At 66.3% G+C, this 102,150-nt stretch carries 76 protein-coding genes, 5 tRNA genes and 2 pseudogenes; 61 read left to right on the forward strand and 22 right to left on the reverse strand.

What is annotated here, in order from left to right; all coding sequences use genetic code 11:
- The first annotated feature begins 119 nt into the window (after nt 1-119).
- Nucleotides 120-902: a PucR family transcriptional regulator gene (locus BCUN_RS05035; RefSeq protein WP_033518077.1), complete on the forward strand. Its 783-nt coding sequence runs from the start codon at nt 120-122 to the stop codon at nt 900-902.
- Nucleotides 903-1,186: 284 nt separating this feature from the next.
- On the opposite strand, the gene BCUN_RS05040 is transcribed toward BCUN_RS05035, so the two are convergent.
- A complete protein-coding gene (locus tag BCUN_RS05040) occupies nt 1,187-3,082 on the reverse strand; it encodes a DUF6020 family protein (protein WP_033518075.1) in 1,896 nt (631 codons plus the stop codon).
- Between the two features lie 163 nt (nt 3,083-3,245).
- Here BCUN_RS05040 and BCUN_RS05045 point away from each other — a divergent pair, with 163 nt between their 5' ends.
- Nucleotides 3,246-4,145 carry a biotin--[acetyl-CoA-carboxylase] ligase gene (locus BCUN_RS05045; RefSeq protein ID WP_238552331.1) on the forward strand — a complete coding sequence of 300 codons (900 nt, stop codon included), beginning with the start codon at nt 3,246-3,248 and terminating at the stop codon, nt 4,143-4,145.
- 9 nt (nt 4,146-4,154) lie between these two features.
- On the opposite strand, the gene BCUN_RS05050 is transcribed toward BCUN_RS05045, so the two are convergent.
- Nucleotides 4,155-4,787 carry a biotin transporter BioY gene (locus BCUN_RS05050; RefSeq protein ID WP_081895554.1) on the reverse strand — a complete coding sequence of 211 codons (633 nt, stop codon included), beginning with the start codon at nt 4,785-4,787 and terminating at the stop codon, nt 4,155-4,157.
- Nucleotides 4,788-5,028: 241 nt separating this feature from the next.
- Here BCUN_RS05050 and BCUN_RS05055 point away from each other — a divergent pair, with 241 nt between their 5' ends.
- The 4 genes and pseudogenes from BCUN_RS05055 to BCUN_RS12970 form a co-directional block, all read left to right on the forward strand.
- On the forward strand, nt 5,029-6,852 hold the full coding sequence (locus BCUN_RS05055) for an ATP-binding protein (protein ID WP_034258439.1): 1,824 nt from the start codon (nt 5,029-5,031) through the stop codon (nt 6,850-6,852).
- A complete protein-coding gene (locus BCUN_RS05060) occupies nt 6,849-8,486 on the forward strand; it encodes an acyl-CoA carboxylase subunit beta (protein WP_034258441.1) in 1,638 nt (545 codons plus the stop codon). Before BCUN_RS05055 ends, BCUN_RS05060 begins: the two co-directional genes overlap by 4 nt.
- A 76-nt stretch (nt 8,487-8,562) precedes the next feature.
- A pseudogene (locus tag BCUN_RS05065) lies at nt 8,563-14,950 on the forward strand (fatty acid synthase subunit beta domain-containing protein); the annotation flags it as partial.
- Nucleotides 14,951-15,078: 128 nt separating this feature from the next.
- Nucleotides 15,079-17,992, forward strand: a pseudogene (locus BCUN_RS12970) (beta-ketoacyl synthase N-terminal-like domain-containing protein); the annotation flags it as partial.
- A 167-nt stretch (nt 17,993-18,159) separates the two neighbouring features.
- On the opposite strand, the gene BCUN_RS05070 reads toward BCUN_RS12970, so the two are convergent.
- The gene (locus tag BCUN_RS05070; RefSeq protein ID WP_033514931.1) at nt 18,160-18,534 is read right to left on the reverse strand and encodes a PH domain-containing protein; all 375 of its coding nucleotides are present in this window, start codon (nt 18,532-18,534) and stop codon (nt 18,160-18,162) included.
- Nucleotides 18,535-18,619: 85 nt separating this feature from the next.
- On the opposite strand from BCUN_RS05070, the gene BCUN_RS05075 reads away from it, so the two are divergent.
- The 3 genes from BCUN_RS05075 (at nt 18,620) to BCUN_RS05085 (ending at nt 20,395) form a co-directional block, all read left to right on the forward strand.
- The gene (locus BCUN_RS05075; protein ID WP_081895555.1) at nt 18,620-19,048 is read left to right on the forward strand and encodes a holo-ACP synthase; all 429 of its coding nucleotides are present in this window, start codon (nt 18,620-18,622) and stop codon (nt 19,046-19,048) included.
- A gap of 424 nt (nt 19,049-19,472) precedes the next feature.
- A tRNA-Gly gene (locus BCUN_RS05080) sits at nt 19,473-19,546 on the forward strand.
- Between the two features lie 75 nt (nt 19,547-19,621).
- Nucleotides 19,622-20,395, forward strand: coding sequence for a teichoic acid transporter (locus tag BCUN_RS05085; RefSeq protein ID WP_238552332.1), 774 nt, complete (start codon nt 19,622-19,624; stop codon nt 20,393-20,395).
- Between the two features lie 3 nt (nt 20,396-20,398).
- Here the strand turns inward: BCUN_RS05085 and BCUN_RS05090 are convergent, their stop codons facing one another.
- Nucleotides 20,399-21,370: a lactate/malate family dehydrogenase gene (locus tag BCUN_RS05090; protein WP_033514933.1), complete on the reverse strand. Its 972-nt coding sequence runs from the start codon at nt 21,368-21,370 to the stop codon at nt 20,399-20,401.
- 241 nt (nt 21,371-21,611) lie between these two features.
- Between BCUN_RS05090 and rpsO the strand changes: the two genes are divergently transcribed.
- The 20 genes from rpsO (at nt 21,612) to BCUN_RS05190 (ending at nt 47,819) form a co-directional block, all read left to right on the forward strand.
- Nucleotides 21,612-21,881 carry a 30S ribosomal protein S15 gene (rpsO, locus tag BCUN_RS05095; RefSeq protein WP_033514935.1) on the forward strand — a complete coding sequence of 90 codons (270 nt, stop codon included), beginning with the start codon at nt 21,612-21,614 and terminating at the stop codon, nt 21,879-21,881.
- A 283-nt stretch (nt 21,882-22,164) separates the two neighbouring features.
- Nucleotides 22,165-24,813: a polyribonucleotide nucleotidyltransferase gene (locus BCUN_RS05100; protein WP_033514937.1), complete on the forward strand. Its 2,649-nt coding sequence runs from the start codon at nt 22,165-22,167 to the stop codon at nt 24,811-24,813.
- 290 nt (nt 24,814-25,103) lie between these two features.
- Nucleotides 25,104-25,712 carry a LemA family protein gene (locus tag BCUN_RS05105; RefSeq protein ID WP_033514939.1) on the forward strand — a complete coding sequence of 203 codons (609 nt, stop codon included), beginning with the start codon at nt 25,104-25,106 and terminating at the stop codon, nt 25,710-25,712.
- 21 nt (nt 25,713-25,733) lie between these two features.
- On the forward strand, nt 25,734-27,917 hold the full coding sequence (locus BCUN_RS05110) for a DUF2207 domain-containing protein (RefSeq protein WP_033514941.1): 2,184 nt from the start codon (nt 25,734-25,736) through the stop codon (nt 27,915-27,917).
- A 244-nt stretch (nt 27,918-28,161) separates the two neighbouring features.
- On the forward strand, nt 28,162-29,025 hold the full coding sequence (locus BCUN_RS05115; RefSeq protein WP_033514943.1) for an aldo/keto reductase: 864 nt from the start codon (nt 28,162-28,164) through the stop codon (nt 29,023-29,025).
- Between the two features lie 157 nt (nt 29,026-29,182).
- Nucleotides 29,183-30,658, forward strand: coding sequence for a peptidase U32 family protein (locus BCUN_RS05120; RefSeq protein ID WP_033515024.1), 1,476 nt, complete (start codon nt 29,183-29,185; stop codon nt 30,656-30,658).
- Nucleotides 30,659-30,695: 37 nt separating this feature from the next.
- Nucleotides 30,696-31,856, forward strand: coding sequence for a purine nucleoside phosphorylase YfiH/LACC1 family protein (locus BCUN_RS05125; RefSeq protein WP_081895556.1), 1,161 nt, complete (start codon nt 30,696-30,698; stop codon nt 31,854-31,856).
- A 79-nt stretch (nt 31,857-31,935) separates the two neighbouring features.
- A complete protein-coding gene (locus BCUN_RS05130) occupies nt 31,936-32,736 on the forward strand; it encodes an IspD/TarI family cytidylyltransferase (protein ID WP_033514945.1) in 801 nt (266 codons plus the stop codon).
- Nucleotides 32,737-32,740: 4 nt separating this feature from the next.
- On the forward strand, nt 32,741-33,436 hold the full coding sequence (locus BCUN_RS05135) for a pyroglutamyl-peptidase I (RefSeq protein WP_033514947.1): 696 nt from the start codon (nt 32,741-32,743) through the stop codon (nt 33,434-33,436).
- 93 nt (nt 33,437-33,529) lie between these two features.
- Complete coding sequence (locus tag BCUN_RS05140; protein WP_051920825.1) at nt 33,530-35,194, forward strand: coiled-coil domain-containing protein; 1,665 nt, start codon at nt 33,530-33,532, stop codon at nt 35,192-35,194.
- A gap of 217 nt (nt 35,195-35,411) precedes the next feature.
- Nucleotides 35,412-36,752, forward strand: coding sequence for a C1 family peptidase (locus BCUN_RS05145; protein WP_033514949.1), 1,341 nt, complete (start codon nt 35,412-35,414; stop codon nt 36,750-36,752).
- A 245-nt stretch (nt 36,753-36,997) separates the two neighbouring features.
- Nucleotides 36,998-38,128 (forward strand): 3-deoxy-7-phosphoheptulonate synthase, encoded by a 1,131-nt coding sequence (locus tag BCUN_RS05150; protein WP_033514951.1) that lies wholly within the window; start codon nt 36,998-37,000, stop codon nt 38,126-38,128.
- Between the two features lie 83 nt (nt 38,129-38,211).
- On the forward strand, nt 38,212-40,203 hold the full coding sequence (locus BCUN_RS05155) for an acyltransferase family protein (protein WP_162178414.1): 1,992 nt from the start codon (nt 38,212-38,214) through the stop codon (nt 40,201-40,203).
- Between the two features lie 170 nt (nt 40,204-40,373).
- The gene (locus BCUN_RS05160; protein ID WP_033514955.1) at nt 40,374-41,627 is read left to right on the forward strand and encodes a 3-deoxy-7-phosphoheptulonate synthase; all 1,254 of its coding nucleotides are present in this window, start codon (nt 40,374-40,376) and stop codon (nt 41,625-41,627) included.
- 17 nt (nt 41,628-41,644) lie between these two features.
- Nucleotides 41,645-42,343, forward strand: coding sequence for a 5'-methylthioadenosine/S-adenosylhomocysteine nucleosidase (gene mtnN, locus BCUN_RS05165; RefSeq protein WP_033514957.1), 699 nt, complete (start codon nt 41,645-41,647; stop codon nt 42,341-42,343).
- Between the two features lie 41 nt (nt 42,344-42,384).
- Entirely contained in the window at nt 42,385-43,503 is a 1,119-nt protein-coding gene (gene pstS, locus BCUN_RS05170) for a phosphate ABC transporter substrate-binding protein PstS (protein WP_033514959.1), read from the forward strand.
- A 1-nt stretch (nt 43,504) separates the two neighbouring features.
- A complete protein-coding gene (pstC, locus tag BCUN_RS05175) occupies nt 43,505-44,455 on the forward strand; it encodes a phosphate ABC transporter permease subunit PstC (RefSeq protein WP_033514961.1) in 951 nt (316 codons plus the stop codon).
- 83 nt (nt 44,456-44,538) lie between these two features.
- Nucleotides 44,539-45,483 carry a phosphate ABC transporter permease PstA gene (gene pstA / locus BCUN_RS05180; RefSeq protein WP_051920843.1) on the forward strand — a complete coding sequence of 315 codons (945 nt, stop codon included), beginning with the start codon at nt 44,539-44,541 and terminating at the stop codon, nt 45,481-45,483.
- Between the two features lie 15 nt (nt 45,484-45,498).
- Nucleotides 45,499-46,278, forward strand: coding sequence for a phosphate ABC transporter ATP-binding protein PstB (gene pstB / locus BCUN_RS05185; protein WP_033514963.1), 780 nt, complete (start codon nt 45,499-45,501; stop codon nt 46,276-46,278).
- 179 nt (nt 46,279-46,457) lie between these two features.
- A complete protein-coding gene (locus BCUN_RS05190; RefSeq protein WP_033514965.1) occupies nt 46,458-47,819 on the forward strand; it encodes an NCS2 family permease in 1,362 nt (453 codons plus the stop codon).
- A gap of 110 nt (nt 47,820-47,929) precedes the next feature.
- Here BCUN_RS05190 and BCUN_RS05195 read toward each other — a convergent pair whose 3' ends face one another.
- Nucleotides 47,930-48,844, reverse strand: a complete 915-nt coding sequence (locus BCUN_RS05195) for a metal ABC transporter solute-binding protein, Zn/Mn family (protein WP_033514967.1) — start codon at nt 48,842-48,844, stop codon at nt 47,930-47,932.
- A gap of 434 nt (nt 48,845-49,278) precedes the next feature.
- Between BCUN_RS05195 and rplJ the strand changes: the two genes are divergently transcribed.
- The 5 genes from rplJ (at nt 49,279) to BCUN_RS05220 (ending at nt 55,846) form a co-directional block, all read left to right on the forward strand.
- The gene (gene rplJ, locus BCUN_RS05200) at nt 49,279-49,800 is read left to right on the forward strand and encodes a 50S ribosomal protein L10 (RefSeq protein ID WP_033514969.1); all 522 of its coding nucleotides are present in this window, start codon (nt 49,279-49,281) and stop codon (nt 49,798-49,800) included.
- Nucleotides 49,801-49,900: 100 nt separating this feature from the next.
- Nucleotides 49,901-50,281, forward strand: coding sequence for a 50S ribosomal protein L7/L12 (rplL, locus tag BCUN_RS05205; RefSeq protein ID WP_033514971.1), 381 nt, complete (start codon nt 49,901-49,903; stop codon nt 50,279-50,281).
- Nucleotides 50,282-50,556: 275 nt separating this feature from the next.
- The gene (locus BCUN_RS05210; protein ID WP_033514973.1) at nt 50,557-52,014 is read left to right on the forward strand and encodes an FHA domain-containing protein; all 1,458 of its coding nucleotides are present in this window, start codon (nt 50,557-50,559) and stop codon (nt 52,012-52,014) included.
- Between the two features lie 8 nt (nt 52,015-52,022).
- Complete coding sequence (locus BCUN_RS05215; protein WP_033514975.1) at nt 52,023-55,646, forward strand: helicase; 3,624 nt, start codon at nt 52,023-52,025, stop codon at nt 55,644-55,646.
- Nucleotides 55,643-55,846, forward strand: coding sequence for a hypothetical protein (locus BCUN_RS05220; RefSeq protein ID WP_033514978.1), 204 nt, complete (start codon nt 55,643-55,645; stop codon nt 55,844-55,846). The genes BCUN_RS05215 and BCUN_RS05220 overlap by 4 nt, the downstream gene beginning before the upstream one ends.
- 66 nt (nt 55,847-55,912) lie before the next feature.
- Here BCUN_RS05220 and BCUN_RS05225 read toward each other — a convergent pair whose 3' ends face one another.
- The 3 genes from BCUN_RS05225 to BCUN_RS05235 form a co-directional block, all read right to left on the reverse strand.
- The gene (locus tag BCUN_RS05225; RefSeq protein WP_051920829.1) at nt 55,913-56,521 is read right to left on the reverse strand and encodes an SAF domain-containing protein; all 609 of its coding nucleotides are present in this window, start codon (nt 56,519-56,521) and stop codon (nt 55,913-55,915) included.
- Between the two features lie 123 nt (nt 56,522-56,644).
- Nucleotides 56,645-56,821 carry an FmdB family zinc ribbon protein gene (locus tag BCUN_RS05230; RefSeq protein ID WP_033514979.1) on the reverse strand — a complete coding sequence of 59 codons (177 nt, stop codon included), beginning with the start codon at nt 56,819-56,821 and terminating at the stop codon, nt 56,645-56,647.
- A 64-nt stretch (nt 56,822-56,885) separates the two neighbouring features.
- A complete protein-coding gene (locus BCUN_RS05235) occupies nt 56,886-57,533 on the reverse strand; it encodes a 5-formyltetrahydrofolate cyclo-ligase (RefSeq protein ID WP_033514981.1) in 648 nt (215 codons plus the stop codon).
- A gap of 155 nt (nt 57,534-57,688) precedes the next feature.
- Between BCUN_RS05235 and BCUN_RS05240 the strand changes: the two genes are divergently transcribed.
- The 11 genes from BCUN_RS05240 to dapC all read left to right on the forward strand — a co-directional run bounded on the left by BCUN_RS05240 (nt 57,689) and on the right by dapC (nt 65,638).
- On the forward strand, nt 57,689-58,372 hold the full coding sequence (locus tag BCUN_RS05240) for a GNAT family N-acetyltransferase (RefSeq protein WP_033514984.1): 684 nt from the start codon (nt 57,689-57,691) through the stop codon (nt 58,370-58,372).
- A 111-nt stretch (nt 58,373-58,483) separates the two neighbouring features.
- Nucleotides 58,484-59,566, forward strand: a complete 1,083-nt coding sequence (locus BCUN_RS05245; RefSeq protein ID WP_238552333.1) for a hypothetical protein — start codon at nt 58,484-58,486, stop codon at nt 59,564-59,566.
- Nucleotides 59,567-59,822: 256 nt separating this feature from the next.
- Complete coding sequence (gene groES / locus BCUN_RS05250) at nt 59,823-60,116, forward strand: co-chaperone GroES (protein WP_033514988.1); 294 nt, start codon at nt 59,823-59,825, stop codon at nt 60,114-60,116.
- A 299-nt stretch (nt 60,117-60,415) separates the two neighbouring features.
- Nucleotides 60,416-60,497, forward strand: a tRNA-Tyr gene (locus tag BCUN_RS05255).
- Between the two features lies 1 nt (nt 60,498).
- Nucleotides 60,499-60,570: transfer RNA gene (locus BCUN_RS05260), tRNA-Thr, on the forward strand.
- 4 nt (nt 60,571-60,574) lie between these two features.
- Nucleotides 60,575-60,648: transfer RNA gene (locus BCUN_RS05265), tRNA-Met, on the forward strand.
- 49 nt (nt 60,649-60,697) lie between these two features.
- A complete protein-coding gene (gene rpmG, locus BCUN_RS05270) occupies nt 60,698-60,868 on the forward strand; it encodes a 50S ribosomal protein L33 (RefSeq protein ID WP_033514989.1) in 171 nt (56 codons plus the stop codon).
- Between the two features lie 58 nt (nt 60,869-60,926).
- Nucleotides 60,927-62,177, forward strand: coding sequence for an FAD-binding protein (locus tag BCUN_RS05275; RefSeq protein WP_033514991.1), 1,251 nt, complete (start codon nt 60,927-60,929; stop codon nt 62,175-62,177).
- Nucleotides 62,178-62,356: 179 nt separating this feature from the next.
- Nucleotides 62,357-63,958, forward strand: coding sequence for an amino acid permease (locus BCUN_RS05280; RefSeq protein WP_051920832.1), 1,602 nt, complete (start codon nt 62,357-62,359; stop codon nt 63,956-63,958).
- A 162-nt stretch (nt 63,959-64,120) separates the two neighbouring features.
- Nucleotides 64,121-64,444 (forward strand): ferredoxin, encoded by a 324-nt coding sequence (gene fdxA, locus BCUN_RS05285; protein WP_033514993.1) that lies wholly within the window; start codon nt 64,121-64,123, stop codon nt 64,442-64,444.
- Between the two features lie 36 nt (nt 64,445-64,480).
- Nucleotides 64,481-65,638 (forward strand): succinyldiaminopimelate transaminase, encoded by a 1,158-nt coding sequence (dapC, locus tag BCUN_RS05290; RefSeq protein ID WP_033514995.1) that lies wholly within the window; start codon nt 64,481-64,483, stop codon nt 65,636-65,638.
- A gap of 64 nt (nt 65,639-65,702) precedes the next feature.
- On the opposite strand, the gene BCUN_RS05295 is transcribed toward dapC, so the two are convergent.
- Complete coding sequence (locus BCUN_RS05295) at nt 65,703-66,314, reverse strand: thymidine kinase (RefSeq protein WP_033514996.1); 612 nt, start codon at nt 66,312-66,314, stop codon at nt 65,703-65,705.
- A 470-nt stretch (nt 66,315-66,784) separates the two neighbouring features.
- Here BCUN_RS05295 and BCUN_RS05300 point away from each other — a divergent pair, with 470 nt between their 5' ends.
- From BCUN_RS05300 to BCUN_RS05320, 5 genes are all read left to right on the forward strand, one after another.
- Entirely contained in the window at nt 66,785-67,123 is a 339-nt protein-coding gene (locus BCUN_RS05300) for a thioredoxin domain-containing protein (RefSeq protein WP_033514998.1), read from the forward strand.
- Between the two features lie 569 nt (nt 67,124-67,692).
- A complete protein-coding gene (locus tag BCUN_RS05305; RefSeq protein ID WP_238552334.1) occupies nt 67,693-68,988 on the forward strand; it encodes a class-III pyridoxal-phosphate-dependent aminotransferase in 1,296 nt (431 codons plus the stop codon).
- 16 nt (nt 68,989-69,004) lie between these two features.
- Complete coding sequence (locus tag BCUN_RS05310; protein WP_051920833.1) at nt 69,005-70,048, forward strand: phosphotransferase enzyme family protein; 1,044 nt, start codon at nt 69,005-69,007, stop codon at nt 70,046-70,048.
- Nucleotides 70,045-70,863, forward strand: coding sequence for a GntR family transcriptional regulator (locus BCUN_RS05315; protein WP_033515000.1), 819 nt, complete (start codon nt 70,045-70,047; stop codon nt 70,861-70,863). The genes BCUN_RS05310 and BCUN_RS05315 overlap by 4 nt, the downstream gene beginning before the upstream one ends.
- Before the next feature lie 11 nt (nt 70,864-70,874).
- Nucleotides 70,875-72,311, forward strand: coding sequence for an APC family permease (locus tag BCUN_RS05320; RefSeq protein ID WP_051920835.1), 1,437 nt, complete (start codon nt 70,875-70,877; stop codon nt 72,309-72,311).
- Nucleotides 72,312-72,554: 243 nt separating this feature from the next.
- Here BCUN_RS05320 and BCUN_RS05325 read toward each other — a convergent pair whose 3' ends face one another.
- Genes BCUN_RS05325 through BCUN_RS05335 form a run of 3 tightly spaced genes read right to left on the reverse strand, consistent with a single transcriptional unit; the run spans nt 72,555 to nt 78,909 of the window.
- On the reverse strand, nt 72,555-75,545 hold the full coding sequence (locus BCUN_RS05325) for a type I restriction endonuclease subunit R (protein WP_033515002.1): 2,991 nt from the start codon (nt 75,543-75,545) through the stop codon (nt 72,555-72,557).
- The gene (locus BCUN_RS11855) at nt 75,542-76,774 is read right to left on the reverse strand and encodes a restriction endonuclease subunit S (RefSeq protein WP_152598017.1); all 1,233 of its coding nucleotides are present in this window, start codon (nt 76,772-76,774) and stop codon (nt 75,542-75,544) included. The genes BCUN_RS05325 and BCUN_RS11855 overlap by 4 nt, the downstream gene beginning before the upstream one ends.
- A gap of 5 nt (nt 76,775-76,779) precedes the next feature.
- Nucleotides 76,780-78,909, reverse strand: coding sequence for a type I restriction-modification system subunit M (locus BCUN_RS05335; protein ID WP_152598018.1), 2,130 nt, complete (start codon nt 78,907-78,909; stop codon nt 76,780-76,782).
- 459 nt (nt 78,910-79,368) lie between these two features.
- Here BCUN_RS05335 and BCUN_RS05340 point away from each other — a divergent pair, with 459 nt between their 5' ends.
- The 3 genes from BCUN_RS05340 to BCUN_RS05350 all read left to right on the forward strand — a co-directional run bounded on the left by BCUN_RS05340 (nt 79,369) and on the right by BCUN_RS05350 (nt 82,314).
- Nucleotides 79,369-79,749: a VOC family protein gene (locus BCUN_RS05340; protein ID WP_033515006.1), complete on the forward strand. Its 381-nt coding sequence runs from the start codon at nt 79,369-79,371 to the stop codon at nt 79,747-79,749.
- 241 nt (nt 79,750-79,990) lie between these two features.
- On the forward strand, nt 79,991-80,779 hold the full coding sequence (locus tag BCUN_RS05345) for a methyltransferase domain-containing protein (RefSeq protein ID WP_033515008.1): 789 nt from the start codon (nt 79,991-79,993) through the stop codon (nt 80,777-80,779).
- Nucleotides 80,780-81,135: 356 nt separating this feature from the next.
- On the forward strand, nt 81,136-82,314 hold the full coding sequence (locus BCUN_RS05350) for an ATP-binding protein (protein WP_033515010.1): 1,179 nt from the start codon (nt 81,136-81,138) through the stop codon (nt 82,312-82,314).
- A 177-nt stretch (nt 82,315-82,491) separates the two neighbouring features.
- Here the strand turns inward: BCUN_RS05350 and dinB are convergent, their stop codons facing one another.
- On the reverse strand, nt 82,492-83,757 hold the full coding sequence (gene dinB / locus BCUN_RS05355; protein WP_033515012.1) for a DNA polymerase IV: 1,266 nt from the start codon (nt 83,755-83,757) through the stop codon (nt 82,492-82,494).
- 225 nt (nt 83,758-83,982) lie between these two features.
- Here dinB and BCUN_RS05360 point away from each other — a divergent pair.
- From BCUN_RS05360 to malQ, 5 genes are all read left to right on the forward strand, one after another.
- A tRNA-Ser gene (locus tag BCUN_RS05360) sits at nt 83,983-84,073 on the forward strand.
- Nucleotides 84,074-84,664: 591 nt separating this feature from the next.
- Nucleotides 84,665-85,855, forward strand: coding sequence for an NAD(P)-dependent oxidoreductase (locus BCUN_RS05365; protein ID WP_238552335.1), 1,191 nt, complete (start codon nt 84,665-84,667; stop codon nt 85,853-85,855).
- 14 nt (nt 85,856-85,869) lie between these two features.
- Nucleotides 85,870-86,511, forward strand: coding sequence for an IMPACT family protein (locus BCUN_RS05370; protein ID WP_033515014.1), 642 nt, complete (start codon nt 85,870-85,872; stop codon nt 86,509-86,511).
- 60 nt (nt 86,512-86,571) lie between these two features.
- Nucleotides 86,572-87,276 carry an AbrB family transcriptional regulator gene (locus BCUN_RS05375; protein WP_033515016.1) on the forward strand — a complete coding sequence of 235 codons (705 nt, stop codon included), beginning with the start codon at nt 86,572-86,574 and terminating at the stop codon, nt 87,274-87,276.
- Between the two features lie 81 nt (nt 87,277-87,357).
- A complete protein-coding gene (gene malQ / locus BCUN_RS05380; protein WP_033515018.1) occupies nt 87,358-89,526 on the forward strand; it encodes a 4-alpha-glucanotransferase in 2,169 nt (722 codons plus the stop codon).
- A 236-nt stretch (nt 89,527-89,762) separates the two neighbouring features.
- Here malQ and BCUN_RS05385 read toward each other — a convergent pair whose 3' ends face one another.
- From BCUN_RS05385 to murA, 3 genes are all read right to left on the reverse strand, one after another.
- Nucleotides 89,763-90,761: an NAD(P)H-dependent glycerol-3-phosphate dehydrogenase gene (locus BCUN_RS05385; RefSeq protein ID WP_033518378.1), complete on the reverse strand. Its 999-nt coding sequence runs from the start codon at nt 90,759-90,761 to the stop codon at nt 89,763-89,765.
- An 88-nt stretch (nt 90,762-90,849) separates the two neighbouring features.
- Entirely contained in the window at nt 90,850-91,833 is a 984-nt protein-coding gene (locus BCUN_RS05390) for a lysophospholipid acyltransferase family protein (protein WP_033518375.1), read from the reverse strand.
- A gap of 64 nt (nt 91,834-91,897) precedes the next feature.
- Nucleotides 91,898-93,223, reverse strand: a complete 1,326-nt coding sequence (gene murA, locus BCUN_RS05395; protein WP_033518373.1) for a UDP-N-acetylglucosamine 1-carboxyvinyltransferase — start codon at nt 93,221-93,223, stop codon at nt 91,898-91,900.
- A 361-nt stretch (nt 93,224-93,584) separates the two neighbouring features.
- Here murA and BCUN_RS05400 point away from each other — a divergent pair, with 361 nt between their 5' ends.
- Nucleotides 93,585-94,922, forward strand: coding sequence for an NAD(P)/FAD-dependent oxidoreductase (locus tag BCUN_RS05400; protein WP_033518371.1), 1,338 nt, complete (start codon nt 93,585-93,587; stop codon nt 94,920-94,922).
- A 40-nt stretch (nt 94,923-94,962) separates the two neighbouring features.
- Here the strand turns inward: BCUN_RS05400 and BCUN_RS05405 are convergent, their stop codons facing one another.
- From BCUN_RS05405 to leuC, 3 genes are all read right to left on the reverse strand, one after another.
- Nucleotides 94,963-95,241, reverse strand: coding sequence for an Lrp/AsnC family transcriptional regulator (locus BCUN_RS05405; protein WP_033518082.1), 279 nt, complete (start codon nt 95,239-95,241; stop codon nt 94,963-94,965).
- Nucleotides 95,242-95,305: 64 nt separating this feature from the next.
- Entirely contained in the window at nt 95,306-95,992 is a 687-nt protein-coding gene (gene leuD, locus BCUN_RS05410; protein ID WP_033518084.1) for a 3-isopropylmalate dehydratase small subunit, read from the reverse strand.
- Nucleotides 95,993-96,036: 44 nt separating this feature from the next.
- A complete protein-coding gene (gene leuC, locus BCUN_RS05415) occupies nt 96,037-97,443 on the reverse strand; it encodes a 3-isopropylmalate dehydratase large subunit (protein WP_033518086.1) in 1,407 nt (468 codons plus the stop codon).
- 310 nt (nt 97,444-97,753) lie between these two features.
- Here leuC and BCUN_RS05420 point away from each other — a divergent pair, with 310 nt between their 5' ends.
- Together BCUN_RS05420 and BCUN_RS05425 are read left to right on the forward strand one after the other, a co-directional pair.
- A complete protein-coding gene (locus BCUN_RS05420; RefSeq protein ID WP_033518091.1) occupies nt 97,754-98,581 on the forward strand; it encodes an IclR family transcriptional regulator in 828 nt (275 codons plus the stop codon).
- 106 nt (nt 98,582-98,687) lie between these two features.
- Nucleotides 98,688-99,974, forward strand: coding sequence for a metallophosphoesterase (locus BCUN_RS05425; protein WP_033518088.1), 1,287 nt, complete (start codon nt 98,688-98,690; stop codon nt 99,972-99,974).
- Nucleotides 99,975-100,064: 90 nt separating this feature from the next.
- On the opposite strand, the gene BCUN_RS05430 is transcribed toward BCUN_RS05425, so the two are convergent.
- The 3 genes from BCUN_RS05430 to BCUN_RS05435 all read right to left on the reverse strand — a co-directional run.
- Nucleotides 100,065-100,703 carry a hypothetical protein gene (locus BCUN_RS05430; protein WP_033518090.1) on the reverse strand — a complete coding sequence of 213 codons (639 nt, stop codon included), beginning with the start codon at nt 100,701-100,703 and terminating at the stop codon, nt 100,065-100,067.
- A gap of 286 nt (nt 100,704-100,989) precedes the next feature.
- Nucleotides 100,990-101,337 (reverse strand): hypothetical protein, encoded by a 348-nt coding sequence (locus BCUN_RS12265; protein WP_152598207.1) that lies wholly within the window; start codon nt 101,335-101,337, stop codon nt 100,990-100,992.
- A gap of 510 nt (nt 101,338-101,847) precedes the next feature.
- Nucleotides 101,848-102,150, reverse strand: a 303-nt coding sequence (locus tag BCUN_RS05435) for an IS3 family transposase (protein WP_034258446.1), incomplete at its 5' end; no start/stop codon positions are given.

Raw genomic sequence — 102,150 nt, forward strand, 5'->3', positions numbered from 1 at the left:
AAGAACCTTGGGTTCTTCGACCCGGTGCCCGCTTTAATCCGGGAAACGCCCCCGACCCGGTGCCCGCTTTAACGAAAAAGAAGCCACGCGTTCGGCGCACGGCACTACACTTGGACCCTATGTTGGGCAACGAACACGACGACTTCCTGGACCTCCTCGGCGGACGCACGGACGATGACACCATCGCGCGCATCGCCTTCGAATGCCTGCTCAACGGCATCGACGACAGCCGCGTCACCGCGCTGCTCAACATCGTCGGATGGCGCGGCGAATTCTCCTGTTTCGCCATCGGCGGCGAACCGGCACAGTCCCTGGGCGACACCGTCGCCGCCATGCGCGGGTCCATTGCGGACCTCGGCGGCATCGCCCCGCTCATCGGCGTCTACGGCAGCATCATCATCATGTGTGCACGAGTGCAGGCCGCGGTCTCGCCGGAAGTGGCGTGCACCGCCGTCATGCCTGCCTTCGCGAAGGACCGGGCGGTCTACCTCTCGCCGATCCGCGCCGGTCTGGAAGGCGCCATGCACACCGTGCGCGAGACTGTCTTCTCCCTGCAGGCCGCGCCCGCGCTCCTGAATGCGCCGAGGCCGCTGCGCGCCGACGACGTGTTGCCCGAACGCGCGCTCATCGGCGACGATCTGGCGCGCGACGAGCTCTACCGCAACGTTTACCTGGTGCTGCGCGGCGACAACGACGACGACCCCACCTTCCGCACCGTCTCCACCTTCCTCGAGCACGGCGGCTCGCTGGAGACCACGGCCAAGGAGCTGGGCATCCACCCCAACACGGTGCGCTACCGGCTCAAGCGGGCCGCCGAGACCATCGGCTGGGACGTGACCGACCCGCGCGACGCCTTCGTCCTCAACACGGCCCTCGCCATCGGCCGCATCCGCGACCGCTGACCCGGGATTCCACGGGTCAGCGGCCGAAAAGCGTGTCCGGAGATCGGCCGGGGCATGGGGTCTAAGGCGGTGCCGCCCCGGATCAGGGGGATGTATAGGTGTTTTCATGGCCCTGTTTCGTTGAGAGATATCTTTCTGGACCGTACGGCACGGTATGGGCATCGGCAAAATGGCGTAATTCCACCATTTTGCGAAAGCGTATACCTAGGCATATGCCCGATTTTGATATCTCTCAACGCCCATACTCGGGGGTACCGGCCCAAAACGACTCTCCGAAGCCAAATTCACGAATCCAGGCGCCCGTCCCGCCCGAACATGATGCACAGGAAACCGAAGACGAAGGCGATCGGCAACATGTGCCGCTCGAAGTTGTTCGCCGGCGCGGTCAGCATGACGCCCATGAGCAGCAGGAGGGGCATGTGCCAGCTCAGGGCGCGCCAGCGGCGCAGCACGACCTCGGCGGCACCCACCAGCAGGGTGAGCGCCACATAGAAGTTGCCGTGCGTCACCCATCCGAGCACCGGCACGTGGCCCCAGGAATCCGCCCATCCGACCACCGTCGACCGCCACTGCCGGTTGACGTGCCCGATCCAGGCGCTGCGGTCCTGCACATAGGTGTTGCTCACGTAGTAGCTGGCGGCGGTGTAGGGCGGGTCGAGGACGTCGAAGTACCCGTAGCTCTTCGCCAGGAAGGCGTCCAGGCAGGTCAGCGGATCCGCCCTGACCACCTCGGCGACCGCCTCGTCGAAGCCGCGCATGTCCTCCGGCGTGACGGTGCGCCACCGGTAGCTGACCTTCTTCGACTGGATGCCCGACGACTTCGCCGGGTCGGCGTCCCAGCTGCGGTACGCGGCCGCCATCTGGTCGAGGTTAAAGACGCGGGAGAGCTTGGCCCGGGTCCCGCTGTCGATGGCGTCGGGGTTCTTGCGCGCCACGCGCGCGACCATCTGCAACTGTACGCCGCGGCTCTCGATGGAGTCGCCGCTGATCACCGCGCCGGTGTGGAACAGCAGCAGCACGCCGCCGTGGAAGACCACCGTCGGCAGCAGCAGCGCCGTGACGTAGAGCAGCCAGCGTCGCCGGTCCGCGAGGATGGAGAGCACCACCTGCGCGGCGATGATGTACCAGGCGTACTTGGCGCTCACCAGCATCACCACGCAGGAGACGACCAGCGCGGCCGCCGTCACGCGGCGCACGCGCTGCCCGCTGCGGCGCGTCATGTACAGTTCGTACATCACGCCGAACCACCAGGTGAAGGCGAAGGCGAACAGCGGCGACTTCGTGAGCGCGATCGTGGAGAACACCGCCAGCGGGCAGGCCAGGAAGAAGGCGACGACGAGCAGGCGCGCCGCCGGCCCGGAGGTGCGTACGTCGCGCAGCGTGCACACGCCGGCCGCGGGGTCGGCGAAGTCGCGCGGCTGGATGCGCGGGCCGCTCGCCGGGTGCGCGTAGTCTGGGCGCAGCCAGGGCATGTTGAGGAAGCGGTCGGCGGCACTGGCCACGCAGAAGCCGGCGAACAGCCACTGCAGGGCGCTCAGGACGACGAAGCCGGCGTCGTTGGAGCCGGTCAGGCCGCGGGAGACGGCGGCGGCACCGCCGTAGACGAGGGTGAGCACGATGTTGTGCTGGTCCGTCAGGTAGGTGGGGTCGGTGGGCCACAGGTAGTGCGCGGTGGGGTAGATGTCCATCGGGACGAAGGAGAAGAAGCCGATGTACGGCTGGTCGAGGCCCATCCACTGGTTCCACGCCCAGGCGAACTCGCGCGACTGGGAGAGGATGTCCGCGCCGTAGGCGGTGAGCAGGGTCGTGGGGACCCACATCCAGCCGATGGCGAGCACCAGCCAGATGCGCCGCCAGGAGGAGGTGGCCGCCCAGGTCCAGCGTGCAAGGCGCTGCCAGGGACGGGCGACGGCGCGCCTGGCCCGTTGCAGCATCCGACGGCATGCGCGCGGCAGCCGCGGACGGCGGACGAGCCACCCGACGATGCCGAGGCAGACGGCGAAGGTGGCTGCGAAGACCAACGCGTTGGCCCAGCCGAACTGGCGGATGCTGAAATCGCCGCGCATGAGCGGGCCGATCGCCGTGCAGAAGGCGATCCAGGCGCAGGCGAGCACGGCCAGCGCCCACCGGCAGCAGGCGCCGATGCGACCGGTGACGCGGGAGGAGGAACGGGAAGCCATAAGGCCCGATTGTACAGGGCGGCCCGTGCGGCCGATGGGTAGGATGGGTAATATGGCGGATAGTCGATTGCAGGGTGCAGGGACCGGGCGGCACCGACGGCGTGCCCCGGATGCGTGCCCTGCTCTCACCGGGCCGAGGACGGCGGAAAGACAGGTGGAGAGAGTGCCATACATACGCACGCGCAAGGTGGCGCGGGTCATCGCACTGCAGGAAGTGGATTCGACGAACGACGCGGCTGCACGGTTCGTGGCGGGCGGCCGGCTCGAGGGGGAGGAGCCGTGGAACCCCGAGGGGACGACGGTGGTGACGGCCGCCCGGCAGACCGCCGGCCGCGGAAGGCTGGACCACACTTGGTACAGCGCACCGGGGCAGTCCTTTGTCTGTTCCTTCGTCTCGGCCGTCGGCGCGGACCTCGCACACGACCCGAAGATCAACGGCTGGCTGCCGATGATTGCGGGACTGGCGACGGTCGACGCCCTGCGCGCCACCCTGACCGACCTGCAGCTCGACTGGGTGCGCGGCTCCGGCGTCTTCCTCCACCCCAGGCACAATCTGCTGCTCAAGTGGCCCAACGACATCGTCTACCACGGCCGCAAGCTCGGCGGCATCCTCACGCAGATGGTGGAACTGCCCGACGACCCGTCGCGCGTGGCGATGGTGTTCGGCGTGGGACTGAACATCGCGGTGCCGGTGGGGCAGTTGCCGATCGAGCGGTCCACCAGCTGGCAGCTCATCACCCGGCCCCAGCAGCCGGGCGCGCCGGTGCCCGACGTGGCGACCGTGGTCGACGAGGTCGCCTCCCGCATCGTCACCGGCCTGCAGCAACGGCTGTGGCAGCTGGGGCTGACCCCCGAGGCCTACACGCGCGACCTGCGTTCGCGTGTGTCCCAGGAGTGCTGGACCCTGGGACACGACGTGCTGGTGCACTACGCGGACGGCACGACCGCGACGGGCATGGCGCGCTCCATCACCGAGGACGCGTCGCTGACGATGGTGGACGATGCCGGGAGACTGCGCATCGTGCATACGGGCGATGTGGGGATTTTGCCGGCGGGGGATTGAGCGTGGGCGCTACCGCCTCACGGCCGCCACCATCAGCGTGGCGGCCACGGCCTTCGCCAGGTCACCCGGCAGGAACGCCAGACCGGGCACGGCCACGGCACCCAGGGGCAGATGCAGCACGGCGGCCTGCACGACGAAACCGCACAGGTACGACACGACGATGCAGCCGAGGACGGCTGCCGCCAGGTACCCGGCGGTGCGCCGGACGCCACGCATGGCGGCCTGCCGAGGGGCATCGGCCGGTCGGGAGGAAGCCGACGACCGTGGCGCCACGGCCCCGTCCACGGCATGGCGCAGGGCTGCGGTGACGGCGGCGGCGGGCAGGAAGCCCAGGAGGAAGCCGGCGCTGGGGCCGAGCAGGGCGGCAGTGGAGCCGCCGCCGGAGAAGACGGGCAGTCCGACGGCACCCATCGCCAGATAGCAGGCCACGCCGGCCGTGGCCTGGCGGGTCGGCAGCAGCAGGGCGCCGACCATCAGCACGAAGGTCTGCAGGGTGATGGGCACCACCGTGCCGGGCACGGGGATGCGGCCGAAGGCGCTCGCCGCCCATAGGCCCAGGGCCAGGGCGACGGGCGGTGCCACGTTGCGGACGACTGTCCGCATGGTGAGACGGGATGGGAAGGTCATGGACGTGTTGCGCATCGCAATCCTTTCATGCCGCAGCCGCGGGTCCGGGGGTGCATCCGGCCCGGGCCCGCGGAGCGTCGGGGGAGGCGGCACCCCATGCAATGACTGGCCGGAGGCCGGCATGGGGTGCCCGGGAATCACCCACAGCTTAGGGAAAAGGCTACGGAGGCGTTTTGTGGAAGCGGACAAAACACCCGCCCCGTCTTGGTGATTTGCGAAGTTACGAGGTGCGGGCAAACCGGGCATCCTCGGAACCATGCCTTCCAAACTACTCATTGCGAACCGCGGCGAGATCGCACTGCGCGTGGTGCGCACCGCCCGCGAGATGGGGATCGCGACCGTGGCGGTGTACGCGGAGCAGGACCGCCACAGCCAGGCCGTGGCCATGGCCGACGAGGCCTACCTGCTCTCCGGCGACACCTACGCCGACACCTACCTCAACGAGGACCTGCTCATCGACATCCTGCGCCGGTCCGGCGCCGACGCCGTCCACCCCGGCTACGGCTTCCTGTCCGAAGTGCCGGGCTTCGCGCGCAAGGTCGCGCAGGCCGGCGCCGCCTGGGTCGGCCCGTCGCCGGACGCGCTGACCGCCCTGGGCGACAAGATCAGCGCACGCCGCGTCGCCGAACGCGCGCAGGTGCCGCCGGTGCCGGGCATCTCCAACGCGCTGGGTGACATGCGCGTCCTGCTCGACTTCGCCCACGTGCACGGCTACCCGCTCATGCTCAAGCGCGCCGACGGCGGCGGCGGACGCGGCATCACGCTGGTGCGTTCCGACGACGAACTGCGCGGCTTCTACCTCAACCACAACGCCGTGCAGGGCGGCGACCTCGACGAGTACTTCGTCGAGCGTTTCATCGACCGTGGCCGGCACGTGGAGACGCAGTGCGGCCGCGACGGCCACGGCGACTTCACCGTCTACTCGACGCGCGACTGCTCCGTGCAGCGGCGCAACCAGAAACTCATCGAGGAGGCACCGGCACCCTTCCTGCCCGACGACGTCATGGTCCAGCTGCACGACTACTCGCGCCGCCTGTTCGAGGCGGTCGGCTACGTGGGCCTGGGCACCTGCGAGTTCATGGTGACCGACACCGGCAAGACGTACTTCCTCGAGGTCAACCCGCGCCTGCAGGTGGAGCACACCGTCAGCGAGGAGGTCAGCGGCATCGACCTGGTGCGCGAACAGCTCACCATCGCCGACGGCGGCCGCGTCACGCCGGCGCCGGCGCCGCGCGGCCACAGCTTCGAACTGCGCATCACCAGCGAGGACCCGCGCACCAACCTCACGCCCGCCGCCGGCACCCTGGAGCGCGTGCAGTGGCCGTCCGGCCCCGGCGTGCGCGTCGACTCGGGCGTGCGGGAAGGCGACACCATCTCGCCGAAGTTCGACTCCATGATGGGCAAGCTCATCGTCACCGCGCACGACCGGCCCGCCGCGCTCGCCCGCGTGCGCCGTGCCTTGGCGGAACTGGCCATCGAGGGCGTGCCCACGCCGGTCGAGCTCTACCGCCAGGTCTTCGAGGACCCCGACTTCACCGCCGGCGACGCCGACGGCTTCCAGGTGAGCACCAAGTGGCTCGAACGCAAATACCTCACCCGCGAGCCGGCGGCGGCCAGCGCCGGCCAGCCGGCGTCGCTGTCCGGCGGCGGGGCGGGGGAGCGTGAGGGCACCGAACGCTTCGTCATCGAGGTCGACAACCGCCGCGTCACGCTGACCGTGCCCGCCGACATCGTCGCCAACCTCACCGGCGCCGGCCGCGCACGCGCCGCCCACCTGCCCACGCAGCCGCTGCGCGGCCAGGGGCTGCACCACGTGGCACGCCAGGAGGAACGCGAGGAACGCTCCGGCACCATCGCCTCGCCCATGCAGGCGATCGTCACCCGCATCAACGTCGAGGAAGGCCAGGAGGTGGCCAAGGGCGACCTGCTCGTCGTGCTCGAGTCGATGAAGATGGAGAACTACGTATACGCGCCGGCCGCGGGCACGGTCGCGCGGATCTTCGCCGCCCCCGCCGCCGGCGTGGAGGCGGGCGAGACGCTGCTGACCATGGACCTCGCCGGCAAGGAGGAGACAGCATGAGCGACATCACCAGCAGCGAGCGCGTCCTGGCGCTCGACGACCGCCAGTTGGGCGCCGCAGCGGATGCCGCGGGCACCGGCGACGCCGCCCGCCAGCCGATCCGCCCGGCGGTGGCGCAGGCCGCGCAGCTGGCGCGCGCCGCCGAGGGGCGTGCGCGCGACCGGCAGCACGTCAAGGGCAAGCTCACGGCCCGTGAGCGCCTCGACCTGCTGCTCGACACGGGCAGTTTCGAGGAGGTCGGCCGGTTCTGCGGCGGCGATATCCAAGGCGGCCGTGCGGGTGCGGCGGTCATCACCGGCTTCGGCGAGGTGTACGGACGCAAGGTGGCGGTCTACGCGCAGGATTTCTCGGTGCGCGGCGGCACGCTCGGCGTGGCCGAGGGGCGCAAGATCTGCCGGCTCATGGACCAGGCGCTGTCCCTGCAGGTGCCGATCGTGGCGATCGTGGACTCGGGCGGCGCACGCATCCAGGAGGGCGTGGCCGCGCTGAGCGAGTACGGCCATATCTTCCGGCGCACGTGTGAGGCGAGCGGCTTCGTGCCGCAGGTCTCGCTGATCCTGGGGCCTTGCGCGGGCGGCGCCGTGTACTGCCCGGCACTGACCGACCTGATCGTGATGACGCGTGAGAACTCGAACATGTTCGTCACCGGCCCGGACGTGATCCGCGCGTCGACGGGCGAGTCGATCAGCATGGATGATCTGGGCGGGGGCGCCGTGCACAACACCGTCTCCGGGGTGGCGCACTACCTGGGCGCCGACGAGGCGGACGCCATCGACTACGTGCGCACGGTGCTCGCCTACCTGCCGTCGAATGCGCTGTGCGAGCCGCCGACCTATGCGTACATGGCCACGCGTGCCGACCGCGAGGTCGCGGCTCGCCTGGCCACGGTCGTGCCGGACAACGACCGCCAGCCCTACGACGTGCTCGACGTGATCCGCTGCGTGGTCGACTACGGCGAGTTCGTGCAGGTGCACGAACTGTTCGCGCCGAACGCGGTGACGGGCTTCGCCTGCATCGACGGCCGCCCGGTGGGCATCGTGGCGAACCAGCCGAACGTGCTCGCCGGCAGCCTCGACGTGGACGCGTCGGAGAAGATCGCCCGTTTCGTGCGCCTGTGCGACGCCTTCAACCTGCCGGTGGTCACGCTCGTGGACACGCCCGGCTACAAGCCTGGCGCCGAGCAGGAGCATGCGGGCATCATCCGGCGCGGCGCGAAGGTGATCTACGCCTATGCGAACGCGCAGGTGCCGCTGGTGACCGTCATCCTGCGCAAGGCCTTCGGCGGCGCTTACATCGTCATGGGTTCCAAGGCGATCGGCGCGGACCTCAACTATGCGTGGCCGAGCAGCCAGATCGCGGTGCTGGGCGCCACGGGCGCGGTGAACATCATCCACCGCAAGGACCTGCAGAAGGCGAAGGACGCCGGCCACGACGTGGAGCAGGTGCGCGCGGAGTACGCCGCCGAGTACGAGCGCACCACCGTCAACGCGAACCTGTCCATGGAGACCGGCCAGATCGACGCCATGATCGACCCCGAGCAGACCAGGGAGGTGTTGGAAGACGCCCTGAAGCTGCTCGCCGGCAAGCGCCGCGAGCGCAGAACCCCCAAGCATCACGGCAACCAGCCGTTGTGAACCCCGTCAGTATTCCCCAACCATTCATACCACCACCAGACAGCCACACCACCCCACCCCAGAAAGGGCAACCCACATGCCATCCCAGTTCTTCCTTGACCGCTTGTCCCATGAACCCCACGCACTCATGTTCGCCGGCCAGTCCACGCCGTGGACCGTCGCCCTGACGCAGCTCGCCGAGGACCCCGGGCTCGACCGGCGCCTGCACGCCCACGCGGACGCGGCACGCGACCTGCTTGCCCCGGTGGCGGCCGAATTGCTGGCCACGACCGGCCGGCCCGTCGACCTGTTCTCCTATGAGGCGAACCCGGCGCGCCTCGGCGCCGCCGCGGACGCCACGGTGAGCGTCGAGGGCATCGCCCTGGCGCAGCTCGGCGCGCTCCTCGACGCCGAGGGACTCGGCTACCGGCTTTCCGACGCGCAGCCTGTCGCGCTCCTGGGCCATTCACAGGGCATCCTCGCCGTCCACATGGCCCGCGCCGTCATGGACGCCGGCAGTGCCGAGGCGGCCGCCGGCGCCATCGACACGATCCTGGCGATCGCCGCGCTCATCGGGGCCGCCGGCACGCGCGTCGCCCGCACCCACGGCATCCACGCCCGCCACGGCGAGGCCACGCCCATGCTGTCCGTCAAGGGCATCACGCCGGCGCAGGTCGCCGCGCTCATCGGACGCGTCGACGACGCGCGCGGCCCCATCGCCGTCGCCGTCACCAACGCCGCCGACCACGTCGTCCTGGCCGGCCACCCGCAGGACCTCGCGTCCTTCGCCGTGGAAACCGCCAAGGAGCACCGCCGCCAGGCGCAGCTGCGCACCGACAAGGTGCGCGGCGGCGCCGTCTTCGACCCCGTCCTCGAATACCTCGACGTCACCGTGCCCTTCCACAGTCCGCTCATGGCGGACGCCGTCGACCTCGTCGCCGGCTGGGCCGACGCCTGCGGCATCGACGCGGACACCGCCCGCGCCCTGGCCGCCGAAGTGCTGCTCGAACCGGTCGACTGGTCCGCGCAGGTCGCCGCACTGCTCGCCGAGCACGACCCGACGCAGCTGTGGGTGCTCGACTTCGGCCCCGGCACTACCCTCGCCAAGCTGTTCGCCGGCAACGCGCAGGGCACCGGCGTCGGCGTCGTCGACGCCGCCGGCGTGCCTGCGCGCGCCGCACTGGCGACCCGTACCGACGACCCCGCGCGCACCCAGGACTGGAGCCGCTTTGCGCCGCGCGTCGTCACCACGCCCGCCGGCGCGCGCCTGTCGACCGCCTTCACCCGCCTGACCGGCAAGCCGCCCGTCCTCCTGGCCGGCATGACGCCCACCACCGTCGACCCCGAGCTCGTCGCCGCCGCCGCGAACGCCGGCTACTGGGCGGAGCTCGCCGGCGGCGGCCAGGTGACCGCCGAGGTCTTCGACCGCCACGTCGCCGAGCTCGAGGAGCTGCTCGAGGAGGGCCGCACCGTCGAGTTCAACGCCATGTTCATGGACCGCTACCTGTGGAACCTGCAGTTCGGCACGCAGCGCATCGTGCCGAGGAAGCGCGCGTCCGGCGCGCCCATCGACGGCGTCGTCGTCTCCGCCGGCATCCCCGAGCTCGACGAGGCCGTCGAACTCGTGCGCTCGCTCAACGCCGACGGCTTCCCCTACGTCGCGTTCAAGCCGGGCACCGTCGAGCAGATCCGCCAGGTGGTGCGCATCGCCCAGGCCGTCGCCCCCGCCAAGGTGCTCATGCAGGTCGAAGGCGGCTCCGCCGGCGGCCACCACAGCTGGGAGTCGCTCGACGACCTGCTGCTGGACACCTACGCGCAGGTGCGCGAACAGGACAACCTCGTGCTCGTCGCCGGCGGCGGCATCGGCACGCCCGACCGCGCCGCCGACTACGTCACCGGAACCTGGGCGCACGCCTACGGCCGCCCGGCGATGCCCGTCGACGGCGTGCTCGTCGGCACTGCCGTCATGACCGCCAAGGAAGCGCACACCAGCCCCGAGGTCAAGCAGCTGCTCGTCGCCACGCCCGGCCTGTCGGCCGCCGTCGGCGACGACGACGTGTTCGCGCCGCTGGGGGAGGCCTGGGTGCCGTCGGGCGAGGCGCGCGGCGGCGTGTCCAGCGGCCTGAGCCACCTGCACGCCGACATCTACGAACTGGAGAACGCCTCGGCGCGCTGCGGCCGCCTGCTGGTGCGCGTCATGAAGCACCCCGAGGAGCTGGAGAGCCGACGCGACGAGATCGTCGCCGCACTGGACGCCACCGCCAAGCCGTACTTCGGCGACCTGGGCACCATGACCTACCTCGACTGGGCGCGCCGTTTCGCCGAGCTGAGCTTCCCGTGGGCCGACCCGACCTACGCGGACCGCTTCCTGCACCTGCTGCAGCGCATCGAGGCGCGCGTCGTCGACCTCGACCACGGCAGCTTCACGCCGCTGTTCGGGCAGCGCGCCGACGTCGAGGACGACCCCTTCGGCGCCATCGAGACGCTGGCCGCCCGCTACCCGCAGGCCGGCGATCTCATCGTGGCGCCCACCGACGAGGCGTGGTTCACCACGCTCGTGCGCGAATACCCCAAGCCGATGCCCTTCGTGCCCGCCATCGACCACGACCTGCTGCGCTGGTGGGGCCAGGACCAGCTGTGGCAGTCCGAGGACCCGCGCTACCCGGCCGACGCCGTGCGCATCATCCCCGGCCCGATCTCCGTGGGCGGCATCACGACCGTCGACGAGCCGGTCGCCGACATCCTCGCCCGCTTCGAGGCTGCCATGACCGAGCGTGCCGCCGACGCTGCCCGCCCCGACGCCGAGGAAGAGGTGTTTGCGCTGCTGGCAGACGCTTCCGATGCGGAGGCGTTCATCAGGAGCTGCCCGAACATCTCCTGGATTGGGCACGTGACGGCCAACCCCGCCTACGGCACCGCCGCCGGGGACGCCGACTACGAGCTGCGCCATGTGGCGTCCGGCGAGAGCGCGGAACGCTTCGACCTGGACATCCACCTCGACACCTTCTGGGACGGCGAACCCGACGGCGGCCTCGACAAGCACGCCGTGCGCGACATCGTCATCCCGCTCGTCGTGCGCCGCGACGCCACCGGCACCATCCCCGTCGTCGACCGCGAACGCCTGCCCGAACACGTCTATGCCATGCTCGCCGCCACCGCCGGCATCGGCAACACGGCCATCACCGGCGACAGTCTGGAGGCGATGCCCGCAGTCAGCCCGGCCGACGACACGCAGGCGTTCCCCTTCGGTGTCGCCGAGTCGCACTACACGCTCTCCGCAAACCTCGGCTTCGACCACGAGGCGGCCACCGGCGGCGTGCTGCCGCTCGACCTCGTGCCGAGCCGCATCGCGCCGGACGCGCTGGTCGGCCCCGCCTGGCCCACCATCTACGCGGCCTTGGGCTCCGTGACGGTGGACGGCTACCCGGTCATCGAGGGCCTGCTCAACGCCGTCCACCTCGACCACCTCATCGAACTGGCCGTGGACGAGGACGACCTGCTCGCGCACACCGGCGAACAGGTCACCATCTACGGCTGGGCGGAGGACTACGAGGAATCCGCGTCGGGCCGCGTCGTGACGATCCACGTGGAACACCACTTGGCCTCCGACGGCACGCTCCTGGCGCGCGAGACCGAACGCTTCGCCATCCGCGGACGCGCCTACTCGGACGAACTGCCCGCCCCCGCACCCGCCAACGGCGGCATCTGGGGCGACATCCGCGACACCCCGCGCCGCCTGCTGCGCCGCGTCATCGTCACCGCGCCGCACGACATGACCGCCTTCGCGCGCACCTCCGGCGACTTCAACCCCATCCACACGTCCGTGCGCGGCGCCGCCATCTCCGGCCTGGCGCAGCCGCTCGTGCACGGCATGTGGCTGAGCGCCGTCGCCCAGCACGCCGTCCAGGCGCTCGACGACGCCGGCGCCCACTACGAGATCGCCGGCTGGACCTACAACATGTACGGCATGGTGCAGCTCGACGACGAAGTGGAGATCAGCATCGAACGCATCGGCCACGTCGCCCACGGCGGCCTCGCGCTCGAAGTCACCTGCCGCATCGACGGCCAGGTCGTCTCCCGCGCCACCGCCGTCACCCGCGCGCCCGTCACCGCCTACGTCTACCCCGGCCAGGGCATCCAGCAGCAGGGCATGGTGCTCGACGAACGCGCCGCCTCGCCGGCCGCGCGCGACGTGTGGGAGCGCGCCGACCGCCTCACCCGCGAACGCCTCGGGTTCTCGATCCTCGCCGTCGTGCGCGACAACCCCACCCAGCTCATCGCCAACGGCGTCACCTACCGCCACCCCGACGGCCTGCTCAACCTCACGCAGTTCACGCAGGTGGCGCTCGCCACCGTCGCCTTCGCGCAGACCGCACGCATGCGCGAAGCCGGCGTGGACGTGCAGCCGGCCTACTTCGCCGGCCATTCGCTGGGCGAGTACGACGCGCTGAGCTCCTTCGCCGACGTGATCCCGCTGGAAACGGTGCTCGAGCTCGTCTTCCACCGCGGTTCGACCATGCACCACCTGATCGAACGCGACGAACGCGGCCGCTCCAACTACCGCATGGGTGCGCTGCGGCCCAACCAGTTCGGCGTGGACGACGCCCACGTGCGCGACTATGTGGCGTCCGTGGCCGAGGCGAGCGGCGAGTTCCTCGAGATCGTCAACTACAACCTCGCCGGCCAGCAGTACGCGGTAGCGGGCACCATCGCCGGCCTCAAGGCGCTCCAGGCGGACAGTGCGCGCCGCGTGGCCGAATACGGCGGCAAGCCGGCCTTCATGCTGGTGCCCGGCATCGACGTGCCCTTCCACTCGACGTTGCTGCGCCGCGGCGTGCCCGAGTTCCGCGACAAGCTCGACGCGCTGCTGCCCGCCGAGATCGACTACCGCGGCTCCCTGGAAGGCCGCTACATCCCCAACCTGGTGGCCGCGCCCTTCGAGATGACCCGCGAGTTCGCCGCCAGGATCCTCGACGTGGTGCCCTCCGAGCGGATCGCCGCCGCGCTCGCCGACGACGCGGTGTGGGAATCCTACGCCGCCGACGACCAGAAGCTCGGCCGCCTGCTGCTCACCGAACTGCTCAGCTGGCAGTTCGCCAGCCCCGTGCGTTGGATCGAGACGCAGGCGCTGCTGTTCGGTTCGGCCGAACAGGGCGGCCTGGGCGTGGAACGCTACGTGGAGGTCGGCCTGGGCAACAGCCCCACCCTGGCGAACCTGGGCGCCAAGACCCTGAAACTGCCCGAGTTCTCCCGCCGTCAGGTGCAGGTGCTCAACGTGGGCCGCGACGCCGGCCGCGTCTACCTGACCGACACCGACTCGCTGGTGCCCGACGTCGAGGAACCCGCGTCGTCCACCCCTGCCGCGGCCACCGCCGCGCCCGCCGCTAGCGCTTCCTCCGCTGTAAAGGGCGCCGACAGCGCGCAACACGCCGACGCTGCCGGTGCCCAGAGCGAACACGGCGCCCCTGATAACGCTGGGGACACCCCCCATGGTGCAGAGCAGGCACAGAGGGCAGAGAGCGCAGAGGGGACGACGGCAAGCGGCGCCGCGGTGGCCGACCTGCCGTTCCAGGCACACGACGCCATCCGCACGCTCCTGGCATACTCGGCGAAACTCCGCCCCGAGCAGATCGGCGGCGAAGACACGACCGACACGCTCACCAACGGCGTCTCCTCACGGCGCAACCAGCTGCTTATGGACATCAGCTCCGAGCTGGGCGTCGCCTCCGTCGACGGCGCCGCCGAGGCGGGCATCGACGCACTGAGCGCGCTCGTCGACAAGGTCGCCCCGAACTACCGGCCCTTCGGCCCGGTCCTCGGCGACATCATCCGCGACCGCATCCGCGCCATGTTCGGCGCCGCCGGCATCAAGCCCGCCCAGGTCGAGGCACGCGTCCGCGACACCTGGCAGCTGGCCGACGGCTGGGGCAAGCACGTGCTCGCCACCCTGGCGCTCGCCACCCGAGACGGCGCCAGCGCCCGCGGTGGCGACCTCGCGCAGCTCGCCACCGAAGCGGCGTCCAACGCGACCCAGGCCAACGCGCTCATCGACGCAGCCGTACAGCTCGTCGCCGCCGACCACGGCGTGGCCGTCGCCATGCCGACCGCCGGCGGCACCGGCGGTGCCGTGGTCGACTCCGCCGCCCTCGACGCCTTCGCCGAACAGGTCACCGGCGAGTCGGGCATCCTGGCCGCCACCGCACGCTTCGTCCTCGGCCAGCTGGGCGTGCAGGCGCCCGCCGCCGAGACGCAGGACGACGAGGCAGCCGCCGTGGTCGCCGCCGTCGAAGCCGAACTCGGCTCCGACTGGCCGGCGCAGGTCGCGCCGCGCTTCGACGCCCGCCAAGCCATCCTCTTCGACGACCGCTGGGCCTCCGCCCGCGAGGACCTCGCCCGCGCCTTCTACGACGGCGACCTCAACGCCATCGCCGGCGAGTTCACCGGCGCCGGCGACGCTGTCGCAGCCCAGGCCGCCTGGTACGCCGCGCAGGCCACGGCCCGCGCCGGCCAGGCAACGGACCCGGGGCAGGCTGCCGCCGACGCCGCGCTCGCCGCCAGCTACGACGCCATCGCCAGCCAGGCGGTCGCCCCGGCGGCCGACGGTTCGCTGCCCTACGCGGGCGACGTCGCCGTCGTCACCGGCGTGGCGCCGAACTCCATCGCCGCGCAGGTCGTCGCCGGCCTGCTCGCCGGCGGTGCCACCGTCATCGCCACCTCGCACAGCTTCAAGCCGTCCGTCAAGTCGTGGGCGCAGCGCACCTACCGCGAGCACGCCCGCGGCGGCGCGCAGCTGTGGCTCGTGCCCGCGAACCTGTCCAGCTACCGCGACGTCGACGCCCTCGTCGACTGGGTCGGCCACGAACAGCGCAAGACCAGCGGTGCGACGACCACGGTGCTCAAGCCCGCCTACGAGCCGAGCCTGTTCTTCCCCTTCGCCGCGCCGCCGGTGCACGGCTCGCTCGCCGACTCCGGCGCCCTCTTCGAATCGCAGGCGCGCCTCATGCTCTGGGGCGTCGAACGCGCCATCGCCGGCTTCGCGCAGATCGGCGCTGACACCGACGTGCAGCACAAGCTGCACGTGGTGCTGCCCGGCTCGCCCAACCGCGGCGTCTTCGGCGGCGACGGCGCCTACGGCGAGGTCAAGGCGGCCTTCGACGCCATGGTCAACCGCGCCCGCGCCGAACACGACTGGTCCGACCGTGTCACCTTCGCCCACCCCAAGATCGGCTGGGTGCGCGGCACCGGCCTCATGGGCGGCAACGACCCGCTCGTCGACGTCGTCGAACGCCACGGCCTGACCACCTACTCCACCGCCGAGATCGCCGAACGGCTGCTCGCGCTCGTCAGCGACGAGGCGCGCAGGCAGGCCGCCGACACACCCCTCGACGTCGACCTGACTGGCGGCCTGGGCAGCCGGCCCATCGACATCCGCGCACTGCGCGCCGAGGCGCTCGCCGACGCGGCAGCCACCGCCGGCGAGGACGACGAAGACGACGAGACGGCGACGCTCAAGGCGCTGCCCAGCCGCCACGTGCCGCGGCAGGCCGCCGTCGACCTCGACGAATGGGACGGCGTGACTGCGGCACCCGAGGACCAGATCGTGGTCGTCTCCATCGGCGAACTCGGCCCCTGGGGCTCCGGCCGAACCCGCGCCGAGGCGGAACTCGGCATCCGCGCCGACGGTTCCGTGGAACTGTCCGCGGGCGCCGTGCTCGAACTCGCCTGGAACATGGGCCTCGTCAGCTGGGCCGACAGCCCGCAGCCCGGCTGGGTCGATGCCGACGGCAACCTCGTGCCCGAGGAGGACATCGCCGAACGCTACCATGACGAGGTCGTCGCCAGGAGCGGCATCCGCCCCTTCGCCGACGGCATGGGCGGCGACTACCTCGACGGCACCGACGAGGAGGAAGCGGAAGTCTACCTCGACCACGACGTGAGCTTCACGGTGCCCACCCGCGACCTCGCCGAGGAATACGTGGCGATGGACGCAGCGCACACCACCGTCGCACCCGACGGGGAGACGGGGGAGTGGACCGTCACCCGCCACGCCGGGTCCATGGTCCGCGTGCCGCGCCGCGCCACCATGACGCGCACCGTGGGCGGGCAGTTCCCCGACGGCTTCGACCCGACCAGGTGGGGTATCCCCGCCTCCATGGTCGGCGACGTCGACCCCATCGCCCTGTGGAACATCGTGACCACCGTCGACGCGTACCTGGCCGCAGGCTTCACGCCGGCGGAGATCCTCCAGGCGGTGCACCCCTCCATGGTCGCCAGCACCCAGGGCACCGGCTTCGGCGGCATGGCCTCCATGCGCAAGCTGTACCTCGACCGCTTCCTCGGCCACGAAATCCCCACCGACATCCTCCAGGAGGCGTTGCCCAACGTCGTCGCCGCACACGTCATGCAAAGCTACATCGGCGGCTACGGCAACATGGTGCAGCCAGTCTCCGCCTGCGCCACCGCCGCCGTCAGCCTCGAGGAAGGCGCTGACAAGATCGCCCTCGGCAAGGCCGACTTCGTCGTCACCGGCGCCATCGACGACATCGGCGTCGAATCCGTCATCGGTTTCGGCAACATGAACGCCACCGCCGACTCCGGCGAAATGCTCGCCAAGGGCATCGCACCGCGCTTCTTCTCGCGCGCCAACGACCGTCGTCGCGGCGGCTTCGTGGAAGCGCAGGGCGGCGGCACCGTGCTGCTCACCCGCGGCGACATCGCACTGAAGCTGGGACTGCCCGTGGCCGCCGTCATCGGCTTCGTGCACTCCTACGCCGACGGCGCCCACACCTCCATCCCCGCGCCCGGCCTCGGCGCGCTCGCCGCGGGCCTCGGCGGCCGCTCGTCCAAGCTGGTGCGCGACCTGGCGGGCCTCGGCGTGACCCCCGACCGACATCGCCGTGGTCTCCAAGCACGACACCTCCACCAACGCGAACGACCCCAACGAGTCCGAACTGCACAACACCCTCGCGCACGCCATCGGCCGCGCGCCGGGCAACCCGCTGTTCGTCATCTCGCAGAAGTCGCTCACCGGCCACGCCAAGGGCGGCGCCTGCGTCTTCCAGGTCAACGGCATCACGCAGCTGTTCAAGTCCGGCCTCGTGCCCGCGAACGCCGCACTCGAATGCGTCGACCCCAAGCTGAAGCGCGACGACCACATGGTGTGGCTGCGCCGCCCGCTTGACCTGGGCATGCGCGGCACCGTGAAGGCGGCGCTCGCCACGTCGCTCGGCTTCGGGCATGTCTCCGGCTTCGTCGCCCTCGTGCACCCCGGCGCCTTCGAGGCCGCCGTCGCGCATACCGCGGGCACGGAGGCGCTGGAAGAGTGGCGTGCACGCGCCAACGGCCGCCTCGCCGCGGGCCAGCGCCACCTCGAGGAAGGCATGATGGGCCGCGCCCCGCTCTACGAGCCGGTCGACCACCGTCGCTTCCACGAGGACGGCCGCGGCTACGACGCCCACGAGGTGGAGAAGGCCATGTTGCTGGATCCGGACGCGCGCCTGGGGGCCGACGGGTACTTCGGAGCATAGGTCCCGTAAGAAATTGTTCGTTTTTCCGGACAAAATCTAGGGGACGGCTGCCTGCCGGATGCCGGGAACGGCTTCGGAGAGTCGTTTTGGGCATCCGGCAGGCAGCCGTCCCCTAGATTTTGTCCGGAAAAACGAACAATTTCTTACGGGATGCATACGGACGCCCACTACAGCGCACGGCTGCCGATCAGCTGCGCCAGGGCGCGGATGTCGACGCCGTTGGCGAACTCCAGCATCACCTTGCCCAGACCGCTGAACCACATCTCCAGTTCGCTCTCGAGGTCGAAGTGGCCGGCGGTCTCCACGCTGAAGACCTGGATGCGCTTGTAGGGCAGGCTGGTGAAGTCGCGCTTCTTGCCGGTCATGCCCTGGATGTTCACGGTGACGATGCGCCGGTCGGTGAAGATCACCCAGTCGCGCACGCTGCGGAATGCGGCCTGCACCGTCTCGCCGGGCACGAGCAGCCCGTCGAGGGCTTCGGCGGCCTTGGCGGGATCCGCGTGGTTGAGCTTGACGAAGGAGGCGTTCTGGAAATCGATCATGGCAGTCCTTTCCTTGGGATGCCTCCCATCCTACGTGCCGAACGCCGCCTAGGATGACGAACGTGACCGAAAGCGAGGAGGATTGATGATCCTGGGACTGGGGCATGACGTGGTGGACGTGGCCGCCTTCGCCGACCAGCTGGCGATGCCGGGCACCGCCATGCGCCGTCTGTTCTCCGCGCGCGAGCTGCGGCAGGCCGAGTCGCGTGCCGCAGCTCGCCACGACGACGTCGCCGTGCACCTGGCGGCACGCTGGGCCGCCAAGGAGTCCGTACTCAAGGCTTGGTGCGCCGCGCTGGGGGGAGCCCCATCCCCCTACACGCTCGACGACTTCCCCTGGTCGGCGGTGGAGACGATCGATGACACGCGCGGCGTCCCGCGGATCGTGCTGGGCGCCGACGTCGAGGAGACGCTGGCCGGTTCCCTGGGCCAACCTGCGCACTCCCTGCACTGGTCCGTGTCCGTGAGCCACGACGGCCCCGTCGCCAGCGCCGTCGTCGTGCTGGAGGGGTGAGGAGGTGCGTACTTTCGCCGGGCCGGTGCCCTGGGTGTGCCGGTGTGCCCGGAATGTGCTGCAGCGGCCTCTTCCGACGCCCAACCCTGTAGCACAACTGCAGATTGCAGTTATGCGCCCATAACTCGGCAGATACTTCTGCAACATATGCATATTGCAGGGCTATCAACACGGTTATGAGCGCATAACTGCAATCTGCAGTTATGCGTAGCCGCGGGGAGAGCACACACGAAAAAGGGTAGGAGGACGGGAAGAGCGGGGTGGCGGGGGAAGCAGGGAACAGGTTGCGGGAATGGAGGAAGATCAGGGAACAGAAGAAACTAGAGAAAAGAGGGAGAAGAAGAAGCAGGGGCACGACTCGGCGTGGCGTACTGGACGGACGTGCGGAAAGCGTGTACAATATCTCGAGTTGTCTCGGCAACACGCGGATGTAGCTCAATGGTAGAGCCTCAGTCTTCCAAACTGATTACGCGGGTTCGATTCCCGTCATCCGCTCCATGAGAACGGCTGAATTCCAAGGAATTCAGCCGTTTTTTCGTATGCAGGGCAGCCGTCGGCGCTACAGTGGACACCATGACGCGCACACACGACGACACCATGGGGCCTCACCGCGCCGCACCCACCGCGATCCGCACGCCATCCTTCCAGGAGGCGGCGATGCTCAGGGCGCTCGACGAGGAGCCGGCGCCAGTGCCCATGACCCCGCACAGCGCCCAGGAGATGGAGGAGAACCTCGTCTCCAAGCATCCCGAGCCCACCATTCCCGAGTCGGACATTTCCCTGGCGGACATCGAACGCCAGCGCGCGCGGCCGGCCATGTGGGCCATCGGCGTCCTCCTGGTGCTCGCCGCCCTCGTCGTGCCGTTCTGGGCGGGGCGCAACATCGCCGTCCACCACACCGACTGGGTCATCGCGCACTGCTCCATGGTCGACTCGCGCGGCATCGTCCTGGTCGCATGGGCCGTGACCGCCTTCATGCTGGTGTCGCTGACGATGATGCTCGTCGACCGCTACCGCAAGACGTGGTTCTCCATATTCCTCGTGCTGCTGTGCGGGGAGCAGTTCATCGGCGGCGTCAGCCTGCTCAAGTTCAACTTCTGGTACTCCACCTACGTCATCTACGGCGAGCATGCGCGCATCGCGAACGCCGCCAATCTGGGCATCATCGCCGCCGCGCTCGCGCTGGCGGCCTTCGCCGTCGTGTGGGTCGGCATCCTCGTGGTGGTGCCCAAGGACTCGCCCTTCAACGTGCTCACGCACGTGTGGACGAGCCTCATCCTGCTGTTCGTCTTCGAGGTGGCGGCGCTGCTCATCGTGCTCTTCGGCGGGTTCATCACCGTCGTGTAGCGGTCACGCCAGCCCGACGCGCCCCAGGTTCTCCCGCACGTGCGCGCAGCTCGCATGGAACTCGTCGAGCTCGGCATCGGTCAGGTCGAGGTGCAGCACCTCCTCGACGCCGTCGGCGCCGACGACGCACGGCAGGGATGTGAACAAGCCGTACTCGCCGTACTCGCCGGTCATGAGCGTGGAGCACGCGGTGATGTAATGCTCGTTGGACACGATGGCGCGCACGAGCCGGCACGCGGCGTCCGCGACCGCGAACTCCGTGCACTGCTTGCCCGCGTAGGTCACGTAGCCGCCCTGGCGCGCGGCGTCCTCCACCGCGGCCAGGTCGAAGCCGAAGCGCTCCGGCTGCTCGGCGCGCAGCTGGGACAGCGGCTTGCCGCCGAAGCTCACCGCGCTGAGCGCGGCGAACATGCTGGCGCCGTGCTCGCCGAGCATGTACGCGCTGATGGAGTGCTGGTCGAAGCCGGTGACCCGCGACAGCGCGTACTTCAGGCGGCTGGAGTCGAGCGCCGTGCCGGTGCCGACCACGCGGTTCGAGTCGATGCCCGAGAGCTTCCAGATTTCCGTGGCCACGACGTCGCAGGGATTGGCGATGGTGACCCACACGCCGCCGAAGCCGGCCGCCGTGACCGGCTCGATGAAGCGCTTCGCCGTGTCGGTGGTATAGAACAACTCGCCGTCACGGTTCGTCGCTGCCAGCGAGACGTCGCCGGCGGCGTTGACGATGACGTCGCACTGCGCCAGCTGCGCATAGTCCTCGCCGCAATTGACGAGTGCCACATTATGCGGGCAGAAGGCGAGCGAGTCGCCCAGGTCCTGCACTTCGGCGTCGAGTTTCGCCTGGCGGCTCGCCTCGCCCGAGCAGATCTCCGTCATGTACAGCTCGTCCGCGATGCCCTGCAGCACCAGGCTGTTGGCGACGTGCGCGCCGACGTGTCCCATGCCGATGATGCCGATCTTCGTGACCGTACCCATGCCTGCCTCCTGTATTGTCGTGGATGGTCGTGTTGGTGCGGCCATTGTACGGACGGCCGCATTGCGGGACAATGAACGTGCGCGGGCGCTCGCCGCAAGGCGAACGACTGTCTCGAATCGTGGACAATGCACCTTCTTCCACCCCTCGGCGTACACTATCCCCTTGGCGTGTTTCGCCCGCGGATAGAGAGCGCTTCCGGCAGAAGGCCGGTGGCACCGCGCAGTTCACAAGGAGGATGCCGTGGCACTGACGGCTGAAGACAAGAAGCAGATCATCGCCGAGTATGCGACCCATGAGGGTGACACCGGCTCCCCCGAGGTCCAGGTTGCGCTGCTGAGCAAGCGCATCGCCGACCTGACCGAGCACCTCAAGGAGCACAAGCACGACCACCACTCCCGTCGTGGCCTGCTGCTCATGGTCGGTGACCGCCGTCGCCTGCTTGACTACCTCAAGAAGGTCGACATCGAGCGTTACCGCTCCCTGATCGAGCGCCTCGGCCTGCGCCGATAAGCTGCAACCCGGGCACGGCATCCGCCGGCTCGGGTTTTTGTTGGGTGAGCCCAACGCATAAGCGGCCCCGTCCGCACACCCGGTATTACAATCGTGTACCGGTGGAATGCGCCCGTCGCCCAGGCGACGCAGATAACTGAAGATGCCGCCATCCCCGCGGGATCGGGCGGCGAACCATGATGCGGCCGTCGGACCTACGGGGAGCGACCGAGACGACATACGACGACGGCCGGTTTCAGAGGATGTTTGAGAAAGACAAATAGAACAACAAAGGAGGAACCCTATGGAGGGTCCCGAAATCAAGGCTGTGGAAGCCGTCATTGACAATGGTTCGTACGGGACGCGCACGGTGCGCTTCGAAACCGGACGACTCGCACAGCAGGCGGACGGCGCCGTGGCCGCCTATCTCGACGACGACTCGATGGTCCTGTCGACCACGACCGCCGGCAACAGCCCCAAGGAGAACTACGACTTCTTCCCGCTGACCGTGGACGTCGAGGAGAAGATGTACGCCGCGGGCAAGATCCCCGGCTCCTTCTTCCGCCGCGAAGGCCGCCCGAGCTCCGAGGCCATCCTGGCCTGCCGCATCATCGACCGCCCCCTGCGCCCCCTCTTCCCCCACACCCTGCGCAACGAAGTGCAGATCGTGGAGACCATCCTCGCGGTCAACCCCGAGGATTCCTACGACATGATCGCGCTGAACGCCGCCTCGGCGTCCACGCTCATCTCCGGCCTGCCCTTCTCCGGCCCGGTCGGCGGCGTGCGCCTGGCGCTCATCGACGGCCAGTGGGTCGCCTTCCCGCGCTGGAGCGAGCGCGAGCGCGCCGTCTTCGAGATCGTGGTCGCCGGCCGCGTCATCGAGAACGGTGACGTCGCCATCGCCATGATCGAGGCCGGTGCCGGCAAGAACGTGTGGAGCCTCGTGCACGACGAGGGCCAGCAAAAGCCTGACGAGGAGGTCGTGGCCGGTGGCCTCGAGGCCGCCAAGCCGTTCATCAAGGTCCTGTGCGACGCGCAGAACAAGCTCAAGGAGATGGCCGCCAAGGAGACGCGTGACTTCCCGCTGTTCCCGGAGTACACCGAGGACCTGTACAACCGCATCGACGAGATCGCGCACGCCGACCTGGATGAGGCGCTCTCCATCGCGGAGAAGCTGCCGCGCCAGGAGCGCATCGCCGAGATCAAGCAGAAGGTGAAGGACACCCTCGCGGTGGAGTTCACCGACATGGACGAGGCCGAGAAGGACAAGGAACTCGGCAACGCCTTCAAGGAGCTGCAGCGCCAGATCGTGCGCCGCCGCATCCTCACCCAGGACTACCGCATCGACGGCCGTGGCCTGCGCGACATCCGCACCCTGTCCGCCGAGGTGGACATCGTGCCGCGCGTGCACGGTTCCGCGCTCTTCCAGCGTGGCGAGACCCAGATCCTGGGCGTGACCACCCTGAACATGCTCAAGATGGAGCAGCAGATCGACTCGCTGTCCGGCCCAACCTCGAAGCGCTACATGCACAACTACGAGATGCCGCCGTACTCGACCGGCGAAACCGGCCGCGTCGGCTCCCCGAAGCGCCGCGAGATCGGCCATGGCGCGCTCGCCGAGAAGGCCATCCTGCCGGTGCTGCCGAGCCGTGAGGAGTTCCCCTACGCCATCCGCCAGGTCTCCGAGGCCATCGGTTCCAACGGTTCGACCTCCATGGGCTCCGTGTGCGCCTCCACCCTGTCGCTGCTCGCCGCCGGCGTGCCGCTCAAGGCGCCGGTCGCCGGCATCGCCATGGGCCTGGTCTCCGGTGACGTGGACGGCCAGCACATCTACAAGACGCTGACCGACATCCTGGGTGCCGAGGACGCCTTCGGCGACATGGACTTCAAGGTCGCCGGCACCGCGGACTTCATCACCGCCCTGCAGCTGGACACCAAGCTCGACGGCATCCCGGCCGACGTGCTCGCCGGCGCCCTCAAGCAGGCACACGAGGCCCGCCAGACGATCCTCGAGGTCATCAACGAGTGCATCAACGGCCCGGCCGAGATGAGCGAGACCGCGCCGCGCATCATCACCACCACCGTCCCGGTGGACAAGATCGGCGAGGTCATCGGCCCGAAGGGCAAGATGATCAACCAGATCCAGGAGGACACGGGCGCCGAGATCACCATCGAGGACGACGGCACCGTCTACATCGCCTCCGAGGGTGGCGAGGCCGCCGCCAAGGCGAAGGAGATCATCGACCAGATCGCCAACCCGCACGTGCCCGAGGCCGGCGAAACCTACAACGGCAAGGTCGTGAAGACCACGAGCTTCGGCGCCTTCGTCAACCTGACGCCGGGCACCGACGGCCTGCTGCACATCTCGCAGATCCGCAACCTGGCGGACGGCGAGCGCATCGACGCGGTGGAGGACGTCCTCAAGGAGGGCGACACCGTGGAGGTCGTGGTGCAGGGCGTCGACGAGCGCGGCAAGATCTCCCTGGCGGTGCCCGGCTTCGAGCACCAGGAAGGCGCTGCCGAGCGTCCGCGCCGCGAGCGTGAGGACCGTGGCGGCCGCCGTGATCGCGACGAGCGTCCGCGTCGCCGCGACTACGACGACGATGACCGTCCGCGCCGTTCCCGCCGCGATCGCGATGACCGCCGCGAGCGCGACTATGACGACCGTCCGCGCCGTTCCCGCCGTGACGACTACGACGACGAGTACGACGAGCGTCCGCGCCGTCGCCGTGCCGAGCGTGACGACCGCGACTACGACCGTGACGACCGTCCGCGCCGTTCCCGCCGCGAGGACCGTGACGAGCGTCCGCGCCGTTCCTCCCGCCGTGACGACCGCAACCCGCGCTACGCCACCGACGAGAACTACGACGAGTACCGCGCCGACCGCGCCGAGCGCCACGAGCGTCCGCGTCGCCGCGTGCGCCGCGACTTCGATCCCTTCGACGAGGACTGAGCCGAGGGCCGACTGAGCGCAGCTGAGTGACGGGGCCTCCCTTGCCTGCGGGCGGGGGAGGCCCCGTCTGCGTTGGTGGGGGTGGTGCTAGAAATCTTACGTTTTTCCGTAAGAAATCTAGGATGCGGGCCGCTTGCGCGGGCCGCCCTAGATTTCTTACGGAAAAACGTAAGATTTCTAGCACCACCCCCACCGCTTCCCGCTTCCCACGAGCCGGACAACGTTTGCATGGGAGTCCTCGCCATGGTTCAATGGGAGGAATTTGTCATTGAACCAAGGAGCGTGAAACCATGAACGTCGGGCTCGTCATCGCGTTGGTCATCCTGGCCATCCTGATCATCCTGGCCGTGTGGGTCATCGGCATCTACAACAGCTTGGTCGGCATGCGCAACCGCGTGGGCAACGGCTGGGCGCAGATCGACGTGCTGCTCAAGCAGCGCGCGGACCTCATCCCCAACCTCGTGGAGACGGTCAAGGGCTACGCCGGCCACGAGAGCGGCGTCCTGCAGGCCGTCACCCAGGCGCGTGCCGGCGCAGTCGCGGCTGCCGCCAACCCCAACGCCTCCCTCGAGCAGCGCGCCGCCGCGGAGAACCAGCTGTCGCACGCCATGCTCAACCTCAATGCCGTCTCCGAGGCGTACCCGGACCTCAAGGCGAACGTCAACTTCATGGACCTGCAGGCGCAGCTGCGCCAGGTCGAGGACAAGATCGCCTACGCGCGCCAGTTCTACAACGACGTCACCATGAAGTACAATACGCGCATCCAGACCGTCCCGACGAACGTCATCGCGAACATGTTCCACTTCATGCCCGCGCAGTACTTCGTCGCCGACGAGCAGTCGCGCGTCGTGCCGCAGGTGAACTTCCAGCCGAACGTGCCGCCGCAGGTGCGGTTCTGAGGCGCCCCAGGCAGGTCGACCATGCGTCCCAGATCCATCACCAAGGCGGTCATCGTCGCGCTCGTTGCCACGGCCGTGCTCTTCGTGTGCATGGCGGCCCCCATCATGGCGGCCACCAAGTCCGCGTCCGGCAGCTACCGGACCTGGGACATCGAGGCGCAGGTCACGAAGGACGGCGACATCGTCACCCGGCAGGTCATTGACGCGCACCTCAACCACCGCGAGGACGGCGACGACAACACCGTGCCCTGGCGGCAGGCGTACCGCCAGTACACGCTTGAATCCTGGCAGGTCACCGGCCTGTCCGACATCTCCGTGAAGAACCTCAACACCGGCGAGACATACACGCAGATGGACCCCACCTGCAGCTCGCCGAGCGCCTACAGTTCCGCCAGGTGGGACGCGCAGTGCGCCGGCCACTGGTACATCGCCGACGTCAGCTACGGCGCCTCCAATCCCAGGCCCTACGAGCCGCTCACACCCACGGAAACCGAGGATGACGGCACCAGTACGACCGTGGAGGTCGGCTGGAACTTCCCCTCCGTCTCCAGCGTGGACAGCCTGCGCTTCGAGGTGACCATGACCTTCGAGAACGCCGTCACCGCCTACGGCGACGTCGACGCGTTCCAGTGGTCCGTGCGCAACGACGAGGACGAGGTGCCCATCGGCGAACTCAACGTCACGCTGGCGCTGCCCGAAGGCACCGGCAACGACACCTCCTGGGCGTGGCTGCACACGGAGGCGCTCTCCGAGAACAGCCGCAGCGACGACGGACGCGTCCTGCGGTTCTCCGCCCGCGACCTGCGCGCCGGCCAGTACGTGGACGTGGTCGCCATGTTCAACCCCACGTCCGCGGTCCGCCCCGACCGCCGCGTGTCCGGGGACGTCCGCCAGAGCCTGTATGACACCGAGGAAGCCAAGCAGCGTGCGTGGAACGAGCAGCGCCACCATGACGCCGTCATCAAGGTGACGATCTGGACCGTCATCGCGCTCGTCGGCGCGGCCCTGTGCGTCGGCGCGCTGGTCATGGCGATGCGCCGGCGCAAGAACGCCACCTACCGCGGGCCCATCGAATACTGGCGCGACCTGCCGCAGATGTCGCCGGGCGCCGCCGCGAAACTGGCCAGCGTGGTCGCTCCGGAACAGGGCACCGACTGGGCGACCAACGCCATGACGGCAACCGTCATGTCGCTCATGTCCAAGGGCGCCGTCGGCATCTACCCGGGTGCCGCCGCGCGCTACCGCGGCATCGACATGAGCCGGCCCGACATGGTCTCCCTCGCCCAGATGATCGACATGCAGGGCGGTGGCGAGAACACCAGTACCATCGTGATCATGCCGGTCGTCTTCACGCCCCAGTTGCCCGAGCTGGCATTGTGCGAGTCCGAACAGGCAGCGCTCGACCTGCTCATCAAGGCGTCGCAGCGCATCGGCTCGCCCGTCTTCGACCTCGACCAGATGAACGCCTGCTTCAAGGACGACGAGACCGCCTACAAGGACCGTGCCGCTTTCACCGACGCCGCGATGGGCGAATACCGCGCGCTGGGCGCCACGAAGAGCGCCGCCGGCAGCAAGGTGATGGGCATGCTTGCCTGCGTGCTCGCCGTCCTCTCCGGGATGGTGTACGCGGCGCTCGGCGGCGGTATCGCCCTGATGCTGTGCATCAGCGCACCCATGATGTTCCTCGGCGCGCTCGCCCTCGGACTGACGCCCGCGACGGTGCTCAGTTCGCCGGACAACGTGTACGCGGGCGAGGTCATCGGCCTGAAGCGCTATCTGGAGGACTACTCGGACTTCTCCGACCGCGGTGTGCTGGACATGACCCTGTGGGGCCGCTACATGGTGTACGCAGCCGCCTTCGGCATCTCCGACAAGGCCATCGCGCAGCTCGTGCGCGCCTACCCGCAGGTCGCCGACCCGCGCTGGCTCGACGACTCCGCCGTCGGCTACGGCCTGGTGTACTGGAGCCTGCGGCCTGCGCGTCACCACTACGGCGGCGCATTCTCCGGCACGGCGCCGGCGGGCATGTTCAGCGCGCACGGCGGCAGCTTCGGCTCGCAGCTGAGCGACAGCTTCAGCTCGATCTCCTCGACCATCACCGCGGCCATGCCCTCCTCCTCCGGTTCGTCCGGCGGTGGCTTCTCCGGCGGTGGCTTCGGCGGAGGCGGCGGAGGCGGCGGCGGTTCGTCGGGCGGCTTCCGCTGACTTAGGACGGCTCCGTGCACCTTGGGGTGCCGGGGCCGTCCTGGTTTCGAGGGGCCGCTCCCGTATGCCCCGGCATCCGTATGTCCCTGAGCAATCTCTCGTTTTTCCGTGATGTTTCCAGGGCGGCCCGCGTCCTAGATTTTGTTCAGAAAATGAACAATTTCTAGCGGCGCGGGGCGGAGGTTCCGGCAGCAGGCACACCAGGCGTTACGCTGGAACCACCTCACTATCCAAAGGAGACCACATGGTACTGCACCGCACACTCGGACCCTTCGACACCACCGCCATCGGACTGGGGGAGATGCCGTTGACCCTAGAGAACAACCTCGGCCACGACATGGGTATCGAGACCATCCACGCCGCACTCGACGCCGGCTGCCGGCAGATCGACACCGCCTGGGCGTACTACTGCTCGGGCGGCGAGGAACAGACCGGCGAGAAGCTGGTGCGCGAGGCGATGGCCAGCTGGAAGGGTCCCAAGGACGAGGTGCTCGTGGCGACGAAGGTCGGCCACTACCGCAACTTCACCGACGGCGTGCCCACCTGGGCGGTCGACGGCCGGCCGGAGAACCTCATCCGCCGCGGCAAGGAGAGCGCGATGGCCCTCGGCGTGGACACCATCGACCTGCTGTACTTCCACCGTCCCGACCCGTCGATCCCCTACGGCGAGTCCGTGGAGGCCATCAAGCAGCTGGTGGACGAGGGCGTGGCGCGCACCGCCGGCGTTTCCAATGCGTCCATCGAGCAGATGGACATCGCCCAGGAGATCCTCGGCGACTCCTTGGTGGCCGTGCAGAACCAGTTCTCGCCGATCTACACGGAGACCGCCGATACCATGGAGCACGCCGCGCGCATCGGCATCTCCTTCGTGTGCTGGAGCCCGCTCGGCGGCTATCGCAAACCCAAGGACGAAAGCAAGTTCGATCCCTTCCGCGCCGTGGCAGAGGCGCACGGCGTGAGCTACCAGCAGGTGGTGCTCGCCTGGGAGCTGGCCAAGGGCGAGCACGTCTTCGTGATTCCGGGCGCCCACCGCCCCGCCACGATCCTTGACAGCCTCAAGGCCGGCGATCTGGAGCTGAGCCCCGAGGAGCTGGCACAGCTGGGCTGATTTGGCTACAAGGGGCACCCACCGCGCTATAAGGGGCACGACACGCCGACGGATAGCGAATATCCGTCGGCGTGTCCTGCCCCTTATAGCGCGGTGGGTGCCCCTTATAGTACGCGGGGTGTCCCTTATAACTACACTTGGCGGGGTGACTACACCGATTATCCGCCGCCACGCACCCGAAGTGCTCGCGCCCGCAGGCAACCTGCGCGGACTCAAGACCGCCATCGACTACGGCGCCGACGCCGTGTACTGCGGCGGCAAGGCATTCGGCATGCGCTCGGCGCCGCGCAACCTGAGCATTGCCGACTTCACCGAGGGCGCCGCCTACGCGCACGAGCGCGGCGCGCGCGTCTACGTGACCCTCAACATCCTGCCGCGCAACGCGGAAGTGCCAGCCATCGAGCAGTACATCCACCAGCTGGCGGCGACCGGCGTCGACGCGCTCATCGTCACCGACATCGGCGTGATGATGCTCGCCCGGCGCATCGCGCCCGAACTCGAACTGCACGTGTCCACGCAGGCCGGCGTCACCAACTACCTTGCCGCCAACGCCCTGTACGAGCTGGGCGCGCGCCGCGTGGTGCTCGCCCGCGAACTGGACGTGCAGGCCGTGCGCGACATCCGCGCCAACATTCCCGACGACCTGGACGTGGAGGCCTTCGTGCACGGCTCCATGTGCATGGCCTTCTCCGGCCGCTGCCTGATCTCCAACTACCTGACCGGCCGCGACGGCAACCACGGCGAATGCGCGCAGCCCTGCCGCTGGAAGTACTCCCTGGTGGAGGAGAAACGCCCCGGCCAGGTCTTCCCCCTCGAGGAGACCGAACAGGGCACCTACCTGTTCAACTCGCAGGACATGAACATGATGGAGCATCTTGACGACCTGATCGACTCCGGCGTCACCAGCCTCAAGATCGAGGGCCGCGCCAAGAGCGCCTATTACGTGGCCGCCATGACCAACGCCTACAAGACCGCCGTCAACGAATACATGCGCCAGCGCGGCTTCGAGGACGCCGACGGCAACCCGCTCAAGCCCTTCGCGAACCGCATCGTGCGCGACCGCACCGTCGTGGCCGACGACGCCGTCGCCCGCCGCGCCGACGAAGCCTTCGCCGGCGTGCCCGGCATGGACTTCGAGCCGGACACGCAGGACGTCGCCGACGCCGCCGACGAGCTCATCGCCCGCTTCCCGCACGCCGCCGTCGAACCGGCCGACCCTGTCGAGCTGCCCGGTTGGCTCAGGGAGGAACCCTACAAGGTCGCGCACCGCGACTACAGCACCGGCTTCTACTATCCCGAGCACAAGGTCACGCAGAACACCGACCGCTCCGCCTACCACCGCGCGTGGCTGGTCGTGGGGGAGGCCCTGTCCTGGAGTCCTGAGGAGGGCGGTCGCCTGACCTTGATGAGCCGCAACAAGATCGAACCCGGCCAGCTCGTGGAGATCCTCCTTCCCGGGCGCCAACCCCTCGAATACGTCATCCCCGAGGGCGGCATCCGCGACGCAGACGGCAGCCCCGTCGCCCTCATCAACAACCCCGCGCACGTTTTCTCCATCCCCATGCCGGTCGAGGTGCCCGTCAATGCCGCCATCCGCTCGCGCACGAAGAAACCCACCCTGAAAGCCGAATGAAGGAAACATTCAGTTTCACTGGCTAGAGTGGTGCGTTATGAGTGAGCACAACGACAACGCGCAGCCCGAAGGCGAGCGCACCCCCGTCCGGATCGACCTGCAGCAACTGCTCGAGGCAGTGCAGGCGCACGGCCAGAAGACCGTCGACCAGCAGGACGAGGCGGCGAAGGACGGCCAGTACGACGACGCCATTCTCGACTCCTCGGCCATCGCGCCGACCGACGACGAGGGCAACCCGGTGCCCGTGACCATCCCGATCGTGCTGGCGCCGGGCGTGACCGTCGTGTACACGACGCGCCTGGGCGGCGTCTCCGAAGGCGACTTCGCGCACTTCAACCTCGGCGCCAAGGGCGGCGACCTGCCCGAACGCGTGCGCCGCAACCGCGAGGCGCTCGCCAATGAGCTGCATGCGCGCATCAGCCTGGTCAACCAGGTGCATTCGGCGACGCCGGTGGACCTCGACGACCTGTATGAGGAGAACGCCGCCTACGGCTTCAACGCGTCCGGCATGCGTGTGCCGGGGGACCCGGTGGAGGTTGACGCGGTGGATCGGGTGTCCGACGACGGCACGATCCAGGTGATCGACGCTGACGCGCAGGTGACGACCCGCACGGGCATCGCGCTGGGCGTGTTCGCCGCGGACTGCCTGCCGGTGCTGCTGGCGGATCCCGAGGCCGGCGTGACCGCCGCCGCGCACGCAGGCCGCAAGGGCCTGGTGGACGGCGTGATCGACGCCACGGTGGACATGATGGTCGACAAGGGCGCGCAGCGCGGGCGCATCGTGGCCACGCTCGGCCCGGCGATCTGCGGCGACTGCTACGAGGTGGGCGACGAGATCGCCGACGCCTTCGACGCCGTCTTCCCCGGCACTTTCACGCTGACGCGCTTCGGCGGCCCCGGCATCGACATCAACAAGGCCGCGCTGATTGCGCTGGCGAAGGCCGGCGTGGACGCCGACCGCGTCTTCTCCTCCCAGCCGCGCGTGAACGCCGCCACCCAGTATCTCTCCCACGACGCGGAGCTCGAGGAGCTGTGCCGCGAGGACAACGAAGGTGACCCGGCCCTCGCAGAACGCCTCGGCCATATCCGCCACAGCATGTGCACGCTGGAGAACCCGCTGTGGTTCTCGCACCGCCGCGCCCAGCTGGCGCAGAAGCCCCACGAGGGCCGCATGCTGGCGCTCATCGTGCGCCGGTGACTGCCCTCCATCCATCTGTTTTCCCAAGTCTTCCAAGTCTTTTCGACACTTCACCACCAATGCAAGGAGCATCCCGCCCATGAAGCATGCATCCGCCTCTGTGCAGACCACGCCCGTCATCGCCGTGGTCCTGGCCGCCGGCGTCGGCCACCGTTTCGACCCCGACCAGCCCAAGCAGCTGGTCACCATCGAGGACAAGCCGATCGTGGTCTGGTCCATCGAGGCCTTCGAACAGAACCCGCGCGTCACCGACATCCTGGTGGTCGTCTCCGAAGCCGTCCATGACGCGATCGGCGAGCTGGTGGAAGCCAACCGCTACTCCAAGGTCCGCGCCCTGCTGCAGGGCGGCAAGGAACGTTCGGACAGCACCGAGGCCGCCTTGGCCATGCTGGCCAAGGCCGGCGTGCCCGGCAACGCCAAGGTCCTCATCCACGATTCGGCGCGGCCCTTCGTCTCCCAGGAGGAGATCGACGGCTGCATCGACGCGCTGGGCGAGTTCACCGCCGCCACTGTCGCCTGTCCCTCCACGGACACGATCCTGCTGACCGGGGACCTCGGCGACCGCCAGGCGGTGCGCTCCGTGCCCGAGCGCCGCCATTCCTTCCGCGCGCAGACCCCGCAGGGCTTCCGCTTCGAGACGATCCGCAAGGCCTACGACCTGGCCGCGGACGACCCGGACTTCCGCCCCACCGACGACACGCGCGTCGTGGTCGACTACCTGCCCGACGAGCCGGTCGCCATCGTGGCGGGCTCGCCGAGCAACATGAAGGTCACCACCAAGGACGACCTGCCCATGGCGCGCCTGATCGCGCAGACCGTGGTCAAGCGCCGCGAGGCGAAGGCGAAGGTGCGCGCCATCTTCAACCAGGCGCTGGGGTGAGGCCATGCGTTCCCTGACCGTCGTCATCTCCGGCTTCGACCCCTACGAGGGCGTCGAGGCCAACCCTGCGCTCATCGTGCCAGACACGCTCGCCGCCGAGGGCGTGCCGTCCCTCGGCGGGGACGACCCGCTGCACGACGTGCAGCTGGACATCCACGCCGTGCACATGCCCGTCAGCTTCGGCAAGGCGTGGCCGGTCCTCGCCGACACGCTGGCCGGCGTCCACCCGGACATCGTCATCGCGACCGGCCTGAAGAGCAACGCCCGCGGCATCCTCTTGGAACGCTGCGCGGTCAACGCGAAGGACACCACGCGGCCCGACGCTGACAACGTGGTGCCCCGGCGCGCCTTCGTGAGCGACAGCGGCCCGGCCGCATACTGGACGGGCCTGCCGCTGCGCGCGATTCTCAACGCCTTCGCCCACGACGACATCCCCGCCTCCCTGAGCTCGGACGCCGGCGTGTTCGTGTGCAATGCGCTGTTCTACCGGCTGCAGGCGTGGGCGGCCGCGCAGGAACGCGCCATGACCGGCTTCGTCAACCTGCCCGCCGTCAACGACGAACCGCACCCCGCCTTCGGGCTGACCCTCGACCAGCAGGTCGTGGCCCTGCGCGACGTGGTGCGCGAATCGGCACACTATTTCCTGGCTCCCGCCTCCGGTGACATTCTGCTGGCGAGGGAAGAGAAGGCGCGCGCGTAGAATCATAGGCATGGCGGCACCGGTGCCCGCGGGCCGCACGGTCCGTGGGCGCGCGGCGCACGCATGGTGTGACCCTTTCGAAAGGAAAGACTGATGGTTGAGCGGTTCCCGGTGGTGCTCCGAGGCTATGACAAGGAGCGCGTCGATGAGGCGATGATGGCGGCCCAGCAGACGATTGACCGCCTGCGCGAACAGATCAAGGCAGGTGACGACAACATCCTGCAGCTGCAGGCGCAGCTGCAGGAGGAGAAGAACCGCAAGGCGCATACCGACAACTCCTTCGCGTCCCTCGGCGCCAACGCCCAGCAGATGCTGGCCTCCGCCGAGCAGACCAGCACGGAGCTGCTCGAGCGCGCCAAGAAGGACGCGGCGTCCGCGCGCATCGAGGCGCAAAGCCAGTCGCAGACGCTCATCAACAACGCCAAGCTCGACGCGCAGCATCTCGTGGACGACGCGCAGGCCAAGGCCGACACCATGCTCAAGAACGCGCAGAACGAGGCGCAGACCATCGTCACCAGCGCCCAGCAGGAAGCCTCCCAGCTGCGCGCCTCCACCGCGAAGACCGTCACCGAGCAGCGCCAGACCCTCGACCTCGAGCTGACCAACTCGCGCGAGGAGCACAACAAGCGCCTCGCCTCCGAACGCGCCACCCAGGAGCGTGAACTGGCCGAGCACCAGGCGGAGGCGGCCCGCACCATCGCCGAGCAGCGCAAGACCGCCAACGAGGAGATCACGCGCCTCAAGAGCGAGACGAACGACCAGATCGAGCGCGCCTTGTCCGACGCGAACAAGAAGCTCGCGGACGTGCGCGAACAGGTGTCCAAGCTCATGACCGAGGCGCAGCGCAAGGCCAGCGAGATCACCGACAACGCCAAGGCGCACGCCCAGGAGATCACCGACAGCGCCGAGGTCAGCCGCACGCAGACCATGAGCCAGGTCAACGCCGAGGTCGAGCAGATCCGCGCCGACATCGCCGCCCAGCAGGACGAGGCCACCAAGAAAGTCTCCGAGCTGCTGGCCCACCTCGAGGAGCGCCGCCAGCAGGCCAAGGAGGAGGCTGAGGCCACCATCGCCCAGGCCAAGCAGGTACGCGAGGACGCCGACGCCTACGCCGGCGACAAGCGCGCGCAGGCCGACCAGGAGGCCGTGCAGATCGTCAAGAAGGCCAGCGAGGAGGCCGCCGCGCAGGTCGAGGAGCGCCGCAAGGCCGCGCAGACAGAGCTCGACGGCCTGCACAAGCGCATCGGCGAGCTGCAGAAGCGCGAGGCGGACATCACGCAGCGCGTCTCCGAACTGCGCGCCATGTTCGCCAACGCCTTCGCCGGTTTCAGCTTCGGCTCCGGCAACGCGCACTCCACGGACACGATGAGCGTGATGAACGCCTTCGTCGAGGCCGACAACCAGCACGACGAGGCCGCGGACCGCCCCGTGCTCATCGACGAGTCCGAGCCACGCAAGCCGATCGTGCCGCCGGCGCCGTCCATGGCCGCGCTGCCGTCCAACGATGCGGACGCCGAGGCCGACGCAGCCGAGGACACCGTCGTGATCACCGACGTCACCGAGACCGCGGTCGCCGAGCAGGACGACGGGCAGGGCGACGACGGCCAGTCCGCGCAGTCCGACGACGCACACCAGGGCGAGGAGACCACCGAGCCCATCGACCGCGACGGCGAGGCCGCCCAGTCCTTCGACACCGACGACAACCAGCCGATCGTCCAGGAGGACGGCGACATGGACGACACCCGCATCGCCGATTGATGCTTTGCCCGGCGCCCGGTCGGATGGCCGGGCCCGCATTGTCGCCGCCCGTGAGAAATTGTTCATTTTCCCGAACAAAATCTAGGGGCGGGCTGCGCAAGCAGCCCACATCCCCTAGATTTTGTTCGGGAAAATGAACAATTTCTCACGGGCGGCGACAATGCGCGGGCATACCAACCAAACCAAACCAGAGGCAAGAGAACACAAGAGGAGGATCATGACCGACATCACCGCGCTGAGTGCCGATCGCCTCGAGGCCCTGCGCCAGGACTTCGACGCCAATCAGTCCAACCACATGGCGATGAACGCCGTCACCGCGGCGGGCATCGACAAGGTGGCCCACAACTACGACCGCGCCCGCCAACTGCAGCGCCGCTTCTCCACCGTCGTGGACAACGGCGAGGCCACCCACCAGGACCGCTCCGGCCGCTGCTGGCTGTTCAGCTCCCTGAACGTGGCCCGATTCGTGGCCAAGCGCGCCATGAACATCAAGGACTTCGAGTTCTCGCAGAACTATGCCATGTACTACGACAAGCTCGAACGCGTCAACTACTTCATGCAGGACATGGCGGCGCTGGTGCGCGCCGGCGAGCCCGTCGACTCGCGGCTCTTCCAGCATCTGCTGCACGACGTGATGGGCGACGGCGGCCAGTGGACGATGGCGATGAACATCTACCGCAAGTACGGCGCCGTGCCGAAGGACCTCTACCCGGAGACCGAGTCCTCGAAGAACACCGGCGAGATGAACACGCAGCTGCGCCGCCTGCTGCACACCGCCGTCGCGCACATGGAGGCCGAGCCGGAGCGCATCGACCGGATCGTGGCCGACACCGTCGAGGCGGGCCACCGCATGCTCACCATCCACCTGGGCGAGCCGCCGAAGTCCTTCCACTGGGAATGGACGGACGCCGAGGGCGAGTTCCACCGCGTCGGCGAGATCACGCCCGTCGAGTTCTGGAACCGCTACGTGGGCGACGCCGACCTGGAAAGCTACGTGTGCCTCGTCGACGATCCGCGCCGCGAACACGCCAAGGGCACCAAGATCGGCATCGAGCACCTGGGCAACGTGGCCGGCGGCACGCCGACCGAGTACCTCAACGTACCGATCGAGTTCATGAAGGACTGCGTGCGCCGCATCCTTGTCCAGCAGGGCATCCCCGTGTGGTTCGGCGCCGACTGCCACCCGATGATGGACCGCGCCTCCGGCGAGTGGGCCACCGACCTGTTCGAGTACGGCAAGGTGTACGGCGTGGACTTCGACATGGACAAGGAGCAGCGCGTGCGCTTCGCCGATTCCGCCATGAACCACGCCATGGCCTTCGTGGGCGTGGACGTGGAGGACGACGGCCACACCACCGACCGCTGGCGCGTCGAGAACTCCTGGGGCACCAACATCGCCGACAAGGGCTACTTCACCATGGGCGACGACTGGTTCGACCAGTACGTCTTCGAGGTGGCCGTCCCCAAGGCGATGCTCCCCGAGGAGTACCGCGAGGCCCTGGACGAGCCCGCCACCATGCTCCCCGCCTGGGACCCGATGGGCGCCCTGGCCGACTGAGCCCCCTCAAGTAAGTGAGTCGCAGTCGTTAAAGCGGGCACCCGGATGGGGCGGAACACGAATTAAAGCGGGCACCGGGTCGAAGAAACGGAGTTCTTCGACCCGGTGCCCGCTTTAATTCGTGTTCCGCCCCATCCGGGTGCCCGCTTTAACGGGAGGGGAGTGGGAAAAACGAGAGGTTCCTTGCAGGGGGCCATGGGCTGCCTTAGTATGGGAACCCGTTGCCGACAGACGAGGAGGATACCATGACCACGTTCCGCGGTCCCGACAGTTCCCAGGATGCCATGCTCGACGAGCATGCGGTGGTGCCGGAGACCGTCGACGTCAACATCCGTCAGCTCGACCCCATCCCGGCGCCGCGTCACTTCATCAAGGAACTGCCGCTGACCCGGGCCATGAGCGACCTGGTGCTCTCCTCGCGCCAGCAGATCCGCGACATCCTGCACGGCCGCGACGACCGCCTGCTCGCCATCGTCGGCCCCTGCTCCATCCACGACCCCAAGGCGGCGCACGACTACGCCACGCGCCTGGCGGTACTCAGCGAGGAACTCAAGGACCGCCTGCTCATCGTCATGCGTGTCTACTTCGCCAAGCCGCGCACCACCATCGGCTGGAAGGGCCTGATCAACGACCCCGACCTCAACGGCCGCTTCGACATCCGCAAGGGCATGTGGCTGGCGCGCAAGGTGCTCGCCGATGTACTGGACCTCGGCCTGCCCACCGCCACCGAATGGCTCGACCCCATCACCCCGCAGTACCTGTGCGACCTGGTCAGCTGGGGCGCGATCGGCGCGCGCAACACGGAAAGCCAGGTGCACCGCGAACTGGCCAGCGGCATGAGCATGCCGATCGGCTTCAAGAACGCCACCGACGGCTCCGTCAAGCCTGCCGCCGACTCCTGCTACACCGCCAGCTTCGAACATCACTTCCTGTCCATCAACCTCGACGGCCAGGTCATCGCCGCCGAGACCAAGGGCAACCCCGACTGCCACCTGGTGCTGCGCGGCTCCAACCACGGCCCCAACTACGACCCCGTCTCCGTGGCCGAGGCACTGCGCGACCTCAAGACGTCGCACGCCGAAGGCCCGTCCAACCACGGCCTGGTCATCGACGCCGCCCACGGCAACTGCGGCAAGGACGAGGTCGTCGAGGCCGAGGTCGTCGAGGACATCGCCGGCCGCATCGCCGCCGGCGAGGAAGGCATCCTGGGCATCATGATGGAAAGCTTCCTCGTGGCCGGCCACCAGGACCCCGGCCCCCTCGACACGCTCACCTACGGCCAGTCCGTCACCGACGCCTGCGTGCCGTGGGACCGCACCGAACAGGTGCTGCGCGAACTCGCCGACGCCGTCGCGACACGCCGCGGCCTGCGCTAGGTTTTCCCCGACGGCGCGAAGCATGCCGTCGGTCTATGATGGGGACACTGTCCACGACCACATTCCACCCTGGGGAGGCTCCCGTGCCACGAACCGTGGAGAGCGGTGCCCGCATACCGTCCGACGTGCCGTCCCGCCCGCGCACCTTCACCCACATCCGCGCCGTCGACGGCCTGCGCGCGCTCGCCATCATCGGCGTCGTCGCCTACCACACCCGTCCCTCCATGCTGGCGGGCGGCTTCCTGGGCGTCACCCTGTTCTTCGTCGTCTCCGGCTTCTTCCTGACCCGCAGCATGCTGCGCCTGTTCTCCGGCGGCGGCTTCCGCTACGCCACCTTCCTCAAGGGCCGCGCCAAGCGCATCTGGCCGGCGGTGCTCACCACCATCGGATTCGTGGCCGTCCTCGCCTGGGCCGCCTCCCCCATGCTGCTCATGAAGGCGCGCGCCGACACCATGCCCAGCGCGCTCTTCTACAGCAACTGGTGGTTCATCTTCCGCCACCAGTCCTACTTCGAGACCTCCGGCCTGCCCTCGCCGCTGACCCACCTGTGGTACACCAGCCTGATCATGCAGTTCTACCTGCTGTGGCCGCTGCTCTTCGCCCTCGTCTGCCGCGTGGCGCACAGCAGGAAGGCGCGCGCGGCCATCCTCGTGGCCCTCATCGTCGCCTCCACCGTGGAGATGGCGCTGCTGTACCGGCCCGGCCAGGACGTCTCGCGCATCTACTACGGCCTCGACACCCGCGCCGCCGAACTGCTCGTCGGCGCACTGCTGGCCGTGCTCACCGACCACGACCCGCAGTCCAAGGTCGGCCTGCAGGCGCCGCACTGGCGCCGCCGACTGCAGGTCAGGGGCCGCGAGCTCGACGTGGGCACCGACACGGCCGTCAGCGCGCTCGCCGCCGCCATCACCCTCGTCTTCGTCATCGCCATGGTCGCCGCGCGCGGCACCGACGGATGGCTCTACCACGGCGGCCTGCTGCTCTTCGCCTTGCTGACCGCGACGCTGCTGTGGTGCGGCATGCAGCCCGGCGTCTACGCGCGCGTCATGGGCTGCCGCCCCCTGCAGTATCTCGGCTCTCGCTCCTTCTCCATCTACCTGGTGCACTACCCGCTGCTCGAGGTGATGAACCCTGCCACCCGCACCCGGCAAATCCCCTGGTACGAATGGCTCGGCCAGTTCCTGCTCATTCTCGTGGCCGCCGAGATCCTCTTCCAGCTGGTCGAGGCGATGCACGGCACGCGCTGGCTGCCGTGGATCGCCCGCCGCGACGGCCTGGAACGCTCGCATTCCCTGCGCCGCAGCGCATGGGTGATCTCCGGCGTCGGCGCGCTCATCGCCTTCCTGCTGGTGCTGCCGCTGCCCTGGCAGCAGGTCGCCGACAGCCGCGCGCGCACCCTGCGCCCTGAACTGCAGATGACGCGCGAACAGGCGCTGGCCAAGCTCAAGGCTACGCCGAAGCCGAAGCCGACCGCCAGCCCCACGCCCAGCCCGAGCGCCTCCGCACCCACCAAGCCGACGTCTCCCAAGCCGCTGGTCAAGGCGCTCGTCGTGCCCGACAACCTCGACCCGGGCCGCTGGCAGTGCGACGCCGCCAAGGAGACGTGCAACGTGAAGCTGCTCATGGTCGGCGACTCGGTGACCGCCGGCGTCACCGACGTCATGCGTGAGCACTTCCCGAACGCGCACGTCGACGGCGCGGTCAGCCGCCAGTTCGGCGACGGCCTGCCGATCATGCAGCAGGCGATCGCCGCGGGGGAGGACCCGCAGGTCATCGTCTACGCGCTGGGCACGAACGGCGCCGCCACCGCCGACCAGGTCGCGCAGGTCATCGACGCCGCGCAGGGCCGCCCCCTGTACTTCCTGACCACGCGCGCGCCCGTCGACTGGGTGGAGGGCAACAACCAGCTGTTCCTCCAGGAGGCGAAAAGCCACGCCAACGTGGGGGTGATCGACTGGGCGGGCCTGTCCAGGGCGCACCCCGACTACCTGTATGACGACGGCATCCACCCCAACGCCCTCGGCCAGGAGGCCTTCGTGCAGATGATGTTCGAAGCCCTGTGCCCGCAATCATGACAGCCACCGCGCAGGATGGTAAGGTAAACGGCAGGTTACGTCCGCGCCGACGGCCCGCGTCGCCAGGCGTCCCCTCGCATGGCGACACGTGCCGCCCGCCGCGGGGGGAGGCGCCCGCACGGCCTGTTGGTATGGTGGGGCGTGGAGACAGCAAGGAGCCGACGATTCGCATGAACGAGACCAACCAATCCGTCAGGGGCATCAGCCCCGAGGTTCGCCAGGCCATCGAGCAAGGCGTCCCGCGCACCTACACCCGTGCGCAGATGCACGAGGTGCACCGCGTGATCGACGAGGGCGGCAACCCCTTCACGGAACTGGGCGAGCGGCTGCCGCGCTGGGAGGACCAGGTGGGCGTCGAACGCATCATCAACCGGCGCATCATGGAACTCGACCCACTGCCCACGCCCGCCGAGGTCCTGCAGAGCCTGCCGCTGGACGCGCACGGCCAGGAGGTCGTCGCCTCCTCGCGCGACGAGGTGCGCGGCTGCCTGTACGGGCAGGACGACCGCCTGCTGGTGATCGTCGGCCCCTGCTCCGTGCACGACCCAGCCGCCGCGCTCGACTACGCGCGCCGCCTCGTGCGCGTCATGAAGCAGGTCGAGGACGAGCTGCTCATCGTCATGCGCGTCTACTTCGAGAAGCCGCGCTCCACCGTCGGCTGGAAGGGCCTGATCAACGACCCCGACATCGACGGCTCCCACCACCTGCAGAAAGGCCTGCTGCTCGCACGCCGCACCCTGCTCGACGTGCTCGGCGCCGGCGTGGCCGCCGCCACCGAGTTCCTCGAGCCGACCAGCCCGCAGTACATCGCCGACGCCGTCAGCTGGGGCGCCATCGGCGCGCGCAACACGGAAAGCCAGGTGCACCGCCAGCTGGCCAGCGGCATGAGCATGCCCATCGGCTTCAAGAACGCCACCGACGGCTCCGTGCAGGGCGCCGTCAACAGCTGCGTGGCCGCCTCGCAACGCCACACCTTCTTCGGCGTCGACCACCAGGGTCGCGCCAGCGCCGTGGAGACCCTCGGCAACCCCGACTGCCACGTGGTGCTGCGCGGCTCGTCGTCCGGACCGAACTACGATGCCGCCTCCGTGGCTGACGCCGTGCGCACGGTCCGCGGCCAGCTGGGGGAGGACACCGCCGCCGGCCACGGCGTCGTCATCGACTGCTCGCACGGCAACTCCGGCAAGGACGAGGTGCAGCAGGCCGCCGTCGTGCGCGACGTCGCCGCGCGCGTCGCCGCCGGCGAACCCGGCATCACCGGCATCATGATGGAAAGCTTCATCGAGGCGGGCAACCAGCCGGCCGCACCCCTGGCGCAGCTGACCTACGGGCAGTCGATCACCGACCGCTGCATCGGCTGGCCCGAGACCGAGCGGCTGCTATTCGAACTGGCCGAAGCCGTCCGCACCCGCCGCTGGAACTGACCCGAAAGGAACGCCCCATGAGCACACGCAGCATCGTCATCATCACCGCGCTCGAGGAGGAGGCCGCGCACATCGCCGAGGCCTGCGACGACGTCGAACACGTCCGCCGCGCCTCCCTCGACGTGATCCGCGGCACGCTGGCCACCGACGCCGGCGACACCCTGCACGTCGCCGTCGCCGTCGGCGGCATGGGCACGGTCAACGCCGCCGCCACCACGCAGTTCCTGATCGACCTGGCCGCGCCCGACGCCGTCCTCTTCTCCGGCATCGCCGGCAACCTCAACCCCGCGTTGCACGTCAACGACGTCGTCCTCGGCGGCACCCTGCGCTACCTGGACACCGACATGCGCCTGGTGGGCCAGTGGAAGCCCGGCACCGAGGAGTTCCACTCCGACCCCGCGCTGGTCGCGCTCGCCGAGGCCGCGCTCGACGACATGGGCATCACCCACGTCACCGGCACCATCGCCACCGGCAACTACTTCGTGGACACGCCCGAACTGTCCGCGAAGATCGTGCGCGAGACCGGCGCCGACGCCGTGGAGATGGAAGGCGCCGCCGTCGCGCACGTCGCCGCCCGCAACGACCTGCCCGCGCTCGTCATCCGCGCGATGAGCGACAACACGGACACCGACTACGAGGAGTTCCGCGAGTTCGACATCTCCGAATACGCCGACACCGCCGCCAAGCTGGTCGTGACCATGCTGCGGCGCATGTGAGGCACTGACCGCACGACAGGAAAGACACGAAAGGCCGTCCCATGCACCCCAAGGTCCCCCGGCGCCTGCTCGCCGCGCTCTGCGCCACCGCCATGGCGGCGGCACTGGCCGCGTGCGGCGACAACGTCGACCCCAACGAGACACCCACCCGCGACGCCTCCTCCATCGCCGGCAGCTTCGCCGGCGCCGGTGCCTCCTCCCAGCAGAGCGCCGTGGAGGCGTGGATCGCGGGATTCCAGAAGAAGAACCCCGACGCGAAGATCTCCTACAACCCCTCCGGCTCCGGCGCGGGCGTCACCACCTTCCTCACCGGCGCTACCGTCTGGGCGGGCTCCGACCGGCCGCTCTCCGACGACCAGGTGAAGGAATCCACGCAGGTCTGCGCCGGCAAGGAAGCCTTCGACGTGCCCGTCTACATCTCCCCGCTGGCCGTGGTCTACCACGTGGAGGGCCTCGAGGGCGACACGCATATCCGCATGGACGTCTCCGTGCTCGCCCGCATCTTCGACGGGAAGATCACCAACTGGAACGACCGGGCGATCGCCGCGCTCAACCCGGACCTCAAGCTGCCCGACCTGCCCATCACCGTCGTACACCGCTCCGACAAGTCCGGCACCACCCTCAACTTCGTCGAATACCTCAAGGCCGCCGCCCCCAAGGAGTGGAAGTACGCCACCGAGGAGAACTGGCCCAACGACGTCGGCCAGGGCGCCAAGGGCACCTCCGGCGTGATCAGCACCATCGACCAGGCCAACGGCACCATCGGCTACGCCGACTTCTCGCAGGTCGGCGACCTGGGCACCGTCGACATCAAGGTCGGCGACTCCTACACGCGCATCTCCGCCGAAGCCGCCTCCCTGGCGGTCGCCGACTCCACCCTCGAGGAGGAGTCCGCCGGCAGCAACCGCGTAGTGCTCGACATCAACCACACGACCACCACGGAAGGCGCCTACCCGATCGTGCTGGTCTCCTACGACATCGCCTGTCCCGTCTACGCCGACGCGGACACGGCACGCTTCGCCAAGGCCTTCCTCGGCTACGTCGTCTCCGACGACGGCCAGGAGCAGGCCATGCGCGCCACCGGCTCGGCACCCCTGCCCGACAACATCGCCTCCCTCGTGCAGGCGTCCGTCTCCAAGATCGCCCCGGAGGGAGAGTGACATGAGCAGTACGCTCCATGAACCCGTCAGCGGCAAGAAGGCCGACGGCGTCTTCCGCGGCGTCGCCTACGCCTGCGGCATCCTCATCCTCGTCGTCCTGGCGGCCGTCGCCGTCTTCCTGCTCGTGCAGGCCTGGCCGCTCATCGGCGGCAACCAGGCGGACGTCTCCGAGACCATCGCCAGCTTCACCGGCGGACGCTCCACCAACTTCTGGAGCTACGTCGGCCCGCTGTTCTTCGGCACCGTGCTCGTCGCCGCGCTCGCCCTGGTCATCGCCTTCTTCGTGTCCATCGGCATCGCGCTGTTCATCTCGCACTACGCACCGAAGAAACTGGCCACCGTGCTCTCCGGCGTGGTGGACCTGCTCGCCGCCATCCCCTCCGTAATCTACGGCCTGTGGGGCGGCCTGGTGCTTGTGCCCTCCATCTACCCCTTCTGGAACTGGGTGGCCGAGACTCTCGGCTGGATCCCGCTGTTCTCCGGCCCCGCCGCCAACCCGCCGCGCACCGTGGCCACGGTGGCGCTGGTGCTGGCGATCATGATCCTGCCGATCATCACCTCCATGGCACGCGACATCTTCCAGCAGACCCCCAAGCTGCTTGAGGAGGCGGCGCTGGGCCTGGGCGCCACCAAGTGGGAGATGATCAAGCTCGCCGTGCTGCCCTTCGGCCGCTCCGGCGTCATCTCCGCCTCCATGCTCGGCCTGGGCCGCGCCCTCGGCGAAACCATGGCGGTGCTCATGATCCTCGCGCCGGGCATGCGCTACTCCATCCACCTGCTGCAGGCCTCGCAGAACCAGACCATCGCGGCGAACATCGCCGCACAGTACCCAGAAGCCAACGCGCTGGGCGTCTCCGTGCTCATCGGCACAGGCCTCGTCCTCTTCGTCATCACCTTCCTGGTGAACCTGGCGGCGCGCCGGATCACGTCGAAAGCGAGCGTGAAGAAGTGAACAGCCCAAGCCAGCAGAACACGGGCACCCCCGTCGGCCGGGGGAGTGCGGCACCCGCCCGGGCCGCCGACGAGGCCCCCGTCATCGACTTCGACAAGTTCAAGCCCACCCGCTCCCACGTGGCGGCCCGCAAGCGCAAGGACCTGTTCATGCGCGTGCTCATCGTCCTGGCCTTCGCAATCGCCTGCATCCCGCTGGTCTCCGTGCTGTGGACGACCCTGGCGCGCGGCTTCAGGCGCCTCAACTGGGACTTCCTGAGCCACAACATGACCAACGTCATCGGCGGCAATCCCACGCCCTCCGGCGGCTACGGCGGCATCCTGCACGCCGTCATCGGCACCCTGGAGATCACCCTGGGCGCCATGGTCATCTCCATCCCCGTGGGCGTGCTGTGCGCGGTGTACCTCATCGAGTACGCGGGCAAGTCGCGCCTGGCGGACGCCATCCACCTACTCGTGGACGTCATGAGCGGCATCCCGTCCATCGTCGCCGGCCTCTTCGCCTTCTCCATGTTCGCGCTCCTGGCGGGCCCGGGCACCCTCAACGGCTTCGAGGGATCCGTGGCGCTGAGCCTGCTCATGCTGCCCACCGTCGTCAAGACGACCGAGGAGATGCTCAAGATCGTGCCCAACGACCTGCGCGAGGCCTCCCTCGCGCTGGGCGTCACCAAGCAGCGCACCATCACCAAGGTCGTGCTGCGCACCGCCCTGCCGGGCATCGTCTCCGGCGCCATCCTCGCCATCGCCCGCGTCATCGGCGAGACCGCGCCGCTGCTCATGACCGCCGGCTACATCGTGTCCACCAACGCCAATCTGTTCTCCGGGCAGATGACCACGCTGCCCGTGTACGTGTACCAGGAGTACTCGAAGTACCGTGCGAACTGTCCGGCGGACGCCTCGGACGGATGCGTGACATCCATCCCGATGGAGCGAGCCTGGTCCGCGGCGCTCGTGCTCATCATCATCGTGCTCATCCTCAACGTCATCGGCCGGGTCGTCGCGCGCGTCCTGGCGCCGAAGAAGAAGTGAAACCAGGAGAAGTCCATGGGACAGCGAATCGACATCAAGCATCTGAACATCTACTACGGCAGCTTCCTGGCGGTCGAGGACGTCAACCTCGAGATCCAGGCGAACAAGGTCACCGCCTTCATCGGCCCGTCCGGCTGCGGCAAGTCGACGGTGCTGCGCACGCTCGACCGCATGCATGAGCTCACCCCCGGCGCGCACTGCACTGGCGAGGTGCTGCTCGAAGGCCAGAACCTGTACGGCAAGGACGTCGACCCGGTGGCGGTGCGCCGCGACGTGGGCATGGTCTTCCAGCGGCCCAACCCCTTCCCGACCATGTCGATCCGCCAGAACGTGCTGGCCGGCGTGACGCTCAACAACCGCCGGATCGCCAAGTCGGACGCCGACGACCTGGTGGAGTGGGCACTGCGCGGCGCGAACCTGTGGAACGAGGTGAAGGACCGCCTCGACGTGCCCGGCATCGGCCTGTCCGGCGGCCAGCAGCAGCGCCTGTGCATCGCGCGCGCCGTGGCCGTGCACCCGCAGGTGCTGCTCATGGACGAACCCTGCTCCGCGCTCGACCCGATCTCCACCCTGGCCGTGGAGGACCTCATCAACGAGCTCAAGCAGGACTACACGATCGTGATCGTGACCCACAACATGCAGCAGGCCGCCCGCATCGCCGACTACACCGCCTTCTTCAACCTGCAGGCCGTGGGCAAGCCCGGCCACCTGGAGTACTTCGCCGACACCACCACCATGTTCAACAACCCGCAGAACGTGGAAGCCGAGCGGTACGTGTCGGGGCATTTCGGGTAGGTCTGGGTTGTTCCGTCCTGGGCTTGGGATTGGTTCGCGCCACCTGGGAAAATCACAAAAACGCACAACACACCGTGCAACATTCCCCATACAAACCTGTGCTACATTCCCTCTGGTTCCCGTGTTCCTGCGGGGACTTCAGCAGAAGAGTTACCACGAGAAGAAAAACAGGTTTTCCTATGGAGAAGTTCTTCCATTTGAAGGAGAATGGCACTTCAGTCTCGACCGAGTTCATGGCGGGTCTGACGACATTCTTCGCAATGTCCTACATCATCATCGTCAACCCCTCGATTCTTTCGGGTGACGGCGTCGGCATGCCATGGGGCGGCGTATTCCTCGCCACCATCATCGCGTCCATCGTCGGTACGCTCATCATGGGCCTGTTCGCCAACGTGCCCTACGCGCTTGCACCGGGCATGGGTCTCAACGCCTTCTTCGCCTACACTGTCTGCATCGGCCTCAAGTTCACGTGGCAGGAAGCACTGGCCATGGTGTTCCTGTGCGGCCTGGTCAACATCCTCATCACCGTTACCAAGGTGCGTCAGATGATCATCCGCGCCATCCCCGAGGCGCTCCAGCATGCCATCGGCGGCGGCATCGGCCTGTTCGTCGCCTATGTCGGCATGCTCAACGTCGGCTTCGTCTCCTTCGACAGCGGCGTGCCCAGCATGGCGACACTGAACAGCCCCACGTTGTGGCTCTTCCTCATCGGCCTGCTGCTGGTCATCGTCTTCACGGTGCTCAAGGTCAAGGGCGGTATGCTGCTGGCCATCGTCATCACCACGGTCATCGGCATCCCCATGGGCCTGACCACCATGAACAACTCCATCTCCATCGGCGAGGCCTTCGGCCAGCTGCCGCAGACCTTCGGCGCCCTGTTCAGTTCCGAGGGCTTCGGCTCGCTGTTCTCCAACCCGGCCAAGCTGCCACTGGTCCTGGTGACCATCTTCGCTTTCTCCATGTCCGACGTCTTCGACACGCTGGGCACCTTCATTGGCACCGGCCGGCGCACCGGCATCTTCTCCAAGGCGGACGAGGAGTCCGCGGAGAGCGGCTCCGGCTTCAAGACGAAGATGGACAAGGCCCTGTTCGCCGACTCCATCGCCACCTCCATCGGCGCCATCTTCGGCACCTCGAACACCACCACCTACGTGGAGTCCTCCGCGGGCATCGCCGCCGGCGGCCGCACCGGCCTGACCTCCGTGATTGTCTCCTGCTGCTTCGCGCTGTCGATCTTCTTCGCCCCGGTCGTCTCCGCGGTGCCGTCCGCCGCCACCGCCGGCGTGCTCGTGGTGGTCGGCTGCATGATGGCCGCCTCCCTCAAGGAAGTCCAGTGGGACGAGATCTCCGAGGCCATCCCCGCCTTCTTCGCCTCCGTCTTCATGGCGCTGGCCTACTCCATCTCCTACGGCATCGCCGCGGGCTTCATCACCTACTGCATCGTCAAGGTCTGCAAGAAGAAGGCCGGCGAGATCCACCCGATCGTGTGGATCGTCTCCGCGCTGTTCATCATCGATTTCGTGTGCATGGCGATTCTGTAGCAATCGCATGAGAAATCGTTCGTTTTTCTGAACAGAATCTAGGAGCCTCCCCCGCGTCCGGACGCGGGGGAGGCTCCTAGATTCTGTTCAGAAAAACGAACGATTTCTTACTACTCGGTCGCCTTCACCTGGTCGGCGATGGCCTTCAGCCACTCGTGCAGGCTCTTGTACTGCTCAGGCATCTGCTCGGTCACGTCCACGACGGGCACGTTGCCGGAGTCGGCGGCCGCGATGAGCTGGTCGGTCATCGAGCTGGGCTCCTGGGTGTTCACGATGAGCATCTGCAGGTCGCCCTTCTTGAGCAAGTCGGTGAACTGCTTGATGTCGCTTGCGGTCGGCTCGCTCTCGTTGGCGGCGGCCTGCTTGTAGCCGGTGGGCGTCACGTCCTCGAAGTCCATGTCCTCAGCCAGGTACTCGGCCACGGACTCGGTGGCGGCGTACTTCGCCTTGTCGCCGCCGTCGGCCTTGGCGATCTCGGAGAGCTCCTCATCGAGGGCCTTCTCCTCGGCGTTCCACTGCTCGTTGAGCTTCTCGAACTCGGCCTTGTGGCCGGGCTGCAGCTTCTCGTAGGCGGCGGTGATAGCGTCCGCGGTCTTCGTGCGCACCTCGGCGGAGAACCACACGTGCGGGTTGTCGCCGTCCTGCTTGCCGCCCTCGCTGGCGGCGTCGATGACGATCGCCTTGGACTGCTCGGCCGCCTTGGACGCCCACTCGTCGTAGCCGGCGCCGTTGACGATGGCGACCTCGGCGTGCTGGATCTTCGAGATGTCGTTGCTGGTCGGCTCGTAGTCGTGCGCCTCGGTGCTGGTGTTGTTGAGGATGGAGGTGACGTCCACGTACTCGCCGCCGAGCTGCTTGGCGAGGGAGCCCCACTGGTTGGAGGAGGCGATGACGGTGATCACCTTGTCCGAGGAGGAGCCGGTGGATGCGTCGGACGAGGCGGTGCCCGAGCCGCAGGCGCTGACGGCGGCCAGGAGGCCGACCGCGGTGAGGGCCGTGGCAAGCGTGGTGAGTAGTTTCTTCATGGTGTTCCTTGTGTTCCTTCTATGCAGTTGCATGCCGTGCATGGCGGACTGCGACGGGACGAGAGTTAATAAGAATGGTTCTCAATAAGATGATGCTACCACATGTTGAGAATGATTCGCAATAGCGTGTGTCGCCATCCGCGTTGGCTCGATTGTAGGGCCGCGGGAGTGCGGCCGCTGCGGGGATTCGCCATATGGCCAAAGAACCGACACGCCGGGTCGGGCATGTCCGCGCGGCTGCGTACTATCTTCCTCTTGTAAACCACAGACCGTTGGTTGAGGGTCGCAAGGCCTTCCGAAGCTTGGTTCGCCAGGCCAGCGCAGGTTGCAGTTGAAGGGACACGCATGTGTCCGGTGACGCTCTGCCTGTGCGCAGGGCTTTTTTATTATGGCGTCCGCGCTCCAAGCCAATGGCCGACTTAGGAAGGAACGCCATGAAGAGGCCCGAAAAGGAAGCGGTGGTCGCCCGGCTTACGGAGGATTTCCGTAACGCTGACGCTGTCTACCTGACCGAGTACCGCGGGCTTACCGTTCCGCAGATCTCCGATCTGCGCGAAAAGCTAGGCCGCGATACTTCCTACACTGTGGCTAAGAACACGCTGTTCCGCATTGCCGCGAAGGAAGCCGGCATCGAGGGTCTCGACGACGCGCTCGCCGGCCCGACCGCCGTTGTCTTCGTGAGTGGTGACTTCATCGAAGCCGCCAAGGTGCTGCGTGACTTCGCCAAGACCAACAAGAACCTCATCGTCAAGGGTGGCTATGCCGACGGCACCGTCTACGACGAAGAGGGCACCAAGCAGCTCGCAGACCTCAAGTCCCGTCCGGAACTGCTTGCCGAGATGGCCGGCGCGCTCAAGGGCACCATGTCCAAGGCCGCCCGCCTGTTCAACGCGCTGCCGACGAAGGCCGTCCGCACGGTCGACGCCCTGCGCGAGAAGCAGGAGAAGGCCGCCTGATTGCCCTGCGGTTCGCCGCATAGCAATGAATAGCCGGAAAAACCCAAGAAATTGTTGGCGTGCGGGAAGCCTTGCGCGCCATGAATGAAAGGAAGCCATAATGGCTAAGTTCACCCAGGATGAGCTGCTCGAAGCTTTCGGTGAGATGACCCTCGTCGAGCTCTCCGAGTTCGTCAAGGCCTTCGAGGAGAAGTTCGACGTCGAGGCCTCCGCCCCGGTCGCCATGGCCGCCGTCGCCGCCCCGGGCGCTGCCCCGGCCGAGGAGGAGAAGGACGAGTTCGACGTCATCCTCTCCGCCGTTGGCGACAAGAAGATCCAGGTCATCAAGGCCGTGCGCGGCATCACCTCCCTGGGCCTCGCCGAGGCCAAGGCCCTCGTGGACGGCGCTCCGAAGCCGGTTCTCGAGCACGCCAAGAAGGAAGACGCCGAGAAGGCCAAGGCTGCCCTCGAGGAAGCCGGCGCCACCGTCGAGCTCAAGTAATGACGGCGGCCTGAAGCCGCACATCATGCTTGCGTCATGAACGCCAGACATCCCTGCCGCGGAGGATTCCGCGGCAGGGATGTCGTCGTATGGGGCGCCGTGCGGTCCGGACGGTCACGCCATGTGCGATAAAACGCGGCCCAAGCGTGTAGAATCGGTGGTTTGGGCGCCGTCCACGCGTACAATGGCATCGTGTGCGCGTTGCACGAGCACGGCATGATGCGGGCACGGCATTGGGCATCGCAGGAGCATTCGGTGAAAGGGAGGTCCCGACGGTGAGCGGAGATCAGCAGACGGCTACGAAGTGGATGATCCGCGTCGATGGATCCGATCTGACCAGCGTGGAGGCCGGACAGACCGTGCAGATCGGCCGCAAGCCGCTGCGACCGGTGCCCGACGAGGGCATCCGGCGCATCGAGATCCTCGACGACACCCGGTCCATGTCGAAGCGGCACGCGCAGTTCTCGGTGAAGACCACCGGCGACGCCATCCTGCGCGATCTGGGCTCCACCAACGGCACTTACCTGGTGCGCCCCGGCAACGAGCTGGTGCGCCTGGACTCCGGCTCCGACTTCGCCATGACCGACGACACCGTGCGCCTGCAGTTCGGCGACGTGCCCGTCGACTTCATCCGGTTCATCGACGAGAACCCGCAGCATGACGAGCAGCCTGTGGCCAATCTCTTCGACTACGCCGTCGACAGCGCCCCCGCCGACCACGACGCCAACGGCGACATGTCCGTGGACGACATCCTCAACCTGCGCGCCGGCGAGCCGACCGACATCTTCGACGCAGGCCACGTGCGTGCCCGCGCCAGCGAGCTGCGCGAGGCCGAGCAGCAGACCTTCGTGCCCTTCGTGCAGCCGATCAACCCCGCGAACCTGGACGACGACGCCCCGCGCGACGAGGCCGCGCCGCGCGACCTGTTCGCCGACGCGCACGACGTGGCCACCGGCAAGATCGCCGAACCGGCCGTCAAGAAGGAGGAGTTCGTCCCCAAGCAGTACAGCGGCCCGCGCCACGCCGACCACCGTACCGGCGACCGCCTCATCCGCGTCGAGGAGCTCGCCCGCTTCCACGACCCCGCGAGCACGGCCATGCCGGCAGCGCAGCCGACGCCGGCCGTCCAGCCGGTGCAGCAGCCCCAGCAGCCCGCGGCCTCCGACGCCTCGTCGGCGCCGGCAGCCGGCATGGCGAACGTCGTCTCGCCGACCGTCTCCGCCACCGATTCCGACGTTGCCGTCACCCCGCAGGACCTGCCCGACGCCGTGCCCATGTCTGCGCTGAGCCGGCAGCACGCCGCCCTGCAGCTCGACGTGCTGGAGACCTCCCTGGCCACCACCCCCGGCGCGCAGGAACCGGTCGTGTCCGCGGACCACGCACGCTTCCAGCGCCCCGCACAGGAGCCGGCGCCGCTCGAAGAGACGCAGGCCTTCACGCCCGCCTTCGAACCCGGCTCCGTCTTCGAACGCGTGGCCAAGGGCGACTTCGAGCCCAAGGAACCCCTCGTCGAGGCCGGCGGCTTCACCTCCGAGGACGCCCGCCGCTCCGACGACTTCGCACAGCAATTCGAAATGGCGACCCACAACGAGCTCCTGCCGTTCCTCGCCATGAACCCCGCACTCTACGACGACCTCTACGCATGGCTCGCCGCCCAGGGCGACGACGACATCGACGCGGCCTTGGACCGCAACCCCGGCTATGAGGATTACCGGAAGGCAACAGGGAAGTGAGCACACAGATGACCGAGACCGTGGAACGGAACAACGACGCCATCAACGAACTGCGGTCGTGGCGTGACGCCTTCAAGGCGAACCTCATGCCCTCGCCGCTCGAGGACGTCAGCCAACTGACCGCCAAGCTCGACCTGACCCATGCCCACCCCTCGGGCATCGCACAGCTCTTCGCACGCGGCAGCGCACCCCTGCATTCCCTCTTCCGGGACAACGGCATGCTGCGCGCCGCCACCCGCCACGTCGAACGCGTCATCGACGACCAGAACGCCAAGAAGCGCATCGGCGGCGTCGCGGAACTCTCCCTCGTCGTCGGCGTCGCCACCTGGCGCGGCAGCATGATGCCCGTCCTGCTCTACCCGGTGGAAGTCGTGCGCGACGGCAACCCCGTCGAACAGCACACCTCCATCAGCTTCACCGGCCACGTGCGCCTCAACGCCTCCTTCCTGTCCGTCATGCGCGAACACGGCGTGCGCCTCGACGAACGCCAGCTCTTCGACGGCTCCAACTACGCCAGCGGCACCCCCGAGACCGCCGCCGTCTTCGCCGCCATCACCAAGGCCGCCCAGCAGGTCTTCCCCGACTTCTCCATCGAACGCCAGATCGTGCTCGGCTGCTTCATGGACCCCTCCACCCAGGTGCTCGTGGAAAGCCAGATGCTCATCGAACACCTCGCCTCCGGCCCCAGCGGCAACGTCATGCTCGACGCGCTCGCCGGCTACCGCGAGGCCAGGGAGACGCTGCGGGACCAGAAGATGCCCGAGTTCAGCCCCTTCGACGGCGATCCGCACGCCGAGTACGAGGTCGGCGACGTCGACAACACCGTGCGCTACGCCGCCAACATGGCGGCCGCCGGCCACTCCATCTTCGTCGACGGCTCCCAGGACACCGACACCGCCGAACAGGCCGCCGCCATCGCCTCGCGCTGCGTGATGGCCGGCCGCTCCGTGCTCTACGTGCCCTGCGTGGCCGACCAGAAGCGACGCTTCACCAACCTCATGCGCGCCAGCGAGCTGGGCGAGCAGCTGCTCGACGTGGCCGACCCCAACGCCAACGCCGCCCTCGACCACCAGCTCATCAGCGCCGTCGGCTACCAGCCAGGCACCGCCGCCTCGCACTTCGACCAGCTCGCCGACGAACTCGTGGGCGTGCGTTCGCGCCTGACGCGCTACCTGGGCGACCTGCACGGCGTGAACCAGACCTGGGGCGTCTCCGCCTACCAGACCATCCAGAACCTGGCGAGCATCGCGGAACTGCCCACCCACCCGGCCACGCGTGTGCGCCTGTCCAACGACGTGGCACGCAAGATCGGCAAGTCGCTGGACGACTGGGAACGCAAGCTCGAACGCGCCGGCGAACTGGGCGAGTACACCGTCGACCCCGACGACACCGCCTGGTACCGTGCCTCCATCTATAGCGAGGACGAAGCCATCGACGCATACCAGCGCGTGGTCGACCTGCTGCAGAAGCTGCTGCCCGCCACCCGCGAACAGGTGGCGTCCACCGCGAAGACCTGCGGCTTCTCCGTGCCCGCCACCGCTCAGGAGTGGGGACGCCAGGTGACGGTGCTCAAGAACCTGCGGCGCGTGCTCGACGTCTTCCAGCCCGAGATCTTCGAACGTGACATCGACGCCATGATCGAGGCGACCCAGCCCAAGTCCGACCGCAAGAAGGGCGACGCCTCCATGGGCTTCTGGGACCGCCGTCGCCAGGTCAAGGAAGCCAAGGGCCTGCTGCGCCCCGGCGCGCAGGTCGAGGACCTGCACGCCGCGCTCATGGTGGTGCAGCGCCAGGCCGAGCAGTGGCGCCAGTTCGTGCCCCACGGCGGCTGGCCGGTGCTGCCGCCCAAGCTCGACGACATCGTCGCCACGCAGGACGAGCTCATGGGCAACATGACCGCCCTCGACGCGGTGCTGTCCACCACGCCGGCCGGCGGCGACCTGCAGGCCATCGACTTCAACGAGGTCGAGGCACGGCTCAAGGCACTCTACGAGGACCGCAAGGCCCTCGACACGCTGCCCGAGCGCGCCACGCTCGAACGCGAACTCGACCAGGCGGGCCTCGGCGCCCTCGTCAACGACCTGCACGCGCGTCACGTGGCCACCGACGCCGTGGGCAACGAGCTCAGGCTCTCCTGGTGGACGACCGTCTTCGAGGACATCGTGCACTCCTCGGCCATCATCTCCAACCAGGACGGCTCCGCGCTGCAGAACGCCTCCGACCGCTTCATCCAGGTCGACACCGAGCACGTGCGCTCCGTCGGTCCCATGATCATGCAGGAGTCCATGCGGCGCCTGTGCGACCTGCTGTTCGCCCGTACCCAGGAAGCGAACATGCTCCACACGGTGCTCGCCGGCACCAACGGCATCTCGCTGAGCCGCATCCACCACGACCATCCGGAGATCCTTTCCGCAGCCAAGCCGGTGCTGCTCTCCAGCCCCGCCACGCTGGCATCCGTCACCAAGCCGACGCCCATCGCCGACGTGGTCATCGTGGACGCCGCCGCACACCTCGAACCGGTGCTCCTGCTGAGCATCCTGTGTCGTGCGCGCCAGGTGGTCGTCCTCTCGCACCGCCAGACCGTCACCAGCGCCTCCGTCGCCGAGCTCATCGACATGCTGCCCGCCATCCACGCCGCACCGCACCCCTCGCGCCGTGACCCGCGCGTCGGCGAGTTCCTGGAACGCCACGGCTACGGCGACGTCAGCCACGACCCGGCCCGCCAAGGCGTGCAGGGTACGGTCGCCTTCCATCAGATCGAGGGCACCGGCGTGCCCTACATGCCCACCGGGCTGGTGGAAAGCAGCCAGCAGGAGATCGAACAGGTCGTCTCGCTCATCATGAACCGGGCCAGGACCTTCCGCATCATCCCCTCCACCTACCTGCTCACCGTGGTGTGCATGACGAACACCTTCCGCATCCGCCTGGGCGCCGAACTCAAGTCGCTCGCCGGCAAGGACGAGTACATGGCGCGCTTCCTGCGCCACGTACGCATCGTGGACATCACCGACGTCGCCGGCGCGCACGCCACCGACGCCATCATCTCCATGAGCTACGCGAAGACCTCCCACGGCCGCCTGCTGCAGCAGTTCGGCGCCATCGAGGACGACGCCGGCCGCGGCATGCTGCTCGACGCGCTCGCCCTGGCGGACCGCAGCATCGACATCGTCAGCGCCTTCGGACCCGACGACCTCGACGACGACCGTCTGCACCACGAGGGCCCGAAGATGCTCAAGACGATCCTGCAGTGGGCCACGCGCCTGGGCAACGAGCGCACGCCGGAGCCCGAGGAGCACCACGACACGCACAACGTGCTGCTCGCCGACCTGGCCAACCGCATCCGCGAGCGCGGCCTGACCGTGGCCGTCGATTACGGCTACGCCAAGGGTGTGCGCCTGCCGATGGTCGTGGGCCGCAAGGACAAGCCGTACCAGCTGGCCGTGTTCACCGACGATGCGCAGTTCATGGGCATCCAGTCCACGCGTGAGCGTCACCGCCGCCTCCAGCAGGACATGGAGTCCCTGGGATGGTCGGTCATGACCATCTGGAGCGTGGCCGCCTTCGTCAACCCGGAGAAGGAAGTCGACCGCGTGGCCGCGATCATGGACGAGCTGGCCAAGGAACAGCGATGAGTGAGGCGTACGACCCGAACCGTCGCGTGCCGCGCACGCACCGGCGCGTGGAGCGTGCCGGCACGGAACGCTTCGATGCGGACGGCGTGAAGAAGGAGGCCGCCGACGAGCTGACCCGCGAGCAGCGGTCAGCCGACGACGACCGGCGCATCCTGGGGGAGCTGCCCCCGCACTGGGGCGTCTTCAGCGAACGCGGTTGAGCCTCCCGTTCCTTTTCCGTTTCCAGGGCCGTCATCCCCGTGCGGGGTGGCGGCCCTGCGCGTTTCTCAGGGTGCGCGCACGGCGATGATGGGCGCCTGGGCCTGTACGTCGAGGGTGCGCATGGCGTCCGCGGCGGGCATGGCCATGGCGATGAGCCCGTCCTGGGCGGCAGTGCCCATGACCATGGCGTCGTCGCTGACGGTGCAGCCTTGGGCGGTGGGGGAGTCGCAGCCGACGGCGGCGGTCAGCCGGACCTTGGTGCCCAGGGCGAAGGGGTGCTGCAGTTCGCCGAGGCGCACGTCGATGACGGTGTGGCCGGGCGGCACGGCGGGGACGTCGCCCAGGAGGGCCGGTGTCAGGAGGTCCCCGGCGCCGATCTCGACGGCCGCCAAGGAGCCGGTGGCCTGGGCCGGTTCGTGCAGGACGGCGTCAAGGGCGGCGTGGTCAGGCATGTCGAGCACCGTGACGTCGTCGGCGTCGATGGCGTCGCCCGGCTGCAACGTATGGGCGGCGACGAGCGCCGGCCGGGTGCGTACGGTCGCCATGACGCATTGGAGGGCGCACCAGGTCGCGATGCCCGCGAGCAGCGCCGCCAAGGCGCGCCGCAGCTGCCATTGGCGGCGCCGTCCCGCCAATCCGGGCGGCCCATGGAGCAAGGTGTGGATGTCGATCATGGTGCCATCATCGGCGTAAGGCTGCCTCCAAGGCAAGCGCGGCAGGCACATGTGGTCGGACGCCCCGGGTTATGCCCATGGCATCATGCCTTTCTCATGGGTCGTCATGGATATATATGAGCGCTACTTGTCCGTGCGGTAGAAGCCGGAGCCCTTGAAGGTGACGGGGACGGCGGAGTAGACCTTGCGCACGGTGGGTTCGGTGCACTTGGGGCATACGGTGATCGGCTCGTCGTCGAAGGACTGGTGCTCGGTGAAGTCATAGCCGCAGTTCTTGCAGCGGTAGTGATAGACAGGCATGCTCGCTCCTTTTACCTTACGAATGAAAACCCATGACTCTGCTGTCACAACATCCTAGTTCGCGTCACGACTTATCGTCGCCCAGCCCGATGAAGGCGTCCGGGGTGAGCACGGCGTCCACCGGTACGTCATGTGCCCCGTGAGGCAGGTCGCGCCGCGCATCGAACTCCCACGGCCACACCAGCGCCACCAGTTCGGCTTCCGGTGCGCGCCACCTCAGCGCGCGGTCGTACCAGCCGCCGCCACGGCCCAGGCGGATGCCCCGGCCGTCCACGGCGAGCGCGGGCAGCACCACCAGCGTACAGTCGGCGAGTGCCTCGGGCCCCAGCACCGGCAGGTCTGGTTCGTCGGGGCGCAGATGCGGGGAGTCGACGGCCCGCAGCGCATCGAGCGCCCCCTCGCCTTCCAGTGCGCTCCAGCCGATCTCCATGCCGCTGCCCAGCCGCGGCACCAGCACGCGCTTGCCGTCGGCGAGCATGGCGGCCAGGAGCGGCGTCGTGGAGACCTCTGTTCCCATGGAGACGTAGCAGGCGATGTCCGCCGCCCGTACGTAGGCGGGCTGTGCGCGCAGCAACCGCGTACACGCCTCCCCGGCCCGCAGACGTTCGGCGGCCTCCTTGGCCCGGCGCAGCGGATAGGCGGCATGGCGCAGCACACGCTTGGAGGCTGCGGCGGTTTCGGCAGGTTCAGGGGAAGACGTATCGCTGCTCATGGCAGCCCATCATAGCCCGCATGCCGTCAAGGGCGGTCACCGTCCTGCCCGGCGACCGCCTTCGCCACGACCACGCCTCGCCGCCCGCCGACCTGGCCTGATCGCTGCCAGCCTCGCGTTGTCCGCAGCCGACCGCGCTGTGGTACAACAGACACGTGTCTGTTTTGCAATCCCTGCGCGATGCCCTGCGCGGCGCCGGAACCGACGCCTTCCCCTCGTCGATGCGGCTGGCCGCGCCCGCCGGTGCGCCGCCGCTGGTGCTGCGCAGCATGCGCACGGGCGACGAGTTCGAGTGGGATCAGGTGCGCTCACGCAACGCCGTGTGGCTCGACCCGTGGGAGTCCAACGACCCCATGCGCCGTTCCCTGGTCACTTTCCGGCAGTGGATCGGCATGCAGCGGCGCGACGAACGGCTCGGCAACTCCCTGGTCCTGCTCATGGAACTCGACGGCCGCATCGTGGGACAGATTTCGCTGGGCGCGGTGTTCCGCGGGGCGATGCGCAGCGGCATCGTCGGTTACTGGGTCGATCAGGGCCACGCCGGCCAGGGCTTGACGCCGCTGGCCGTGGCGATGCTGGCCGACTGGGCGCTGCACGACCCTCACGGCCCGCGGCTGCACCGCCTGGAAATCGACATATTACCGGAAAACCAACGTTCGCGGCGCGTGGTGGAGAAGCTCGGCGCCCGCTACGAGGGGGTGCGCCGCGAGTACATGTACATCCACGGCCGGTGGCGCGACCATGAGTCGTACAGCCTCCTGCCGGACGACACGCCGAAGGGTTTCGTGTGTCGGTTTTTGTCCGACACGCCGAGTGAAACGGTTCATGAGTTGTCTTGATTTCATTTATTCTTGAGAACTATGGGTTACGAGTCACTGAGCACACTAGTTGTACTGGTGATCATCGCAATCGTCATGGTGATATGGCTGCCGAGATCGACGGTCAAAGGCATGAAACAGGTGGTCGAACACCGGACGGACCGGTACTCCTCCTCGTTGCACGTGTTGGACGAGGACAGTGCGAGCCGGTTCTCCGATGAACGCACGCCGCTGGCGAAAGGTGCGATTATGCCGACAACACGAACGGATCGTGAGAAGAACCGCGCATATGTGGCGCAGGTACGGGCGCTCCGTCGTGCTGCCGCAAAACGCCGCAGCGTGCTCGCGGCATGCCTGCTGGGACTCACGGTGGTGGTGGCGGTGCTCGCCGTCGTCTTCCGTTTCAGCGTCTGGTTCGCGCTGATTCCGGCCGCGCTCCTGGCGGTCGTGTGCCTGCTGGGCGCGCGCGCCTCGGCGCAGGCACGCAGCTGGGAGTCGAAGATGGCTGCCAAGGACCGCAGCTTACGAGAACGCGAGCGCCACGAGCGCCAGCGTGACGAGGCACGCCGGCGCGAGCGCGAGGAGCGCCGTGCCCAGGAACAGGCGGTGGCTGCCAGCGCCAACGAGGCACGCACGGACGTGATGGAGCAGCGTGAGATCCGCCAGGCCCTGCACCGTGCCCAGCTGGAGCAGGCACAGGCCCGCCAGCGCCGCCAGGAGCAGTACGAGGCGCAAGAGCAGGCACGGCAGGCCGCCGAGCAGGCGTCGCGCGAACACGCACAGCTGGTGGTACGCGACGACATGAACCGTTTCCTGGCCGACGAGACGAACGAACTGTCCGAGGTGCACCGCACCGCTGCGGCGGTCGACGCCTTCGACATGGCCGTCAGCCAGGACCTCATCTCCTTCTCGCTGGGCGAGGAACGCCAGGGCGTCGATACACCGACCCCGGTCGTGGAGAGCCTGGAGATCAAGTCCACCAAGCAGGTCGCCAAGGCTGTGCCCGTCGAGCAGCCCAAGGAGGACGTGCAGGCCGATGGCGACGCCGAGGCCGGCCGGGACGAGGCGGCGCAGGCGCAGGACGCGACGCCGGAGGTCAACGATTCCGTGGCCTTCCACGAGGCGGAGCGCACCGCCGCCGTGGAGGCGCCCGACGAGACCTCGGATTCGCTGGGCGCGGACCTGGCGTCCATCCTGGCCCGCCGCGGCAACTGATTCCATCGGATTGCCTGCCGACGACCCCGCCGAAGTCCTTCGGCGGGGTCGTCGCACATCCGGGGCAACACTCGGGGGAACCGCGCGGTTCCAACGTTTTCACTCATAGCGTTAGCACTCAAGTTGGCGGAGTGCTAGACCCCGCGCTAGGATGGGCAACTAGCGCAAGGACCGGCCGCGCCCGTATTTCGTCAGCTGCGGACGGTGCCGGTGCTTGTGAGGAAGTCAATAGGTTTCTAGAAAGAGGAGGCACGCAATGTCGTTCCCACTCACTCCGTTGGAAGACAAGATCATCGTCAAGCAGGCCGAGGCCGAGACGCAGACCGCTTCCGGCCTGTACATCCCGGACAACGCCAAGGAGAAGCCCCAGCAGGGCGAGGTCCTGGCCGTGGGCCTGGGCCGTCGTGACGACAAGGGCGAGCGCGTCCCGATGGACGTCAAGGTCGGCGACAGGATCCTGTACTCCAAGTACGGCGGCACCGAGGTGCACTACCAGGGTGAGGACTACCTGATCGTGGCCGCGCGTGACGTGCTGGCGATCCTGAACTGACATCGGCGCATGGCCGATGATGGCGGGCCCGGTCGGAGCGATGCTCCGGCCGGGCCCGTTGCATAGGGGAGGGGAGCGGCCGGCGGTCGGCCAGCAGGTGGACAGCAGCGGGGTGGCCTGCGACACGCCGACGGGGGAATATGCAGGGGCCCGAAGTGCTTGGTCCTGCTGCAGGCACCGACCTGCCGTAGCGGGCAAGACCCTTGGAATTGCAACGCGACACGCCGAGACTTGCGTAATTCGGGGGGTCCGTGGCATACTAGCCAAGTTGCCGGTTGAGCTTCTCAACTGGGAACGATGGCGGATTTCCCAAGCGGTCAAAGGGAACTGACTGTAAATCAGTCGCTTCGTGCTTCAGTGGTTCGAATCCACTATCCGCCACGCCTCGATAGCTCAGTGGTAGAGCACTTCCTTGGTAAGGAAGAGGTCGTGAGTCCGATTCTCACTCGAGGCTCTCTGGCGGGATAGCTCAGCTGGCTAGAGCGTACGACTCATAATCGTAAGGTCAAGAGTTCGAGTCTCTTTCTCGCTACTACAGGTCGGGGAACCGACTACATACACGAACACAAGAGGTGAATTCAATGGCAAGCAAGAGCGCCGACATCCGTCCGGGCATCACGCTGGCATGCACCGAGTGCAAGGAGCGTAACTACATTACGACCAAGAACCGTCGTAATACGCCGGACCGTCTCGAGCTGAAGAAGTTCTGCTCCCGCTGCGGCAAGCAGACGCTCCACCGCGAGACCCGCTAAGAGCTAAAGCTTCACGGAACCCGACCGAAAGGTCGGGTTTCTTGTTATTGTGGGCCATATGACTTCTTTTGCGCAGATCACCACCATTGGGGTGGGTGGCAACATCGACCATTTCGTAGAACCCATGAACCGTGCGGCCATCATCGAGGAGATCGAGCATGCGGACTCGCACGGCATTCCCGTATGCGTCATCGGCGGAGGCTCCAACCTCCTGGCGGCGGACGGCGACTTCCATGGCCTGGTGCTGCGTGATGCGCGCCGCCTGATCACCGTGCCCGACGAGGCCTCGCCCGTGGAAGGTGACGACCGCACCGTGCACGTCAACGCCGAGGCGGGCTGCAACTGGGACGACCTGGTGGACTTCTGCGTGGAACGCGGCCTGGAGGGACTGGAGGGACTGTCCGGCATCCCCGGCAACGTGGGGGCCAGCGTCGTGCAGAACATCGGCGCCTACGGCCAGGAGGTGGCCGGTGCCGTCGAATCCGTGGAGGTCTGGGACCGCGAGGACAAGCAGACCAAGACCTTGGGCAACGTGGAGATGCAGTTCGGCTACCGTTCCAGCCTGCTCAAGACCAGCATGTACAAGGCGCCGGGCATCCCCAACGACGAGTACTACCCGAGCCCGCGCTACATCGTGCTGTCCGTGACCTTCGTGCTCAACCACACCGAGAACGGCACCGTGAACTATCCGCAGCTCGCCGCCGCACTCAAGGCGAACCTCGGCGACCGGCTGCCCATCGACCGGATCCGCGCCGCCGTCCTCAAGGTGCGCGCATCCAAGGGCATGCTCGAGGACGCCACCCGCTACCGCCTGCCCGAGATGCAGGCCTGCAAGGACGGCCGCCAGGTGGAGGTCGCCATCGCCGCGCAGCAGCGCTACGTGGAGGGCCACGACTCGGCCGCCGACGTCGTCGACGAGGAGATGATGGCGGACACCGGCACCAACGAGGACATCAACCGCCACAGCTGCGGCAGCTTCTTCATGAACCCGATCGTGAGCCAGGCCGTCGCCGACCGCTTGCCCGACGACGCCCCGAAGTACCCGGCGACCCTGCCCGACGGCTCCACCGGCGTAAAGGTGTCCGCTGCATGGCTCATCGACCACGCCGGCTTCCACAAGGGCTACCGCGTGCGCGACGACGCCCGCGCCAGCCTGTCCGAGCTGCACACCCTGAGCATCATCAACCGCGGCGGCGCCAGCTGCGACGACATCCTGGAACTTGCCCGCACAATCCGCGACGGCGTGCGCAAGGAGTACGGCGTGGAGCTGTTCGCCGAGCCGGTGATGGTGAATGCCAGCCTCCAATAAGAAAGAGGGGAGAGCGGCGTCTTCGCCACTGAGGTCTCACATTGCGGACCGATACCGCTGAGGGCGGAATAGTTCCTTTTCGGTCGTACTATTCTCTCCGTGGCCGGCCTTCACCAAAAGCATACAAGCGCCTGCAACACCATCCCCATGCGCACACATCATGAGAGGAAGGACGCATCGTGCAGGTATTCAGAACCAAATCGGTAGAACAAACCATTGCGGAAACCAACGAGGGAGGCCGATCCCTCAAGCGCACCCTGGGCTGGTGGGACCTGGCGGTCATGGGCGTGGCCGTGGCCGTGGGCGCCGGCATCTTCTCCGTGGGCGCCGAGGCAGCCGCGTTCCACGCAGGCCCGGCAGTCATCCTCAGCTTCATCATCGCCGGCGTCGTATGCGCGGCGGCCGTCATGTGCTACGCGGAATTCGCGTCCATCATGCCCGTGGCCGGCTCCGCCTACACCTTCACCTACGCCACCATCGGCGAGATCATGGCATGGGTCATCGGCTGGGACCTCATCCTCGAGATGCTCATGGCCGGCTCCGTCATCTCCAAGTACTGGGGCGTCTACCTCAACGACTTCATGCGTCTCATGGGCCTGGACTGGAACACCAACCTCATGATCGGCTCGTTCCACCTCGACATTGCGCCCATCATCATCGTCGGCTTCTTCACCGTCCTGCTCGTGCTGGGCACCAAGATCGGCGCGCGCGTCGACGGCGCCATGACCATCCTCAAGATCGGCATCGTCCTCTTCGTCGTCATCGTCGGCTTCTTCTACGTGAAGTCCGCCAATTACACGCCCTTCGTGCCGCCCAGCGAACCCGCCGCAGACGTCTCCGCAGCCGCCGGCGGCGCCATGGAACAGCCGCTGTGGCAATGGATGACCCACCAGGCGCAGACCGTATACGGCTGGAACGGTGTCCTCTCCGGCGCCGCACTCGTCTTCTTCGCCTTCATCGGCTTCGACGTCGTCGCCACCGCCAGCGAGGAGACGAAGAACCCCAAGAAGAACGTGCCGCTCGGCATCGGCGTCGGCATGCTCCTCGTCGTCGTCATGTACGTGCTCGTGGCCATCGTCACCACCGGCATGGTCTCCTACAAGCAGCTCGCCAGCGTCGACAGCCCCTCGCTGGCCACCGCCTTCGAACTCGTCGGCGCCGACTGGGCGGCCAAGATCATCAGCTTCGCCATCGTGCTCGGCCTGGCCACCGTCGTCATGGTGCTCCTGCTCGGACTGGCGCGCGTCGTGTTCGCCATGAGCCGCGACGGCCTGCTGCCGCGCGGCCTGTCCAGGACAGGCAAGCACGGCACCCCCGCCAAGCTGCAGATCGGACTGGGCATCGTCGTCGCCCTCGTCGCCGCCTGCTTCGACGTGAGCATCCTGAGCGACATGGTCAACATCGGCACCCTCTCCGCCTTCACCCTCGTGGCCCTCGCCATCCCGATCATGCGCAAGAAGCGCCCCGACCTGCCGCGCTCCTTCAAGATCCCCGGCAACCCGTGGGTGCCGATCATCGTGGCCCTCGCCAACCTGTGGCTCATGCTCAACCTGAGCGTGCTCACCTGGCTGCGCTTCGTCGTGTGGCTGTGCGTCGGCTTCGTCGTCTACTTCTCCTACAGCTACAAGCACGCCCTGCTCGGCACCGGCGAACTCGACGCCGAACTCGAACGCTTCGACCGCGACATGCGCGAACGGCAGGTGGCGGCCACCGCCGCGCAGACCGCCGCAGCGCGCGCCGCAGACGGCGACAAGGCAGAGGCGGTGTCCCCGGCCGACTGACGGCACACCGCACCGTAGACGCCCCGGACCGCACCGGCGGACCGCGGGGCGCACGCATGCCGCCACACCCGCACCGGCTTGCCGATGTTCGGCTCCGGCGTTACCCTGAGGACCAATGGACAACCGTGGGGCCAGCCCCCAACCGTTCGGGAGGAACACAACATGGCATACGTAATCGCCCAACCCTGCGTGGACGTCAAGGACAAGGCCTGCGTGGACGAATGCCCCGTCGACTGCATCTACGAAGGCAAGCGCTCCCTGTACATCAACCCCAACGAATGCGTCGACTGCGGCGCCTGCGAACCCGTCTGCCCCACCGAAGCCATCTTCTACGAGGACGACCTGCCCGAAGAGTGGGAGTGGTACAAGGACGCCGCCGTCGAGTTCTTCGCCGAAGTCGGCGACCTGGGCGGCGCACAGGCCGCCGGACCCATCGGCAAGGACCCCCAAGGCGTCGCCGACCTGCCGCCGCAGAACGCCGCCTGACCCGTTCCGCCACGTTCGACAGCCCGGAAGGCAACCATGGGATTCCACCGCTACTCCTCGCCCTACGACTGGTCACGCGTCGCCCAATACAAGGACACCGCGCACGCCGTGCCCGGCGGCATGGTCGACCTGTCCATCGGCTCGCCTGTCGATCCCGTGCCCGACTCGGTGCGCGAGGCGCTCGCCGGTGCCGCCAATGGCGCCAATGCATACGGCTACCCACTGACCGTCGGCACGCCCGACCTGCGCGCGGCGATGCGCAGTTGGCTGCGCGACTGCCGTGGCGTGCACGACCTGTCGATCCTGGGTGCGGACACCGTGCCGACGGTGGGCTCCAAGGAAGCCGTCTCGCTCATGGCGTCGCTGCTGTTCCTGGGGCAGGGCGATGTGGTGGTCCAGCCGCGCGTCGCCTACCCGACCTACGAGATCGGCACCCAGCTGGCCGGCGCCACCGTGGCGAAGGTGGACGACGTGGCCGATGTCGACTCCTGGGCCGGCATCCCCGGCGTGAAGGCCGTGTGGGTGAACTCCCCGAACAACCCGACCGGTGAGGTGCTGGGGGAGGGGCGGCTGCGGCGGATCGTGGAGGCTGTGCGCTCCATCGGCGCCGTCGTGCTGTCCGACGAGTGCTATGCGATGATGGACTGGCGTGGCGCAGCTGACGATGCCGCGGACGACGGCACGGCGCCGGCATCGTCGCCGTGCATCCTGCGCGAGGACGTCTGCGGCGGCTCTGCACAGAACATCCTCATGCTGTATTCGCTGAGCAAACAGTCGAACATGGCCGGCTACCGCACCGCCTTCATCGCCGGTGACGCCGGGCTGGTGGCGACGATGGCCGACTACCGCAAGCAGGTCGGGCAGATCGTGCCCGGCCCAGTCCAGGCGGCCATGGCCGCCGGACTGCGCGACACGGCCGCCACCCGCGCACAGCACACGCGCTACCGTGCGCGGCTTGCCACGCTGGTAAACGCGCTGCGTGCGTACGGCTACGACGCGCAGATGCCGCAAGGGGCGCTGTATGTGTGGGTGAAGGCGCTCGGCGAGGACTGCTGGGCCGATATGGGCGCCTTGGCCGAGCGTGGCATCATCGCCAGCCCGGGGGAGTTCTATGGCGCCCCGGGGTATCTGAGGTTCTCCGCGACGGCGACGGATGCGCAGATTGCGGAGGCGGCCAGAAGGCTGCAAGCCTGATAAAGCCCTTCTAGAAATCTTTTGTAATATTTCTACAAGGCCTTAAACGCTTGGAATACCGACATCAATTTTCGCGGCATTCGTTCACCGCAATGCGACCATCCGCGTCCACGACCGGATGGAACCAATGCCGACGGCACACGGAAATGTAGCTTTCGTTGCCGCCGATCTGCACCTGCTCGCCGCTCCTGACCGGCCTGCCGTCGCCGACCCTCAGGTTCATGGTCGCCTTGTGGCCGCACCACTGGCAGATGGTCTTGATCTCCTCGATCTTGTCCGCGTACTCCAGCAGCGCCTCGGAGCCGGTGAACAGGTCGTTGCGGAAGTCGTTCTTCAGGCCGAAGCACATGACCGGTATGCACAGGTCGTCCACGACCGTGACCAGCGAGAGCACGTTGTGGCGCGTCATGAACTGGGCTTCGTCAACGAGAATGCAGTGCGGCCGGTAATCGAGGCCGCCCACGTAGTCCGCCACGTCCATCAGGGGAGTGACGGGCACGGCGGCACGGGACACCCCGATGCGGCTCTCGATGACGCCCTGCCCGGCCCGGGTGTCGGCGGACGAGGTCATCAGGAGGACCGGCTTGCCCTGCTCCTCGTAGTTGTGGGCGACCTTGAGGATCTCGATGCTCTTGCCGGAGTTCATCGCACCGTATTTGAAGTAGAGTTGCGCCATGGTGTTGACGATACCAGCGATGGTGTTCCGGCATGGGGCATGAGCGTCTTTCTGCTGCCGGTCAGGAGCGGAAGCCATTCACGCTTCCCGGTCCACGCGAATGCGGCGGCGCAGGCAATACACCGGGCTCGTGGCGGGATCGGAATGCGGTATCCACTTGGAGCACGTATTTGGAGCGGCACTCGATTCCGTCTTTCTCGAGCTCTGTCCTGCTGCTGCGCGGTCAAGCCATTGATGTCCAGGAGACTGTTGGCGAATGTACATGCCGCCCGCCTCCGTCAAAGGCGGCTCGGCATATTCTTTCGACACCATGCATTGCCGATGGTCGTTTCATGCCGTCAAGTAGTCGGCGTCATTGCATGTCCTCTGCCCGCTCAGCGAACATCGACCCATTCTGCACCGACCGGCCGCATGATGGCTGCCAGGAGGCATGGCCGCGGCATGTGGCCATGCCGGCAAGGAGGAACACCATGAACGAAACCATGCTCGACGACGAACAGCTCGGTCAGCTCAGGCCCGTACTCTCGTCGCTGACCGTCGACATCGAACTCAAGCTCATCTTGGACGGCTTCGACACGTCCGGCAAACTGCGCGCCTTGGCGGACCAGCTCGCCGGCGCCTCCGACGGCCGGATCACCGTGAGCGCCGACCAAGCGGGGGAGTCCGACGTGACCGTCGACATGAAGGCGCCGCTGCCGGCCGCGCTGCCGATGCTGCGGATTCTGGCGAAGGGCACCGACGGCACCATGACCGTGGGCGGCCATGATGTGGACGAGATGATGGAGCTTGTTGACCGCGTGGTCGGCTGAGCCGGTAGATGGTGGTATGTGCGGGCGTAGTGCGTTGTGCGCATGGACGATGGGGTGGCCTCGTTGGGGCATCCCCTCGTCGTGTAGCTGATGCTGTGTGCGGGACGCGCTGCCGGATGTGCATGGCCTAAGAGGTTGGTCGGTCTGCCATAGATGGGGCTACCGCGCGGACGGTTTTGGTATGGGGTATGGTCTGGAAAGGAAACGTGCGGTAAACAATTGATTAGTCGCACGAATTGCCGGCCAATAATAGTATTGTCGTCACGACTGGCGTGGCGCTTTCTGCCGGGCTGTTGGCTCTGATGGACCGACCGCCCGAAGTGTCCTTGCATTCCCTTGCACCCCAACGTTGCAGATGTCTCCGGTATGGGCGATGACCCTTGTTTGACATCGTGGCTGGGCAAGAGAACAATGCTGAAATTAATCGTTCTCTTTTTCCTTATGGTCTGGTTTTGGTAGGGGCACTGGCGCTTTACCGTGGCGTAACCGGCGTTTGTCGCGGTTGAAATGGTCGCTGGATATATCTGTGGCTGTGCACACGAAACCCCAGTAATTCAATCCTCTCAACCATGACACAGCGAAACGAGGCCCTTATGCAATGTGACAGCTACCCGATGAATGGCTATGCCGACAAGGCAGCGCTCCTGGACGATGCCAGGACGTACTGGAATCCCGACAAGACCGATTTCTGGGTCGACAACGGCATCCCGATGGTGCTCGGCCGGCGCGAGGGCTACGAGTTCGAGGACATCGACGGCAATACGTATATCGACATGCACCTCAATGGCGGCACGTTCAACCTGGGCCACCGCAACCCCGAGGTCATTGCCGCCTTGGTGGATGCGCTGGGCCGCGTGGACATCGGCAACCACCACTTTCCCACCTCCGGCCGTGCCAAGCTGGCAAAAATGCTGATCGATACCGTGCCCGGCGGCACCATGGACAAGGTTGTGTTCGGGTCGGCGGGCGGCGAAGTGGTGGACGTGGCCATCAAGAGCGCACGCTACGCCACCGGACGGCGCAAGATCGTGTCGGTGGTCAAGGCGTACCACGGGCATACCGGCCTGTCCATCGCCACCGGCGACGAGCGGTTCCTGAGCATGTTCCATTGCGAACGACCCGACGAGTTCACGCAGGTGCCGTTCAACGACCTGGACGCGATGGAGGACGCCCTCAAGGGCAACGACGTGGCCGCGGTGATCATGGAGACCATTCCTGCCACGTACGGCTTCCCGATGCCGGCGCCCGGTTACCTGGCGCAGGTCAAGGCACTGTGCGAACGGTACGGCGCCTTGTACATCGCCGACGAAGTGCAGACCGGACTGGGCCGCACGGTCGATTTCTGGTGCTTCGAGCACCACGGGCTCACGCCGGACATCGTGGTGACCTCCAAGGGCCTGTCGGGCGGCATCTATCCGGTCAGTGCATGCATCCTCAACCAGCGCGCCTCCGGATGGCTGTCCGAGGACGGGTTCGCGCACATGGGCACCTTCGGCGGCTCCGAACTGGGCATGCAGGTGGCCATGAAGGTCATCGAGATCACCCGCCGCCCCGGCACCGTCGTCCACGTCAAGGAACTGGACGAGTTCTATTCCAAAGCCTTCGATCGGTTGCTCGCCGACCATCCCTCACTGGTCGAGGTGCGCCACGACGGCACCATCGCGGGCCTGAAATTTGCGGGCGACGGCGAGCCGGCCGTCACGTTCTCCAAGATGCTCTACGACCGCGGCGTATGGGCGATCTTCTCCACGCTCGACAAGAGCGTGCTGCAGTTCAAGTCCGGCCTGCTGCTGGACATGGACCAAGCCGAAAACGTCATCGATCGCATCGACGACGCCCTGGATGACCTCGACCGCGCCTGCTGAAGAAAAGGAGGACGCCATGAACGACAAGGAAAACGACCACGGCCTGGATTGGATGGGCTACTACCGTGAAGCCCTGGCGGGTTGGGGACTCGAGACGGCCAACGTACGGCCCCTGTCCCTGTCCGAGAACGCCACCTACCTGGTGACCACCCCGCAGGGGGAGCGGCGCGTGCTGCGCCTGCACCGCCCCGGTTTCCGGGGCGAGCGGTGCATTCGCTCCGAACTGGCGTGGCTGGCCGACCTGGGCAAGACCGGGGCCGTGCACACCATGCGGACCTACCCCACCGCCAAGGGATGCGACCTGCACCCCTTCACCAACCCGGCCGGCCAAGTGCAGTACTCCGTGCTTTTCGACTTCCTCGAAGGCATCGAACCCGTCCAGGCGGGCCTGGGCGACACCATGGACCTGGTCGGCCAGGTTGCCGCCCGCCTGCACGAGCACTCCAGCCGTTGGCAGCGCCCCGACTGGCTCAAGCGCCTGACCTGGACGCCCGAACGCATCTTCGGCGAACGCTGCGACTACGGCGACTGGCGTGACACCCCCGAACTGACCGCCGAGGGACGGGACATCCTGGAATGCGCGGAGGCCAAGGTGCGCGCCGAGATGGCCGAGTACGGCGTCAACGAGCGCAACTTCGGGCTGATCCACACGGACCTGCGTTCCTCCAACCTGCTCGTCGACGCCCAGGGAGACATCAAGGTCCTCGACTTCGATGACTGCGGCCTGGGCTGGTACCTGTTCGACATGGCCTGCAGCTTCTCCTTCGAGGAAGGCAACCTGGAGCTGCCCGACCTGGTGGACGCCTACCTGCGCGGCTACTGGTCCGCCGGCGGCGTGCTGACCCGCGAGGACATGCAATACCTGCCATGCATGGTCATGGCCCGCGCCCTGCAACTGGTCGCCTGGGTGGAGAAGAGACGCGAGACCGACACCGCGCGAAGGATCCGATCCAGCTACGTGCAGTCCGTGGTCGAGGCGGCGCGCCTGTACGTGGAGGGCCTCTTCCTGACCGAGGATGCCATCCCCATCCTGCGGCGCCGGGAGTACGTGGCGGCATGAGCGGCTCGGTGACGCAACGCACGGTCGAACGCCTCCGGGCGCTCATCGAATCGGGCTGCCTGCCGCCACCCGGCCGGTTGCCCTCCGAGCGTCGCCTCGCCGCCGACCTGCATGTCTCCCGCAGTACGGTGCGCAACGCCCTGCAGATACTGCGCGAGGCCGGGGAGGTCAGCGTCCGGTCGGGACGTGCCGGCGGCACGTTCGTCGCCACGGCCAACCCCGACGCGAACCTGTACGCCCGCGCCGACATCTCCATTGGCGACCACCGGCTCATCGAGCACGCCACCGGCCTGCCCCAAGGCATCCCCGAGACCGTTGCCAGCCAAGGATTCAGGACGGTCACCTACGTCAAGCGCATCGACGTGCGCACCCCCGACACCATCGCCGCCCGGCGCCTCGCCCTCGAAGAGGGAGAACCGGTACTCAGGGCCGAACGCGTACGCGCAGTCGGCGGCCACCCCGTCGCACACGAGACCGCGTACCTGCCTTACCGGCGCTACCCGGGCATCGAACACGCCGACTTCACCCAGTCGGTCTACTCGATCATCACCGAACGCTACGGCACCATGATCGGCCATGTCATTGAATCGATCGACATCCGCATGGCCAACGAGAACGAGGCAGCCACCCTCGACGTACCGGCCGGAAGCCCGCTCATCTTCTCCGAAAGCGTCGCCCACGACGCCGACGGCATCCCGGCCGAATACTCACGCGACCGTTTCCGGCCCGACCGGGTGCGCATCGTTGCCGAGCATACCTTCCCCCAACCATCCAACCAACCAATCGAAACACAAGGACACATGAACACGCAGTAAAGGAGCCTCCCATGGAACCCACCGGACAGCAACCCCAGATCAAACGCACCCTGGGCACCTTCTCCATCGTGATGATGGTCGTCGCCGCCACCGCGCCACTGACCGTGGTCGCCGGCACCCAGCCCCTCGTCATGCTTTACGCCCAGAACAACAGCATCCCCGTGTACTATCTGGCCACCGGCATCATCCTCATCCTCTTCTCCGTGGGATTCACCACCATGAGCGAGCACGTGCCCAACGCGGGCGCCTTCTACTCCTACATTCAGGCCGGACTCGGCCGGCGCATGGGACTGGGGGCGGCGACCATGGCACTGCTGAGCTACACCCTCATCTGCATCGCCGTCATGTCGTACCTGGGCTACTCCACCGCCGCCACCATCACCCTGTTCTTCCCGTCCATGAACATCCCCTGGTACGTGTGCGCGCTGGCCTGGTGGGCCGTCATCGCATTCCTCGGCTACCACAACATCGACATGAGCTCCAAGGTCCTGGGCGTCTTCCTTGTCCTCGAGATCGCCGTGGTCACCGTCGTCGACCTCGCCGTCATGGTCCGCGGCGGCGCGGACGGCCTGGACGCAGCGCCCTTCAGCCCCACCAACTTCCTGTCCGGCACCCCCGGCATGGGCCTGATGTGGGCATTCTTCGGATTCATCGGCTACGAGGCGACCGCCGTGTTCCGCAGCGAAGCCAAGGATCCCGACCGCACCATCCCGCGTGCCACTTACTGCGCCGTCGCGTTCATCGCCCTGTTCTACGGCTTCAGCGCCTGGTGCCTGGTCATGGGCGGCGGCTCGGGCAATGCGCTGGCCATGGCCAACGAAACCCAGGACGGCTACGTGCTCGTCCTGGCCACCACCTTCGTGGGCAAATGGCTCGCCGACGTCATCCAGTGCCTGCTGGTCACCAGCCTGTTCGCCTGCGTGCTCAGCCTCCACAACGTCGCCGCCCGCTACACCTACACCCTCGCCGGCGTCAAGGTCCTGCCCGACAAGCTCGCCGAAATCCACCCCAGGCACTGCACCCCGTCCAACGCCAGCATGGCCATCAGCGCAGTCACTTTCGCTCTACTCGCCGTGGTCACCATCATCGGCCTGGATCCCCTCGTGATCTACGCGTGGTTCGCCAACGCCGCCACCCTGGGACTCCTGCTGCTGCAATGCCTGACCTCCATCAGCGTCATCGTGTTCTTCCGCCGCGTCAAGAGCCGCAAGGGCGTCTGGCACACCGTGATTGCGCCCGCCATCTCCACAGTCGCGCTCGGATTCGTCACCTTCGTGATCATCACCAACTTCCCCGCGCTGACCGGCGACAACACCTCGGCCATCATCATGGGCATCCTCATCCCCGCGAGCTTCGCGCTCGGCGCTCGCCTCGCCGGACGCATGAAGAAGCAACGCCCCCACGACTATGAGCGGCTCGCCGGCATGGTCCTCGCGGCCGAAGCCTAGAAGGTGATAGTCGCCAGGGTGGCCATCCACTCGGAGACAAGGATTCGGGGTTCTCGAATCCTTGTCTCCGAGTGGATGGCCACCCTGGCGGTTGTAGGTCTGGATTGAACTTGCGTTACGGTTGTTGTGGTTGTCGGGCTCGGCACGATGCGGGGCGCGAACATTTTCTGTCTCATATGTCCCTATCAGCCGATAACGCCGCTTATGTCATGTAGGGGTGGGGCATTCAGGATGCCCCACCCACTAGTCATCTTCCCGTAGGTTCCTGTAGATTTCGTCAGCGAAGATACCCAGTACTTCCCTCTTGATTTCTTCGTTGGACAGCAGCAGGCCGAAGAAGTCCTGGTTCTGCGACAGGCCTTCGATCAGGACATCGTCGATGTCATCGAAATACGCGTACTCGAAGTCCTTTTCGGTGTTGTTCCTGGCACTCGTCTTGAGTTTCTCGGACTTCATGAGCAGGTCCTTGATCTGCAGCATGGCCTTGACGGCCACGTCGTTGTTGTACTCCTTGCCGGTCTTGGAGTTGATCTCGGCGATAATCTCAGAGAGGCGTTCCTTCTTCTCCTCGGTCAATCCGAGCATTTCCGCCTCCGACAGGGCAACGATCGGTCTGGCGACCAGGTCCGACCCCTCGTGGTGGCCCTTCTCCTCCTGGGCGAAGTTGCTGGCTCGGATCTTGTCCGACAGGTCGAAGCCCTCGCCCGTGCGCCCGGGCTTGATGGTGGGCATCAGTGCGTCGAGGAACACGGCTTTCTTGTCGAGTTCCGGATCCCAGAAACAGGAAACCTGCATCATGAACCCGTAGAAACGAAGGAACCCGCGCATATGGACGTACAGTTCCTGCTGGTCGGTCGCAGACAGCCTGTCGAAGAGGTGCTTGGCCTTGTTCAGGCAATGCTTGACCTTCTTGACTTCCTTGGTGTCGGGTTTCCTGCCCATGGTCATGATCTCGTAGACACGGTCCACGTCCTCGGGGTCGAGGATGTCATAGGCATCGATCTGCGCGTCGATGTCATAAATGGCCTGCGGGGTGATGCTATTGGACAGGATCGTCGTGGCGAAGAACGGGGCGAACGCCTCCTTCATGTCCTCGTAGCTGTTCTTGAAGTCCAGGACGAAGGTGTGCTTCTCGTACGGCGGGCAGATGCGGTTCAGGCGTGACAGCGTCTGCACGGCGGCGACACCGGAAAGGTTCTTGAGCACGTACATGGCACACAGCTTGGGTTCGTCGAAACCGGTCTGGTACTTGTTGGCCACCAGAAGCACCTGGTAGGCGTCCGTACCGAAACGTTCGGGCAGTTCCTTTTCGCTGAACCCGTTCATGCCCGCCTCGGTGTACTCGGTCTCGTCTTCCTTGAGCTTGACCTTGCCGGAGAACGCCACCAGCGCGTGGATCCTGTCGTATCCCTTGCGTTCGCAGTATTCCTGGAACACGTGCGTGTAGCGCACCGCTTCCTCCCTGGAACCGGTGACGACCATGGCCTTGGCCTGCCCTCCCAGTTCCTGCATGACGGTGGTACGGAAATGCTCGACGATGATCTGCACGCGCTGCGCGATGTTCGTGTCATGCAATTCCGCGAACCGGGCGATCTGGCGCTTGGCCTCCTTGGTCTGGTACTCCGGATCTTCCTCGATATCCTTATTGATTTGGTAGTAGGTCTGGTACGTGGTGTAGTTGGCCAGCACGTCGAGGATGAAACCTTCCTCGATGGCCTGCTTCATCGAATACACATGGAACGGCACACGCTGCCCATGCGCGTTCGGGATGCCGAACATCATCAACGTGGTGGGCTTCGGGGTCGCGGTGAACGCGAACATCGCCACGTTCTCACGCTTGCCGCCCTTGCGCTTGGAAGCCAGGACCTCTGCCATGAAATCCTGGATGTCCGACTCGCCCTCGGGTACCTCGACCGACCCCAAGGACTGACGCACCGCTTCCATGGACTTGCCCGCGGTCGAGGAATGCGCCTCGTCGATGATGACCGCGAACCGCTTGTGTGCCAGGCCCGAGACCTGTTCGACCACGAAGGGGAACTTCTGAATCGTGGTCGCGATAATCTTCGTATTGCCCTTCAACGCACGCGCCAGGTCCGCGGACGTGCAGGAATCATCCATCACACGGATCAAACCACTGGCATGCTCCAGCCCAAGCACTGCCTTCTGCAATTGCCGGTCCACGACCACACGGTCCGTGACGATCACCACGTTGTCGAAGACCACCCGGTCGTCCGCGTCATGCAATGAGGTGAGACGGTGGGCGAGCCATGCGATGGTGTTGGTCTTGCCCGACCCGGCCGAATGCTGGATCAGGTAATTCTGCGACGTGCCCGTCTCGGAGACGGATGCCACGAGTTTGCGGATGCAGTCCAACTGGTGGTAGCGCGGGAAGATCAACGCCTCCTGTTCCTTGATCTCTCCGGTCACATCGTCGACCTTCTCACGCTTGGTGATGAACATGAAGCGCGAAATCAGGTCGATGATCGTGTCACGCGTCAGGATGTCACGCCACATGTACGACACTGGGTAATCATCCTCACAGGGCGGATTGCCTGCACCCTTGGTGATGCCATGGCCATCACCCTGGTTGAACGGCAGGAAATACGTCTTCCTACGATCCAGTTTCGTGGTCATATGCACCTGGTCAGTAGCCATCGCGAAATTCACCAGACACCCGGCCTTGAACAGGAACAAACGGGCCCGAGGGTCACGCTTGGTGCGGTACTGCTCGATGGCATCCTCGTACGTCTGGCCCGACGTCTCGCTCTTCAACTCGAACGACATGATCGCCAGACCATTGAGGAAGATGACCAGGTCCACGCGCTCACTGTCCGACGCCCACACCTCCTCCATGACCGAAAGGATGTTGTGCTCATATTTTTCGTTCAGGCTCTTGTTGAAACCGGTGGCGGGCTTGGTGTACATGAACCTCAACGTCACGCCGGACAGTTCCAGGCCATGCTTGAGCACATGCAGGAGGCTGCCACGTTTCTGCGTCACCTTCGCATTCAGTTGGGAGACGATTGTCTCGACCAGATCCTCCTTGTAGATACGCTCCAACCTAGCCATCTCATCAGGCTGCGTCGCATTGAGGAACTCCATCAACAGGGTGCGATCCATGGCATACAGACGATCAAAATCCGTCTTCGCATCACGGATACGATACCCGTTATGCCCCTCAAGGTAGTCCATCACATAATGCTGATAGTCACGCTCAGGCAAGATATTGCTCATGCGGGAACCTCCCTCTTACCCGTCACATACTCATAAATCAATGATTTTTTGTACTGGGACAGAGTCTCCAGCTGCTGCTTCTTAGCTGCAATGATTGAGTCAATCTCAGCACATTTTTTGTCAAGGAAAGACACAATTATGTCCTGTTCTCCTACTGAAGGCAATGGAATCCTCATGTTGAGATACTCGGTTTGGGTCATACTTGGTAGAGTAGTTTGCGAAATATAACGTTTGTAATCAAAGCATATCGATAAATAAAAATAGTATTTTACTAGCAACAAGTTATCAGTGTAGGCATCGAATGCAGTATCGACATTCCAAAAACGACCAGTTATATACTTGGGTCTATCTATCGTTCCCTTGCGCCCCAACAAAACTGTCGGGCCAAGTTTGTACTCTTTGGAACATTTGAACGGTTCTGAACCAGCTCCATATACTGGTACATCACCTTCATCTAGCGGATCCCTACCATTATGAATAACTACATGAGATTTTGCCGGCACAATATTCCATGCCGCGGGTATCTCACCAATCCATTCGACGCCGCTATCCCTCATAGGCGCATCAGGATTAAGGCCCTTGGTCACGGCCTCATGAATAACGGAACGCCGATACTGCTCAAAAAGCTCAATCTCTTCAGAAATGCTCGTACTGATTGCATCAATCTTTAAGCATTTTTGATCAAGGAAATTCGAGATACGCTTCTGCTCCACTAGCGGTGGTATCGGCAATTTCAACATCTTAATCTGAGTCGTATTGACACGCTCTCGCGTAGAGCCATGAGTCTCTTGGAGCAAACCAATGTATGACGAGGGTGACGAGAGCGCATACTGGAGAAAACGAAGATCGACATGCCTACTTGGCTTGATGCCTATGCAATCTGCCTTGTTAATTGCATAGTCATAGGATAACGGCAATTGCGCCACCTTCACATCATCTGATATGAAGGTGGCCATAATGAGATCTCCCTGACGAACAGTATGACGACGAATGGTTTCGTACTTCTCAGGAGAAACAAATGACTTCTTAGATTCATCAAATTGCATATATCTGAGGTTCTCCAGCCTGACTACCGGTATACCTTCAGACGTATAGTCATTCCCCTTGAGATTCGAGCCAAACGGACCATCCCAAATACGTTCCACCAAGGCCTTAACTGGTTGTAAAGACCAGTTTTCCGGTATAGAGCCAATCCATTCAATACCACTATTTTTCATAGGTCTTTCCACCAGCCCTACACCTCCTTGAATAACTCCATGAGCCTATCGTTGATAGATTTTTCGAGTTTCAAGAACCGTTCTTCCAGCTCCTCTGAGGATTCCAATCGCTCATACTTATAGAAATATCTAGTGAATGGAATCTCTGCTCCGGTCTTCACCACTGGTTTCTTCTTGGACAGATCCTCCTCGAAGAACGCTCCAGCATCCGGCGCATAAGGCAGTACTTCACGCTCCATGTAGTCGTCGATACTTTCGTTGATCGGCACGATTTCCGTGTCCTTGGTGTCCTTGTCCCATAGCACCTTGCCCTTGCGGTCATGCTGGATTTCTGCATCCTTGTCCATCACGGACAGACCCTCGGCAACGGAATCGAGCAGTTTCCTGTCGTCTGTCACCTTACGAAGCACCTCGGCAAGATGCGGTTGGAATGCCTCGGGAGACATCCACTTCCCGTCACCAATGTTCTCTCGAAGAACCCTGATGATGGCATCATACAGTGCCTTGCCATGCTCGTACTTGTCATGGTTCTTCTGCTCGGCCGCAGTGAGCTTCTCTCCGACATCAAACTTCTCTTGGATGGCGTGCGCCTTGGCCTCGTCGTAGAGGGAAGATAGTGCGCTGCCCTGGATGAGATTGTCAATGCGCTCCTCGGTGATGGCGTAGCTGCGTTGCAGTGGTTGCATCACGGTGTATTCACGGTAGATGAACTCGTGATTGTCGAAGATCTTCGACAGCTCGTTCTCCTTGAACTCCGCGTAGATTCTGGTGATGCGTTCACGGTCCTCGGGCGTGATCTCGTTGCGCTTGTTGCCCAAAGACTTGCGCAGCTTGTGCGAGATGCCGGAGGCGTCGATGAGCTGTACCTTGCCGCGGCGCTTCTCGTCCTTGTTCTTGGACAGGATCCAGATGTAGGTGGCGATGCCGGTGTTGTAGAACAGGTCAGTCGGCAACGCGATGATGGCCTCAATCAGGTCGTTCTCGAGCAGCCAACGCCGAATCTGGCTCTCCCCGGAAGCAGTACCACCATTGAACAGCGGGCTACCGTTCTCGACAATGGCAGCACGTCCCACCTTCGGGTCCATCTTGTCCACCGCCGACTGCAGAAACAGCATCTGGGAGTCGCCGCCAGCGGGCAGTCCGGCACCGAAACGCCCCACCAGGCCTTTGGCGTGTTCGGCCTTGACGGCTTCCTCGACTCCCTCGGCGGCATCCTTGCCGCTCCAAGCAGTGCCGAAGGGAGGGTTCTCGATGACGAACCGCATCTTGCGGTCCGGGAAGCAATCAGCCTTGAAGGTGTCCTGGTAGCGGATATTGTCGGCATCCTGGCCCTTGATCAACATTTCCGCCAGGCAGATGGCGTAGGACTCCGGGTTGACCTCCTGTCCAAAAAGACGCACGTCCGCCGTGGGATTCAAACGCTTGACGTAGCTCTCGGCCGTGGACAGCATGCCGCCGGTACCGCACGCCTGGTCCATAACCGTCACGACCTTGGCGTCATCGAACAGGTCTTCACTGCCCTCCGCGAGCAGGAGGTTCACCATGAGTTTGACAATGTCGCGACCCGTGTAATGGTCACCTGCTTCCGCGTTCTCGGAAAACCTACGGATGAGGTCCTCGAAGATATAACCCATATGCACGTTGTCGATGGTCTTCGGGTCAAGGTCGAGTTCCGAGAACGCCTTGACCACGGAGAACAGGCGGTCGTTCTTGTCCATCTTGTCGATCTGGTCGCCGAACTTGAGGCCCTTGTCTGACATGATGATCTCCTGGACATTGGCGGAGAAGCCATTGATATAGTCCTTGAGATTGGCCGCCAGGTTCGCTGAATCATTCAGCAACTCGGCCAAGGTGAACCGGCTGGTGTTGTAGAACTGGAACCTTGCTTTGCGTTCGAGCACCTTGGCTGGCAACGACGGATTGACTTCGAAGGCTTCCACCACTTCCTGCTTCGTGTCCGCCAGGGCGCATTCGAAGCGGCGCAGGATGACCATGGGGATGATGACGTCCTTGTACTTGTCCTCACGGTAAGGCCCACGCAGCTTGTTGGCAATGGACCAGATGAAGTTGACTTCCGTGGTGACATCAACCGGAGCATCATCAAAGATAATGCCGTGCATATTCGCCATCAAGATCCTCTCGCTCATGATGCAATGGTCACAAGATTACCCGTGGGGATAAAAGAATCAAACAAACACGAGGCATCATCCCACAAACGGCCGTTTACGGAACACTGCCGACACGCGCGAACCGGGACGGGTTTTGGAACGTTTCGGACATCCCAAAACCCATCCCATAATCAATGTCCCGAAAACACCCGTCGTGTATGGATTGTGGAATCGTCCGTTATATTCCTCGGATGGGAATCGCCGAGCTTTGGGTGCGTCGGGGCGAACCATGGATTAGCGTTGCTGCACCACATCCCAAGTGTCGATGGACATCTGCAACATCATGCGCAGCGGTAGCGAACCACGACGTCTTATCCTCGTCCCGGTGCCGTTTCTCCCCGCCAAGCCACCCCTGATGGCTTTCCCGCGTATCATTGCTCGGCAGATGGCCATCCATCCTGTCCCGAAGGATGCCAAAGGCCGGAAAGGGGAGACGCTATGACGATGTTGCGCATGGACCATGTGGTCATTCCGGTGAGTGACCTGGATGCGGCGCTCAGGTTCTACCGTGACGTGGTGGGACTCGAACTCATGGAGGTGAACGGCGAGCGCACGTTGGCGACGCTGCGTGCCGGCGACCAGTTGGTCAAGCTGGAGACGCCCGACCGGCAGGGCCTGGTGGCGGCGCGGGCGGTGCCGGGGTCGGCGGATCTGTGTTTCGAATCCAGTGACGATCCGCAGTCCACCGTTGCCCGCTGTCGGGCGTGCGGCGTGGACGTCATCGACGGCCCCGTACGCAAGCGCGGCGCGAGGGGAGCGATGACCTCGGTGTACGTGCGCGACCCGGACGGCAGTCTGGTCGAGATCGCGCATTACTGAACGCGACATGTCCGGGGCGGTCATGTTTCCCGCAGCGTTTTATCGCTTCAGTCGCAGCGAATACGTGCGCCGCAAGCTTCAGGACGCTTGGCGTCCGGTGCGGCACGTTAATGTGAAACGTCGGTGGTGCGCGTCACTGCCTCGGCAGTCGTCACCGGGCATGAGACGCCGCTTGATGGCTCATCGCCAGCGGCCTATGCTGTCCGCAACACGCAGGCGTAGACGAATCGAGGGAGTGGTCATGAGCGACTGGGACAGTGCACGATACCTGCAGTTCGTCAGGCAGCGCACGCAGCCGTCCATTGACCTGGCGCGACGTGCCCACGACTGGATCGAGCATCCGGCGGCGGCCATCGACCTGGGCTGCGGCCCGGGCAACAGCACGCAGGTGGTGCAGCGGGAGTTCCCTGACGCGTCCGTCGTCGGCGTCGATAGCAGTGCGGACATGCTTGCCGCGGCTCGCCGACGCTGCCCGGACATGGAGTTCCTGGATGTCGATTTGACGGGTGACCTGACGCGGTTCGACGATGCCTTCGACCTGGTGTTCTCGAACGCGTGCCTGCAGTGGATCCCTGACCATGCCCATGTGCTGCCGAAGGTGTTCCGCATGCTGCGGCCCGGCGGCGTACTCGCCGTGCAGATTCCCGTGCGCAATGAGCAGGTGGTGCAGCAGGTCATCACCGAGACTGCGCGACTGCCGCGCTGGCGGGAATGCATTGTGCGCGAACGTGCGTGGGACGGCCTGGACATCGACGACTACCATGACATCCTGTCGAGGATGACCGCTGATTTCGAGCTCTGGCAGACCACCTACTGCCACCGCATGCCCGGGGTGGACGCCATCGTCGAGTGGTTCTCCTCGTCAGGGCTGCGTCCGTACCTCGACCAGGTCCCGGACGATGTACGCGATGATTTCCGTGCCGATGTACGCAATCGCCTTGCGGAGGTCTTCCCCGTGCGAGCCAATGGCGAGGTCATCCTGCGCTTCCCACGCCTGTTCATGCTTGCGAAACGACCCCTGCAAGCATAGGGTCTCCCGTTCATGGTGCGTTTCAGGAGGGTCATCTCGATCTTCTTCCTCTCGACGGTTGCTTGACAATGCAGTTGGTCAATCGCGGTGGAACCTAAGTCGGGGCCGCTTATGGCCACGCAAGTGCGGCATGGTGCGCATGGCGAACGAGGGGATTGGCGGTATGTCGCCGTCCCGCGGGCCGATGATTGCATGGACTCGCCTCCCGCGGCCATGAATGTGATAACGCGGAGTATTCATTATGATAATCAGGAATAGGATGTATGATGATACGGACTAGCAGTGATGATAAAACGGAATGGGAATGCACTGCAATAGTGCGATGAGGTACTGACGCGCGAAGAGGAAGGAATGCCATGGCCTTGAGGGTCGAACGTGCAATGATGGAGACGCTACTCGACTTGGCGACTATGTTCCCGGCCGTTACCTTGACCGGGCCGCGTCAGAGCGGTAAGTCCACCTTGGTCAAGCATGCGTTCCCCGGCTATGCATATGTGTCATTGGAAGATCCCGATGTGCGTGACATGGCATTCAACGATCCACGTCGTTTTCTGGAGAGGTATGACAGCCGCGCCATCATTGACGAGGTCCAATATGCACCGGAACTGTTCTCCTACATGCAGGGTGTGCTTGATTCGCGTGACGAGATGGGGCGGTATATCCTCACTGGTTCGCAGAACTTCCTGCTGTTGGACACGATATCGCAGTCCCTGGCGGGTCGCGTGGGCATACTGCATCTGCTGCCGCTGTCCTACCGGGAACTCATGCATTCCGCTATGTGCCCTGATCTTGACGTCTTCATGTATACGGGTGGCTATCCGAGGTTGTACAGCACACCGGCCCGACCTGACGTCTTCTATCCTGCCTATCTGTCGACTTATGTGGACAGGGACATTCGTCGCGAACTTGGCGTGCGCAAAGTAGCGCAATTCAACAAGTTCCTCACGGTCTGCGCGACCCGAATCGGGCAGGTGCTCAACGTCACTGGTATGGCCAACGACTGCGATGTCGATTTCCATACTGCCGACAATTGGCTCTTGCTGCTCGAGGCAAGCTTCATCGTCATGCGCTTGCAGCCTTACTACAAGAACTACGGTAAACGCCTTATCCGTGCCCCCAAACTGTATTTCTATGACACGGGACTGGCCGCGAACCTGCTGGGCGTTGAAGATGCAGACCAGCTGGCGACCGGAGTGAACCGCAGGAACCTGTTCGAGAACGCCGTCATCACGGAAATCATCAAGCAAACGCAGGCTCAGGGGCGCACTCCGAAACTCTATTACTGGCGTGACTCGAACCGGAAGGAGATTGATCTCGTCATCGAGAAAGGTGGCCAGCCATGGCAGATCATCGAGATTAAGTCGTCGAGTACGTTCCGCTATTCCGCATTCGCCACTATCACGGACATGGGCGACACCATGGGAGTGCCGACCGATCGGCGCTACGTGGTCTACGGCGGTACCGAATCGATTGAATCCGACCAGGGGCATGTCATCGGACTCAACGACATCCATCGTATTGTCGACCAGGGTTAATCGCAACGCTGCCATCGCCGAGGTCTGACACATTTTTCGGGCTAATGGAAAATGTGTAGGTCTCTGGTCCGCACAAATTCAAATTGTGTAGACCAGAGACCTACACAATTTTTCCTGCCCTAAAAATGTGTCAGGAGGCGCTCCGCCGAGACTGCAAACCGGCAGTTGGTCGTCCCGCTACACCCCCAGCTGCGCACTGTCCTTCCCATACTTCCGTCGGATCGCGTCCAGCGCCCCCTCCGCCTCGCGCATCCTCGTCGATTTGCTCGTGCCTTGCGCTGCTGTGTCCTCCTCCAGGATCTCCTCCAGCGTCGGCTGCACCGTCGTCGTGGCGCGCTCCGTCAGTGAACTGACCGACATGCCCGCCAGTCGCACCGCGCGGGGCAGTCGCGTCGCCCGGTCGTCCATCCCCAGCATGCGCCGCAGCAGCCGCATGGTCACGGGGAACAAGGCGCCCGCGCTGTCGGTGGGGGAGTCGATCGTGAGCGACTTCGTCATGTAGGTCAGGTCGGGAAACCGCAGTTTCACGGTGACCGTACGCCCCAGCAGACCGCGCCGGCGCAGCGTGCTCGCCACGGTGTCGCAGGCGCGGCGCAGGCAGTCGGCCACCGTGCCCACCTCGGCGACGTCCCGGTCGAAGGTGTGCTCGGAGCCGACCGACTTCTCCGGAGTCACCGGCGTCACCGTGCGCGCGTCACGTCCCCACGCCGCCTCGTGCAGGTGTGCGGCCGCGCTCGCCGACCGCGTGATCCGGGTGAGCGTCTCGACGTCGGTGTGCGCAAGCTTGAGCACCGAGTCGATGCCCCACTCGTTGAGCTTGCGCTCCTGCGCAGGCCCCAGGCCGGGGATGGCACGTAGCGGCATCATCTGCACGAAATCCGCATGGCGCTCGCGGGGGATGAGCAGCATGCCGTCCGGCTTCGCGTTCGTCGACGCCATCTTCGCCACCAGCTTGTTCGCCGCCACGCCCACCGAACACGTGATGGAAAAACGCGCCGCCACCTGCGCACGTAGCCACGCGCCGATGTGCGTCGGCCGCCCCCAGGTGCGCAGCGCCGCGGAGACGTCCATGTAGCATTCGTCCACCGACACCTGCTCGATGCGGTCGGTGACGGTGCTGAAGATCTCCCGGAAGATGGTGTGCGACACCTGGCGGTAATAGGTGTGGTCCACGGGCAGGAAGACGCCGTTCGGGCACAGTTGGCGTGCGCGGGCGCTGGCCATGGCGGAGTTGATGCCGTATTTGCGCGCCTCGTAGTTCGCCGCCGACACCACGGAGCGCGGTCCCATGCCGATGATGACGGGCTTGCCGGCCAGCTCAGGGTGACGGGCGATCTCCAGGGATGCGAAGAAGGCGTCCATGTCGATGTGCAGCACGGTGCATCCGGTCTCGTCATGCCCCCAGTCGCGGTTCGCGGCGGCGAGTCGTGGTGCTGTGCTCATGGGACCAGTCTAGCGGAACGTTTGTTCGAGGGGGAGGGGTGGCGGTATTGGCGGTGTGCGGGGTCGGAATCCCCCTGACTCCGCCCAGGGTCCCGGGTGGGCTTCCGGTTGGTTCTGGCTGCCTTTGTTTTGCCTCCGCGTGGTTCCGCGCACTCGGGACACGCGTGCTTGTGTCGGTCTGGCTTTTCTGCTATGCTTTCTCACTGTTGTTCTTCTGGGCAACGTGGAGTCATGCCTGAGTGGCCGATAGGGGCACCCTGCTAAGGTGTTAGTCGTGTTTAGCGGCTCGAGGGTTCGAATCCCTCTGACTCCGCCAACAAAGCCCGCCGGTGATTGATCCGGCGGGCTTTTGCGTTGTGTGGCGCCCTGGTGGTTTCGTTTTGGGTTAAGTAAACAAATGTGTGTCTATCGGCCGGGCGTGTCGTTTACTTAACCCATACCGAAACGAAAAGCCTCCCGGGATTGCCGGGAGGCTTACGTTGAAGAGCGAAGCGGCGGTACGCCTTTGTCCGCTGCCTCGGATTCCCACTCTAGCCCAGGCATGCGGCTGCGGCAAATACACCGGGCGTTTCTTTGCAAATCCTTTGCATTTTTCAAAGCATGCCGCATTGCATGGAGCGAAAACCATCGCCATCTACGCACTGCATCAGTCGCCCTGCCATCCGACCTATTCGCGATCCAGCCATTCCGCCGCATTCCGCATTTTTTATGTCTCCTTTCCCCATACCCCAGCATTCCCGCACTCCAACGCCCTCGCCTCCTGTGCATCTGCGTTCCCGGCATCCCATCGATCCCGATCCTCCACCTCCACCCCATGCACGACAATGCGTACAATGGGCACCGGCCCCGAGGAACGGGGGCAGGCACATCGGAAGAACCACCACGACGGCAGGCAGGAGAGCAGGCAATGGCAGACGCGACGGCACCGGCAGGTCAGCAACCCACACGGCACTCGATCCAACCAGACCACTCAACCCAGCTGGCTCATCCGACCTTCCCTGCACCGGACCTACCCCAGCCTGGCACCCAACCGACCCAGCCCACACCAGACCCGACCCAACCAGTTCAACAAACCCAACCGCCCGTCATCGAAACCCAGTCCGACCGCACCGACCTGCCGCTGGTCACCGTCCCCGCCATCTACCCGGACATGCTCGACGCCTTCCGGGCGGTCCTGCCGCTCTTCCGTGACGTCGCGCGCGTGCGCCTGTATACCGACCCCGTCGATGGCGACGCCTTCGTCCGGCGTGCCGAGGGCGCCGACGCGCTCATCGTCATCAACGTCCACATCCCCGACGACATGCTGCGCACCCTGTCCGGCCATGTGCGCGTCCTCGTCTTCGGCGGCACCGGCGTCGCCAGCTACGTTAGCCTCGACCTGGCGCGGCAGTTGGGCGTGCGCATCTGCAACATCCGCCACTACGGCAACGCCGCGGTCGCCGAGTTCGCGATCGCGCTCATGCTCGAGCTCGCGCGCCACGCCGGCGAGCTCAATGAGCAGGTCCTCGGCGGCGGCTGGGAAGGCGCCAGCGGCATCGAACTCGACGGCAAGACGCTCGCCATCGTCGGCCTGGGCGGCATCGGACGGCACGTCGCGCGCATCGCGAACGCCTTCGGCATGAAGGTGACCGCCTGGGACTCCGGCCGACACGACGCGCAGTACTACGCGGACCTCGACGTCACGCCCGTCGCCGACATGCGCGCGCTGTTCGCCGGCGCCGACGTCATCAGCCTGCACATGCCGCTCAGCGACGACACGCGCGGCATGGTCACTGCCGACCATCTCGCCGCCATCCGCCCGGGCACGCTCTTCGTGAACACCGCGCGCGCCGAGATCATCGCACCTGGCGCGCTTGTCGACCGCCTTGCCAAGGGCGACGTCCCCGCCGGCCTCGACGTCTTCTACCACGAGCCGCTGCCGCTGGGCAGCCCCCTGCGCACCATGCGCAACGTCATCCTCGCGCCGCACGTCGGCTGGCGCACCGACGGCTCCAACCGCAACCTGACCAAGCAGTGCGCGCAGGCCGTCATCTCGTACTTCCAGGGCGGCGACTACAACGTCGTCGTCGACGGCGCCGCCACGACCGCCGACAAGTAAGAAAAGGACCTGCCTTGCCCCACCGCACGATCCTCGACCCCGCCGACGCGCCCGCGCACGACGCCTTCGTCGAGAAGAAATCCGAGTTCATCGGCGACGCTTGCCACGTCGACTCGCTCGACGAGGCGCTGGCCTTCGTCGAGCGGATCCGCGAGATGCACCCCAAGTCGCGGCACGTGGCGTACGCGGCGCTCGTCACCGACGCCGACGGCCGGCTCATGGAACGCATGAGCGACGACGGCGAACCGAGCGGCACCGCCGGCAAGCCGATCCTCGACGTGCTGCGCGCCAACGACCTGACTGACTGCGTGGTGGCGGTGACGCGCTACTTCGGCGGCATCCTGCTCGGTTCCGGCGGCCTGATCCGCGCGTACTCGACCGGCGCGTCGATGGCGGTGAAGGCGGCGCGAGTCGCGGACATCGTGGCCTGCCGCCGCTACGCGGTGACGCTTGACTACGCGCAGCTGGGCACCTTCTCCAACCTGCTCGCCGGCGTTACCGGCGAGCAGGAGACGGCGGACTTCACCGACTGCGTGCGCGTCGTCGTGATCGTGCCGATGGGGGAGTGCGAACGCTTCGAGTCGCGCGTGCGGGAGGCCTTCAATGCGGCGGTGGTGCCCGAGGCGGGCGACCAGGTGCTGCGTGCGGTCGGCTAGTTGCTAGAATCGCCGCGTAGACGCTGCATGAGGACCGACTGACGAGCGGAAGGATGTGCCATGGCTGACGAGACGATTGCGGACGAGGCGACTGCGGCCGAGGCGACGGCAGACGCGACTGCCGCGGCGGGGGAGCCGCAGGGCGGGCTGCCGGACGGCGACCGCGTGCCCGACGGTTTCGAGCCGCTGACCGCCACCTACGAGCGGCTGCGGCATTCGACGGACCCCGACGAGCTGCACGAGTTCGCGCGCCGCCCGCTGCCCGACCGCGGCGAACAGGCGGCGTTCTCGCGCGCCACGGCACTGCTCGAGGCGGTCGCCGGCAATCCGCACACCCCGCTGGAGGACCGCATCTACCTAGCGCAGACAATGCCCTTCCCGAACGTGCTGGTCAAGCTGTCCGAGGATGAGTCCGTGGAAGTACGCCGCGCGGTGGCCGCCAACGCGGACGACAAGAACTGGCTGGTGGGGCGGCTGACCAAGGACGCCGTGCCCGAGGTGCGCGACACGGCGCTGCGCAACAGGCAGACGTCGTGGAAGATGCGCCTGGAGGGTGCGCAGGACCCGCAGGCCGACCCGGGGATTCTCGAGTTCCTCTCCCGCCTGGGGGCGGAGGACGAGGCCGACGCGCCGGCCGTGCTCTCCTCGATGGTGCGGCGCGCCGTGGCGCTCAACCCGAACGTGTCGCACGAGGTGCTGGAGCGCCTGGCGCAGGATGGCAGCCTGGAAGTTGCAACGGCTGCGAAGCGGCATCTGGCCGAATAAGTGAAACTCTTGCGAAAATATGCATGACAACGTGCTCAGTCGGGTGTTTCGCGGTCTGGTGGTGGCCTACACTAGGGAGCTATGACTGAGCACAACGAAGAAAGCCCGGAGCGTCTGGCCCGGCCGCTCATCCGCCTTGCGCAGATGGTTGGGGTCGCCACCAGCTACACCGGTTTGTCCCATGACTTCCACGAGATTTCCGACGAGGTCCTCGTGGCCATCCTTGCTTCCCTGGGCATCGACGCCTCCGGCGATGAAGCCGTCGCCGCCTCCCTGGCCACCGTCGAACGCGGCCAGCTGCTGCGCCTCATCGACCCGACCGTCCTGCACGTGCAGGGCCGCGAGACGCATGTCACGCTGCACATCGGCATCACCGACGCGCCCACCGTCACCCTCACGCTGGAGGACGGCACCGAGTACGGCGGCCAGCTGGTCGTCAACCCGCTGCCCGAGGTCAAGCCGCGCGAGGTCGACGGCATCTTCATCGCCGAGGCCCAGCTGGTGCTTCCCGACGACATCCCCGTCGGATACCACACGCTGCACGTCGTCAACGGCGACCGCACCCAGGACGCCACCCTCATCAGCGCCCCCGAGCGCATCCAGATGCTCGACTCCATGCAGGACGGTGCCCTGTGGGGCTGGATGGCGCAGCTGTACTCCATTCGTTCCGCCGACTCCTGGGGTGTGGGCGACTTCTCCGACCTGCGCGAACTGCTCGTCAACGGCAAGCGCTACACCGACGCGGACTTCGTGCTCGTCAACCCGCTGCACGCCGCCGAGCCGGTCGACCCGCTCACCCCGTCGCCGTACCTGCCGGTGTCCCGCCGCTTCGTGAACTTCACCTACATCCGTCCCGAGGACGTGCCCGAGTACAACACGCTCGGCGCCGAGGACCAGGCCAAGATCAAGGCCATGCGCGCCAAGGTCGAGGCATTCAACGCGGATCCGCAGCTCATCGACCGCGACGCCATGTGGCTCGAGAAGAAGCCGGCGCTGCGCATCATCTTCGACGCCGGCCTGAGCGAGGAACGCCAGAAGGAGTTCGACGCCTACAAGGAGGCGTGCGGCGAGGACCTCGAAGCCTACGCCACCTGGTGCCTGTGCTACCAGCAGTGGGGCAAGCCCGAGCCGGACCCGGAGAACTGGGAGGTCAAGCTCACCAAGGACTCGCCGGAGGTCACCCGACTGCGCGGCGAGTACCAGCTGGACCTGGAGTTCTACCGCTGGCTCGAGTGGACCGCCATGCAGCAGCTGCACGCCGCCCAGCAGGCCGCGAAGACCGCGGGCATGAAGCTGGGCATCATGTCCGACATGGCCGTGGGCGTGCATCCGCAGGGCTCCGAGGTGTGGTGGAACCCCGAGCGCTTCGCCAAGGGTGCCACCGTGGGCGCCCCGCCGGACATGTTCAACCAGCAGGGCCAGAACTGGAGCCAGCCGCCGCTGAGCCCGCTCGCCCTCAAGGAGACCGGCTACCTGTCCTACCGCGAGATGGTGCGCGGCATGTTCGACTGTGCCGGTGCGGTGCGTATCGACCACATCCTGGGCCTGTTCCGCCTGTGGTGGATCCCGGACGGCCACCCCGCCTCGGACGGCACCTATGTGTACTACGACCACAATGTGATGCTCGGCATCCTGGCCATCGAGGCCAGCCGCGTGAACGGCATCGTGGTCGGCGAGGACCTGGGCGTCGTGCCCTCCTACGTGCAGGAGTCCCTCGGCTCGCACGGCATCCTCGGCTGCGCCGTGGAATGGTTCGAGCAGATGGACGGCGTCTTCACCCCGCCGAAGCATTGGCGCCCCTACGCGCTGGCATCCGTCAACACGCACGACCTGCCGCCGGCCGCCGGCTACCTCGAGTACGAGCACGTCAAGATCCGCGAGCGCCTCGGCCTGCTGACCGAGGGCGCCGACGAGTTCATGCAGTCTGCCCGTGTCGAGCACCAGGCCATGCTGCAGATGCTCGTGGACGAAGGTTATCTCGACCCGGAGGTGCTCGCCGACGAGGCCAACCGCGAGGACGAGGTCGTCGAGGCCCTGTACCGCGGCCTGAAGGGCTCGCCGTGCAAGCTACTCGCCGCTTCCCTCGTGGACGCCGTGGGCGAGAAGCGCGCGCAGAACCAGCCGGGCACGAACAACGAGTACCCGAATTGGCGCATCCCCCTGGCCGACGGCAACGGCAACGCCGTGATGCTGGAGGACCTGTTCCAGGAGGACCTGCTGCAGCGGATCACGAAGATCATGAACGCCTGACTTCCCTTCCCGTAGGTCCTCCTGTGTTAAAGCGGGCACCGGGTCGGGGTGTTTCCCGGAATTAAAGCGGGCACCCGGTCGGCGGCGAATCGCCACTTAAAGCGGGCACCGGCTTGAAGAACCTTGGTTCTTCAAGCCGGTGCCCGCTTTAAGTGGCGATTCACCGCCGACCGGGTGCCCGCTTTAATTCGGGGAAAGACCCCGACCCGGTGCCCGCTTTAACGCAAGGAGGAAACTCACTCCATCGTGACCTCGTCGGGGAACATCTCGGCGATCATCTGCTGGAAGGTGATGCCGCCCTGCACCAGGTGGGCGACGGCCTTCGCCAGCGGGGTGTCCACGTGGTACTGCTCGCCGAGCGCCACCACGGCGCCGGCGGTGGCGACGCCCTCGGCGACGCCGTTGCTCACCTTCGTGGCCTCCTCGACGCTCATGCCCTTGCCCAGGTTGTAGCCGAAGGTGTAGTTGCGCGACAGCGGCGAACCGCAGGTGGCGATCAGGTCGCCCACGCCGGCCAGGCCGTAGAAGGTCTCCGGCAGCGCACCCGCGGCGGTGCCGACCTCGGAGATCTCGCGCAGACCGCGGGTCTCGATCATCGCGGCGGTGTTCTCGCCGAAGCCGGCGCCGTGGGACATGCCGACGGCCAGCGCCACCACGTTCTTCAGGGAGCCGGCCAGCTCCAGGCCGATCACGTCGGAGGTGATGAAGGCCTTGAAGTACTTGGTGGTGCACAGCTTGGCCATGAGGCGCGCATTGTCGATGTCGGTGCAGCCGACGACGGTGGCGGCGGGCTCGCGGGCGGCGACCTGCTTGCTCAGGTTCGGCCCGGAGATGGCCAGGAAGCGGTCGGAGGGCAGGTCGAGCGCCTCGGTGACGACCTGGTCCATGCGCTTGCCGGTGTCCTTCTCGATGCCCTTCATGAGGGAGGCGACGAGCACGTCCGCGGGCAGCAGGCCGCGGAACTGCTCCAGTGCCTGGCGCGCGAACTGCGCGGCAATGGCGACGACCACGACGTCGGCGTGCCCGACTGCCTCCTGGCGGTCGCCGGTGGCGTGCATCGTGGCCGGCAGCTCCTTGACGCTGGGCAGGCGCACCGGGTTGACGTGCCGGTTCTCGATTGCGTCGACGATCTCCGGCTCGATCGCCCACATCATGACGTCATTGCCTGCGTCGGCGAGCACCTGCCCGAATGTGGTGCCCCATGCCCCCGCGCCCAGTACCGTGATATTTGCCATCGTCTGTTCCTTTCATCAGCGCATCCTCGGCGCTTCTTCTCGAACGGTTCCGCCCTCCATTGTGGTCGCCGGACGGCCGTTTCGTGGATTACGCTCTTGGCTCGGCGCCGGCGCGCGCCTTGGCCGGGGCAGCGTCGGCGGTCTGTGCGAGGGCCTGCGCGTCGACCTGGTGTGGGTCGGAGAACGCCTCGACCTCGGGGATCTCGCGCATGATGCGGTAGTCGAAGAAGCCGGCCGGCGCCTGTTCGCCGCGGATGGTGGCCATGACCTCCTTCATGCGCACGCGCACGCGGCGCGCCAGCTCGTCGGCGAGTTCGGACGGCGGCTCGTCGCCCCATTCGTCCATGTGTGCGAGCAGGTCCGCGTAGTCGAGCTGCGTGTCGTAGCACATGACGACCTGCTTGCGCGGCCACGGCCAGAAGTGGTTGATGCTGGCGGCGCCCCAGGTGACGGCGCAGTACAGCGGAATCTGGCGGCCGGCGCGGCGGCTGGCCTCCAACGCGATGAAGCCGACGCCGTTCTTCATGCTCATGGGCCACTTCTGCGGGTCGCGGGTGACGGTGCCCTCCGGCCAGATGGTCAGGGGACGCCCCGTGCCGAGGATGCGGATGGACTCCTCCTCGATCTGGCGCGCCTTGCCCGAACGGCGCGGCACCGGCTGCATGCCGACGGCGCGGAACCACTTGCCGAGGACCGGCCAGGTGCCCATCTCCGCCTTGGCCATGAAGCGCGGGCGGCGACCCATGCGGAACATGGCGATCATGGGCACGAACACGTCGAACTGGGTGACGTGCGTGCAGGCGGTGATGTAGGGGCCGGTGGGCGGCACGTTGTCCAATCCCCACGCGTGCAGCTTGCAGCTGGCGCGCAGCACGCGGGCGCAGGCGTTCATCAGGCGGTTGGTGAGCTTGGGGTTCTGCGCGTCGATCTCCGCCTCGTTCGGCTCGATGCGTCCGGTCGGATACGGGTAGGTGGGGTCCACGAGTCCGAACTCGCGGTTGAGTTTCGCCACCTGCTCCTTGGAGAGTGGCTTGACCGCGGAACGCGGGGAAGGCTTGCCTTTGGATACCATGCGTCCCATTGTGCACCCACCCGTAAGAAGTTCGGTGGGACGCCCTCCCACACCTTGCCGCGCACTAATCGATCTGCGCACCCAGGGCGTTGAGCTTGCCGCGGAAGTCGGCGTAGCCGCGGTCGATCAGCGAGATGCCGCGCACGTCGCTGGGGCCCTTGGCGGTCAGGGCAGCGATGAGGTGGCTGAAGCCACCGCGCAGATCCGGCACGTCGATGTCGCGGCCCTCGAGCGGGGTGGGTCCGAAGATGACGGCGGAATGCTTGTAGTTGCGCTGCTGGAAACGGCAGGGCAGGGAGCCGAGGCATTCGCGGTAGAGCTGCACGGTGGCGCCCATGTCCACCAGGGGCTTGGTGAAGCCGAAACGGTTCTCGTAGACGGTCTCGTGCACGATGCTCAGGCCGTTGGCCTGGGTAAGGGCCACCACCAGCGGCTGCTGCCAGTCGGTCATGAAGCCGGGGTGCACGTCGGTCTCCAGCGCCACGGGCTTGAGGTCGCCGCCCGGGTGCCAGAAGCGGATGCCCTTGTCGGTGATGTCGAACTCGCCGCCGATCTTGCGGAACACGTTGAGGAAGGTCATCATCTCCGGCTGCGTGGCGCCCTTGACGAAGATGTCGCCGTGGGTGGCCAGCGCCGCCGAGGCCCAGCTGGCGGCCTCGATGCGGTCGGTCAGCGAGGTGTGCGTGTAGCCCTTGAGTTCCTTGACGCCTTCGATGCGGAAGGTGCGGTCGACGTCCACGGAGATGATGGCGCCCATCTTCTGCAGCACGGCCACGAGGTCCATGATCTCGGGCTCGGTGGCGGCGCCGGACAGCTCGGTCTTGCCTTCGGCGAGCACGGCCGCGAGCAACGTCTGCTCGGTGGCGCCCACGGACGGGTACGGCAGGTGGATCTTGGCGCCGTGCAACCCGTTGGGGGCGGTGATGTGGATGCCGTCCTTGTGCTCCTTGTCCACGTTCGCACCGAGCTTGCGCAGGGTGTCGAGGTGGAAGTCGATGGGGCGGCCGCCGATGTTGCAGCCGCCGAGCGCGGGGATGAAGGCCTCGCCGAGGCGGTGCAGCAGCGGGCCGGAGAAGAGGATCGGGATGCGCGAGGAGCCGGACAGCGTGTCCACGTCGGCCACGTCGGCCAGCTGCACGTTCGTCGCGTCGATGGTCACGACGCCGCGGTCGCCGTCGAAGTCGACGTCGACGCCGTGCAGCCGCAGCAGGTCGGACACGACGTGCACGTCGCGGATCTCGGGCACGTTCCTGAGTACGGAGGTGCCCGGTGCGAGCAGCGCGGCCACCATGGCCTTGCTCACGAAGTTCTTCGCACCGCGGACCTTGATCGTTCCGTTGAGCGGTTTGCCGCCGACGATGTGGAGCACGTCTTCCTTGGTTTCGGCCACGTTTTGCCTCGTTTCGTTCACGATTGCGCGCACCGGCGCATTGAAAGGTACGTCTGGTTCTATCTACAGCGGCGCCGACGGTTTTATTTCCGACGCGTCGCACGCACATATGTTCGACTTACCAGTGTGCCACAGGGCATGCACGCCGGACGCGCGCGCCGGTCCAGTCCTGACAGCCGCCGGCATGCGGCTGCGGAGGGCGACCGTCCCGGCGGACGCTGGGCACGCCGGCGCAATCACCGAAGCGCGTAACCGCCGCCGCACCGGCGCGGCGGACGTACACTCTCAGGTGAATGCGGCAGCCCGCCGCCGCGGGCGGTCGCCATACCTCATGTCTGCATGTATCTAAAGGAGCCTTGCCATGACCACCGTCGCCATCGTCGGCTGCACCCATGCCGGTGTCTTCGCCGCCACTTCCATCCTGCGTGAACACCCCGATTGGCAGGTGCACGTCTTCGAGCGCAACGCCACGGTGTCCTTCCTGTCCTGCGGCATCGCGCTGTGGGTCGGCGACCACGTGAGCGACCCGAAGAAGATGTTCTACTCGAGCCCCGCCGAGCTGGAGCGCGCCGGCGCGACCATGCACATGCGCACGAACGTGACGAACGTCGACGTGGCGAAGAAGACCGTGGAGTTCGAGGACCTGGAGTCCGGCGACACGTCCACGCTGCCCTTCGACAAGCTGGTCGTGACCACCGGCTCGCTGCCCGTGGTGCCGCCGATCCCGGGCATCGACTCCGGGCACGTGCAGTTGTGCAAGAACTGGGACAACGCCGTCGAGCTCAAGGAGCGCGCGGCCGACGCGAAGTCGGTCGTGGTGGTCGGCGCCGGCTACATCGGCGCCGAACTGGCCGAGCAGTTCAGCCTGATCGGCACGAAGGTCACGCTCGTCGACGCGCTCGACCGCGTGCTGGCGAACAACTTCGACAAGCCGATCACCGACCAGGTGGAGCAGCGCTACCGTGACCACGGCGTCGAGCTGGCCCTCGGCGAGAAGGTCACGGCGTTCCGCGACAACGAGGACGGCACGGTGACCGTGGTCACCGACGCCGGCGAGCACACGGCGGACTTCGCCGTGCTCGCCATCGGCTTCCGCCCGAACACCGACCTGGTGCGCGGACAGGTGATGACGCTGCCCAACGGCGCCATCATCGTCGACGAGTTCATGCGCTCCTCCGAGCCGGACGTGTTCGCCGCCGGCGACGCCGCGACGGTGCTGTACAACCCGACCGGCAAGCCCGACTACATCCCGCTGGCCACGAACGCGGTGCGCCAGGGCCTGCTGGTCGGCCAGAACATCGAGGAGCCGACGCGCAAGTACATGGGCACGCAGGCGGCGAGCGCCGTGCAGGTCTACGACCTGTCGCTGGCGGCGTCGGGCCTGACGCAGGGCGGCGCCGACCGCCGCGGCATGGACATCCGTTCCGTCGAGCTGACGGAGGACTACCGTCCCGCCTTCATGGAGTCGACCGCCCCGGTGACCTCGATCCTGACCTGGGACCCCGAGGACCGCACCGTCAAGGGCGCGCAGTTCTGCTCCACCGTGGACATCTCCGGCGCCGCGAACGTGGTGTCCCTGGCGATCCAGTCGAAGTACACGGTGGACATGCTGGCCAACGTGGACTTCCTGTTCCAGCCGAACTTCGACCAGCCGGTGTACTACGTGGGCGCCGTGGCGATGAAGGCCGCGCAGGCCTGAGATTTTGTTCAAAAAATGAACAATTTCTCAGGCCTGCGCCTCAGTCGCCGCCCAGGTCGAAGGCGGCGGCGTCGTCTTCCTTCGAATACGTACGGAAGGCCATGAGTGTCTGGGTGGAGGCGATGCCGGGCACCTTGGCGATACCGTCGGGAATCACCGAGGCCAGGTCGTCGAAGGTGTCGGTGGAGACGACGGCCACGAGGTCCACGTCGCCGGCCACCGAATAGACGTCCTTCACGCCGGGCAGTTCCACGATCTGCCGGGCGGCTTCGCCGATCATGTCGCTCTCGGCGGTGATCAGCACGATTGCATCAGCCATGCTTGCCTCCTTGCTCCGGGTGTCGGGCGCGCATCCGCGGACCCGTTTCATGCCACAGTCTACGTCAGGACTCGCGGTCGGCGATCGGGCCGTCCCACTCGGCGGCCTCGGGTTCGCGGGCGGATTCGATCGCGGCCTCCTGCTCGGTGAGGATGGGAATCGTCTTCGGCTTGAAGGGGAAGCGTTCCGCGCGCATGCGCTCGTAGGCGGCGATGTCGTCCTCGTACTGCAGGGTCAGGTCGATGTCGTCGTAGCCGTTCATCAGGCGCCAACGCACGTAGTCGTTCACCTCGAAGGGCAGCGTCACGTCGCCGCAGGTCACGGTGCGCGCCTCCAGGTCGACGGTCATCTGCGTGCCCGGCTCCTCCTCGAGGATCTTCCACAGCAGCTCCACGGACTCCTGCGGCATGATGGCCGCCAGCACGCCGTTCTTGGCAGTGTTGCCGTAGAAGATGTCCGCGAAGCGCGAGGCGATGACCACGCGGAAGCCGTAGTCGTGCAGCGCCCAGACGGCATGCTCGCGCGAGGAGCCGATGCCGAAGTCGGGGCCGGCCACGAGGATCCTGCCGTCCGCATACTCGGGGCGGTTGAGCACGAAGTCGGGGTCGCGGCGCCAGGCGTAGAAGAGGGCGTCGTCGAAGCCGGTGCGTGTGACGCGCTTGAGGAACACGGCGGGGATGATCTGGTCGGTGTCCACGTTGGAGCGGCGCAGCGGGACGCCGGTACCGGTGAGGGTGGTGAGTTTTTCCATGGGTGGGGTCTTTCCTACGCAGGTGGATGGAATCGGTGCGAGGCCTATGCCAGGTCCGCCGGGGTGCTGATCGTGCCGCGGATCGCGGTGGCGGCGGCCACGGCGGGCGAGGCCAGATGGGTGCGCGATCCCTTGCCCTGGCGGCCCTCGAAGTTGCGGTTCGAGGTGGAGATCGAGCGTTCGTGGGCGACGAGCTTGTCGGGGTTCATGCCCAGGCACATCGAGCAGCCGGCGTTGCGCCATTCGGCGCCGAAGTCCTTGAACACCTGGTCGAGGCCCTCCTCCTCCGCCTGCAGGCGGATGCGCGAGCTGGCGGGCACCACGAGCACGCGGTGGATCGAGTCGGCCTTCCTGCGGCCGCGCATGATCTCGGCGGCCACGCGCAGGTCCTCGATGCGCCCGTTGGTGCACGAGCCGATGAACACGGTGTCCACGGGGATGTCACGGATCGGCGTGCCGGGCTCGAGGTCCATGTAGTCCAGCGCACGCTCGGCTGCGGCGCGCTCGGTCGCATCGTTGAAGTCCTCCGGCGCGGGCACGACGCCGGAGATCTCGATGCCCTGGCCGGGGTTGGTGCCCCAGGTCACGAAGGGTTCGAGATCCTCGGCGCGCAAGGTCACCTCGGCGTCGAATACGGCGTCGTCATCCGTCCTCAGCGTCTTCCAGTACTCCACGGCCTGGTCCCACAATTCGCCGGTCGGCGCGTGCGGGCGGCCCTCCAGGTACTCGAAGGTGGTCTCGTCGGGCGCGATCATGCCGGCTCGGGCACCTGCCTCGATGGACATGTTACAGATCGTCATGCGCGCGTCCATGCTCAGCTTGCGGATCGCCTCGCCGCGGTACTCGAGCACGTAGCCTTGGCCGCCGCCGGTGCCGATCTTTGCGATGATCGCCAGGATGATGTCCTTGGCGCTCACGTCCGCGGGCAGTTCGCCCTCGATGTTGATGGCCATGGTCTTGAAGGGCTTGAGGCTCAGCGTCTGGGTGGCCATCACGTGCTCCACCTCGGAGGTGCCGATGCCGAAGGCCAGCGCGCCGAAGGCGCCGTGCGTGGAGGTGTGCGAGTCGCCGCACACGATGGTCATGCCCGGCTGGGTCAGGCCCAGCATGGGCGCGAAGGCGTGCACGATGCCCTGGTCGGCGTCGCCGAGCGGGTGCAGCCGCACGCCGAACTCGGCGCAGTTGCGTTCGAGCGTGGTCAGCTGGGTGGCGCTCGTCTCGTCCGGGTTCGGCCGGTCGATGTCCACGGTGGGCGTGTTGTGGTCCTCGGTGGCGATGAGCTGGTCGAGGTGGCGCGGCGTGCGCCCCGCCAAGCGAAGCCCCTCAAAAGCCTGCGGGCTGGTCACCTCGTGCATGAGCATGAGGTCGATGTACAGCAGGTCGGGCGCACCGTCCTCGCCCTTGCGCACCAGGTGATCGGCCCAGACCTTCTCGGCCAACGTCATTCCCATGGGGAAGCCTCCTCGCAAAGTGTCCATTGGAGTCCGTTCGGGCGGGAAAACGCAATGCTTGTGCACACTTTCGTGTTTTGCGCAACCCCCGCCTCGGTTCATGTCCCATACAGCCTAGGGGTTCAGCAATCAAGACACCAAGAGGCGGCCGGTATGTGAGATGTGGAGCTTTCATGGAGGTTCTCCAAGCCACTTGCGGCCAATGATGCCGCCGATGCAAAGGTTTTCCAACGTGTTCCGCTCCTCCGCGCCGCGACATGCGAACATGGCGATTTTGCGTTTCAGAATATGAGATGGCATAATGTTGGACATGACTTCAAATACGCTATCCGCTGAATTGAAGCGTCCACAGGACGCTTCCGTGTCTGACAAGCCGCGCACCCCCACGCCCGCCCAGACCCCTGCCGACGACAACGAAATCCACTCCGGCGTCGGCGTGCTTGACAAGACCGTCAAGATTCTCGACGCCCTCGAGTCCGGTCCCGCCACGCTCGGCCAGCTGGTGGCCGCCACCAAGCTGGCACGCCCCACCGCGCACCGCCTGGCGATCGCCCTGGAACGCCATCGCTTCGTCCTGCGCGACCAGCACGGCCGCTTCGTGCTCGGCTCCCGTTTCGCCGAGCTGGCCGCCGCCGCCGGCGAGGACCGTCTGCTCGCCGCCGCGGGCCCGATCCTGCAGACCCTGCTCGATCGCACCGGCGAATCCGCGCAGATCTACCGCCGCCAGGGCGAACAGCGCGTCTGCATCGCCGCCGTCGAACGTGCCAGCGGCCTGCGCGACTCCATCCCGGTGGGCGCCATGCTGAGCATGGAAGCCGGCTCCGCCGCCCAGATCCTGCTGGCGTGGGAAGACGCCGATCGCCTGCACCAGGGCCTGCGCCACGCCCGCTTCTCCGCGGCCAAGCTCGCCGCAGTGCGCAAGCGCGGCTGGGCCGAGTCGGTCAACGAGCGCGACGAGGGCGTGTGCTCCATCTCCGCACCGATCCGCAACGCTTCCGGCCAGGTCATCGCGGCAATCTCCATCTCCGGCCCCTCCGGCCGCATGGGCGCCAACCCCGGCCACCGCTACGCCCCGCTCGTCATGGGCGCCGGCAAGTACCTGACCGATGCACTGATCAAGGCGAGCGTCAGCCGCTGATCCCACAAGACTTACCATGAGTGGTTTGGTTACGACCGCCGCAGTCCGAAGGACTGCGGCGGTTTTTCGTCAAACGCAACCCACGTCATGCATTACGCTTGGAAGCATGAGCGAACGAGGGCATGATGCAACACACACGGCGGCAGCGCAGCCGTTGTCCATATCGCAGCGGCTGGGGCGCCTGCAATTCCACAAGTCGGGCAAGTTCCGCGTCCTGCAGGTCACGGACGTGCAGGACGGCCCGCACGTCGCCGCGGACACCGTCCGGCTGGTCGATGCCGCCTTGCGCGCCGCCCGCCCCGACGTCGTCGTTTTCCCCGGCAACCTCATTGCCGGCTACGACACCGCCTACCAGGCGACCTATCGCAAGCGCCACTGGAAGGCCGCCGACCGTCCCGCCGCCGACCTCGCACGCACGCGCGCACTCGTCCACGATTTCCTCGACCAGCTGACGAAGCCGCTGGCCGACGCCGGCGTCCCCTGGGCGGCGACCTTCGGCAACCACGACTTCCAGTGCGGCCTGTCCAACGCCGAGCTCAACGAACTGTGCTGCGAGTTCCGCCACTGCCTCAACCCGCGCACCTTCCCCGGCGAGCTCGACGGCGACGCCTGCAAGGAAATCGCCGCGGCCGCGCTGCCCGACCAGCTCGAATACGTCTGCGAGCCAGGCACGTTCGCGCTGCCGGTCGCCGACGAGGAGGGCGTCGACACCGTCCTCGGACTCGTGCTCGTCGACTCCGGCGACTACGCGCCGACCGGCGGCTACGGCTCGCCGTCGGCGCGCGCACTCGACTTCCTGCGCCAGCTGCCCGCGCGGCTCGGGACGGGCACGCGCTCCATCGTCTTCCAGCACACGCCGCTGCCGCAGTACTACCGGCTGCTCAAGCCGGCGAGCGCGAACACCGCCGGCGCGGTGGAGGGATACCGCATGTTCGCCGGGCAGACGTACGTGCTCGATGGGACGAAGACGACCGCGGACAGTGTCCTCGGCGAGGGCATCAGCAGCCCCGACATCGACAGCGGCGAGTTCGCCGCCCTGACCGACGGCGGCTATTTCGCGATTTCGACAGGGCATGACCATCGCAACGGCTTCGACGGCACTGCCGACGGACTGCGCATGATCGCCTCCCCCACCAGCGGCTTCGGCTCCTACGGGCCGGCGCCCCAGCGGCGTGCGGCCCGCCTGTTCGAGTTCGACATCCGCCATCCGTATGCGCCGCGCACGCAGCTGCTCGAGTTCGGCGCGCTGGTCGGCAAGCCGAGTTCCGGCAAGGCGTACGCCTACGGCATGGCCGGCGCCTCCAAGCCGAAGTCCGAGGGCGTGGACCTGCTGCACCGGCCGACAGCGGTCAGCAGGTTCCTGCACAAGGTGGGGATGTGGTTCGGGAGGTAGCGGCAGGGGCGATTGAGAAGAGCAAGCGGATTCAATAAGGGCTTCTAGAAATATCACGAAAGATTTCTCAGGGCCATATGCATGCGGGGGTCATTCGCCGAAGGGGTGCCAGACTTCGCTGTCGTCGGGATTCTCCTGCCGGATGTCGATGCCGTTGGTGACGTGGCACAGCTGCACCTGCGGGTCATTGCGGTCGAAGCTGTAGGCTTCGTCAGCCTTGCGTTTCGCTTCCTGTACGCCCAGCTCGCCCATCAGCTTGCCGTAGAGGTCAGCGGACTCTTCCCGTTCCTGGTCGAAGGTGGCTCCCGTATAGGTCTTGTCCACCAGGCCGTTGCGCCGCAGGCATTCGGCTACGCCCTCCGCGTGATCTTGGACCAGGCTCGGATTGCCGGTCTGCAGACGGTATACGGTTCCGACATTCCCGTATTCCAGCTCATTGCATTCGGCATTGTCCTGATAGACCTTCTGCAGCACTTCCTCCCCGCGGTCGCCGACGTCCACCATCGGCGCGCTCCCCCGCACGCCTTCCGTATACACAGTGGTGACCACCGGTGTATAGCCCTTGTCCACGGTGCACTGGCGGTAGTTGTTCCACGCTTCCTCATGATCGGCCTTGGACAGGGTGCCATCATTGTCCAACGCGCGTTCCAGGATCGCCCGCTGGCGCTCCGACATATGCGTGGATACGGTCTTGTCGTTGTCCAGCAGGAATTCGATGTAGGTGGACATGGAGGAAGCGATGCGGGCCTGGCCACCTGAGGTGGGAGAGGAGGAAGCAATGCCGGGGACATCCTGTGCCGACTCCTGCGTGCCACAACCACAGACTCCCAAGGCGATGCAAGCAACAAGGAGGCAGGATGCTACGGAAAAAGCTGTGCGATTCATGTTACAGATTTTCCTCTTACAATAATCACGGATGAGAAAATATCGAAATAAAAGCGGAGATAACTGAACCATTTAAGCATCGGTCATCTCCGCTTTGAGACTCTTGAGGTAGCCGTAAAACGGTCATGCCTCAGATCACCGTATAGGACGCATAGTCCCCGACGGTAGAGCTGGAACCATTCTGGACTGCTTCGCATCCAACGCCTGGGCTCCCATACGAATGGGCTGCATTGGCATTGCCATCTTGATGTGCATAGCAATGGGTGCCATTGCTCCCCGAATACAACTTGATGTAGGAACGGTTTGCCGTCACAGCATAGTTGCCGTAGAAGTAGCCATTCTGAATCTGCCCGCTGCTCACCGGATAGTAGGTGGCACTGGCCGCCTGTGCCACATCCGCGACACTGAAGGCGAGGCCTGCGGCCAGCAACGCTGCCAACCATGCACGGACAGGCTTGGAACGTGTGAGACGTGCCATGATGGACTCTCTTTCTTTCCTTTGTTGGTTGGCCGAATCATCGTTGTTCAACTTAAATGAAAGTTTTGCTCATAGCACAACAAACATGCAAGCGTTCTGCACACAGTGTGCAGACGACATGCCGGAATGCGTCATTTGCCGCCGTCAGACACTATGCTGAAAGCTGTCGCGTTTTATGATTAGGTTAAGGAGGCTCATCATGGCTGTCGTGTCATTCATGCTCGTCTTGGTTTTTTCACTGCTGCCGTCGTTGAATTCCACAAAGATCGAAAACCCGACTGGAGAGACTTCATCATCCGTTACCAGAACCTGCAGCGCCGCACGGGACTGCCCTGATTGGATGCGAAAGATGGGATGGTGCTAACAGCACTATAAGGCCGCCTCTCACCACCGAGCGACATGTAGGCGTATTTTTCCAACTATCATTGAACTGTCCCCCGTTTTCTGGACGGGGTTAATGAGTGTCACCCACCCTCATGGTGTGGGTGCTCAGTCTACCATGCCCCGGCCCTACCCGGCCAGGGCCAGTAACGCCTGCTCATAGCGGTCGGGGCTCATGCCCCCGACCGCTGCCTGGCAGCGTGTCGAGTTCCAGTAACGGATGTAGCCCTCCAGGTCACGCTTGAACGACTCATAGTCAGCCCATTGACGACCCCGGAAGAACTCGTCCTTGAGATGACCGAACACCTGCTCGGTCGCGGCGTTGTCCAAGCAGTTGCCCTTGCGTGACATGCTGCGCACGATGCCCATGCGCGCGCACGCCCGCGCCCAGGCGGGCTGCTGGTACTGCCAGCCCTGGTCACTGTGCAGCAA

Origin of the sequence: Bifidobacterium cuniculi (assembly GCF_000741575.1) — a bacterium.
Classification (GTDB): domain Bacteria; phylum Actinomycetota; class Actinomycetes; order Actinomycetales; family Bifidobacteriaceae; genus Bifidobacterium; species Bifidobacterium cuniculi.

Bases quoted from the DNA above. Each gene is read 5' to 3' on its own strand.
- BCUN_RS05035 (WP_033518077.1), top strand. From the start codon at position 120: ATGTTGGGCAACGAACACGACGACTTCCTGGACCTCCTCGGCGGACGC.
- BCUN_RS05040 (WP_033518075.1), bottom strand. From the start codon at position 3,082: ATGGCTTCCCGTTCCTCCTCCCGCGTCACCGGTCGCATCGGCGCCTGC.
- BCUN_RS05050 (WP_081895554.1), bottom strand. From the start codon at position 4,787: ATGCGCAACACGTCCATGACCTTCCCATCCCGTCTCACCATGCGGACA.
- BCUN_RS05055 (WP_034258439.1), top strand. From the start codon at position 5,029: ATGCCTTCCAAACTACTCATTGCGAACCGCGGCGAGATCGCACTGCGC.
- BCUN_RS05060 (WP_034258441.1), top strand. From the start codon at position 6,849: ATGAGCGACATCACCAGCAGCGAGCGCGTCCTGGCGCTCGACGACCGC.
- BCUN_RS05070 (WP_033514931.1), bottom strand. From the start codon at position 18,534: ATGATCGATTTCCAGAACGCCTCCTTCGTCAAGCTCAACCACGCGGAT.
- BCUN_RS05075 (WP_081895555.1), top strand. From the start codon at position 18,620: ATGATCCTGGGACTGGGGCATGACGTGGTGGACGTGGCCGCCTTCGCC.
- BCUN_RS05085 (WP_238552332.1), top strand. From the start codon at position 19,622: ATGACGCGCACACACGACGACACCATGGGGCCTCACCGCGCCGCACCC.
- BCUN_RS05090 (WP_033514933.1), bottom strand. From the start codon at position 21,370: ATGGGTACGGTCACGAAGATCGGCATCATCGGCATGGGACACGTCGGC.
- BCUN_RS05100 (WP_033514937.1), top strand. From the start codon at position 22,165: ATGGAGGGTCCCGAAATCAAGGCTGTGGAAGCCGTCATTGACAATGGT.
- BCUN_RS05105 (WP_033514939.1), top strand. From the start codon at position 25,104: ATGAACGTCGGGCTCGTCATCGCGTTGGTCATCCTGGCCATCCTGATC.
- BCUN_RS05110 (WP_033514941.1), top strand. From the start codon at position 25,734: ATGCGTCCCAGATCCATCACCAAGGCGGTCATCGTCGCGCTCGTTGCC.
- BCUN_RS05115 (WP_033514943.1), top strand. From the start codon at position 28,162: ATGGTACTGCACCGCACACTCGGACCCTTCGACACCACCGCCATCGGA.
- BCUN_RS05125 (WP_081895556.1), top strand. From the start codon at position 30,696: ATGAGTGAGCACAACGACAACGCGCAGCCCGAAGGCGAGCGCACCCCC.
- BCUN_RS05130 (WP_033514945.1), top strand. From the start codon at position 31,936: ATGAAGCATGCATCCGCCTCTGTGCAGACCACGCCCGTCATCGCCGTG.
- BCUN_RS05135 (WP_033514947.1), top strand. From the start codon at position 32,741: ATGCGTTCCCTGACCGTCGTCATCTCCGGCTTCGACCCCTACGAGGGC.
- BCUN_RS05140 (WP_051920825.1), top strand. From the start codon at position 33,530: ATGGTTGAGCGGTTCCCGGTGGTGCTCCGAGGCTATGACAAGGAGCGC.
- BCUN_RS05145 (WP_033514949.1), top strand. From the start codon at position 35,412: ATGACCGACATCACCGCGCTGAGTGCCGATCGCCTCGAGGCCCTGCGC.
- BCUN_RS05150 (WP_033514951.1), top strand. From the start codon at position 36,998: ATGACCACGTTCCGCGGTCCCGACAGTTCCCAGGATGCCATGCTCGAC.
- BCUN_RS05160 (WP_033514955.1), top strand. From the start codon at position 40,374: ATGAACGAGACCAACCAATCCGTCAGGGGCATCAGCCCCGAGGTTCGC.
- mtnN (WP_033514957.1), top strand. From the start codon at position 41,645: ATGAGCACACGCAGCATCGTCATCATCACCGCGCTCGAGGAGGAGGCC.
- pstS (WP_033514959.1), top strand. From the start codon at position 42,385: ATGCACCCCAAGGTCCCCCGGCGCCTGCTCGCCGCGCTCTGCGCCACC.
- pstC (WP_033514961.1), top strand. From the start codon at position 43,505: ATGAGCAGTACGCTCCATGAACCCGTCAGCGGCAAGAAGGCCGACGGC.
- pstB (WP_033514963.1), top strand. From the start codon at position 45,499: ATGGGACAGCGAATCGACATCAAGCATCTGAACATCTACTACGGCAGC.
- BCUN_RS05190 (WP_033514965.1), top strand. From the start codon at position 46,458: ATGGAGAAGTTCTTCCATTTGAAGGAGAATGGCACTTCAGTCTCGACC.
- BCUN_RS05195 (WP_033514967.1), bottom strand. From the start codon at position 48,844: ATGAAGAAACTACTCACCACGCTTGCCACGGCCCTCACCGCGGTCGGC.
- rplJ (WP_033514969.1), top strand. From the start codon at position 49,279: ATGAAGAGGCCCGAAAAGGAAGCGGTGGTCGCCCGGCTTACGGAGGAT.
- rplL (WP_033514971.1), top strand. From the start codon at position 49,901: ATGGCTAAGTTCACCCAGGATGAGCTGCTCGAAGCTTTCGGTGAGATG.
- BCUN_RS05215 (WP_033514975.1), top strand. From the start codon at position 52,023: ATGACCGAGACCGTGGAACGGAACAACGACGCCATCAACGAACTGCGG.
- BCUN_RS05220 (WP_033514978.1), top strand. From the start codon at position 55,643: ATGAGTGAGGCGTACGACCCGAACCGTCGCGTGCCGCGCACGCACCGG.
- BCUN_RS05225 (WP_051920829.1), bottom strand. From the start codon at position 56,521: ATGATCGACATCCACACCTTGCTCCATGGGCCGCCCGGATTGGCGGGA.
- BCUN_RS05230 (WP_033514979.1), bottom strand. From the start codon at position 56,821: ATGCCTGTCTATCACTACCGCTGCAAGAACTGCGGCTATGACTTCACC.
- BCUN_RS05235 (WP_033514981.1), bottom strand. From the start codon at position 57,533: ATGAGCAGCGATACGTCTTCCCCTGAACCTGCCGAAACCGCCGCAGCC.
- BCUN_RS05245 (WP_238552333.1), top strand. From the start codon at position 58,484: ATGAAACAGGTGGTCGAACACCGGACGGACCGGTACTCCTCCTCGTTG.
- groES (WP_033514988.1), top strand. From the start codon at position 59,823: ATGTCGTTCCCACTCACTCCGTTGGAAGACAAGATCATCGTCAAGCAG.
- rpmG (WP_033514989.1), top strand. From the start codon at position 60,698: ATGGCAAGCAAGAGCGCCGACATCCGTCCGGGCATCACGCTGGCATGC.
- BCUN_RS05275 (WP_033514991.1), top strand. From the start codon at position 60,927: ATGACTTCTTTTGCGCAGATCACCACCATTGGGGTGGGTGGCAACATC.
- fdxA (WP_033514993.1), top strand. From the start codon at position 64,121: ATGGCATACGTAATCGCCCAACCCTGCGTGGACGTCAAGGACAAGGCC.
- dapC (WP_033514995.1), top strand. From the start codon at position 64,481: ATGGGATTCCACCGCTACTCCTCGCCCTACGACTGGTCACGCGTCGCC.
- BCUN_RS05295 (WP_033514996.1), bottom strand. From the start codon at position 66,314: ATGGCGCAACTCTACTTCAAATACGGTGCGATGAACTCCGGCAAGAGC.
- BCUN_RS05300 (WP_033514998.1), top strand. From the start codon at position 66,785: ATGAACGAAACCATGCTCGACGACGAACAGCTCGGTCAGCTCAGGCCC.
- BCUN_RS05305 (WP_238552334.1), top strand. From the start codon at position 67,693: ATGACACAGCGAAACGAGGCCCTTATGCAATGTGACAGCTACCCGATG.
- BCUN_RS05310 (WP_051920833.1), top strand. From the start codon at position 69,005: ATGAACGACAAGGAAAACGACCACGGCCTGGATTGGATGGGCTACTAC.
- BCUN_RS05315 (WP_033515000.1), top strand. From the start codon at position 70,045: ATGAGCGGCTCGGTGACGCAACGCACGGTCGAACGCCTCCGGGCGCTC.
- BCUN_RS05320 (WP_051920835.1), top strand. From the start codon at position 70,875: ATGGAACCCACCGGACAGCAACCCCAGATCAAACGCACCCTGGGCACC.
- BCUN_RS05325 (WP_033515002.1), bottom strand. From the start codon at position 75,545: ATGAGCAATATCTTGCCTGAGCGTGACTATCAGCATTATGTGATGGAC.
- BCUN_RS05335 (WP_152598018.1), bottom strand. From the start codon at position 78,909: ATGAGCGAGAGGATCTTGATGGCGAATATGCACGGCATTATCTTTGAT.
- BCUN_RS05340 (WP_033515006.1), top strand. From the start codon at position 79,369: ATGACGATGTTGCGCATGGACCATGTGGTCATTCCGGTGAGTGACCTG.
- BCUN_RS05345 (WP_033515008.1), top strand. From the start codon at position 79,991: ATGAGCGACTGGGACAGTGCACGATACCTGCAGTTCGTCAGGCAGCGC.
- BCUN_RS05350 (WP_033515010.1), top strand. From the start codon at position 81,136: ATGGCCTTGAGGGTCGAACGTGCAATGATGGAGACGCTACTCGACTTG.
- dinB (WP_033515012.1), bottom strand. From the start codon at position 83,757: ATGAGCACAGCACCACGACTCGCCGCCGCGAACCGCGACTGGGGGCAT.
- BCUN_RS05365 (WP_238552335.1), top strand. From the start codon at position 84,665: ATGGCAGACGCGACGGCACCGGCAGGTCAGCAACCCACACGGCACTCG.
- BCUN_RS05375 (WP_033515016.1), top strand. From the start codon at position 86,572: ATGGCTGACGAGACGATTGCGGACGAGGCGACTGCGGCCGAGGCGACG.
- malQ (WP_033515018.1), top strand. From the start codon at position 87,358: ATGACTGAGCACAACGAAGAAAGCCCGGAGCGTCTGGCCCGGCCGCTC.
- BCUN_RS05385 (WP_033518378.1), bottom strand. From the start codon at position 90,761: ATGGCAAATATCACGGTACTGGGCGCGGGGGCATGGGGCACCACATTC.
- BCUN_RS05390 (WP_033518375.1), bottom strand. From the start codon at position 91,833: ATGGTATCCAAAGGCAAGCCTTCCCCGCGTTCCGCGGTCAAGCCACTC.
- BCUN_RS05400 (WP_033518371.1), top strand. From the start codon at position 93,585: ATGACCACCGTCGCCATCGTCGGCTGCACCCATGCCGGTGTCTTCGCC.
- BCUN_RS05405 (WP_033518082.1), bottom strand. From the start codon at position 95,241: ATGGCTGATGCAATCGTGCTGATCACCGCCGAGAGCGACATGATCGGC.
- leuD (WP_033518084.1), bottom strand. From the start codon at position 95,992: ATGGAAAAACTCACCACCCTCACCGGTACCGGCGTCCCGCTGCGCCGC.
- leuC (WP_033518086.1), bottom strand. From the start codon at position 97,443: ATGGGAATGACGTTGGCCGAGAAGGTCTGGGCCGATCACCTGGTGCGC.
- BCUN_RS05420 (WP_033518091.1), top strand. From the start codon at position 97,754: ATGACTTCAAATACGCTATCCGCTGAATTGAAGCGTCCACAGGACGCT.
- BCUN_RS05425 (WP_033518088.1), top strand. From the start codon at position 98,688: ATGAGCGAACGAGGGCATGATGCAACACACACGGCGGCAGCGCAGCCG.
- BCUN_RS05430 (WP_033518090.1), bottom strand. From the start codon at position 100,703: ATGTCCACCTACATCGAATTCCTGCTGGACAACGACAAGACCGTATCC.
- BCUN_RS12265 (WP_152598207.1), bottom strand. From the start codon at position 101,337: ATGGCACGTCTCACACGTTCCAAGCCTGTCCGTGCATGGTTGGCAGCG.